The sequence below is a fragment of the Actinacidiphila yanglinensis genome (assembly GCF_900107965.1).
Taxonomy (GTDB): Bacteria; Actinomycetota; Actinomycetes; order Streptomycetales; family Streptomycetaceae; genus Actinacidiphila; species Actinacidiphila yanglinensis.
On sequence record NZ_FNVU01000023.1, the window covers coordinates 57,672 to 159,688 of the forward strand.

Genomic DNA, 102,017 nt, shown 5'->3' on the forward strand with positions numbered 1-102,017 from the left:
AGGACTGCGGGAGCCGCTTCATCCTCAGCTGGGCCTTCGGGTATTCGTGGCCGATCAGATAGGTGGCCGACGCGACCGCGGTGAAGACCGCTGCGAAGGCGGTGACGATGACGTACGCGAGGAACATGCACCGAGGTTCGGCCCTGACCAGGATCTGATCAACAGCGATGTCCGCGGGGATCGATAACCGGGACTTATCGGTGATGGTGATCGGCGACGGCCGCCGCGAAGTCGCGGACCAGGTCGGTCTCCGTGACGGTGCGCCAGACCGTCGCCCACTGCGACAACGGGGCGTCGGTGATCGGCACGTAGACCAGTTGCGGCCATGGGAAGAAGTCCGCGGCCTCCGCCTGGGTCAGCGCCACTGCCGTACCGCCGGAGACCGCGGTCAGCACTTCCTGGAAGGTCCTGACCAGGGGACCACGGGGCACGGGCCGGCCGCTGGGCGTGAAGTACGGGACGAGACTGTCCTCCATGTACCGCGGGAGCGGACCGTTCGGCCCGACCACGTGACAGTCGCCGAGATCCTCCAGGAGGATCGACGCCCGCCCGGCGAAGGGATGCGTGCGGGCCATCATGGCCATGACCGGCGAGCTGCGCACGACCGGACCGACGGTGAGGTCCGGCTCGTGCACCGGCAGCCACAGCACCGCGATGTCGATGTCACCGGAGCGCAGGGCCGAGAAGGGGTCCGTCGGATGGACCTCTTTGAACTGCATGTCCACCCAAGGATTCCCGGCCCGGAAAACCTCGGTCGGGCCACCGAGGGTCTGCGCGATCGCCCCCATCGTGCCCACGGTCAGCACGCGCCGGCCGCCCTGTGCCTTGGCTGTCACCGCCGCGATGCCCTCGGTGATCTGCTGATAAGCCGGCCGCAGACGGTCGCGGAGCTCGATCCCGATCGGCGTCAGCCGCACCGTACGGCTCGTGCGGTCGAAAAGCACGGCCCCGATCCGGCGCTCCTGGGCCTTGATCGACTGACTCACCCGCGCCTGCGAAACGAACAACCGATCGGCGGCCCGGCCGAAGTGCAACTCCTCAGCGAGCGTCAAAAAGATCGCGATGTCACGAAGTTCCACCCTGAAACCCGCCCCCCGGCCCGCAGATGAACCGGCAGTCTACCGACGACGGCCCAGGGCCTCCCACCAGCCCACCCGTCACCGAAAGACCCGGCCGAACGGCGCAGCCTCGCCCTACGACGCCACCGTGGTCTTGCGACGCGCAACAGCGCCCCGGCGGAAGGACACTCCACATCGAGGCCGGCACCCCGCTCCCCACTGCCCCGGGGCAGACCACAATCCAGAGCGAGAGCTTGAGCGCGTGAGTCCCGGCGCACCGGCCCGACCGGGAACAGCTGCTGCCCGCGCAGGCCTGGATGCTCGCCAACATGCCACGATGGGCCGTATCGCCACTCAACCCGCACAGTGGGGTGCGCCGCAGTACCAGGTGCCGAAGATGACGGCGGCCGGATTCGCCGGGACCTTCTACGTCCTCAGCAGCGACGACTCGCTCCACGACGGCACGACCACATGTGACCACCTGCTCGTGTACGGCTGAAGCCGCGTCGGCAAGGTCCCCGGCCCGGCAGGGCCGGGCGGGCCGTGACTCTCGGCGGGCCGACGGCGGGGACCAGTGTTCCCGAGCACGTTCACGCGTGGGAGGCGGACCTTCAGCGGTCTGCATCCCGACGATCGCATTGACCCGCACCTCGTGGGCGCGGTCGCGGGGGCGAGCAGCACCTTTCGGGCGCCCGCGAACCCATCGGCCCCGCACTCGTATCCGCCGGTGCGCGCCGGTCGGCGCTCGTGAAGAAGGCGAGCCAGATTGAATGGTTTCTATCCGCTCTTCCCCGCGAAGAGAGAACTCTCATGGAAGTCATAGCTGTTCACAGCCTTGACGTCACCCTCGGTGCGCCATAGCGTCGCTCGCGGAATTATATCGATTCACTCTCGGTGGGCCGCAAGAGGAGCAGGTGCGTCATGGGTGTTGAGGGACAGTCGGGGCAGTCGCAGGGGGCGGAGCCGACGGGCGCGGACCGGCTCGCGCGGCGAAGAGTGATCCAGGCCGGCGCGGCGACCGGGGCACTGGCCGCGCTGTCGTGGGGCGCGGCGACGGCGCCGGCGCAGGCCGACGCCCCGCAGACCGCGGGTGCCACGAAGCAGCCGGCGGCCGGCGCCGGTGGAGGGGCCGGCTGGCTGTCCGCGCCGGGGCGCCCGCTCCAGCCGAAGTTCCGATGGTGGTGGCCGGACGGCCTGGTGGAGACCGCCGAGTTGCGCCGGGAGATCGATCAGGTCGCGGACGCGGGCTTCGGCGGTGTCGAGATCTCCGCGGTGCACCACAGCGTCGACGACACCTCCGTCCTGGACACCGCCCACCACGGCTGGGGCAGCCCCTCGTGGATCGCGGGGATGGAGGCCGCACTCGACCAGGCCGACAGGCGCGGCCTGACGGTCGACATCACCATCGGCCCCGCCTGGCCGGCCGCCGTCCCCACCATCACCCCCGACAGCGAGGGCGCGCTCCACGAACTCGCCCACGGATTCGTGCCGGTGGCCGCGGGAGCAGCGTTCGACGGGCCGGTGCCCGCCCCGCTGGCTGCCGCCGCGGGCACCGTCACCCGGCAGACCCTCGTCGCCGTCCAGGCCGTTCGCGTGAACACGGCGTACAGCACCACCAAGTTGACGGGCCTGGACGCCGACTCGGTGACCGACCTCACCGGCCAGGTCACCGGGTCGCGGACCTGGGAGTCCACCGACACCGGCATCGACGCACATCTGACCTGGACCGCGCCCGCGGAAGGCAGTTGGCTGCTGCTCGCGTACTGGCAGCGCGGGGTCGGCCAGACGCCGGAGGCAGGCCCGCACACCGTACCCGCCGCGTACGTCGTCGATCACTTCTCCGCCGTCGGCACCCGCGCGATCACCGACTTCTGGGAGTCGGACCTGCTGACCAAGCCGGTACGGCGGCTCATCGACAGGGCCGGCGGGGCCCTGTTCGAGGACTCCATCGAGTTGGAGAGCAAGTCGCTGCTGTGGACACCGGCGGCGCCGTCGGAGTTCGCCCGCCGCCGCGGCTACGCGCTCCTGCCCTACCTGCCGACCCTCCTCACCGCCGGCGGCAACCAGGCGTACACCTTCGAGCCGAGGCTCACCCGCGCGGTCCAGCACGACTACTGGCGGACACTGTCCGACCTCTACAACGAGCACCACGCCACGGCCGTCAAGAAGTGGGCCAACTCCTTCGGCCTCAAGCTGCGCGCACAGCCGTACGGCCTGCAGACCGATGCGACCTACACCTCGTCGATCCTCGACATCCCCGAGGGCGAGTCGCTGGGCTTCCACAACCTCGACGACTACCGCAGCCTGACCGGCGGCCGGGACATGGCCGGCACCACCATCCTGTCCTGCGAGTCCGGCGCGTACACCGGCGGCGCCTACACGACGACGTGGACGAAGTTCCTGCTCACCATGGGCGGCGCCTACGCGGCGGGCGTCAACCAGACGGTGATCCACGGCTTTTCGTACGCGGACCTGCCCGGCGTCCAGTGGCCCGGCTACGCCGCCTTCACGCCGTACAAGGGCGCGGTGGGCTACGCCGAGGCGTGGGGACCGCGGCAGCCGACCTGGCGCCATATCACCGACATATCAGGCTACTTGGCCCGCATCCACCAGGTGCTCCAGACCGGCCGGCCCCGGATCGACGTCGCCGTCTTCCGGCAGACCGGCTATGCCGACACCGGCATCGGCACGTCCTGGTTCACCGCGACGGGCATCACGCTCGGCTGGAACCACAACTTCATCAGCGAGCCGCTGCTCGACCTCCCCTCGGCCAAGGTGACCGGCGGCAAGCTGGCGGCCAACAACGCGGGTTACCAGCTGATCTTCGTGGAGGGCGACCGCTTCTCCGGCATGGACGTCACCCTGTCCGTGGCGACCGCGAGGAAGTTCCTGGAGTTCACCAAGGCCGGTCTGCCGATCATCCTGCTGGGCGACTGGTCCGCCCCGACCGTTCCCGGCGTCGACCCCGGCGGGCAGAACGCCGAGTTGGCCGAGATCATGGGCGGGCTCCTCGCTCAGCCGCGCGTGCGCGTGCTCAGTGACCTGACCCAGATCCCGGCAGCGCTCGCCGAGTTGGGCATCACGCCCTACGTCTCGTACGCGACGGGCTCCACCCTGCTCAATGCCCACCGGCACGCCGGCGGCGTGGACTACTACTACTTCTGCAACGGCAAGCACGCCGAGACGGTCAAACCCCCGGTGGCGGCGATCGACCACGAGGTGACGGTGCCACGGCAGCACGCTTCCGACCTGCCCTACCTGCTGGACCTGTGGACCGGCGAGATCACCCGGATCGGGCTGTACACCGAGGAGGAGGACGGCTCGGTGACCTTCCGGGTGACCCTCCAGCCGGGCGAGACGATGGCCGTGGCGGTCGGGGCGCCCGGCCTGTTCGGCGACCGGAGCGGCGGCCGCGCCCACGCGGTGGACACGGACGCGCAGGAGGCACTGTTCGTCGACGGGCGTCTCGTGGTGCGTGCCACGGCCGACGGCCGGTACAGCACCACGCTGTCCAAGGGCGGTACCGCGCACACCACGCTGAGCGGCATACCGCAGCCCATGGCGCTGACCGACTGGGAACTGGACGTCGAGGACTGGCAGCCGGGCTCGACCGCGACCACGACCACGGTGGTCGGCCACCACCTGACCCTGGAAGCGCTCGCCACGTGGCCGAACCTGCCGGGGATCGCGGACGCCTCCGGCATCGGCACCTACCGCACCAGCGTCCACCTCGACGCTCCCTGGAGCGGCGGCTACGGCGCCTACCTGAACCTCGGCACCGTCTACGACACCTGCCGGGTGACGGTCAACGGCCACCGCCTGCCGCCCGTCGACCACATCAACCGCGTCGTGGACCTCGGGGCCCACCTCACGCGGGGCACCAACACCATCGAGGTGGAGGTGGCCACCACGCTGGGCAACCGCCTGCGGGTGTCCGACCCCGCGGTCTACGGCCCGCTCACCCCGCAGCCCTACGGCCTGGTCGGCCCGGTCCAGCTGATCCCGTACGGCCAGGCCACTGCCGGCTGACGTGGAAGGCCACCCGCACGGCCGTCCGCACGGCCGTCCGCACGGCCGTCGGCACCAGGAACGACCTTGCGCCGAACGGGACCCGGCGCAAGGTCGTCCACGGCGTCAGGCCGACTACTGCGGAGCCTTCGCGGTGATCACCGCGAAGGCTCCGCCCTGCGGGTCTGCGAGGACAGCCATCCGGCCCGCCGCCATATCGAAGGCGGGGGCGATGACGCTGCCACCGGCGCGGACGGCCGCGGCCTGAACCTCGTCGACGCTGTCCGCGCTGAAGTACGGCTGCCAGTGCGGGGGGACGCCGGACGGGAGGGTGGACAAGTCCATGATCCCGCCGACCGCGCGGCCGTCGACCTTGAATTCGATGTACTCCTCCGCGCCGGGCATCTCGGAGCGGGCCGTGGTGACCGGCAGGACGGAGCTGTAGAACGCAGGGGCTGCCTGGAGGTCGGCGGTGACCAGCTCGTTCCAGATGAGCGCACCATGTTCGTTGACGATGCCCGCGCCGTCGAAGGTACCGGCCTGCCAGAGGCCGACGGCAGCCCCTGTCGGATCGGAGATCACGGCCATGCGACCGAGATCCATGACGTCCATCGGGCCCATCAAGACCGTGCCGCCGGCTTCGGTGACGGACTTGAGGGTGCTGTCGATGGTGTCCGTGGACAGGTAAGTGGTCCACACCGTCGGTGGCAGCGGGTCGGGAACCGTCCCGTCCGGGTTCATCGCCTTCATGATCCCGGCAACGGGCTTGCCCTTGAGTGTGCAGACGGCGTACCCGCCCTGTTCGGCGGGCCCGATCTCGCCCTGCCAGCCCAACAGGTCGCAGTAGAAGTCGATGGCCGCCTGCTGGTCAGGGACCATCAGGTCGATCCAACACGGAGTGCCGGGCTTGTAGGGGCCGTTCATTTCGGGCACTGATGCCTCCAGGATGCCGCTCGGGACGGGACAGGCCGTCCCCTACCCTGCCCGCACCCGGCCAATCAGCCCAAATGGGTGATAGGTGTGCATACGCATCGCAGAACGCTCCACGGGCGCAGCAGACCGCGGACCGACACTCGCACCAGCCCCCGCCCACGCCGACCAGAGTTCTCTCAACTGCCTTGATGTGTGCGCGTGTTGTGCGTGAAATGGGTGGGCGATGTGAGGTACGGTCGCTTGGCCCCGGGGGGACATCCGCAGCGTCTGCGGGTGCCGGGGGTCGTATTCGATGTCGGCATTCCTCCGCGTGGCAGAGATCGCGCGGGGGATGCCGTCTTTTTGGAGGGGGTAGCTCCACATGTCTCTACGCGCGTATCTCCGCGTTCCCGCCCGCACGGGCGTCGTCCTCATCGCGGCCGCGGCGTCCGTGGCCGGCGGCATCGCCGGTGCGGGTGCCGCCCAGGCCGAGCCGCTGGCGGCGACCTTCGCCGTGGCCGGCGACGCGGGCGACACACTGACCGGCGGCAACTCCTATGCCTACGACGCCGGCACGGGCGCGACCTTCACCGAGCGCGTCACCTCCACCGCGGCCAGCGACAACAGCCTGTACGTCGCGGTCAAGGGCACGAACGGCGAGCAATGGGTCCTGTACCTCCAGGCGCCGTCCGGACAGCCCCTGGCCCCGGGCGAGTACGACGGCGCGACGAAGTACCAGGTGGGCAGCACCCCGAGCCAGCCCGCCCTCTATCTCAGCAGCTCGACCAAGAGCTGCACCAGCGTGGCGGGCTCGTTCACCATCTCCGACATCGCCTTCGGACCCAACGACGGCGTGCAGCAGCTCGACGCGACGTTCGAGCAGCACTGCAACGGCGCAACGGCGGCCTCGCGCGGCGAGGTCCACCTCACCAACCCGGCCCCGCTCACCGCGGACGCGGCCATCGCCACGAAGGGGACCTTCAGCAAGCTGGACGGCAACTCCACCGTCCAGGCCACGCTCACCTGCAACGTCGCGGCCCGACTGTCCGTCTCCGGCACGGTCACCCAGGTCGCCCACCGCACCATCATCCGCGGGTCCGTGCCGGCGACCATGGTCGACTGCACGCCCGACGCGCCGGCGCTGTGGTCCGGGACGGCGGTCCCCACCGGGACGACGCCGTTCCAGCGCGGCGACGTGGAGGTCACCGTCACGGCCACGGCCACCGACCCCACGTACGGGGCGATCGTGACCGCCACCGAGACCGCTGCGGTCACCCTCAGAAAGGGCTGACCCGCCCGCGCGGCACAGGACGGTGGGCCGCCCCTTGCCACGGGGGCGGCCCACCGTTGCCGTCGTCGTCCAGCACCTCATGGGAATCAGGCACGGTAGCCTCGGGCCATGCCCGAGACCTCGGTGGCGCACTTCTACGACGAACTGGCCGAGGACTACCACCTGATCTACGCGGACTGGGACGCGAGCATCCGTCGGCAGGCAGCCGCCCTGCACGCCCTGATCGGCCAGGATCGCGCGGCGGTGCTCGACTGTTCCTGCGGCATCGGCACGCAGGCCATCGGCCTGGCGTTGCGTGGGCACCGCGTCACCGGGACCGACCTCAGCTTCCGCGCCACTGCCCGCGCTGCCCGTGAGGCCGCCCGCCGGGGCCTGAGTCTGCGCACGGCCGCCGCCGACATGCGCCGCCTCCCGTTTCCTGACGGCCGGTTCGACACGGTGGTCTGCGCCGACAACTCACTGCCCCACCTGCTGACCGAGCAGGATGTGCGCGCCGCCCTGGCCGAGATGCGCCGCATGCTGCGTCCCGCCGGCCTGCTCCTGGTCAGCACACGTCCCTACGACGAATTGCTGCGCGACCGTCCTGCTTCGACGCCTCCGCAGGTCCACCCGACCGCCAACGGCGACGACGGGGAACGTACGGTCACCTTTCAACTCTGGCACTGGCACGATGACGGCGAGCACTACGACCTGGAGCACTTCCAACTCCTCCCGGCGGGAGGAAACTGGCGCGTCCGGGTCCGCCGGTGCACCTACTGGGCACTCGGCCGGGAACGGCTGGCCGGCCTGGCGGGCGAGGCCGGGTTCGACGACCTCGTGTGGCGGATGCCGCAGGAGACGGGCTTCTTCCAGCCGCTCCTCGTGGCCCGCGCCGGTGCGTCCGAAGAAGGGTGAAGCAAGGCGTCGGAACGCGTCGGGAAGCGCACGCCGGTGACGGTGAACGCGCTCCCGCCGGAGGCAAGGATGTGGGTCGCAGCCGGCACGCCCCTGCCACGCCCGGGTCCTCCGCCGCCCCGAGTCGACCCGCGGAGGCGCGGGACCGCCCCGCCGAACGGACGGCGGGGCGGACGGTGACGTGTCGCGGGCGCCGCTGCGTCACCTGCGGGAGCACGTGGCTCGACGTGCGGAGCGTGCGTTACTGGCGGATCGCCTCCGGCGCGAGTCCGGTGGTCTCCTCCTGAGCGACGTGCGCGGAGTCCGACGCGGCCTGCCCCGCCGCCGCGGCACTCGCCGAGCTGCCGCAGAACACCGGGTCCAAGGCGGCCCGTTCGGCGGCGAAGACCGACGAGTTGTTGGATGCGTTCGCCGAGATCGTCACCTGCCGCGAGCCGTCGGCCGTGGTGTAGGAGTAGGTCTGGTAGCCCTGCACGATGCCGTCGTGGCCGTACACCTGGGTGCCGCAGGAGAGGGTGTACTCGCGCATCCCGAGGCCGTACGACGAGGTCCCGGCGGCGTTCTCCGGATGCATCGTCTCCATCTGCGCGAGCTGCGCCGCGGGCAGCAGCGTCCCGCCGGTCAGTGCCCGCCAGTACCTGTTGAGGTCCGCGGTGTCGGAGATGGCGGCGCCGGCGGTCCCGATCCACGACGCGGTCTGCTCGGTCGCGTCGAAGAGCGGCTTGGAGCGGTCGTCCTGCGTGAGGTAGCCGATCGCGTGCGGGCCGCCGAGGCCCGTTGCGGGAACGACGTACCGCGTGTCGGTCATACCGGCCGGCCGCAGCACCCGCTGGTCGAGGTTCTCGGCGAAGGACGTGCCGGTGACGTGTTCGATCAGCAGGCCGAGCACCACGAAGTTCGTGTTGGAGTACTGGTACTGCGTGCCCGGGGTGAACTGGGGTCCGTGGCTGAGCGCGTCCGCGACCTGGTCGGCCGGGTCGAAGGTGGAGTTGCGGAACTGCTGGAAACCGGTGACGGTGTCGCCCACGAGGATGCCCGGCAGGTCGTTGGTGTAGTCGTACAACCCGCTGGTGTGGTCGAGCAGTTCACGCACGGTGATCGGCGAGTCGGCCGGCAGCACCCCACCGGGCAGGTACCCGGCGGCGGGCGCGTCGAGGTCGACCCGGTGCGCCGCGACGAGTTGCAGGGCGATCACGGCGCCGAAGTTCTTGGTGATACTGCCGATGCGGAACTCCCCCGCCGGATCGACCGGCGTCCCGGCGGTGAGGTCGCCGGACCCGGCACTCGCCGTGCCGCCGGCTCCGCCGCGGTCGCTCACGAGCGCGAACGCGCCCGGCGCGCCGGCGGTGACGACGTTCTGCAGCGCCCCCTGCAGACCCGGGTAGTCGGGCGCGGGCAGGGCGGCCGCCGGCGCGGCGCCCGCCGAACCCGACACGAGCATGGTCGAGGCGAGGGCCACCGCGGCGGCAGCGACGACGAGCGAGCGGCGCTGGGCACCGGTGGAACGAGAAGGCACGACGGGACTCCGCTGGTGTGGTCGGTACGGGCGTGTCGGCTGTGGCGAGCGAGGATGATCGCCACTGTGCCAGACGACACACCGGTACCGGTGGTTCCGACGAGCCGCTTGAACTACCCGTGGAACGAGCCGGAGTTCGGTGGACTCGTCGAAGATCTCGGTGCAACCCGTGCAGCCCCTGAGACGTGGGGAAAGTCATGAGCCGTTTCGGTGTCGATCAACGTGTGGTTCGTCGCGATGTCCACCGCGGCAAGGTCTGGAGCGCGCAGGCACTACGCGTCCTTCAGGATGACCAGGACGGCCTGGTCACCGCATGCTGGCCTGGAGCGCCGTCACTGGCAGCCACGTCGTGGGTGCAGTCCATGGTGAGCGGCAATAATGCATGGCGCGGTCAGGGCGTCGAGGCGCTTGCGGCCGGCAACTGGACACTCGATACCTGGACGTGGCAACGGACCGGGCTGCTGATGTGGCACCAATCGGACCTGTGGTTCAGCATCAACTCGTTCTACGACGCCGGGACCGGCCAGCAGCAGTGCTGGTACGTCAACTTCCAACTCCCCTACCGCCGTACCGCACTCGGCTTCGACACCTTCGACCTGTTCCTCGACCTCGTCGTCACACCCGATCTCACGCAGTGGAAGTGGAAGGACGAGGACGAGTACGCCCAGGCCCGTCGCGTTGGCGTGGTCACCGACGCCATCCACCACCGCGTCGAGCATGCACGGGAGCAGGCACTGAGCATGATCCGCAGCTACCACGGCCCCTTCCGTCCGGACCGCCGGCGACCCGTATGGTCTCCTGACCCCTCATGGTCCCTCCCCGACCTGCCCCGCGGGGTCCTCCACACCCCGTAGAGCGGGATGCACGAGGAAGCGGCGGTGGGCCTCAGTGGGCCCGGTGGATGTTCAGGGCCACCACGCCGACGATGATCAAGGCGATGCCCGTCCACTGGAGCCACCCCAGCGGCTCGCCGAAGGCCGCCGCCCCGATGCCGGCGACGGCCGCGGTACCGACTCCTGACCAGACGGCGTAGGCCACGGACACCGGGATCTGCGTCAGCGCCCGGCCCAGCAGCACGAACGAGACCACGTACCCGATCACCACCGCGATGGTGGGCAGCAGCCGCGTGTACCCGTCGGTGAGTTTGAGGCAGCTGGTGGCGCAGACCTCGGAGGCGATGGCGAAGCCGAGAAGCACGTAGGGCACGGTGACTCCGTAGAAGGTGATCGGGCTCAGACCCCGGCGGCGAGCGTGGTGAGCAGCGCCAGATCGACCTCGTCCAGGCTGCCGACCACCAGCACCCCCGGCTCCGGGGCGATCGGCACGGTGGACGGCACCGCGACCACGGAGCAGCCGGCCGCCCGCGCGGAGGACAGACCGAGCGGGCTGTCCTCCACCGCGACGCAGTCCTCGGGCGCGGACCCGAGGCGGGCCGCCGCGGCGAGGTACGGGGCCGGGTCGGGCTTGGTGCGGGCGGTGTCCTCGGCCGCCACGGTCAGCGCGAACCAGTGCGCCCCCAGCGTCCGGAGCACGAGGTCCACGACCCGCCGCGGTGACGCCGTGACCAGGGCGGCGGGCACCGCGGCCTCCCTGAGCTCGGTCAGCAGCCGCAGGGCGCCCGGCCGCGGCCGCACCTCGCCCGCCACCCTTGACGTGAAGGCGGCGTCGAGCTCACGGGCGATCTCCGCCTCGGGCACCGCGGGGCCGACGGTGCGGTGCAGATACCCGGCGGTGTGCGCGACCGGACGGCCGAGCACGTCCGGCAGGTCGGCGTCGGTCAACCCGTACCCGAGCCGGTCCGCGATCTCGGTGACGGCCCGCCACCACAGATGCTCGGTGTCGACGAGGGTGCCGTCCATGTCGAACAGGACGGCGGCGGGACGGACCGGGGTGACACGGGAGTGCACGAATGCCCTTCCTGGACAGGGGGGTTGGGTGGGACGGCTGGTCAGACGACCCGGTGGTCCACCAGAACGGGGCGTTCGGGCAGGGTGAGCGTGACCGCGGAGCCGGGTGGCAGGACGGCGGCGGTCTCGGTCGGGAGATCGGCCTTGACCTCCGTGCCGTCCGGCAGGCGCACCGTGACCCGCGTGATCGCGCCGAGGAAGGAGGCAGCCACCACGGTGGCGCCGCCCCGCGGATCGAGGGCGACCCGGACGGCCTCGGGCCGGACCAGGGCGTCCAACTCACCGTACGAGGGCAGCTCGCCCTGCACCGGGAGCCGGGCGCCCATCACCTCGACCTGCGCGCCGTTCCCGGTCCTGACCGCCGGGATGCGGCTCATGGTGCCCACGAACTCGGCGACGAACGACGTGGCCGGGCGGGCGTACAACTCGGCGGGAGCCGCGACCTGTTCCAGCCGGCCGGCGCGCAGCACGGCCACCCGGTCCGCCATCGACAGCGCCTCCTCCTGGTCGTGCGTCACGAACAGCGTGGTGATCCCCAACTCCTGCTGGAGCCGCCGGATCTCCTCGCGCAGCGTCAGCCGGACCTTGGCGTCGAGTGCGGACAGCGGTTCGTCCAGCAGCAGCACGCGGGGTTCGAGCGCCAGCGCGCGGGCCAGCGCGACCCGCTGCTGCTGGCCGCCGGACATCTGGTGGGGGTACCGGTCAGCGAGTCCTGCCAGGCCCACCAGATCCAGCAACTCACCGGCCCGGCGGTGCCGTTCGGACTTGCCGGCGCCCCTCATGCGCATCCCGAAGGCGACGTTCCCCGCGGCGGTCAGGTGCGGGAAGAGGCTGTAGGACTGGAACACCATGCCCGCGCCGCGCCGGTGGGCGGGCACGCGGGTGATGTCCTCGCCGTCGACCAGCACGTCGCCCGCGTCCTGGTGCTCGAAGCCCGCCAGCATGCGCAGCGCGGTGGTCTTGCCGCAGCCGGACGGGCCGAGCAGTGCCAGCAGTTCGCCCGGACGGGCGGTGAGGTCCAGGCCGTCCAGCGCGACCGTGGCGCCGAACCTCCGGTACAGCCGGTGGAACTCCACGGTCGCGCCGCCTGCCCCGCGGGCGGACGCGGACGCTTCTGCGGTGGTTGCGGTCATGACTTCTCCTGGAGGGTGGGCGCCGGGGCGGCGGGGCTCGTGCGGGTGCCGCGCGGGGGACGGGCCGAGCGCCCGCGGCCGGCGGCGGCGAGCAACAGCAGCAGGACCCAGGTGAGAACCAGGCTGAGCACCGACACCGAGACCGACATCTGCGCGTTGCTGCCGCCGATGGAGACGATCCACACCGCGAACGGCTGGTATCCGAGGATCGATGCGACGGTGTACTCGCCGAGTACCAGGGCCAGCGTGAGGAACCCGGTGTTCAGCAGGGCGCCGCGCAGGTTGGGCAGCACGACCTGGAGGACGGCCCGCGGCCAGCTCGCCCCGCAGTTGCGGGCGGCCTCCACCAGGGTGGTGAGGTCGAGGGCGCGCAGCCCCGCGTCCAGCGTGCGGTACGCGAGCGGCAGGGCCATCAGCACGTAGGCGAGCAGCAGGACCACCGGGAAGCCGGGGTTCTGGACCGTGTTGAAGGTCTGGAAGAGCGGGGTGTCGGCGAAGTCGTCGGGCCCCCACTGCAGCACCGAGCTGATGCCCGCGGTCAGCGCCACCGCGGGCACCACCAGCGGCAGCGAGCAGAGCACCTCCACCAGGACCCGCAGCCGGGGAGCGGTCAGCCGCACGGCGATCAGTGCGGGCACGAGCAGCAGCATCGTCACCGCGATGGTGGCGGCGGCGAGTTCGAGGGTCAGCCGCAGGCTGCTCCAGAATCCCGCGGCACCGAGGATGCCGCTGTAGGAGCCGAGGGTGAAGCCCTGGCCGGGCACATCGACGGTGAAGAGCAGCGAGGACAGCAGCGGGCCGAGGAAGTACAGCGCGGCGATCAGCCCGACGACGCCGCGCCACAGCCGCGGACGGTGCCGGCGCCCGGCGGCTTCCCGGGCCGGCTGCGCGGCGGTGCCTGCGGGCGGGGTCAGTGCAGCCATCGTGCGCTCCTGCGCTGGAGGGGGATGTACAGGGCCATCACCACACCGGCGATCACGATCATGTCGAGACTCAACGCCAGGGCCACGTTGCCCTGGCCGGCCAGGACGTTGCCGGACAGCGCGTTGGCGATCTGGAGGGTGATCAGCGGTACGGAGCTGCCGACGATCGCGGCCGCGGTGGCGTACGCGGCGAAGGCACTGCCGAAGAGCAGGACGAACCCGCCCATCAGCGAGGGGGCGAGGATGGGCAGCGCGACGTGCAGCCAGTACTGGCGGGTGGTCGCACCGTTGTTCTGCGCCGCCTCGCGCAACTGGCTGCTCAGCCCGTCCAGTGCCGGGGTGATGGTGAGCACCATCAGCGGCACCAGGAAGTACAGGTAGACCACGGCGAGACCGGTGAAGGAGTACAGGCTCCATCCGTGCTTGCCGAGGTCCAGGCCGCGGGTCAGCTCGCCGGAGTTGCCGAGGGTGGCGACGAACGCGAACGCCAGCGGCACACCGCCGAAGTTGGCCAGCACGCCGGAGGCGGCGAGCACGCCCTCGCGCAGCGCGCGGAAGCGCGAGGTCACGACGGCGTGGGCGAGCGGCAGTCCGAGCAGCACACCGATCGCCGCGGTGAGCGCGGACAGCTTGACGCTGCCCCACAGTGCGGTGAGGTAGGCGCCGTGCACCGACTGGCTCAGGTTCGCCGTGGTCCAGTGCCGGCCGCCGGGCGCGCCCGGCGAGGTCTTGAAGGCGTTGGTGAGGATCGCGAAGGCGGGCAGCCCGAAGACGACGAGGACGAAGACGATCAGGGGCAGGACGGCGAGCCATCCGGCGGCGCGGGGCCGGCGCAGGGACCCGGCCCTGCGCGGTGCGGGAGCGGCAGCCGGCCGGCCGCCGGCCCCCTGCGAGGAGGGGCCGGCGGCGGGCGAGGGCGCCGCGGCGTGAGCCGTGGTCATCGCGGCGGTCAGCTCACGGCCTTGGCCCAGCCGGCCAGCACGGTCTGCTGGGCGGCGTCGACCTGGGCGGTGGTCGGGAACGTGGGGCTGCCGGTGACCGCGGGGAGCTTCGCCGCGGCCGCCTTGTCCACGGTGCCCTTCTGGATCATGGCCGGCATCTCGGCGGGACGGGAGAAGCCCTGGAGCCACAGGTTCTGGCCCTCGGTGCTGTAGAGGAACTCCTCCCACAGACGGGCGGCGGCCGGGTGCGGCGCGTACTTGTTGATCGCCTGGCTGTAGTACTGCGCGTACTGGCCGTCGGAGGGCACGGTCACCTTCCATTCGATGCCCTTGCCGGCGAACTCCTTGGCGTACCCGGCGTTGAGGTAGTCCCAGTCGATGCTGATCGGCGTCTCGCCCTTCTCGACGGTCGCCGGGGTGGACTCGACCGGGTTGAAGTTGCCGTTCGCCTTCAGCTTGTGGAAGAAGTCCAGGCCGGGCTGGATGTTGTCCAGCGAGCCGCCGTTGGCCAGCGCGGCCGCGAAGACGCCGCCGAACGCGGAACCCGATTTGGTGGGGTCGCCGTTCATCGCGACCTGGCCCTTGTACTGGGGCTTGAGCAGGTCGGCGAAGGTGGTCGGGCAGACCTTGACGGCCTTGGCGTCGCAGCCGATGGAGACGTAGCCGCCGTAGTCGTCGTAGCGCAGGCCGTTCGCGTCCTTCTGCGCGGCCGGGATGTCGTCCCACGAGGCGACCTTGTACGGGGCGAGGATGCCCTGCGCGGCGGCCTTCAGCGCGAAGGAGTTGCCCAGGTCGACCACGTCGGGGGCGCGGGTCTGGCCCTTGCGGGACGTGATCGCGGTGATCTCGTCCTGGCTGGCGCCGTCCGGGTTCTCGTCGGCGACCTTGATCCCGTACTTCTTCTCGAAGGCGCTGATGATGGCGCCGTAGTTGGCCCAGTCCGGGGGAAGCGCGATGGCGTTGAGCGTTCCCTCCTTCTTGGCGGCGGCGACCAGCGAGGTCATGCCGCCGAAGTCCGCCGCGGAGGCGGCCGTTGCGGCGTTCTTGCCGCCGCCGGCCGATGCCGAGCCGGCGGAGGACGAGGCGGAGCCGCAGGCGGTCAGGGCGAGCGCGGCGGCGGTGAGCCCGGCAGCCATGGCGGCGACGCGGACGCGAGGGACTATCACGGGTTTCTCCTGGGGAGCGACGTGCGAGCGGCGGACGGTCGGGCGACCCGCCGACGAAGTGCCGAGGTTGGCTGTACAACTTTTGCCAGTACGCCTGGCGCGGGTATCCGGGAGGTGAACAATCCGGCGACTTCAGGGGGATGGCGGCGGAATGTCGGAGTCTGCTCGCGGCTCCCGGTTCGCCACGGGGGACGCCTGGTGCCGGAGAGCGGATAGGGTCCAGCGGGGCGCAGCGGCATGAACCGTGCTGCGGAGATCGAGGAGGGACATTGCGGGACGACAGCGGGGAGCGGGCGAGGGGCCCGCTCTATCGCAGCGTCGCGGCCGACCTCCGCGAGGCCATAACCGCCGGCGACTACGGCTCGGGGGGCAGGCTGCCCGCCGAGAGCACCCTGGCCGAGCGGTACGGCGTCTCCCGCGGCACCGTCCGGCAGGCCCTCGCGGCCCTGCGCGCCGACGGCCTGGTCACCTCCCGGCGCGGGACCCGGCGCGTGGTGCTCGGCACCACGCGGGTGCAGAGCTTCGCGGAACTGGTGAGCTTCACCACCTGGGCCCGCTCGGTGGGTGAGGACCCGGGTGGTCGGGTGGAGCAGCTGGAGCGGCGTGCCGCCGACGCCCGGGAGAGCGAGCAACTGCGTCTGGAGCCCGGCGCGGAGGTCGTCGTCGTGCTGCGGGTTCGGACGCTGTCCGGCCGGCCGGTGATGGTGGAGCGCAGCGTCTATCCCGTGTGGGTCGGGGAGCTGGTGGCGCGGATTCCCGCGGACGCGGTCTCGCACACCGAGCCGCTCCAGGAGCAGGGCGTGGTGTTCGCCGACGCCGACCACACCATCGACCTCGTACTGGCTGACGCCGACGACGCCCGGCTGCTGGGTTGCCGCGCGGGAGAGGCGCTGCTGCGCGAGCGCCGCCGCTCGACCGACCCGGTGGGAGCACCCGTCGAATGGTCGGAGGACCGGTACCTGCCCGGCACCGTCGCCTTCACGGTGCACAACTCGATCGCCGCCTCGGCGCTCTCCCGCCGCCACCGCCGACCGCACTGAGGCGCGGCGCGCCCCCGCGGGAGAGGGAACGGCGCCGCCGTGAGGTACGGCTGCTCCCCCACCGCAGATATGCCACGACACACCTGCCGTGACACACCTGCCGCGACTCGCCTGGGGGACGACACGCAGCCCGCGGAAGCGGCGCCCCCCTTGCCCGCTACCCGCGCAGCAGCCCGGTGAGCAGCGGCAGGAAGTGGCCGAACTCCGGCGTCACCGCGCCGGGTTCCTTCGCCTGCTCGTCCCAGCGCCGGACGGCCACGGCGTCGGCCGCCTGCGGCAGGGCGGCGAAGGCGGCGGCCTCCGCCTCGGTCATCGGGCCTCCCTGCAACCGCAGGGTGTACTCGGAGGCCTCGGACAGGCCCTCCCGGTAGCCGGGCTCGGCCGTGCAGAGGTAGCGCTTCGCCGCGACGTGCAGGCGCACCGGTTCGGTGACCTCGGGACCGAACCAGCGGGAAAGCAGGTCGGCTCCCGTGTGGCCGTGCCGGTGGTCGGTGTCTCCCGCGCCCTCGTCCGGTGCTCCGGCGAAGTGGCCCACGTCGTGCAGCAGCGCGGCGGCCACCAGGTGCGCGGGCGCGCCCGCGGCCTCGGCCAGCGCGCCGGCCTGGAGCATGTGCTCGGTCATGGTCACCTCCTCGCCCAGGTACTCCGCCGCCCCGGGGCCGTTGAGCAGCTCGGCCAGCGGGTCCAGGGCGTCCGCCCGGCGCAGGACGGCGAGGGAGCTGCCCAGCCCGTCCAGATCGGCGTACGCGCCCTGCAGGTGCCGGAAACCGTCCTGCTCGAAGGCGGTACGGGCGTGCAGCAGCCGGGTGTTGTCGAAGATCAGGCAGTCGCCGGGCGCGAGCCGGAGGTCCAGCCGGAGGCCGGGCCGGAGCAGCAGTTCGCCGAAGCTGCGGTAGGCGGCGTAGAACGCCTCCAACGCCGGCGGCGCGAGCCGCAGCGTGCCGATCGACCGGTTGTTGAAACGGACCTCGCGGATGCGTCCGCGCGGGTCCACGTCGATCAGCGGGCGGTCCGCGCGCAGTTCCGTGCGGTCGTCGCGGAAGACGAAGGGGACGGGGGTACGGGTCAGGACCCCGAAGGACTCCGGGTCCTCGGTCCGCAGCGCGGCCGCTGCGGCGAAGCCGTCGACGAGCCCGGAGTCGCCGCCGGTCGCGGAGTTGACCAGGCAGTGCAGCAACTGCAGGGTGGGGACCGGGTCGCGGTACGGGTTGTCCGTGTGCGGGGTGATCCGCGCCGAGGTGAAGGCCAGGTTGTTGGGGTCGGGTTCGACCCTGACGTCGAAGAGCCTGCCGTAGTTGGTCTCCCGGACGTGGCCGAAGGTCTCGGCGACGGCCAGGACCTGGCCCTCCTGCAGCGGCACCCCGCGCAGCAGGGCGAAGCCCAGCCGCTGCACCGCGTCGAGCACCCGGGCCCGCTGCACGCCGTCGGCCAGGTAGTCGACCCAGCCCGCCTCCGGCACCCGCCCCGCCAGGTCCGCCGCGGCCCACAACTCCTTGCCCGTCTCGGTCCGCCGGTCCCCGGTGAGCGCGGAGTCCGCCGGCTGGTTGGCGTCCAGCCAGGCGACGGTGAAGGGCGAGCGGTGGCCGTCCGGGACCCACCGGACCTCCACCGAGGGTTCCCCGGCCGCGCTCGGCTCGACGACCTCGCCGACCGCGAGTCCTTGCGGCAGGTCGGTGATCTGGAACAGCTTCTGGCCGGAGTGCGGGTCCCGGCAGTCGGGACACGGGCAGTTGTCCCGCAGCCAGTCCGGCGGCAGCGCCGCGACCCGAGCGGACAGGTGGGGAGCGGCGGCTTCGGCCGCTGGTTGTGCCGTCATGGGTTTCCCTCTGCGATCCAGGTGAGCAAAGTTGTACAGCCAACTTTGGATGTCCTTGATGAGGAGAAGGCCATCAGCAGGTGACGGGCGGGGGAAGACGCGTGAAGCGGCGGGCGGCGGAAGGGGTGGCCTGCCGCGGTCGCCGCTCCGTCGAGGCAGCGGTAGCGGGTCACCGTGTCCCGCGTGGGCACGTTCCGCGGGCGGTTCACCGCCGATGCGCCGGAGCGGGATCGCACGGGGCCCTTGACGCGCGTGAGGTGTCCGCGTCCCATGGGAAGCAGCGTTCGGCTGCTCGGTGCCACAGGTTCCATCTCCTTCGTCGAAGGGACACTTGTGAGACTGCACAGAACCGCTCCGCGCACCTCTCCCCCGCCCCACTCCCGTGCGCTCTCCCGTACGGTTCCCCGACTCGCCGGATCGTTGCTGCTCGTGCTCGCAGCCGCGGCCTCCACCGTCGGGGCCGCCGGTTCCGCCCAGGCCCGGTCGGGATCCCCCGCCACGGCGGTACGGCCGCTCGGCCAGGTCGTGCCCGCACCCGCCGACGTGCGCCCGGCGGGCGCACCGTACACGCTCACGCCTTCCTCGCACATCCGCGTCGCGGGGCACGCGCGCGACGCCCGCCAGGTCGGCTCCTACCTGGCCGGGCTGCTGCGTCCGTCCACCGGCTACGCCCTGCCCGTCGTCGAGGACGGCAGGCACGGTGCGAAGGGCGGGCACGACATCCGGCTCACCCTCACCCCTGGAAGCAACGGCCTCGGCGCCGAGGGCTACCGCCTCGACTCCGGCCCGGACGGCGTCACCCTCACCGCCCGCACCTCGGCGGGTCTCTTCCACGGCGTCCAGACGCTGCGTCAGCTGCTGCCGGCGTCGGTCGAGGAACACACCAGGCAGCGCGGTCCGTGGAAGGTCGCGGGCGGCACCATCACGGACGTGCCGCGCTACACCTACCGCGGTGCGATGCTCGACGTGTCACGGCACTTCTTCACCGTGCCCCAGGTCGAGAAGTACATCGACCAGTTGGCGCTGTACAAGATCAACGAGCTGCATCTGCATCTCTCCGACGACCAGGGCTGGCGCATCGCGATCGCGTCGTGGCCCCGGCTGGCCCCGTACGGCGGGTCCACCGAGGTCGGCGGCGGCACGGGCGGCTACTACACCAAGGCGCAGTACGCGCAGATCGTCGCCTACGCCGCGTCACGCCATCTGGAGGTCGTGCCGGAGATCGACATGCCGTCCCACACCAACGCGGCGCTCGCCTCGTACCCGGAACTCAACTGCGACGGTGTCGCGCCGCCCCTGTACACCGGGACCGAGGTCGGGTTCAGCTCGCTGTGCGTGCCCAAGGACGTGACGTACGCCTTCATCGACGACGTGATCCGTGAACTGGCCGCGATCACACCGGGGCGCTACCTCCACATCGGGGGCGACGAGGCGCACTCCACCAGCCAGGCGGACTACGTGTCGTTCATGAACCGCGCGCAGGCCGTCGTCCAGAAGTACGGCAAGACCGTGATGGGCTGGCACCAGATCACGTCGGCGACGCCGGTCGAGGGCGCGGTGGCCGAGTACTGGGGCAACGACGGCACCGGCACGGCGGAGCGCGCCCAGGTCGCCGCGGCGGCGAAGAACGGCACCAGGCTCGTGCTGGCGCCCTCCGACCGCTCGTACCTGGACATGAAGTACGACGAGAACACGAAGCTCGGCCAGGACTGGGCGGGCACCGTCGAGGTGGACCGCGCGTACGACTGGGACCCGGGTACGTACCTCGCCGACGCGGGGGTGCCGTCGAGCGCGGTGCTCGGCGTCGAGGCGCCGCTGTGGACGGAGACCATCGTCACGAACGACGACATCGAGGCCATGGCGTTCCCCCGGCTGCCAGGCATCGCGGAGCTCGGTTGGTCGCCCGAATCCACGCACGACTGGAACACCTACAAGGTGCGCCTGGCCGCCCAGGGGCCCCGGATGACGGCGCTCGGCATCGACTTCTACCACTCGCCGCTGGTCGACTGGCCGGCGGACAACTGACGGCGCACCGGCGGCCGTTGGGAACCACCCACCGGCCGCCACCGGTGCCCCACCCCACACCGATCCCCGGTCCCCGGCTCCCGGAGCGGGACAGGCGGCGCGGCTGGTGCGCCTGCGCGGTGCCCGCGCGGGCTCTCGGACCAAGGTCCTGGATCCCGCCGCCGGGTGGCGGTGGCCGCGTTCAGCGGTTGACGGCGTCGACCGCTGCCCGCGCCGCCGCCACGATCCCCGGGTCGGTGACGAAGTGGCTGTCGGTGTCGGCCGAGCCGCTCGCCGAACCCATCGGCACCCACGTCCCGCCGCGCCGGGCGGGCGCTGCCCGCTTCGCCGACAGGTGTACCGCCGCGACGCCGGTGGCCGCCAGCCCGGCCACGTCGCCGGGCCGGACGCCCGCACCGGCCATCACCTCGGTAAAGGGGACGGCCGCGGCGATCGCGGCGATCTTCCCGGCGCCGGACGGCGCGGTCGCGGCGCCGCCCGAGGTCAGGATCCGGGTCGCGCCCAGCGAAGCCGCCAGCACGGCCGTGGCCACCGGGTCGGCCGCCTGGTCGATCGCGCGGTGCACGGTCACCCCGACCGGACGACCGGCCGCGCTCCCCGCTTCGGCGGCCGCGTCCAGCAGCCGGCGCATCGCCCCGGTGTCCAGGGCGCCGGCCGCGGTCAGCGCGCCGACCACCACGCCCGCCGCGCCCGCCGCCACCGCCTCGCGCACCTCGGAGGCCATGAGCGCCACCTCCTCCGCGTCGTACACGAAGTCACCCGGGCGGCAGCGGACCAGGACGTGCACCGGCGGGCCGGCCGCGCACGCCGCCTCGACCAGCGCTCCGGACGGCGTGACCCCGCCCAGTTCAAGAGCCGAGCACAGTTCCACCCGGTCGGCGCCGTTCTCCCGGGCGATCCGGGCCCCGGCGACGCCGGCGACGGCGATCTCCAGCGCGAGCCGGCCGCCGGGCCTCACTCGTCGTCCCCGGTCAGGGGCTCGTCGGAGGGCGCGATGAGCCGGGCGGACAGGTCGGGCTCCGCCATGTCCGGGTCGAAGGGGAACATCGGGCGGCGTATGCGCCGGTGGCCCAGCCGCACCAGGTCCTGGTCGACGCCGCCCGGGGTGAGCGCCATCTTCCAGCCGGCGGACATCGCGAACAGCTCGGGCTCGAGGTAGCCGATCTTGACGATGACGATGTCGGCGCCGCGCGGGTCGAGGTGCAGGTCGGTGAAGTCGTGTTCGTGGTGGTAGGGCTTGCGCAGCGCCGTGAGGATCACGAACACGCTGCCGACCCGCAGCACCACCTCGGTCTCGGCGTCCCGGTCGCCCTCCCGGACGGCGTGCACGACGCCGGTCATGGTCAGCGGGCCCTCGTGCCGGTCGTCGACCTCGGCGCCGGCCGTCACCGTCACGGTCGCGCCGACCCCTGCCCGTCGTGCGTGCGCCACTGCCGCCGGGCCGGGCACGGAGGCGTACAGGACCGTCGGTCCGCCGGCGTCGCGGAACTCCGGCCGGGCCAGGACCCGGGCCAGTCCCCATGTCACGTCGCCGGCCCCGCCGGCCGTCGGGTTGTCGCCGGTGTCGCTGACGAAGTACGGGCGCTGCGCCGAGGCCAGCGCCTCGTCCAGGCAGTCGTCCAGGGTGCCGGTCGGTGCGACGAACCCGAACTCCTTCCGGCTGTCCCAGAAACCGCGTGCCAGACGCTCCGCGCCCGCGGCGACGGCCTCGCGCGAGGGGCCGGTGACGACCACCGCCGCGCGGTTGCGCGGTTCGTCGGCCCACGCGTAGCCGACCCAGATCGCCGCGTCGGTGACGCCGTCGAGCGCCTCCACCTCGTCGACCGCCGCGTAAACGCTCCTGGCCGGCTCGATCCGGGTCGAGGTCTGCTCGCCGGCCAGCAGCACCGGCACCGGCACCCACGCCTTGTACGGCCGGGGCGCGCCCGACACCAGCAGGTCCACCAGGTTGCGGACCGCCCGCTCCTTGGTCTCCATGTGGTCCTCGTGCGGCGCCATCCGGTAGCACGTGATCAGGTCGCTGCGGTGGGCCAGTTCGCGGGAGACGTTGCCGTGCAGGTCCATCGAGGTGGACACGACGACCTCCGGCCCGACCGTGGCCCGGATCCGCTCCAGCAGGACCGCCTCGGCGTCGTCGACGCCTTCGACGGTCATCGCGCCGTGGATGTCGTACCAGAGGCCGTCCAGGGAGGGCAGTTCGGCGAGCCGGGCGATGAGCTCGTCCGACAGTTCGGCGAAGGCCGCCGCGGTGACGGTGCCGCCCGGCAGCGACTTGCCGACGAGCGCGCCGTGCCAGGCGGCCGCCTCCCGCAGTTCCTCGCCCGGGGCGAGGAACGGGTAGCGGTCCAGTACCTCCTCGCCGCGTGACGGGTGGAAGGCGGGCGCCTGGGTGCGGGCCGGGGAGAACGTCGAGGACTCGATGCCGATCCCGGCGATGGCGATGACCGGGCGGGCTACGGGAGTTCGGGGGTGCGGCATGGCTGCTCCTGCGGTGGTCGGGATCGGGGTGCGTCGGAGTACACGGCCGCGCGGCGCGCGGTGGTCGGTCAGCCGTCGAGGCGCGCCGGGCCGCGCGGGTGGGCCCTGGGCAGGGCGCCGGGACCGGGGCCGGCCTCGGTCGCGTCGTGCAGCGCCCGGGCCATGGCGCGCTGCAGGGCGAACAGGCCGGCGCCGAACAGCCCGGCGTCCGCGCCGAGACTGGCCCGCGCGATGGTCAGGTGCTCGGTGACGAGCGGGTGGCAGCCCTCGTACAGGCGGCTGCGGACCGCGGCGACGAACGGCTCCAGGGTGGACAGGATGCCGCCGAGGTAGACGGCGTCGGGGTTGAAGAAGTTCACGTTCGCGGCGAGGACCGTGCCCAGGTAGCTGCCGGCCTGGCGCACGGCGCCCGTGGCCAGCGGGTCGGCGTCGGACGCCAGGCGCACCACGTCCGCCAGGGACTCGACCTTCGCGCCGCGCTCGCGCAGGATCCGGACCAGCGCCGCACCGGAGGCGACCGTCTCCAGGCAGCCGGTGTTGCCGCAGGAGCAGGGGGTGTCCCCGGCCGCGTCGATGCGGACGTGGGTGATGTCGCCGGCCGCGCCGGTGGCGCCCCGGTAGAGCTTGCCGTCGGCGATGATGCCGGTGCCTATCGCGGAGCCGATCTTCACCATGATCGACTGCCGTCGCTCCACGGGCTGGACGGCGTGCTCGCCCACCGCCATGCAGTTGGCGTCGTTCTCGACCGCGGCCGGCACCCCGAACCGCTCCTGCAGCCAGTCCGCGACCGGGAACCTGTTCCAGCCCGGCATCCGCGACGGCAGCGTGACGGCCCCGGACTGCACGTCCACCGGCCCGGGCAGCGAGAAACCGACGCCGCGCAGCCGCCTCCGCCCGTGCCGCTCGGCCAGGGCCTCCAGGGTTCCGGCCAGCTCGGGCAGGGCGACCTCGGGCCCGTCGGCGATGGAGAACGGCACCGTGGAGACGTCCGTCAGCTCGCCGCCGGGCAGCACCACGCCGATGCGGGCGTGCAGCCCACCCAGGTCGGCGGCGACCGCGAACTCGTCCGTGGCGCCGATCCGCAGGATCTTACGGGGGCGGCCGCCGGTGGACGCGCTGGTGCCCTGCTCGGCGACCAGTCCGCGGCTGACCAGCTGGCCGACGGTCAGCGAGATCGTGGACGCCGACGCGCCCAGGCGCTCGGCGAGTTCGGCGCGCGAGGTGCCCTGCCCGGAGGCGATGAGTTCCAGGACGCGCTCGGCGAGCGACGGTGTGCCTTGGGCGCCGTTCCTGGGCGGAGGACTTACGTCGGGCATGAAGAAACTTACTTCCGAAATGACGGTGGACGGCGATGACAGTACGCCCGGAAGGCCTCCTGAGGAAGAGGTGTCCGCCCCGTGGAGAATCCCGGCGATGGGTCCGGAAACCGCGCCGATGCTGGGAAGTCAGGTCCCTACGGTCGGTGCGGCCGACCTTTTTTCGAAACAGCAGAAACATACTTGTTATCAACAGGGGTTTGTTTTTTCGACCGGACACGTCGTTGACTGTTCCGCACCCGCACGGCCCTCGACGTTTCCGGGATTTCCGGTCCCAGCGGCCGTCCACCTGAGGAGAATCATGTTCCCTGTCCGCACGGCGGAACGCCGCCGCTGGGCGCTCGTTGCGGGTGCCGCCATCGCGGTGAGCTCGCTGCTCGCAGGCTGCAACGGAGCGAACGGCTCGTCGTCCGCGTCGTCCGGTTCCATCAACTATGCGCTGCCCGCGAACTTCACGCCGAACTGGATCCTGCCGATCGGCACTCCGGCCCACCTCAACACCAACAATGTCTCCATCGCGGCCTCGTTGTGGGAACCGCTGGTCGCCTACGACGGCTCCACCGGCGGAATCGGCTGGAACAAGAAGGCGTCGATTGCCAGCGCGGCCGACTTCGCGCCCGACGGCAAGAGCGTCACCATCACACTCGGCGCCCGGCACTGGAGTGACGGCAAGCCGATCACCTCCCGGGACGTCCAGTTCTGGTTCAACCTCATCAAGGCGAACAAGGCGCAGTGGGCCGGATACAGCGCCGGAAAGGCGCCCGACAACTGGACCGCGCTGAAGGTCCTGGACGACCACCGGTTCACCCTGACATTCGACCGGTCCTACAACGACCAGTGGATGCTGGCGAACGAGTTGAGCCAGATCACTCCGCTGCCGCAGCACCTGTGGGACCGCGCCTCCGCCTCGGCGGCGGTCGGTGACACCGACGAGACCCCGGCCGGCGCCAAGCAGGTGTGGACGTTCCTCAACTCGGCGGCGAAGAACATATCCAAGTACGCCTCGGACCCGCTGTGGAAGACCGTCAGCGGCCCGTACGAGGTCCACTCGTTCTCCACCGCGGGCAAGGTGGTGCTCGCCGCGAACAAGAAGTACGACGGGGGCGAGAAGGCCCACATCCCGACGGTGAACCTGCTGCCGTTCACCACCACCGACGCCGAGGAGAACGCGCTGCGCTCCGGGCAGGTCGACTACGGCTACATCAACGCCACCGACCTGGACCAGAAGGCGTCCTTCACCGGTCAGGGCTACAACGTCAAGCCGTGGACGGGCTGGGCGATCACCTACATGCCCTACAACTTCCAGAACCCCACGATGGGCGCGGTGTTCAAGCAGCTGTACGCCCGGCAGGCGGTACAGGAGTCCATCGACCAGGACAGCCTGTCCAAGGTCATCTTCAACGGCACCGCCGTTCCCGGCTACGGCCCGATCCCGCAGGCGCAGGCCTCCGACTTCGTCTCGCCGGCGCAGAAGGACAACCCGTACCCGTTCTCGACGGCGAAGGCCAAGTCGCTGCTGACGGCGCACGGTTGGGCCGACCAGGGCGGCACGATGACCTGCGTCCAGCCCGGTACCTCCGCGAGCCAGTGCGGTGCGGGTGTCGCCAAGGGCACCAAGTTCCGCATGCAGGTGCTCTCCCAGTCCGGATCGACCGTCACCGACAACATGATGAGCGCGATCCAGTCGTCCCTGGCCAAGACCGGCATCGGCTTCTCGATCAAGACCGCTCCGGTCAACTCGGTGCTCTCGCAGACCCCGCAGTGCACGTCCGGCCAGGCGTCCTGCAAGTGGCAGCTGTCCTTCTTCGGTACCGCGGGCAGCTGGTACTTCCCGGCGTTCCCGACCGGTGACTCGCTCTTCCAGAGCAAGGGCGGCTCGAACTTCGGCAGCTACTCCAACCCGCAGGTCGACCAGCTCATCACCGAGTCGACCACGTCGACGTCGAACAACGCCGTCCAGCAGTACAGCGCGGCCCTGGCCAAGGACCTGCCGGTGATCTGGCTGCCCGAGCCGGACTACCAGATCTCGGTCGTCAAGAACGGCCTCGGCGGCTTCGCCCAGGACTCGCTGGCCGACTTCCACCCCGCCCAGTGGCAGTGGACCGGCAAGTGAGCCCCGCCCGGGTCCTCATCCGCCGCCACTGATCCGACCGTTCGGAAGTCGATGAACACTTACCTCTACCTGGCCAGACGCGTCCTGCAGGCCCTCGCGGTGATCCTCATCGTGACGGTGGCGACGTTCTGCCTGCTGCACGCCCTGCCCGGGGGTCCCGCACGCGGGATCCTCGGCCCGCAGGCCACCCCCGAGCAGATCGCGCAGTTCAACCACGCGCAGCACCTCGACCAGCCGCTGCCCGTGCAGTACGGCGCCTACCTCGGCCGCCTGCTGCACGGGGACCTCGGCAGCTCGTACACGCTCAACGAGCCCGTCTCCCAGCTCATCGTGCAGCGCCTGCCCAAAACGCTGGTGCTGACGGTGCTGTCGGCGCTCGTCGGGCTGCTGCTGGCGGTGCCGCTGGGCATGTGGCAGGCCGTCCGGCGCAACAAGCCGGTCGACTACGTCATCACCACGCTGAGCTTCGTCGCCTACTCCACGCCGGTGTACTTCCTCGGCCTGATCCTCGTGCTGGTCTTCAGCCACATCCTGCCCTGGTTCCCGGCGCAGGCACCGCAGGGCGACTCGCTGGCGCAGGTCTTCGCCGACCCGGCGGGCCTGGTCCTGCCGGTGGTGGCGGGCGCCGCCTCCGTCGTCGCGGTCTTCAGCCGCTACATGCGGGCGGCCACCCTGGAGAACCTCTCCGAGGACTACGTCAGGACCGCCCGGGCCGGCGGCTCGCGGCGCGGCGCGATCCTGCGGCGCCACGTGTTCCGCAACTCGCTCACCCCGGTCGTCGCCATGCTCGGCTACTACGTACCGGTGCTCTTCGGCGGCGCCCTCGTCGTCGAGCAGCTGTTCAACTACCCCGGTATGGGGCTGCTGTTCTGGAGCGCCGCGCAGTCCTCGGACTACCCGGTCCTGCTCGGCTGCGTGCTGGTGATCGCCGTGGCCACCGTCGTGGGCACGCTCCTGGCCGACATCGTCCAGCGGATCATCGATCCCCGAGTGAAGGAGGGCCGCGCATGAGCGCCGTGCTCCAGCCCGGCCGGCTGCCCGGCGACGGGCCGTCCGCCGAGCCGGCCGACGGCGTCGCCGCCGGCGGACCGCGCCTGGCCGTACGCCGGTTCGTCCGCAACCGGCTGGCCGTGGTCGGCCTCGCCGTGGTCGTGCTGTTCTTCCTGTTCTGCTTCGTCGGCCCGCTGCTGTACTCCACCGACCAGATCCACACCACGCTCACCCAGGTGAACCTCTCGCCCAGCGGCAGCCACCTGCTGGGCACCGACGCGGTCGGCCACGACGAACTCGGCCGCCTCATGTACGGCGGCAAGGTCTCGCTCGTCGTGGGTCTGGCCGCGGGCATCCTCGCCACCGTGATCGGCACCCTGTGGGGCGCGGCCGCCGGGTACGCCGGCGGCTGGATCGACGCGGTCATGATGCGCGTCGTCGACGCCGGGATCGCGATCCCCGCGCTGTTCATCCTCCTGGTGGTCTCGGCCATCTCGACCCCCGGCGTCCCGGGGCTGATCGTGATCCTCGGCCTGGTCTCCTGGCTCGTCCCCGCCCGCCTCGTCCGCGCCGAGACCCTCACCCTGAAGAACCGCGACTACGTGCACACGCTGCGCGCCATCGGCGGCACCCACACCCGGGCCATCGGACGGCACATCCTGCCGAACTCCGTCTCCACGATCGTGGTCGCCGCCACCTTCCAGGTCGCCGACGCGATCCTGCTCGTGGCGTACGTGTCCTACCTCGGGCTCGGCCTCCAGCCACCGAAGACCGACTGGGGCGGCATGCTCTCCGCGGGCCTGACCGCCACGTACTCCGGCCGCTGGTGGCTGATCCTTCCGCCCGGCCTGGCCGTCATCCTGGTCGTGTGCGCGTTCAACGCCATCGGCGACGGGCTCCGTGACGCTTTCGACGTGAGGGGACGCGGATGACCGCCGCCGAACGCTCCACCGCCGCCGTGGCGGACCCCATCCTCGACCTGGACGACCTCGGCGTGGTCTTCTCCTCCGAGACCGGGGACGTACATGCCGTGCGCGGCGTGTCGCTGCACGTCCGGCCCGGCGAGACCCTCGCGCTGGTCGGCGAGTCGGGCTCCGGCAAGTCCACCGTCGCGCTCGCCGCGATCGGCCTGCTGCCCGGCAACGCCCGCGCCACCGGCCGGGCCCGGCTGGGGGCGACCGACGTCGTCGCCGCCGGCGAGAACGACCTGGCCCGGCTGCGCGGCCGGACCGTCTCCATGGTCTTCCAGGAGCCGGCGACCGCCCTTGACCCGCTCACCCGGATCGGCGACCAGATCGCCGAGGTGATCCGCAACCACCGCCCCCTGTCCGCCCGTGAAGCCGCGCAGGCCGCGATCGAACTGCTGCGCCGCGTCGGCATTCCCGACCCGGGCCGGCGGGCGTCCGCCTTCCCCTTCGAGTTGTCCGGCGGGCAGCGCCAGCGTGTGGTCATCGCCATGGCGATCGCCAACGACCCGACGCTGCTCATCGCCGACGAGCCCACCACCGCGCTCGACGTCACCGTGCAGGCCGAGATCCTGGACCTGCTGCGCGGTCTCGCGGCCGAGACCGGCACCGGCGTGCTGCTGGTCACCCACAACATGGGCGTGGTCGCCGACTTCGCCGACCGCGTCGCCGTCATGCTGCAGGGCGAGATCGTCGAGACCGGACCGGTCGAGGACATCCTGCTGCGCCCGTCCCACGACTACACCAAGCGGCTGCTGGCGGCGGTGCCGCGGCTGGCAGTGGCGGAACCCGGAGAAGCGCCTCGGCCGAGCGCGGAGGCGGACGCGGGCACGGAGTCCGCGACGTCAGGCGCGCTCGCGAAGTTCGCGGAGGCGGGCGGGTCCGCCGAGTCCGCGGACTCCGGCGGGTCCGCGACGTCCGGCCAGTCCGCGGAATCCGCCGAGTCCGTGGTCGACCTGCGGGCGGTGACCGTGGCGTTCGGCCGCGGGCGGGGCGCGGTGCGTGCTCTGGACGACGTGTCCTTGAGCGTCCGGCCCGGCGAGACCGTCGGCCTGGTCGGCGAGTCCGGGTCGGGCAAGTCCACCGCGGCCCGCGTCGCGCTCGGGCTGGTGCGGCCCACCTCGGGCACGGTCACCCTCTTCGGCTCCGACCTGCGGCGCGTCTCGGTACGGGCCCGCCGCTCCCTCAGGTCCGGCGTCGGCGTCGTCCTGCAGGACCCGGTGGCCTCGCTCGACGCCCGCATGTCGGTGGGCGAGTGCATCGCGGAGCCGTTGCGCGTCCACCGCCGCCGGATGTCGTCCAAGGAGCGCCAGGCGCGCGTCGCGGACATCCTGGACCGGGTCCGGCTGCCGCGCGGCTTCGCCCGGCGTACCCCCCGCGAACTGTCCGGCGGCCAGCGCCAGCGGGTCAGTCTCGCCCGGGCGCTCGTGCTCGACCCGCGGCTGCTGGTGGCCGACGAGCCGACCAGCGCGCTGGACGTCAGCGTGCAGGAGGCGGTCCTCCAAGTGATCACCGAACTTCAGGACGACCTCGGGTTCGCGTGCCTGTTCGTCTCCCACGACCTCGCCGTGGTGCAGAACTTCGCCGAGCGCGTCGTCGTCATGCGGGCCGGCCGGATCGAGGAGCAGGGCGCCACCGAGGTGACCCTGCTGCATCCCGGGACGGACTACACCCGCCGCCTGCTGGCGGCCGTCCCCGTGCCCGACCCGGTGGTCCAGCGCCGCCGACGCGCCGAACGGCAGGCCGAAGCCGCCCAGGCCCGGCCGCCGGGGACCGCGCCTGCCGGGAACGACGGCGGACCGGGCCCTGAGACACCGGGCGGGACCGTACCTGGAGACGGGCCCGGAGACGGGCCCGACAGGGACGGATCGAACACCGGCGGATCGGGCGTGAACGCGTGACGGCAACACCCGCACCACCGCGGCAGACGCGCGCCGTCTTCGCCGGGGTGGACATCGGCGGCACCACCACACAGGTCATCCTGTGCACCGAGTCCCTGGAGGTCCTGGACCGCGTCGAACTCGCCACGCCCGCCGCCGAGGGCGGAAGCGCCATGGTCGGCACGGTGCTCGACGGGCTGCGGCTGCTGCTCGACCGCGTGCCGTCACGACTGGTCGGCGTCGGCGTCGGCGCGGCCGGCGTCGTCGACGCGCGTACCGGCCATGTGCTGGTCGCCAGCGACTCGTTCACCGGCTGGGCCGGGTTCGCGGTGACCGACACCATCGAGGCGGCGCTCCACGTACCCGCCTTCCTCGACAACGACGTCAACGCCTTCCTGCGCGGTGAAGTCGCCGGCGGAGCCGTCGCGGGCGAGTCGCACGCGCTGGGCATGACCCTCGGCACCGGCGTCGGCGGCGCCCTGTGGGTGGACGGCGCGCTCCTGGACGGTCCGCACGGCGCGGCCGGCGAGATCGGCCACATCCCCGGCTTCGGCGACATCCCCTGTTCCTGCGGCGGCCGCGGCCACCTGGAGACCCTCGCCTCGGGCCGCTCGCTGGCGGCGCGGTACGCGGAGCGGACCGGACGGGACACCGACGCGCGCGGGGTCGCGGCTGCGGCCGCCGCCGGCGACCAGGACGCGCTCGCGGTGTTCGAGGCGGCCGGGTCGGCCGTCGCGCGCGCGATCCTGATCACGGCCGGCATGGTCGACGTCACCACCGTCGTGATCGGCGGCGGCGTCAGCCGGGCCTGGCCGCTGCTGGAACCGCCGGTGCTCGCCGCCCTGGCCGCCGAACCACCGGTCAGCGGCTATCCGATCCGGCTGGTCCCGGCACTGCTGGGCAGCGACGCGGTCGCGATCGGTGCGGCATCCCGGGCGCGCGGGGAACTCTGCGTGGGGTCGTCGGCCGGCCCTTCTCCCGCCGCCGAGCCGGCCTGCGGGCCGCGGGGCTGAGCAGAAAGCCGGAAACGGTAGGCGGTAGGCGGTAGGCGGATCGACCCCCGCCTACCGCCACTCCCCACGCACACGGTCAGGGGGTACGGGCGGCGCGCTCCGCGTTCTTCTCCTTGATCCGCACCGCTTCCCTGCGGAACTCGGCCTGCACGGCGCGCTCCTGGACCAGCCACTCCGGCTGTTCCTTCTTCAGTGCCTCGATCTCCTCGGTGGTCAGCGCCTCGGTGACGCCGCCACGCGCGAGGCCCGTGATGGACACGCCGAGCTTGGAGGCGACCACCGGCCGCGGGTGCGGTCCGTTGCGCCGCAGTTCCACCAGCCACTCGGGGGGATCGGCCTGGAGCGCGTTCAGCTCGGCGCGGGAGACGACACCCTCCTGGAACCCGGCGGGTGTGGCCTGGAGGTACACACCCAGTTTCTTCGCCGCTGTCGCGGGCTTCATGGTCTGGGTGGTCTGCTGCGACGTCATGCCTTCAAGGATAACGAGGGTGCGTGCCACCTCCGACCAGCAGCGGATAGCCTGGTGAGGTGACAGGCTCGGAAGCACCCCCTTCGTTCCGGCTCGCATACGTTCCGGGCGTGACACCGAGCAAGTGGGTGCGGATCTGGAACGAGCGGCTGCCGGAGATCCCCCTCACCCTTGTGCCGGTGGCCGCCGCGGAGGCGTTCGGCGTGCTGCGGGACGGCGGCGCGTCCGGCGCGGACGCCGGATTCGTACGGCTACCGGTCGACGGGCCGGACCTCAGCGCGATCCCCCTCTACACGGAGACGACGGTGGTCGTCGTCCCCAAGGACCACCTGGTCGCGGCGGTCGACGAGGTGACCTTGGACGACCTCACCGACGAGATCGTCCTGGACCCTCTGGACTCCGCCCTCACCTGGGAGACCCAGCCGGGGCAGCCCGCGAAGGAGCGCCCCGCCACCACCGCGGACGCCGTGGAACTGGTCGCGGCGGGTGTGGGCCTGCTGCTCGTCCCGCAGTCCCTGGCCCGGTTGCACCACCGCAGGGACCTCACCTACCGGCCGGTCCCCGACGCCCCCGAGTCCCGTGTCGCCCTGTCCTGGCCGCAGAGCGAGACCACCGACCTGGTGGAGCACCTCATCGGCATCGTGCGCGGGCGCACCGTGAACAGCACGCGCGGTCGCCCCCTTCCGGCCCAGACCGCACCGAGTACTCAGGGCGCACAGGGCAAGGACAAGCGACCCGACAAGGCGGCGGACGGGCGCCGCAAGCCCGCACGCGGCGGGTCGGGTTCCGGAGCGAGGTCCGCCGGCAAGGGTGGCAGCACGAGCGGCGCGAGGCGCGGCAAACCCCGCCGCCGTTCGTAGCCCGCCGCGGTCTCCTCCCCCGTACCGCGGCTCTACTGCGAGTTGTACGGTTTGATGCTCACCGCGGGACCGTCGGAGTACCGGGCGACGGCCGCCGCTGCGGCGCCGGTGACCTTCACGAGCGCCGTTCCATGGGCGGGCACACGCGTCAGCCCACCGACCGGCACGACGACCACGGCCTGCTGCGTCTGTCCCTTGGGCGGCTCGTCGTAGACCAGGTACGCCACGCGTACGGACACCGCGAAGCCATCGGTGTTCGACAGCCGGAGCGCCGCGAACCGGTGGAACTTGTCGACCTTGTGGCCCTGCGCATCCAGCGGCTGGGCCGTGACATCGTGGATCCCCGCCCGGATTCGGGCCGGCACGACGCTGACCACCCGCACCCGGACGTCAGCGACCTCCTGGGCACCGGGACCCGAGAAGCGCAGGATGTCCATGCCCCACCCGTACGGAACAACGAGGGCGCCCCGGTCGGAGCCGTACACCGTGCGGACCTTCACCTGCGACAGCACCTTGTGCTGCTTGTCCAGCGGGGTGAAGGCGAGGACCGGGACGACGGACCTGTCGTCGTCGTTCTTGATGTCCAGGGCCTGATTGATCGTCTCCTTCTGCGGCCGCGTCCCGTGGTACTCGAACGACAGCTTCCCCACGAACGGACGCGGTGTGCTGGTGACGGGCGACGACGCGTCCCCTCCCACCTTCGCCACCGTGGCGTCCGTCCCCCCAGTGGAACAGCCGCCGAGAACCGCGACGGCCACCACCACCGCGACGCCGAGCGCGCCGCGTCCTGCTCTCCCCACCCTGGTCCTGCCTTCTGCGCCTGTGCGCTCTCGAACTGATCCGGCAGACACTACTGAATCCGTGAACGCACTGTGAACACGGTGTGCGTGCGACGACCACGAACTCCTCTCCCCCGGGCCGTCGACCGCGCTGTGCCGGCAGGGGCTCAGCAGTCGTACCGGTGGGCGGAGGGGAGGTCCGGGCACCGGCGGCAGACGAAGAGGTAGACGCCGCCGAGATCGCCCATGTCCATGCCATGGTCCGCGGTGACGCTGGCCAGGTGCTCCATACGGTGGCCGCGGGGGCAGTCGGGCCAGTCGGGCGGCTGGGACCAGGCCGGATAGCCGCCGATCTTCGTCTCCAGCGCGCACGCCGCGTCGGTGTAGTCGCGGCCGGTGCGCTCCGCGAACACCTCCATCCGCTCCTCCAGCACCTCACCCTGAAGTTCCTCAGGTTTGCCCCAGTTGGGGTAGTCGTGAACGGTCACCGGGGACAGCACGCAGGGCGGCGGCAGAAATTCGTCGAAGATGTCCTCCACCGCGGGCGCGGGGACATCGGTGAGGACGCCCGCTGCCAGGACCTCGGCCTCGGTGCGCCAGTACAGCCGAGGCCGCACCGACTCGGACCGGTCCGCGGGGTGGAGCAAGGTGCACCACACCACCTGGAGCAGGTCCCGGCCCTCGGGGAAGGGCAGTTCCGGCACGTCGCGGGCGAACACCTGGAGCACCGGCACCATCGGTACGGGCCGGACGGGAGTCCGGTCCCCGGAGCTGTCCGGGAAGTAGTGCCCCTGTTCCGCGCAGTGCGGCCAGGGATCGTCGGCCGGCCAGAGCGGAGGCCCGCCGAGCGAACTCTCCGCACGCCCCGGCCCACCCGGTTCCGGCCGCAGGATCGTAGCGGTCCGGCGCAGCGGGGCGAGTTCGGGAAACACCGTGTCGACGACGTGCGAGATGTCGGCGGGGACGTCCCCCATGGCGCGGTCTCCTTCGGGTCGGCGGCGTGCGAGCGTCAGCGCACGCTACCCGCCGCCTCCGACAGCCCCCACGCGGCCAGGGCAGCGACCCGGCGCCGAAACCGCCACCCCGGCCCGCGCCGCGCTCTTCCGCGGTGCCGGCTCGACCGTTGCGATCAGCTCCTGCCGGTGTCGGTGGGCGTCACCCCGGAGTGCCTTGTGCGGCGTCGGTCGGGCAGACCCGCTGCGATGCGCAGCGCGGTGAATTCCTGAGCCAGTGCGGCCGGTGGGAAGTGTGCGTTGCGGCCGCTGGGGTTGGGCAGGATCCAGGCGTTGGCTCCGTCGATCTTCGCCGGCTGCATGCCTGTGCTTGCGTGGCGATCCCCGAATGCTGCGCGGTAGCCGGTGACTCCGAGGAAGGCGAGCCAGGTCGGTCGCAGGGATTTCATACGGCGCAGGAAGTCCTGGGTTCCTTGGACGTACTCCTCGTGGGTCAGGTCTGCTGCACTCGGTGTCGGCCGGCGGATGAGGCTCGTGATGCCGAGCCCCAGATTCAGCAGGTCGCGTTCTTGTTCAGGGCGGAACAGCCGGGGTGTGAAGCCCGCGCTGTGGAGAGCAGGCCACATTCGGTTGCCTGGCGTCGAAAAGCTGTGACCGCGCACGGCGGACTGCAGCCCCGGATTGATGCCGACGAAAATGACGACGAGGCGTTCGGCAACGACGTCGTTCAGTGCTGGTCGGGAGCTGGTGTCGATGGTGACCTCGCAGTGTTTCGGGTCCGGGCCGGCGCCCGGTTCGAGACCGGTGTCCTGGTCGTGCGGGGGCTGGCGACTGCGGTCTGATGGGCCGTGCGGTCCTGCCGTGAGCCCACACGTCAGGAAACCGCCGCCAGGAACTCGACAGCCGCCGCTACGTTGGAGGACACGTCGGTCACCGCGTCCAGCACCAAGCGGTGATCGGTCCACGGGGCAAACCTCTCACGCAGCCGTTCCACCGCCTCCCACGTCGGCTCCGTGAAGCCCTCGATCCTGCGGGAGCGGCCTTCCAGCCGCCGGCGGTGCACTATCGGATCCGAACACACCACCTCGATGAACGCCACCGGCACGCCGTGACGACCCCCCAGCGACCGCCACTGCTCCCGTGCCGCTTCCACGGCGTTGACCGCGTCGGCGATCACCGTCTGGCCAAGGGCGAGCACACCGCCGGCCACGGCTTCGGCCACGGCATACGCGGCCAGGCCGGTGGGCTGGTCACGCGCGACCCCCGCACGCCACATCGCTGCCTCCACCGGGTCGACGGAGACGACCGGAGCGACCAGCCTCCGTCCCAACGCCTCAGCCATCGAACTCTTCCCCGCACCGGGCAGCCCCGCCATCACGATCAACATGACGACACCCTGGCACCCCCGACCGCCGTCAAGGCCGGAACCGGGCAGGCATCCTCGGCCCCGCCACCCGGTCACACCACCTCATCGGGATGCTCGGCCGCCGGTACGTGCCGGGCGCTCTCGTCGCGCGACCGCCTGGTCCCACCAGCACACACCCGCGTCGCTCGACTTCGAACGACATGGGGTGTCCGACCGTCTCAACGGCGACGTTGAGGCAAGCGCCGCTCCGTACCGCCACGTCCCACGATGACCTCACGCGGACAGATATCACAGCAGTTCAGCGAGAGGGACGTCCCATGAAGCCCTCAATCCGCGGCGGTTCCTGGCAGATGACAGGGGCCGGCATGCAATCTCGGCCGTGCAGAGCCGGGCGGCGCGGTCCACCCCGCGCCGCCCTCTCAGACACAGCTACTGGGCGACAGGCCGAGGGGGACGGTATGGGCTTGGCAGAGTTACGTAGCAGGGACGTGCCTGGGGTGAAGCGGTTCGACTGGTTTTGGGATCGATTGACGGAGGACCCCGCGCCCACATACAGCGTCAGCGGGCACCAAGATGAATTCCGGTCGACGACTGCTGCTTTGGACCTCGGGCCCGTCAAAGTGTCGATCTTTTCGTTTCCGCCCATGCCTTCATCGCGCACACCGCGGTTGATCCGCCAGTCGGATCCTGACCTGTGGGAGTTGGGCCTCATGACCAGCGGATTGATGATCGTCGATCAGGAGCATCGCCAGGTCAAGGTAGGTGCGGGAGACCTGCTGCTGTACGACATGTCACGGCCGACAGAGATGCGGGTGACCGGGAGCGGTCACATCACCCTCCTCCATTTGCCGAAATCCGCAGTGCCGCTTGCGGATCACTCGGTACGAGGTCTTCTGTTGCGTCGGCTTCCCCTGGACGGCAGCGGCGCCCTGCTCGCCGGATTCCTCCAAGGGCTGGCGGCCGCCCGGTGGAGCGGACTGGAGGCCGAGCGGCTCGGATCGGCCGCGGTCCAGCTCGCCTCCGCATTCCTGGGAGGCCTCGCGGACAGGGAGGAGATCTCACCGCAGGAGAGTCGGAAGATCGTGCTTCTCCGTCAGGTGAAGACCTTCATCGCAGCGCACCTGACGGAGACTCGCCTGGGACCACAGGTGATCGCGGATGCCCACTTCATCTCGGTGCGCTCCCTGCACCTTCTGTTTCGCGCGGAGAAGCAGACCGTGAGCGCCTATATCCGCGGGGAACGGCTGGAGCGGTGCCGGAGCGACCTGGGACAGCCATGCCGTGCGACGACCCCCGTCGAGGCGATCGGCGCGCGCTGGGGGTTCGCGGACGCAACGTCGTTCAGCCGGGCGTTCAAGGCAAGCTTCGGGATGCCTCCAGGCGAGTACCGCAGGTGGTTGGACGGGGCCGCCACGGTTCGCCCCTGAGCCGCCCGGCCCCCGGCTCCCCGGCCCTGGAGTTGGCTCCGGCCACCGTCAGCAGCCAGGAGTCGCCGATCGGGGTATCGGCCCGGGTGCAGGCCGACGCCTGGCAGGTCGGGCGACCGCCGTCTGCGACGTCTCGGAGATCTCCGGCACGGCGTCGACCGGCGCGCGCCAACCCTGTGCGGGTCCCCCGGCATTGCAGCTGCTGGAAGACCCGCACTTACCAAGAGCGGTGCGCATTCAAGGGCCCGGATCGGGGGACTTGAGACGGAGCGGAGGAGTCTGACGGGGCCGCGGTGTCCGGTTACCCGGCGAGGCACCCCTCGTCGGCGTTCCACCAGTTGAGTTCGGACCAGGTCTGAGAACCGACGATGCCGTCCACGTGGATCTGGTCGCGGGACTGGAAGGTGCGCACGGTGGCCAGTGTTGCTGAGCCGAAGTACCCGTCCTCCGAGAGGTTCGTGTCGCAGAGCGACCAGTTCAGCTCGCACTGAAGCTGTTTGACGGCGAGCTTGTAGGTGCTGGGGGCGTAGGAGAGCGTGGGCTGGCTGCTGGTGTACTGGCAGAACCGCGTGATCGCGGTCGGCCTCGCGACGCCGCTGGTTTGCGCGTTCGCGACGGGAGCCGCGGCGATACACCCGATGGCGGCCAGCCCCGATATCGCGAGAGTAGCGGTGATCTTCTGTGCGGACAACGTACACTCCCTCTGCTGCTGTGGTTTCGTGCTTGCCTTCTTCGGCGAGGACAACGCCCCAGTCCTTCGCTCAGTGCGGAACGTAGGTCTTGCAGTAGTTCTGGGTGCCCTTTTGGTCGGCGTCCCACGCAAGGATGTCTTCCCCGGTATTGGGTCCTACGATTCCGTCATCGGTGTTCTCCGTGTTCACCTGGAACCACTTGACACCGTCTCGCGTATTGGATCCGAAGATGGCGTCCTCTGCGAGGGGGCGCTTACCGGGGTGCAACGCCTCGAAGAAGTTGTTGACGCCGTACTGGACGCACCAGACGCCGTGTGTATTCGTCGAGCCAATGCTGATGGGAGCAATGGCACTTGCTGAACCGACCGCGGCGACCGTGACAAGCGCGGTTCCTGCGGCCACCAGACCAAGGCGGCGAAATTTCCTGCTGTGCACCATTCATACACTCCAATCCGTGAACGCCGGATTTGGAGTATGCCGACATGCCACAGGGGGTGTCATTGGCAGTCAGCGCATTCACCTTGACTGTCCGCGCATGGTTTCAGAACATCGTTCCACGAAAGGGCCGCCAACGTTGCATGCGCTGGATTTCCCGACGCCCCCACCGCAGGAGCACCCCTGCGCGGCCCGCCCCCGCGGCCGTAGCGGGCGATGGTCTTGCTCAAAGGTCGCCGCGGGCGGCTGCGCGGTCAGGTCGGAGGGGTCTCACCGCAGCGTCCGGCACGCCGTCAGGTCTGGATGGCGTACACCTTGTAGTCGTTGCTGCCGACGTAGACCACGCCGCCCGACACCCTCGGGGAAACCTGCACTTCGGCGTCCGTGGGGAAGGCCCACCGCTTCTTGCCGGACACCGCGTCCAGCGCGTACAGGTTCTTGGCGTCACTGCCGACGTAGACCACACCACCCGCCACCGTCGGGGCGGACAAGACGCTGTTGCCCGTGTCGAAGGTCCAGCGCTTCTTGCCGGTCGCGGCATCCAGCGCGAACACGTACTGGATCTCGTCGCCGACGTAGACCACGCCGCCCGCCACCGTCGGTGCCCCGAAATGCCGGTAGCCCGCGCCCGGGATCTTGTACTTCTGGCCGGTGAGGGCCCAGTGCTGCTTTCCCGTCGCGGCGTCCACCGCGTACAGGCGGTCACTGGAGGCGTAGACCCGGCCGCCCGCCACGACCGGGCGGAGGTCCACGCTGTCGCCGGTGGTGAAGGCCCAGCGCTTCTTGCCGGTCGTGGCATCCAGCGCGTACAGGGAGTTGTCGTCGCTGCCGAAGTAGACGGTGCCGTTGACCACGACCGGCGCCTCATCGACCATGCCGTCCTTCTTGCAGCGGAAGTTCCAGCGCTGCTTGCCGGTCTCCGCGTCCACCGCGTAGAGGCGCTCGTCGTCGCAGCCGATGTAGAGGACACCGGCGGCCAGGGCCGGCGAGGAGTTGACCAGGCTCTCGGTGTGAAAGGTCCAGCGTTTCTTGCCCGTTGCGGCATCCAGTGCCCACAGGCCGTTGTCGGCGGTGCCGACGTAGAGCACACCGTTCGCGACGGCCGGCGTGGAGTACACCACGTTGCCGGTGGGTACCGCCCAGCGCTGCTTCCCCGTCGCGGCGTCCACCGCGTACACGCTCTGGTCGTTGCTGCCGAAGTAGACCATGCCGTTCGCGACGGTCGCCGACGTGTGCACCTCGCCGCCGGAGGTGAACGCCCAGATCTGCTCGCCCGGATTTCGGTGGGGCGGCGGGGTGGTACGGACGGGCCGGCGTGCGGATGAACCCACGGCGGAGGGGCTGCCGACGGAACCGGAACCCCCGTCGGAGGTCTTCCACACCGCGACGACGGCGCCGGCGGCGAGAGCGGTACCGGTCAGGGCGAGGAGTGCGCCGCGCCGTGTCATGGGGGGTGGGGTCCCGGCGGGATACGAGTGCACCAGCGGTTCGGGGTCGGCCGGTTCGTGCGCCGGTTCGGAACGGCCGATGCCGCCCCCGGCAGGGTGGTCCGCAGTCCGGGTGGGCGCCTCGTCCATCCGCGGGCCCGCCGTCGCGGGGTCGGCGCCGGCGGGTGCCGTCGGCGAGGAGGATATCCCTGGCGGCGCGGGAGGCGCGGGCACCGCGTCGGAGGTCGGCCCCGGCGGCACGGCGGGAACGTCCGGCGCGGTAGGGGTCGGGGCCGCGGGCGGAGCCGGGTCCGGAATCCGGCCCGGCGCGCGGGGCAGTGCGGTGGCGGTCCGCGCCAGGACGAGCCGGTTGACCGGGTCCGGCATCCAATCGGACGCGGTGAGCGACAGCGTCGCTTCGGCCGCCTCCGCGCCGGCCGGGGCGGCCATGCGGTGCAGCAGGTCGGCGACGGTCGGCCGCCGGTCGGGTTCCTTGGCCAGGCAGGCCGCCACGATCTCGCGCAGCCCGGGCGGCAGGGCGCCGAGATCGGGCTGCTCGTACACGGCGCGGAAGTGCAGGGCGTGCGGGGTGCCGGAGCCGAACGGGCCGACGCCGGCGGCGGTGTAGGCCAGCACGGCGCCGAGGGCGAAGACATCGCTGGCCGGGCCGATGGACCCGCCGGTGAGCTGTTCGGGAGACATGAAACCGGGGGTGCCGATCGTCATGCCGGTGTGGGTCAGCGCGCTGGCCTCGCTCGCGGTGGAGATCCCGAAGTCGATCACCCGGGGACCGTCGGAGGCCAGCAGCACGTTGGAGGGCTTCAGATCGCGGTGCACGACTCCGGCGGCGTGAATCGCCTCCAGCGCCTCGGCCAGTCCCGCGCCGAGCGCCAGCACGGGCCCGGCCGCCCAGGGGCCGTGCCCGGACACCGCCTCCCCCAGCGACACCCCGGATACGTAGACGGTCGCCAGCCAGGCCGGGGAACCCTCGGGATCGGCGTCGACGACACCGGCGGTGAAGGCACCGTTGACCCGGCGGGCCGCCGTCACCTCACGGGCGAAGCGGCGCCGGAACTCCCCGTCCCTGGCCAGCTCCGGGCGGACCACCTTGAGCGCGACCGGACGGCCACCGGGCGAACGCCCCAGGTACACCTGGCCCATACCGCCGGCGCCGATCCGCGCCACGATCCGGTACCGCCCCACCTGCCGGGGGTCCTCCGGTTCCAGGATGTCGAACACGGCCCTCCCTGCCCACACCAGGGACCTCCCTGGCCACTGGGAACGCATCATGCCAGAAGTGCGGAACGCAGGAGAACGCGCGGAACCGAGTGCCGGGACGGCGCCGCCTCGGCGGGGCAGCGGCGGGGCAGCGGCGCCGAAAGGACCGCGGGCGACGGGCGGTTGGGGCCGCCCGCCACCGGGCGACCTGCGGCCTCAGCGCCCCGGGGCCAGCCAGCCGCGTTCCCGCGCGAGCAGCGCGATCTGGAAGCGGTTGCGCGCGCCCAGCGCCATGCCGATGTCGCTGACGTCCTTCTGCACGGTGCGCCGGCTCACCCCCAGCGTGCGGGCGATCGTCTCCTGCTTCATGCCGAGCGAGAGTAGCCGCAGCACCTCGCGGGCCCGCGGGTGGGGCAGGTCCGCGGCGGGCTGCGGCGGGTCCGGATGGGCCTCCGGCCCCCAGCGCACGCCGTGCTCCCACAGGCTCTCGAACAGGGCCGCCAGCACGTGTATCAGCGTCGGGGAGTGCACCAGCAGCGAGCCGGCCGCCGGGTCGTCGCGCCTCAGCGGCATGATCGCGGTGGAGCCGTCGAAGAGCACCAGCTTCATCGGCAGCCCGCTGGACAGCCGCACGTCGCCGCCGATCTCGACACCGCGCCGCGCCGTCTCCAGCGACACCTCGTCGGAGAGGGTGTCGCTGTCGTACACCGACCGGAAGCGCACCCCCGCGCGGATCGCCGCCGCCTGCACCTCCAGACGGTCCGGCACCCCGTCGACCGCCGCCACGTACGGCGGCATCACCAGGTGCAGCACCTCGTGCCGGGCGGCCCGCAGCAGGTGCGCGTAGCGCGCGGTGATCCGCTCCTCGGTGTCGAGGATCTCGAACTGGTCCGAGGCGAAACGGTGGTTGGTCACCGAGATGTGCACCTCGTGCAGCCGCTCGGCGTACGTCTCCAGGCTCGCCAGTTCCTCGCGGCGACGTGCGAGGAGGCTGCCCAGTGCCGGGCGCGGCGGGCTGGCGCTCCAGCGCGCCTCGCGGCCGCTGAGCCGCACCGCCAGCAGCGCCGACTCCAGCAGGCGAAGGGCCCGTGCGGCAGCGGCGGTTGAGGTGCCGAGCGCGGCCGCCGCCTCGCCGGGTGCCGTCTCCGGATGCCCGACCAGGTACTCCAGGACCCGTCCCGCGAGCGGCGGCAGGCCCAGCCCGCTCCAGGAAACCTGCGGCGCGCGCGGGATCTGCGGTTCCGCGGCCATCGGGGCCCCTTGCTGTCGTTCACCGGTGGGAGTGGGGGGTGCCGTGATCGTAACCCGGCTGCCCCACCCGCCCGTTCGGCGGGGGAGCGTTCCCACGCCCCCCACAACAGGCCCCCTTAACCGCCGTACTTGGGACATCCCGGTGCCAACTCCCGGCCGTTGAACACCCCTCGCGTCGCGCGAAAGCGCAACTGCACTCAGCCGCACTTGCGTTCCCTTGTCCCTGGTGGCACTCCCGCCGCAAGGTGATCAGCGTCCTTCCACCACGCACCGGCTGGCCTTTCGCGCACCCCGGCACGCCGCCACAGCAACCACGCCTTCCTCCGCCTTCACAGCGGCAAGGACCGCACGAGCTCCCCCGACGCGGACGGAGCCGCACACGCGTCGCCCCCGAAGTCCCCGGCCCAAGGAGCACGTTGATGCATCGACAGGTCAGAAGGGCCGCCGCCGCGCTGGCCCTGCTCGTCCCTCTCGTGGCTGCCGGCCCCGCCGTTGCCGCACCTGACGGCGGCTCCGCCGCCGCACCACCCGCCGCCCACAGCCTCACCCTCGCCGACGGATCGAAGGTGCTCTGGTCGGACGACGGCACCGGTACGCTCACCGACCCGCAGGGCCGCACCCGCGCCTTCCCCGTGCCGCGCTCGGCCGGCCGCACGGGGCTCGGGGCCACCCTCGCCCCCTCCACCACCGCGCTCACCGCCCGCGCCAGGACCGCTCGCGCGGCGTCGTACACCCTCGGCACGCGGCAGGACACCGCCGCCCAACAGGCCCCGATCCAGGCGATGAACACCGGGCCTGTGACGCTGCCCACCGCGGCCAAGGCCGCCCTGCGGCAGGACGCCCGCAAGGCCCCGCAGCCCGCCGAGTCCTCGGGCCTGCCCGCCAACGACGGGTTGAGCACGTCCTTCCAGTCGTACCTCAACGCCCAGGGCGTGGACGCCGCCGGCACCTTCGCCGACGCGAACACCTACCTGCACGCCCTGCCCGGCGCCGGGCAGATCGTCACCAACGTCTCCATCGGCGATCTCACCGACCAGTCGATGGCCGACGGTGGCGACGACTACGTGCGCGCGTACGGTCCCACCACCGTCGTCGAGGACGGCCAGCGCTACCTCGACGAGCCGTCGATGCCGCTCATCCCGACCTACACCGCCGACAACGACGGCCGGCTCGATCCGCTCGGCTCCGTCGAGGGTGAGGACCCCAACCTCGGTGAGGTCCTGCTCGACTTCTCGATGATGGCCCCGCTGCCGCACGACCAGCAGCGGCCCGACGCCACCGGCAGCGGCGCGACCGACCTGCTCGGCATCGCGCCCGGCGCCCAGTACCGCCTGGTGGTGCCGCAGGAGGCCAGCTACGCGGGCATCGCCGCCGCCCTGAAGGCCGCCGCGAATCAGAAGCCCCGGCCCAGCGTCATCACCGCCAGTCTCGGCTTCGGCACCGACGAGGAGATCGGCTTTCCCGGACGCTACCTGGAGGACGACCCGACGATCCGGGCCACCTTGACGTCCATCGTGAAGTCCGGGATCGCCGTGGTCGTCTCCTCCAACGACGGCACGCGGCTCGCCCTGCCCGTCTCCGTCGGCCCCGACGGCGGCAGCACCCCGACCGACACCACCACCAAGGCGGGCGCCCAGACCGACATCGACGACGTGGAGCCGACGACCACGCCCTCGCAGGTGGTGGACAGCGGCGTCATCGCGGCCGGCGCCACCACCACCGACGACACGCTCACCTCTGCCGACACGCGGCAGGGCGTCTACCCGACGACCCGCTACAACGGCTCGACCGGCTTCTCCTCCGGCTTCGGCACCCGCGTCGACCTCGCCGCCCCCGGCGACGACCTGCCGTCCCTGATGCACGTGTGCACCTCCAGCCCCTGCGCGGCGCAGGACGTCGAGGTCGTGCTCAACGGCGGAACCTCCGCCTCCGCCCCCGAGATCGCCGCCGCCGTCGCCGACGTGCTGCAGGCCGCCAAGGCAACCCACCAGAGCATGACCCCGCGCCAGGTCCGCGACCTGCTGGTGTCCACCGGCAGCCCCATCGCCGCGCCCGCACAGGCCGACCAGCCCCTCTCCATGGGCACGCAGCTCGACGTGACCGCCGCCTTCGAGAAGGTCCTCGCCCACGGCTACCGCATCGCGCCGCAGCCCGTACGGCTGTCGGTGGCCCAGCGGCAGTTGCTGCCCACCACTTCGGGCACCGCCTTCACCGAGTCCACCGACCCCGCGGCGATCGACCTCGCCGGGCCCGCCGACGCCAACGGCACGCCCTCCGGCCAGAACGCCGTCGCGCCGATCACCCTCGGCCTGGACCTGACCGGTGACCGGGACGGCCTGACCTACCGGGTGCGGGTCGGCAGCGCCTCCTTCACCACCAAGACGCCGAGCCTGCGCCTGACACCCGCCCAGATCCTCGGCGCCGCCGGGCTGCCGCTCGCCTCCGACACCGCCCGCACCGTGCCCGTCACCTTCCAGGCGCTGCACGGCGACAAGGTCGTCGGGCAGCTGTCGCAGAAGCTGACCTTCCTCGCCGACGACGGCACCTACGCCCAGGCGCTCGCCCCGGCCGCTCCCGGCGCCACCCCGCTCGGCCGGCCCGTCACCGTCTCCTACGACCTCACCGGCGTGCGCGGTGTGGACAGCCCCCGCCTGGTGCTCTCCTCCGTCGGCCACTACACGCCGAGCGCGGCCGTGGACGACTTCAACGTCCAGTGGTCCGCCCCGCTCACCGGGACCAAGGGGACCGTCACGATCCCCGCCTCGGCCTTCACCGCGGGCGGCGCCGGACTCTACGGTGTCGGCGTCCAGCAGGCCGAGATCGCCGGGGTGCTCCCGGTCTACGGGGACTTCCGCGCCCTGCGGATCGGGCCCGCCGCCGACCAGCGGCCGTCCGCACCGCTGCTCAGCGCCGGCGACTACACCCTCGCGCACGCGGCCGACGCCGACCGCAACGCGCCCAGGACGACCGTGACGTGGGACGCGACCGCCGTGCCCGGCGCGGACGGCGCCGAGTTCGAGGTGATGTCGCCCGGGCCCACGCTCTACGGCTCGCTGAACACCGCCACCAACCAGAACGGCAGCCGCCGCGACGACGACGGCTTCAACCACGCCTCCACTCTCACCGTCAAGCTGCCGTCGGAGAAGGGGCACACCGTCCTGGACCTGTCCGCCCTCAAGCTGCCGACCGGGCTGCAGTACCCGGTGCGGGTGCTCGCCACCCGGCACGGGTCGCCGATCGGCCAGGCGTCCCCGACGTCCTTCCTGCAGTACCGCGACGGCGACCAGCTCACCGGAACCGTCGAGAGCTTCACCGTCTCCGGCGGGAAGGCGCTGATCTCCACCGACGCCTTCACCTACACCGGCGGCAGCGAGGTCTACCACCTGGACCGCTCGGCCACCACCGGGTACGACCTGGCCACCGGTACCGCGGGGGCGTCCTTCGCCGAATCCACCGACGGGCAGACGATGCAGGAGGTGTTGGGCACCGACCCGGCCAGCGGGCACGCCCTGATCATCCACACCCCGTTCGCCGGCTCGCAGGGCGAGATCGACGTGGCCGACCCCGCCACCGGCACCGCTGTGAAGGTCACCGCGCTGTCCGATCTGATCACCGGAAGCGGCTACCTGGAGGGCGGCACGGTGGATGCGGCCCGCCACCGCGGCCTGGTCACCACCTACGAGCCCGACAGCGGGCTGAGCCGGGTCTGGCCGGTCGACATGGCCACCGGGCAGGTCGGCACGCCGCTGGCCCTCAACCCGAACAACCTGTACCGCTCCTACAACAGCGTCTCCGTGGACGCCTCCACCGGCGAGGTGTTCGTCGCCACCGGCGGCACGATGGGCCCGTGCCTGTCCGGCCGGGTCTTCTACGGCGCGGTCGGCGCGAACTTCGACACCGGCACCGTCACCCCCGTCACCTCGCTGCCGATGTGCGTCTCGGCCCTCCTGCCGGACGGCAAGGGCGACACCCTCTACGGGGCCGTCGGCGCCGCCCAGCCCGACGCCGAGAGCGGCACCTTCCCCACCAGCACCTGGCTGACCGCCGACCAGAAGACGCTGACCCCCGCGGCCACGGCGGACACCGGCACCCGCGGACCTGTCTGGCCGGCCCTGGACAGTACCCACCACGTGGCGGTGGAAGGAAGCCTCTACGAGAGCGGAGTGGAGACCGACAACAACGCGATGAGCGAGATCACCGTGCTGGACCCGGCCACCGGCAAGGTCCTGGCCCGCCACCCGGTGGCCAACCTGGTGGACTCCACCGTTGCCGGCTCCAACTTCGACTTCACCGGCCGCCACGGACTCTTCCTGGATCCGGCCACCCGCACCGGGTGGGTCATCAACGCCTGGGGCACCGGGCTGGAGCGCTTCGCCTACTGAGAACCGGGCCGGGGGCGCCATGCCCCCGGCCCGCCATGGTGCGGATCGGCCCGGCATGGTGCGGCATCGGGCGGGCGGTGGCGTCGAGGGTCACGTCGATGCCCGGTCGATCATGTCTGCGCGTCGCACACCTTGTTGACGGCCGCTCGGAGCCGGAGCCAGGTGGGATCTTCTTCCGTTGCGGCGTGCACCGTTGCCAGGTCGTCCGAGTTCCAGGTGCGCTCCCCGTCCGTGAGGAGGAGGTGCTCGTCCAGGTCGCCGCCCTCGGGGACTTCGGACGTCGCGTCGAGGAACTCCGCGACCGCGGACGCCGCGGCGGTGGACGCGTCGCCGTCATCCGGGGCGCGGGTCTCCTCGAGGTCGGACCGCACGGACACGAGGACGAGCTCGCCGCCACCGCTCGCGAGGACGAGCTCGCCCGACGCCGTGGCCGCCAGCGCGGACACGGGAGACCCGGCGACCAGGCGGTGCTCGACCACACGCGACGTCTCGATGTGGACCTCGAAGAGGGCTCCTGTGGGTGCCCCGACCCAGAGCACGCCGGGCCGGGCTCCGAACGCGAGGTTGTGCCGCGACCACGCGCGCATCTGGTCGAGCCACTCCTGCGGATAGGGGTAGCCGGGGCTGGGCTCGCCGAGGGTCGTCGACAGGACGCGTTGAAGCGACGGGAACGCGAACACGTCAAGCGTGTTCCCGTAGGCGTTGCCTCGGATCGCGAAGTGACGCCCGTCCGCGCTGAACAGGGGGGTCTCGTAACCGTCGACGTCCAGGATCAGGGCCCGTCGGAGCAGCCGCATCGCACCGGACGCGGCCCCCGGATCGACCCGGGCGAACAGGCCGTGTGTCGCGCCCTGGTCGCTGCTCAGCGTGACCACCAGCCCGCCGCCGGGGTGGTGGGCCACGCCGGTGTCCCACGCCGGGCCCGAACCGACGGTCCCTGAAGTCAGGTCGACGACGTCCGAGCTGTCCCACGCGTCGCTTGAGGACGGCGATGCCCACAACGTCCCGCCGTCCGGGCTGAATGCCAACCTTCGGTACTCGGTGGTAGGGGGAACACCGTCCACCGCGGACCGTCCGGAAGGGGTCCACTGCACCACGCCGGACTCGCCGGCTGACACCGCGAGCCGCGGCTCGCCGGGATGCCAGGCCAGTGCGGGCGTCCGCACGATCCGCTCCCAGCTGAAGGCATCGCCATAGCCATCCGACTCCGAGCCGACAGAGCCGAGTTCGCGCAACTGCCCCGCCTCGCAGCTCCATACATGGACCGCCGGACGCTCCCCGTCCAGGCCGGCCACGAGAGGAAGGCGCGGATGGCACACCAAACGCTCGACAGGGCATCCACTGCGTACGCGCACACGCGCCGTGGCCTCAAGATCAGTCATGCCGAGACCGTAGTCGTGGGTACTGACACGCAAGCCGACGAGCGGGTCGTGCACCTTCGCGGCAACACCGGTAGCCGTTGGGGCCACCGTGCCGGTGCGGCCCTCGGAGGCTTCGCAGCCTCGTCAGATGGTCATGGCCGGCCCTGGCTCTGTCCGTTGTCGAGGACGGCCACGAGGTCGTGGAGTATCCCAACGAACTCTTCGGTCGAGATCTTGGCCAGGAAGACCTCGCCCGCATGCTCAGGATGCTTGAGCAGGTGCTCGTCCCGCCGGAACTGCAGGGTAATGAGCGAGCTGTCCTGGTCCTGGAAGTGGTGGGCAGTCACGTTGTCCGTCGTGGGTCCCCAGTTCATGACCCGGAACCGGCTGCGAAACTCGAAGTCGGCCTCGCTTTCGTCATCAGTTCCGGCGCGGAGCATGAGACGCCGGTGCGCGGCTTGTGGCGACAGGCCGTCGAACGGCAGCGCGGAGGCCATGCCGGATCGCAGCCAGGCGGCCGTGTCCAGCACGTCGCGGCGAAACTGCCTGGCGAAGGCCATGTTGTCGTCGCAGGTCAGCCATATCCCTGCGGCCCAGATGTCCACCCGGCACAGCTCGTGGTCCCACTCGCCCACCTCGATGGCGAACGTGTGCTTGTCTCCCAAGATCGTGGTCACCCCGGGACCCTCGCGGGCCACGGATTCGTCCGCAAGCAGGTTCCGTACCGCGAGGGCCGCGCCGCTTGCCCGCACGGTGCGGAGCGAGGGTCGGGAACGCACGGCCGAGGTCGTCACGGGCCGCTCCGGCTCACTGCGTGGTGGCTGCTGTCGAGGCGGCCGACAGGACGAGGGAGGGGGTCGGGGTGGACTGGCTGGACTGGCCGGTGAGGAGAATTTTGCTGCCGAGTGGGAGAGCGAACCACGGCATCGCGCAGGAGTTGTCGAGGGCCGGGTACTGCTTTCCGGTGGCGCATCCTTTCGCGAATTCGTCGTGGCTCAGCGGGGTTTGTACCAGCACCGCGGCCTTGGCGCCCTTGACGTGCACGAGGTAGGAGGCGGTGCCTCCGGTGTTGTCCGCCACCGCGTAGAAGCCGTCGCTGCCGGCGGGGGCGATGGTGCGCAGCGTGAGTGCGGAGATCGGCGTCGGGCTCCCCGGTACGCGGCCGGTGATGTGGAGTGGGTGCGGGTTCGTCCCTGCGGGGATGACCTGGAGGTCGCCGATCGTGGGTCCGTTCTGGAGCATGTACACGGTGCCCGAGCCGTCAACGGTACCGGCTTCGACCGCTTGTGAGGGTGCGTCGGTCAAGGCGGTCGTGTGGCCGTCCTTGACCGTCCAGGCGCGGTCGGCGTCGAGCACCACCAGCGAGCCGTCGGGGCGACTGCCGATCGGGACGGGAGTGGTAAATCGGTGGCCGGTGGGCCAGGTGGCGGCGCCGTGCCGGTCGACGCGCAGGAGGCCACCCTGACGTGCGACCGCCAGAACACCGGTCGACGTTGCGGCCATTGCGATCGGCGTACTCCCTGACGGAATCGGAGCGAATCGGCTCACCACGCCTTTTGGAGTCAGGCGCAGGATGTCGGGGGTGTCGCCGGCGGTGTCCATCAGGTAGACGTTCCCCGCGCGGTCGGAGGCGACATGAGTCAGGCTGGGCGTGTCGGTGAGGACGCGGTCGATGTCGTCGTGCGCGCTGAGGGTGTTCAGGTCGAACGCGGCCACCTTGCCCAGCGGCGGGTCCGGCAGGCCCACGGAGTGGTGCTTACCGCCGCCACCCGAGCAGCCGAGCAGCAATCCGGCCAGGGCGCCGAGCAGACCCATGCGCCGAACGGCTCTTGCACGCGCCCTACTTGCCATCCACCGAGCCTTCCTGGTCGTCGAAGCCGTTCTTGAACTGCTGGGTGTAGGGGTCCGAAACGGCCTGATGCCCCAGCCAGGTGTTGAAGTCGTTGTCGTTGTTCGCGTCCGTCGTGACGGTCTTCGTCTTCGGGTCGTACCACGAGGGATTCCCGGACGGGGGTTTCATCCTGCCCGAGCGAATCAGACCCTGCGCGACGGCCGGGGAGAAGCCCTTGTACTGGTCGCGTGCCTCGTCCTTGTTGATGGCCTCTTGTCCGGCCGCGTTGTTCGTGGAGAAGGGGTCCTGGGTCGGCGCCACGATCGTACGGCCGATCAGCGCGAGGTTCTGGGAGTACTTGAGCCCTTTGACCACCGCTTTTGGCACCTCGGCGGCGCCCGGGGCGGGGACGAAGCCGAAGAGAACGCCCGCCTCGGTGAGCAGGGCCATGTTGCGCTTGTGTTCCTCGTCGGTCTGCTGAGCATTGGTGTACTGGACGGCGACCTTCGCCTTGGTGAACAGTCCCGCGGTGTTGCCGATGGTGAGCAGGTCATGGTCGGGGTTGGGTCCGGCGGCCGCCTCGGAGACCTGCTCGTGGAGGGTGGTGTCGAACATGGCGGCAGCGTCCGGGTTGTTCCGCACGAACAGCTGCATCACGTTCTCCAGGTCCGCGGAGTTGGAGCCGAGGGCATGCAGGTGGGTGTCGTAGCCGTGGGTGTGGGATGCGGAGTCGGCCGTCTTGATGGTGCTGCCGAGGTCCTGTGCCCAGGTGCCGGTGATGCCGGCCAGGGACATGGAGATGCTCTTGGGGTAGTTCGGGTAATCCTGCTGGTAACCGTGCTTCTTCTCCTCGGCGTTGTCGCCAAAGAAGATGTCCTTCTCCTTCGCGGCTGCGGTGAGGATGTTGTCGGCGGCCTGTCCCGATTGGTCGATGTGGGCCGGGCTGCGGTCCGTGGCGGCGAAGGTGAGGATCTTCCCGACCGGTGCCGACTCGTCGGTCCCGCCGTGCGCGCCGGGCGTCTGCCACTTGTGGTCGACGAGTTCCCGGGCGTTGGTCAGGCCGGCGCCGTCGGGCTTGGTGAGCAGGTCGCGTGACGCCTGGGCGTTCTGCGCGATGGCGTTCATCACCGCGAGCGAGGGGTCGTTCGCGGTGACAGCTGCGGTCAGGCCGTCGCCGTGATCCGGGTCGGACATGGTGGGGTTCAACCCGATGTCCTGGAACCAGGCGTGGGGCTGCGGCCCACTGTAGGGGCTCGGGCCGTACCCGTACCACGTCTGGATGCCCGGGGTCTTGGGAGAGTACTCGGGTCGCAGTCCCCCGCGGGTGGCTTCCTGCTCCTTGCGCCACTTCAGCATTCTCGTGCCGACGTCGGACAGCACCGTGGGATCCCACTTGTCCCCGGAGGGGCCGTACTTGAAAAGCATGCTGGTGGACCAGACAGCGCTGTCCGGTGGATTGGTCAGCGGGGCAAGATAGTTCGGGGCAGGTTGGGGATAGTCCCCTTTCACCGCGAGGGCAGTCATCACCTGAGTGGCATGGCCGTACTGCGCAAGAGTCTTTTGCGATGCCTCACTCAGCGGCAGGCCCTTTTTCGCGCTCTCCTTGTCCAGCAGCGTATCGGCCACCTGGGTGGCATCGGCGATACCACCGGCCTGGAGGAACGCGGTCATGTACGCGGTGTCGTCCACGTGATCGGCCAGCGACTGGCCGATCTCGGCGATGGTCTTCTTCGACGCTGCGCTGCCGGGATGAGCCTCGGCCTTCGTCAGTTCGGCCGCCTCGTCACGGGCCTCCTGGCTCATGTCGATGTCCTTGATGTCCCAGGGCAGGTTGACCAGATCACCGGTCGCCGCGCAGAACGTGCTACCCGGCTTGCCCAGGAGGTCGGCGGCGCGGTCCGCGCGCAACGCCATGTCGCGGGCGTCGTCTCCGACACTGTGCGCCGACTGCTGGAGCGTGGCGAGGTTGAGCGTGCCGCCCCATTCGGCGAAGTTAGTGCGAATCGTCGAATTGCCCTTGGTCAGCGCGGCCGCCAGGGTTTTCAGTCGGTCCGCCAACGTCCGCAACTGATCCGGGTCCACTCCCGCGTACTCGGTCATGTGCAATCCCCCCTGCCGCGAGCGCTACGCCGCGCCGCGAGCCTTCCGGTCCTTGGCGTCCTGACTCGCCTGTGCCTTCGCTATCAGGCGCTGCTCTTCGTCCGGGAACGTGCCGAACAAGCGGCTGAGAGCGCCCATCCGGCCGTTGAAGTCGGTCGCCCACTTATCCGCCGGTCCCCCTACCCACGTCTTGGCGCCCATCGCTGCGTGGACCTGCTTTATCGCGCCGCGTATATCCGATATTTCGGCTTCTATTGCTTCCATGTCCGTCTGGCACAGATTCTCCAGTCGATCCTTGTCCGGGAGCCCCATTACCCGATCCCCTCGTCGATCGCCGCATCACCCATCGAACCCGAAGCGTAACTCTACGTTCTGCACTCGCGCATCTGTCGACCCGCCCCGCCCACAGACCCCACCCGCACACAGCTTCTGCACACGGATCAGCATGAAATTCGGCGGGCGGGACCGCTTGGGCTGTTGGCGGGGTTGCCCTTGGCGCAGCGTGGCGAGGCGTGGAAGCCACCCCTGGCTGTCCCGTGGCCACCAAGCCGGTGAAGGACGATTGCGGGCATGAACCGATTCGACGAGTTGCTCGGCCGTACAGCTGCGAGGGCAGCCCGGAACGGAAGCACCCTCCCACCGGTCCGCCCCGAGCAGTTGAAGGCAGCGGAGCGACTGCTCGGGTTTCCCCTCCACCCTCTTCTGGCGACGCTCTACCGACAGGTGGGCGACGGCAACTTCGGTCCCGGGCCACTGCTCCCCCTCATCGGCGAGGATCCGGAGGACGAGGAATTTGCGGTGGGCAGCTACCTGGGGAGAACGTCATCCGAGGCGGCGGGCCCTTGGTGGTCGTGGCCCATCGGAGTCCTACCGATCGCTGATCGAGGCTGCAACATGTTCACATGCGTCGACTGCAGGAGCGAGAAAGGAACCGTCCTCCTCTTTGACCCCCACCGCACCCGCGACAGCCTGTCGCGCGGATGGCTCGTGGAAGCAGACAGCCTCGCAGCATGGCTCGAAAGCTGGCTGGCGGGCCGGGGCCATCACACCGATCAGGCCGTCGACGTGGCCCGCTCCGTGACCCAGTGGACCGAAGCATCCTCACGCCTGTACCCGGACACCACCCCGTCGGCACTCTCGGCACCGGACGCCGAGCCCCAGGTCTGAGTGGTCCTGCCACGGGCGGGCGATCGGTTCAGGGATTCTGAGATGCCCGGCTCGGTCTGCTGGGCGGCGGAGTACTGGGCGGCGACTACCGGCTCGGGCGAGCGCGGTTCACAGGGGCTGCTGCGCCCCACGCCGTGTCAGGACGGTGCTGGCTCGGGCGGGACTGACGGGCCCTCGATCTCCAGGAGGACCGCCGTTCCGGCGACCGTCCGGTCCTCGTGCATGGTGATCACTTGACCGGGCTGAAGCTGCTGCCACTTCGCCGGGGAGAGCGGGGCGAGACGCACCGTGGCCCGGCCGCCGGGCTCCACGACGGGCATGAACTCCACCCAAAGAGCGGCTATGTGGAGGTCGGGTTCGCCCGTCGGTGCTCCGATGTTCCACGTCGGTCGGAGGACGCCGGCTCCGGAGAAGGGCGTCTGCCGGCGGGCCTCGTGCGCTGGTCTGAGGGTGAGGTCGGCTCGGATGATGCCATTGCGGGTTTCAAAGCAGCGCCAGTGACACCAGGCCGCGCTCCTGTCGAGTCGCATCTGCTCGGCGGCGGTGGCGAGGGTCTGCCAGAAGACGAGCGGAAGCGGGTGGACATCACCAAGCTCCTCCAACAGGTCGAGAGCGACTTCCCACTCGTCATGGGCGAGGTAGTCCCAGACGTCGTTCACCGTGACGTCGTTCTCGGTGGCAACGGCCTCGGGGACCAGGAGCGAGGCAGCTTCCAGCAGCTCGGAGACGTCCATGCGTCGATTCTGGATGATGCTCTCCGTCCCCCGGGCTACATATTCCGACCAGCACGTGGATCCCGCGTCCCCCGTGGTGCGGTCCGGGAGGTCCGTGCGGAACCAGCGCGGTGGCGGCCGGTGGAGTTCGAACCGCACCGAAACGCCTCGACCCGGTAGGGTGCGGTCCTGCGAATCCACACCCCGTCCTGGGAAAAGAAGTACAGGATGCACATCCTGGACGACCTCAGTGGTCTCTCCTCCCGTGCGAAGAGCCTGCTGGAACGAACAGGCCGCCGAGATGATCCTCAGGAGCCCCGGCTCTCCACCGAGTTCCTGCGGATCCGGGACTGCTACGACCGGTGGATTCCTGCGCCCATGATGCTGGTGATCCGCCGGGAGGGCTTCGCGCAGAGGTACGGCGGGCTCCGTTACCGAGTGCGAAGCAGCTGCCCCGTCGAGGACAAGCGCCAGGAGGTGCTTCGCGACTGGCACTACGACCTGGGCCAGGGCATGTGGACCGGCCCCGCCCACGGCTGGTACTTCGCTTGGCTCGGGGAACGTGTGTCCTCCCCGGTGCGCTATCTGGTGCACACGGACGGACGAGTGGGGGTGGACGACGGAGGCGGCAGGTTCCTCGAAATCGCCCCGTCCATCGGGGCGCTCATCGAATCCCACGCCCTCACCGACATGCTCGCGACGTGGGACCGCACCACCGCCGCGGTCGACGGTTTCGCACTCGCCCAGCAACTCGGCGGGCTCACCGACATCCCCGAAGCATCAGGCAGGACCATCCGATGGCGGCTGTCCGACAACGTCGCGGTCGAGGAGTTCCGAAACTGGAGCAGCGACACGCCACGTCGTTGGCGCGCATTCGTCTGGAGCCGAGGAGAGTCCGGCCGTCGCCAGGTCGAGGCGGCCGCGGCCCGAGTAGCGACGACACAGCAGTCCGTGGCGGCCGGAGCGGAGAACGAGCTTGGCCTGGCTGTGAAGCCACCGTGCCGCAGCGAGCGTCGGATCCCCCGGCTCGAATAGGCCTTACCGCCCAGGACAGGGCTGTGGACGGTAAACGGTTCGGACGGCGGCAGCGGCCGATCGGGGCGGAACCGCGGAAGATCGTGGTCGGGAATCAGGTAGCTGCTGCATCCGGTGGGCAGGGAACTCTCCGCCCCGTACATCGCACCGGCCACCACGTGACCGTTGCTGCCCGGGTCGGTCTCCAGGATGAATGCACGCCAACCGCTCCAGGGGCGAGGCCCGCGTCCCGAAGCTGCTCTTCCCGACCCCGTGGCCGGTGATCATCCGTCAGACGGACTCTGGTTGCGGGCCGTCGGCGTGGCCGTCGGGGGCCATTCGCGGCGGAGGAGGCCGAAGACCCAGGAGTCGGAGACGTCGCCGTTGACGACGCAGTCCTCGCGGAGGGTGCCTTCGCGGACGAAGCCGAGCTTCTCCAGGACCCGGGCGGACGCCAGGTTGCGGGTGTCGGTCTCGGCCTGGACGCGGTTCAGGTCCAGGGTGTCGAACGCCCACCGCAGGACGGCGTGCGCGGTCTCCGTGGCGTAGCCGTGGCCCCACGCGGCGGCGTCGAAGACGTAGCCCAGGGAGGCACTGCGGAAGTCGGGGTTCCATCGGGTCAGGCCGCACCAGCCGATGAACGCGCCGTCGGAGGCACGGTCGACCGCCACCCGCGCACCGGTCCCCTCCTCCTCGATCGTCCGGCAGGCCGCGACGAAGCGCTGGGCGCGGGCCGGTTCGGTCCACGGCGGGGAGTCCCAGTACCGCAACACGTGGGGGTTGCTGTGCAGCGCGTAGAGCGGCGCCGCGTCGGTGTCGGTGAAGGGCCGCAGCCGCAGGCGGGCGGTGTGCAGTTCGGGGGTGGACAATGTCATGCGCTGCATCCTGTCGCGTCACGCTCACCCCGGGCCATCCGTTATCCGCACGGTCCGGGGCGCGTGGGTCCCTCGCACACAGCCACGGAGTCACCATGTCGACCACCCCGGTCCCATAGCCAGGGGACACCGTCCTGGTCAACAGTGGCCCCTTCATGCAGCACACGGGCCCGGTTCTCGCCGTTGATCAAGAGCGGAATCGAGTACAGCTGATCGTGCGGATCTTCGGCGACGACACCCGCATCGAAGTCCCGCTCGACACGGTGGAAGAGGTGACTGGCTCCTGACCGTCCAGAGGTCTCCGTTCTCAGGGCGCGGAGTGGTTCCGGTCAGCCGGAAGGGGTACGCGCGGTGAGTCGTACGGGAAACGATGCCGGTGAGAGGACGAGTCGGGCCGAGCACGTGACCGGGCCTCCGGTCGGCGTCAGCTCCCATCGGCCCAGCAGCGACGCCAGGATCACGGTGGCCTCCGCCTCTCCGAACTCCTCCCCGATGCACTTGGTGGCGCCCGCGCCGAAAGGCAGGTAGGCGCCGCGCGTGGCCGGTGGGCCCTCGAGCCAGCGGTCCGGCTCGAAGCGGGCGGCGTCCTGGTGGAAGTCCTCACGGCGGTGCAGGAGGTAGGGGCTGACCAGCACCATGCTGCCCGTCGCCAGTTGGTGGCCGCCCAGTGTGGTGTCGCGGGTGGCGGTCCGCAGGGTCAGCCAGCCCGGCGGGTAGAGCCGCAGGGTCTCCTTCACGACCCGGCCGGTCAGTTCCAGGCGGGGCAGGTCGGCGAGGCCCGCGGCGCGGCCGCCGAGTACCGCGTCCGCCTCGGCCCGTACCGCGGCGAGGACGTCGGGCCGGCCCGACAGCAGGTGGATCGCCCACACCACGGCCGACGACGTCGTCTCCCCGCCGGCCAGCAGCAGTACGGCGACCTGGTCGGAGAGTTCCTGGTGCGAGAGGGCCCGGCCGTCCTCGTCGCGGGCCGCCAGCAGCCGTGACATCAGGTCGTCCTGCCCGGTGCCCGGCTCGCCGTAGCCCGCGATGAGCCGGCGGACCTGGGCCTGCCAGTGCGCGAGGGCCCGCGCGTAGCGGCGGTTGCCCGGGGTCGGCAGCCGGCCGATGCCGGGCAGGGCCGCCCGGGAGGTGAGGCCGCTGAGGAAGACGTCGAGGGCGGAGCGCAGTTCGCGCGTCTCCTGCATGTCCAGCCGGGACGAGAACAGCGTGGCGAGCGCCACGCCGGTGGTCAGCTCGAACATGGCCTCGGTGAGGTCGAGCTCCTGCCCGTCCTGCCATGCCGCGGTGGCCGCGGACACCTGCTCGCGCATCACCTCGACGTAGCCGCGCAAGTGCTCGTGCCGGAAGGCCGGTTGCATCACCAGTCGCTGCCGGCGGTGCTCGTGGTACCCGGCGGTCGCAAGACCCGCACCCATGGCCTGGCGCACTTTGTCGTAGACCGGGCCGGTGCGGTCGAAGCGCCGGAAGTCGGTCAGCACCTCGTGGGCGACCTCCGGGTGGCAGGCCACGAACACCCACCAGGGGCCGAGTCGTACCCGCGCCAGGTCCCCGTACGCCGGCAGCGACTCCAGGAAGCCCAGCGGGTCCCGCCGCAGCCGCAGGAAGTGGCCGACCACCGGCCGGTTCCCCGGCACCCGCGCGAACTCCATACCGCCACCGCCCACTGTCGGACTCCTCACCGGATCTCGCTGCCACCGGAGCACAAGCATGCAGCGCGTGCGCCTCCGCCGTCCTCGCAACGCGAGGGCAGCACCTCCCGCGCGACGAAGAAGAAGCATGCCCGGGCAGCGCGCGATCAGCACGCGGTGAGCCGGGGATTCCCTCCCGTGCCTGAGATACGTGTCTACCTCACACATGTCGGACGTAGGCTGGAGCGACACAGTCGTCCGGCAGAAGGTGTGACCGACAGATGGCGCCGCAGAAGACGAAGGACGGGCCGGTGATCGTGGTGGGAGCGGGCCCGGTGGGCCTGGTCGCCGCGATCGAGCTGGCCCGCCGGGGGGTCGATGTCCGCATCGTCGACATGGCGGACGGGCCCTCCGCGGGATCCCGGGGCAAGGGCCTGCAGCCCCGCAGCATCGAGGTGATGGACGATCTCGGGATCGCCGGCCGGATCCTGGCCACGGGGCGTTCCCGGCTGCCCATTCGCAAGTACCGGGGCCGGACGGTCCTGGGGGTCGGCGAGGTGAACCCGGACGCGGGAGATCCCACCCCTTCCACCCCCTACCCTCGTACGCTGCTGGTTCCCCAGTGGCGGGTGGAGGAGGCGCTGCGGGAGCGGCTCGACGAGCTGGGCGTACGGGTCGAGTACGGCACCGAGCTCACGGGGGTGGAGCAGGACGCCGGGAACGTGCACGCCACGCTGCGGACCACGCACGGCCGCGAGGACAGGTCCTTCGCCTACCTCGTCGGATGCGACGGCGCCTCCAGTACGGTGCGCGGCCTGCTGGGCACCGGCTTCCTGGGGCGCACCGACGAGACCGTCAGGATGCTCACCGCCGACGTCGAACTGAGCGGGCTCGACCGCGACTTCTGGCACTGGTGGCCCGGTGCGGACGGCGGGCTGCTGGCGCTCTGCCCGCTGGCGGCGTCCGACGCGTTCCAGCTCCAGGTTGCCGTCGCGCCCGACGTGGGCACGGAGGTCCCGGCCGCCGGGATCCAGAAACTGGTCGAGGAACGCACCGGGCGGACCGACATCCGCGTCAGGCGCGTGGCCTGGCAGTCCGTCTGGCGGTTCAACGTGCGGATGGTCGACCGCTACCGTACGGGGCGGGTGTTCCTCGTCGGCGATGCGGCCCATGTCCACGCGCCGGCGGGCGGTCTGGGCATGAACACGGGCATCCAGGACGCGTACAACCTCGGCTGGAAGCTCGCACATGTCCTCGCCGGGGCTCCGCAGACGCTGCTGGACACCTACGAGCAGGAGCGGCTCCCGGTCGCCGCGGACGTTCTGGACCTCTCCGGCAGGCTCGTCGACGGGCGCTTCAAGGGACTCGTGCCGGGCGAGCAGCGCGGCTCCGACACGCGGCAGTTGACCGTGCACTACCCCGTCGGCGACCTGGTGGGCTCGCCGCGGCAGGAAGGAGCGGCCGTGCAGGCGGGCGACCGTGCGCCGGACTCGCTGCTCTCCCGTGGGAACGGCTCCGATGTGCGCGTCTTCGACCTGCTGCGCGGCACCCACACGTCCGTCCTCGCCTTCGGTCCCCGCAGCGCCGCGGTCGCCGCCGGGCTCCGCGGACACTTCCCCGCAGGCATCAGGGCGTTCGATCTCCTCGGGGCAGGGGTGTCCGTCCCCGGCGGCGGGGAGAACGCCTTCGCCGACAGCGCGGGCCATGCCCGAGCGGACTATGCGGTCGGCGGTGACACCCTGTTCGTCATACGGCCGGACGGCTACGTCGGTCTGCGCCTCACCGATCCAGATCGGACCACGGTCCTGCGCTATCTCGCCCGGCTGCTGCCGGCGGTGGACACCTCCGAATGAATGGACTTTCCAGTCCAGAAAATTTCTCCTACCGCCCCTTCCATGTCCGGGCGGGCCCCCCGGACAAGGCCGGGGCCGACGGCGCGTGCCGGCCCCCACCGCGCGAGGCACCGGGAAACGGCTGAACGGCCGGGCGCCGGCGTTTACCTCGGAGGGAATTGGTTCGCCATCGGGGGCGGCGCAGACTCCGGGGCATGAGTACATACGAGATCCAGACCGTCGAGACCGTTTCCGAGGCGGCCAGGGAGCCGCTGGCGGCCCTGGAGGGGGCGTTCGGGTTCGTGCCCGCCGCTGCCGGGCTGATGGCGAACTCGCCGGCGTTGCTGAACACGTTCTTCTCCGCGTTCGGGCATTTCCGGGGCGGGGGCACGTTCGGGGCCGACGAACGGCAGGTGCTGCTGCTGTCCAACGCCGTTGCCAACGGCTGCGAGTGGGCGGTCGCGTTCCACACGCTGGAGGCGCTCGCGGACGGGGTCGAGCCGGGCGTGGTCGAGGCGCTGCGCCGGGGGGAGGTGCCCGCCGATCCGCGGATGGCGGCACTGTCGGGGCTCACCCGGGCGTTCATCGGCAAGCGGGGCCGGCTCGATGAGGCGGATGTGGCGGCGTTCAGGGGGGCCGGCTTCACCGAGGAGCAGGTGTTCGAGGTGATCACCGGGGTGGCGATCTCGGTGATGACGAACTACACCGCGAACCTCGCCCGGCCGGCCATGGAGGCGGCGGTCCGGCCGCACGCGTGGACTGCGGGATACTCGAGCGGTGTCTGAGGTCGGTCCCCTTCTGAAGCACTGGCGCGGCGCCCGGCGGCTGAGCCAGCTGGCGCTGGCCAGTGAGGCGGCGGTGTCGGTGCGCCATCTGTGTTTCCTGGAGACCGGCCGCGCGAACCCCAGCCGGGCCATGGTGCTGAAGCTCGCCGAGGTGCTCGACGTGCCCTTCCGGGATCGCAACACCCTGCTGCTCAAGGCGGGGTTCGCGCCCGAGTACCCGGAATCGGAGCTGGACGCGCCGTCGCTCGCCGCCGTCCGCGACGCGCTCGACACCATCCTGGCACAGCAGGAGCCCTTCCCGGCGCTGGTGATGGACCGCAGCTGGGACATCCGGCGCACCAACGGCGCCGCCCGCCGCTTCTTCGCGTTCCTCCAGGAAGGAGAGGCGGGGGCGGTTCCCGGGCCGGCGAACGTGCTGCGCCGGATGTTCCACCCCGACGGGGTCCGCCGGCACGTGGCGAACTGGCCGGAGGTCGCCGAGGCACTGGTCCGGCGCGCGCGGCGGGAGGCGGTCGGGGGTGTCACCGACGAGCGCGCCCAGCAGATCCTGGAGGAGGTGCTGCACTACCCCGGGGTGCCGGCCTCGCTCCGGTCGCTGGACGCGGCCGCGCCGGTGCTGCCGATCGTGCCGATCCGGTACGTGCGCGGCGACCGGCGGTTCGACTACTTCTCCACCGTGACGACGCTCGGGACCCCGCAGGACGTGACGCTGCAGGAACTGCGCATCGAGTGCTTCTTCCCGATGGACGACGGGACCCGGGCGCACGCACGTCGACTCGCCGAGGCGACCGGGCCCTGACGCGCCTCAGTTGCGTGCCGCCGGGGCTTCCTGCGCGGCCCGGGCCTCCTGGGCCGCGCGGGCCAGGCCGCTGGAGGCGCGCAGCGGGACCTCCTTGATGAACAGGGTGACCAGGAAGGCGATCAGGACCAGCGGGGCGACGTACATGAAGATGTCCCCGATGGCGTGGCCGTAGGCGGCCTCCAGCCAGGTGCGGACGGGGGCGGGCAGCAGGGCGAGGTCCGGCACGTCGCCGCCGGAGGACTTCGCGGCGGTCGCCTGGTCGCCGGGACTGAGCTGGGTGATGCTCGCGCGGGTGTAGTGGCCGATCCGGGTGGTGAGGATCGAGCCGAGGACGGAGACGCCGACCGCGCCGCCCAGCGAGCGGAAGAACGTCACCGTGGAGGAGGCGGCGCCCAGGTCGCTCGCGTCGACCTGGTTCTGGGTGCACAGCACGAGGTTCTGCAGGGTCATCCCGACGCCGAGGCCCATCAGCGCCATGCACAGCGCGATGAACGTATACGGGGTGTCGTGGCGGAGCATGCCCAGCAGGGCCAGTCCCGCGGTGAGCAGGGCGCCGCCGGTCAGCAGCCATGCCTTCCACCGGCCGGTGCGGGTGATGATCCGGCCGGAGACCGTGGAGGCCACGAACAGGCCCGCGATGAACGGGATCGTCATGACGCCGGAGCGGGTCGGGGAGTCGCCGCGGGCCAGCTGGAAGTACTGGCTGAAGAACACGGTGCCGGCGAACAGGGCGGTGCCGACGAGCAGCGAGGCGAGGGAGGCGAGCGTGGTGGTGCGGGTACGGAACAGCCGCAACGGGATGATCGGCTCGCTCGCCCTGGTCTCGACGGCCAGGAAGACCGCGGTCAGCAGGGCCGACACGCCGACCAGGACGCCCGTCTGCCAGGACAGCCAGGCGTACTTGTCGCCGGCGAAGGTGACCCAGACCAGCAGCAGGCACACGGCCGCGGTGACGAAGAAGGCGCCGGCCCAGTCGACCTTGACCTGCCGCCGGACGACCGGCAGGTTCAGTGTCTTCTGCAGCACCACCAGGGCGAGCAGCGCGAAGGGGATGCCCAGGAACAGGCACCAGCGCCAGCCGAGCCAGCTGGTGTCGGTGACGACTCCGCCGAGCAGCGGGCCGCCCACCGTGGCGACCGCGAAGGTGGCCCCGAGGTAGCCGGAGTAACGGCCGCGCTCGCGCGGGGAGATCATCGCGGCCAGCACGACCTGGGCGAGCGCGGACAGGCCGCCGCCGCCCAGGCCCTGGATGACGCGGGCGCCGATCAGCGTCGCGGGATTGCGGGACAGGCCGGCCACCAGGGAGCCGATGACGTAGACGACCAGCGCGGACTGGACCAGGAGCTTCTTGCTGAACTGGTCGGCGAGTTTGCCCCACAGCGGGGTCGACGCGGTCGTCGCCAGGAGGGAGGCGGTGACGACCCAGGTGTAGGTGGTCTGGCCGCCGCCCAGGTCGCCCACGATCCTCGGCAGGGCGTTGGTGACGACGGTCGAGGAGAGGATGGCGGCGAACAGGCCCAGCAGGAGGCCCGACAGCGCGCGCATGATCTCCGGGTGCGTCATCTGCGCGGGCGTGGTCTTCGCTTCTGCCGTCTGCGCGTCCGTCGTCAGCGTCACCGGTACGTGCGTCGTCAGCGTCGCCGGTGCGTGCGTCGTCGGTACGCGGGCGGCGCTCCTCTTGTGCCGGGCGCGGGTCCGCGCGCCGGTGCGTGGCGTGGTGGTCATCGGTTGTGTTTCCTTACGTGTGGCAGCGGCGGGCGGTCTCGGGGCCCGGCCCGGTGACGAGCACCCGGCCAGTGTCCGCGGGCGGGTCGCGTGCACACATCCGTCGAATGACTGCGTCACCGCTCAGGGGTGTATCCCAGGTAGGTCGCCGGGCAGGTGCCGCGTGGGCGCCTCCTGGGTTCCGTGCGGCTCCGGCAGGCGCGGCGCCTGCTGCGGGCGTACGGTGAAAAGGGTGCCCTGGGCGGCTGCGCCGGGTCGTCCTCGCGCGGCTGGGGCGGGCCGTGGCCGTGGCGCCCGGCGATGACTTACGCACCTGGGCAGTGCGGGCCGGCCGGGGGCGGCGGATTCGGCAGTCAAACGACGGTCGTCACCGGCTGGACCGGTCACCAGGATGGGGATGTCAGCTCACAGCAGCTTCCATCTGGATACGGAGAGATCCCACATGACCCGCACATGGTTGATCACAGGGGCGTCCCGGGGGTTCGGGCGCGCCCTGGCGGAGGCGGTTCTGCAGGCCGGTGACCGGCTGGTGGCGACCGCGCGCCGCCCCGAGCAGCTCGACGACCTGGTCTCCCGCTACGGCGCGCAGGTGCGTGCGGTGGCCCTGGACGTCACCGACGCCGCCGCCGCGCGGGATGCGGTGCAGGCGGCGGTGGACGCCTTCGGCCGCCTGGACGTCGTCGTCAACAACGCCGGCTACGCCAACAGCGCGCCGATCGAGGAGATGGCGGAGGACGACTTCCGGGGCCAGTTCGAGGCGAACTTCTTCGGCGTCGTCAACGTCACCCGGGCCGCCCTTCCGGTGCTGCGCGAGCAGCGCTCGGGGACGTTCCTGCAGTTCTCGTCGCTGGGCGGCAGGGTGGGCGGCACCCCGGGCATGGGCGCCTACCAGAGCGCGAAGTTCGCGGTGGAGGGCTTCTCGGAGGTGCTGGCCGGGGAGGCCGCGCCCTTCGGGATCAGGGTCGTCATCGTGGAGCCCGGCGCCTTCCGGACGGACTGGCAGGGCTCCTCCATGGAACTGCACGAGGTAGGCCCGGACTACCAGCAGACCGTCGGCGCCATGAACGAGTACCGGGCGCGGAGCAACGGCACGCAGCCCGGCGACCCGGTCCGGGCGGCACAGGTGCTCGTCGACGTGGCCGGCCACGACGATCCGCCGCGCCGGCTCCTGCTCGGCGCCCAGGCCGTGGCGATGGCCCTGGAGGCGGGTGAGGCGCGGGCCGCCGAGACCAGGAAGTGGGCCGGGGCCAGCAGCGCCGCGGACTTCCCGGCGTAACCGCCCCGCACGCCTCCTCCCCCTTTTCCGAGGGCACCCACGTTTTCGCGGTGCCCTCCCTTCCGCGGCGCTCCCGTTTCCGCGGCACCCCCTTTGCGGCATACCCGTTTCGCGGCACACCCGTTTCTGCGGCACCGTTCCGCGGCACCCCCGCCTCCGTGGCACACACGTCTCGGCGGCACCCCCGTCTCGGCGGCACCCCCGTTTCATCCGATCATCCAAGGAGAATTCCCATGTCCCGCAAGACCTGGCTCATCACCGGCGCGTCCAGCGGACTGGGCCTGGCCCTGGCCGAACACGTCCTGGCCCAGGGCGACCAGGTGGTGGCGACGGCCAGCTCGACCCAGGCCACCACCGAACTGGCCGCGCGCCACCCGCAAACCGCAGTGGCGGTCCGGCTGGACGTGACCCGGCCCGCAGACCACGCGGACGCCGTACGGGCCGCCGAGGAGCGCTTCGGCGGCATCGACATCCTGGTCAACAACGCGGCGATCGACTTCGTCGGCGCCCTGGAGGAGCAGGAGGAGAGCGACTACCGCCGGTTGTTCGAGGTCAACTTCTTCGGCGCGGTCGGGCTCACCCGCGCCGTGCTGCCCGGCATGCGCGCGCGGCGCAGCGGTGTCATCGTGAACGTCTCCTCCATGGACGGCCTGGCCAGCCTGCCCGCCAACGGCTACTACTCGTCCAGCAAGTTCGCGCTGGAGGGCTTCACCGAGGCGCTGTGGCAGGAGATCGCACCGATCGGCCTGCACGCGATGATCATCCAGCCGGGCTCCTTCCGTACCGGCATCGAGAACCGGACGAAGGTCTCCGGCCCGGCCATCGAGGACTACGCCGTCACGTCCGGGGCGTTCCGCGCCATGATGGGCAGCCTCACCCCGGAGATGTTCCCCGGCGACCCGCAGCGGGCCGCGGAGGCGGTCCACGCGGCCGTCACAGCGCCCGAGCCGCGGCACTGGGTGGTGCTGGGCAGCGACGCCCAGCGGCGTATCGGCGTCAAACTGGACCAGCTCCGGGCCGAATTCGAGGCCGGAAGGGAGCTGGCGCTCAGCACGGACTTCCCGGGCGCGGCCGAGCACGCGGTGCTCTGAAGGGGTGCGGGTGCGCCCGCTTGCGCGGGCACGGTGGCCCTTCGGGCGGCCGGGGGGCGGGCCGCCCCCCGGCCGCCCGGTGTGCTTCACGGGGGAGCTCGCCAGGTCCGGGGGCGGCCCGCCCGCCGGTCGCACACCTGACGGGGGGGGTGCGGGGACACCCGAGACACGTATTTAATGGGCACACACGTGGTGCGCGGTCCGCCCGGTCGTCGCTGCCGGCGATCGGGCGGCCTGATGGTCGCCTCAGTGGATGGTGTGGGAGGCACACATGGCCGAGAAGGCCCAGTACGAAGAGCTGAAGTCTCAGCTGAGCGCCGTCGGATCGGTGACGCGCTGGCTGATGCGCGGCCTGCCGGTCGGACTCTCCCGCAGTTCCGCCGCGGTGCTGGAGGTGCTCCACCGGCACGGCGACCTGCGCGTGGGCGAGCTCACGGAACTGCTGGGCGTGGACGCGTCGGCCGCCAGCCGCTACGTCACGCAGGCGGTGGCGCGCGGCTGGATCGAACGCAGCCTCGACCCGACGGACCGGCGTTCGCGCATCCTGAGCCTGACACCCGCGGGCCGGGACCAGCTCGACGAGATGTCGGAACGCCTCACGCACGTGCTGGCCGAGCGGTTGCGGGACTGGAGCGACGAGGACGTCACCGGGCTGACCGACCTCATGGCCCGGCTGCGGTCGAGCTTCGACGACCAGCGGACCGGCGTGTGGTGATCCGGCCTGGTCGCGGGGTACCCCCGGTCCCCGGCCGCGCTCCCGGTCCGGGGAGGCCGCAGACCGCGGCCCATGTCCGTATCGATACCTTCGCACGCATGACCGGACCGGCCTCTCCGCCTACCCTCGACTCATTGACGGCATCAGCCCGAGGACGAACATGCCCACGCACCTGACCACCCCGCTGGAGCCCGGCGACGCGCCGCGGCACGCGGCCGCCATCGTCGCGGCCGCGGCCGACATCAGCGGTGCGGAACTCGACTACTCCGCCGACAGCCTCGCTGCCGTGGAGGACATCGTCGACGGTTTCCGGGCGGCGGGTGCCACGGGTGAGGACATGGTCGAGTCCCTCGTCGCCTTCGGGTGCTACGTGGGCGAGATGCTCAACCGGCAGGCCGGCGGGACCTGGGGCCGGCCCACCGGTGTCGTGGGCGGCCAGCCGGTCGTGGTCCTGCCCGGCGCGCGCGAATGCCACCCCGTCGACTGGGTCTTCCGCCGGCTGCGGTCCGGGGACGAGGTCAGCATCCGCGATCTGTACGCCGCGGCCCTCGCCAGCGGCGCGGACGGCGCGGACGGCGACGGGCACCCGGATCACTGAAGCCTTCCGCGCGGCCGCCGGGCCGCCAGGACCCCCGGGGGCCACGCCGGGCCGGTCCTCCCCGGACGCCTTCGGCCACCATGGAAACCAAACAGAGCGAGGAGGGAACCGTCGGATGAGGGCGCACGTCGATGCACGCGACACTGATCTGGTCGGCCGTGAGGCCGAGCAGGCGATCGTGGCCACGCTGCTTGACGATGTGCTGCTCGATGACGGGTCGCTCGACGACGCGAGGGGCGGCGACGCGAGGGGTGGCCGCGGACAGGTCCTCCTGCTGAGCGGGGCCCCGGGCACCGGCAAGTCCGCGGTGCTGCGGTACGCGGCGACGGCCGCGGCCGGCCGGGGAATCGCGGTGCTCTCGACGGCCGGGGCGCCGGGCGAGCGGCACCTGCCGCACGCCGCGCTGCACAGCCTGCTGCGGCCCCGGCTGGCGCTGCTCGCCGAGTTGCCCGCCGCCGAGCAGGCGGTGCTGCGGGAGGCGTTCGGCGGCGCGGCCCCTCCCCCGGCGGCCCGGCTGGCACGGGCCGCGCTGGACCTGCTGGTCGTGACCCCGGGGCCGGTCGTGCTGTGCGTGGACGACCTCGACGTGCTCGATGCCGCCAGCCGGGAGACGGTGGGCGAGTTGACCCGGCTGTGCGGCGGGACCCGGGTGTCCATGATCGTCGCCGGACGGTCGGCTCCCGGCGACGGTACCGCCGCGCAGGGGCGCGCGGTCGCGCTCGGGCCGCTGCCCGAGGAGCAGGCACGTGAACTCATCGCCCGCGCGGGGCGCGTGCCGGGATACACCGAGCGGGAACTCGTCCTCGCGGTGGCGCGGGGGAACCCGCTGGCGCTCACGGAGCTCTCCCTGGGCGACGGAGATCTGGACGACACCGCGGGCCTCGGCATGCTGCCCGCGACGCCCCGGCTGGCCGAGGCGTACGCGCAGTACCTGGAGGGCCTGTCGGTGCCCGCCCGCGATGTACTGCTGGCCGCGGCGCTGAGCATCTCCCCGCTGGTCCGGGATGTGCTGGCCGCCGGTACGAACCTGCTGGGCCGCGACGAGGCGGCGCGCGCCGGCCTGGCCGAGGTGCTCGGCGGCGGGCTGGTCGTCGAGGAGGACGGCCGGCTGCGCTTCCCGCTGCCGCTGCTGCGGTCCGCCGTGCCGGCCCTGGAGTCCGGGGCTCGGCGCCTGAGCGTCCACGCGGCTCTCGGGCGGGCCGTCGCCGACCCCGCCCACGCGGCGTGGCACGCCGCGCAGTGCGCCGCCGGCGCGGACGAGGAACTCGCCCGGCGGGTGGAGACGCTGGCGGACGGACCCGGTGCGGGCACCGGCGTCCTGGTGGTCCTGGCCGCCCTGGAGTGCGCGGCCCGGGTCTCCGGCGACCCGGAGCGCCGCGCCGGCCGGTTGCTGCGGGCCGCCGAGGTGGCGTACGCCCACGGCCTGGCGGACCATTCGCTGGGGTACGCGCGGCGCATCGACCCGGCGAAGCTCAGCGAGTTCGTCCGCGCGACGCTGCTGTGGGTGCACGACCTGCTGCCGGACAGCCACGCCGTGGGCCGGGAGCGGATCGCCGAACTGTGCGAGGCGGCGCGGGCGATGGCAGGCCGGGACCGGGAGTTGATGCGCAAGCTCCTGCACGCCGCGGCCCGCAGGTGTTACTGGCAGGAGGCCGGGACCGAGGACCGGGACCTGGTCGGGCGGACCTTCGAGGAGCTGCGGACGCCGCCCTGGGACGGGCGCGATCTCGCCGTCAGAGCGCTGATCGAGCCGCTGTCGCTCCCCTACCCGCTCCCGCTCCCGTACCCGCTCCCGCAGGACGCCGGGCCCGCGCCGCACGGCTCGGCCGGCGCCGGCGAGCCGGTCCTGCTGGGTCAAGTGGCCCACCTGACGGGGGACTTCACCCGGTCCTCGGCACTGTTCGCCCTCGCGGAGCCGGCGGTGCGCGCCGAGGGGCACTACGGCCGGCTGCCGCATTTCCTGGTGCCCGGGGCGATGGGGCAGATCTGGCTCGGCACCCGGTGGGAGGGCGCGCAGGCGATGGCCGAGGAGGGTCACCGGGTCGCCGTTGGCACCGGGCAGCCCCAGTGGGCGGCCAGGGCCAGGGGGGTCCAGAGCGTCCTGGAGGCCCTGCGAGGCAGCCACGACCGGGCGGTGGCGTACGCGGCGGAGGCCGAGGAGGCGTTCCGGCGGCTGGGCCAGAGCCGGCAGCTGACCCTGGTCACGCTGGCCAGGGCGCTGACGGCGTCCGGCACCGGCCGGTACGCGGACGCCTACGTCCAGCTGCGCGGCCTGTTCCCCGAGCCGGCCGGGCCGCTGACCTTCGAGCAGTTCCTCGGGGTGGCCTTCCTGGCGGAGGCGGCGGCGCCCGCCGGGGAGTCGGCCGACGCCAGGGCCGTCGTCGCGCACGTCGACGCGCTGACCCGCACCGCGGCGCCGTCGCCGCTGCGCCGGCAGATCATGGCGTACGCCGGGGCGGTCCTCGCTCCGGACGAGGAGGCGGAGGAGAGGTACGGCCGGGCGCTGGAGCCGGACGTCGAGACGTGGCCCCTGCTGCACGGCATGGCCCTGTTCGGTCACGGTGCCTGGCTGCGGCGCCGGCGGCGGGTCACCGAGTCGCGGGAGCCGCTGGCGCGGGCCGAGGCGGTCTTCCGGGCGCTGGGCGCGCGCACGCGTGCGGAGATGGCGGCCTCGGAACTGCGGGCGGCGGGGCAGGCGCCGGCCGAACCCGCCGGGGACGACGTCGCGCAGCTGCTGTCACCGCAGCAGCTCACCATCGCGCGGCTGGCCGCCCGGGGCCTGACGAACCGGGCCATCGGGGAGCAACTGCGGCTGTCCCCGCGCACGGTGGCCTCGCACCTGTACCAGATCTTCCCGCGGCTGAACGTCACCTCCCGCGTGCAGCTCGCGGAGCGGCTCGGCGCGGAGTGACCCGGGTGCGGGTCGTGGAGCGGTACGGCCGGGACTGACCCTGGCGGCACGAGGCTGCGCGGATCGCGCGGTGGTGTGCGGGACGGGCCGGAACGGGTCAGGCGGGTGCGACCCGGGTGGCGACGTACAGTTCGGGCGCGTGCCGACCGGGCACCGACGTACGGAACACGCGGCCACCTGCGGATCACGCGGAAACGCGCCGCGTGGAAACGTACCCACCGCGCGGCGGCATACGGATCAGGCGGCGGTGGATTCGCGGAGGAGGTCCGCGAGTTGGGCGCGGGCTGTGACGCCCAGGCGGGGGAAGATGCGGTAGAGGTAGGCGCCGATGGTGCGCGGGGAGAGGTCGAGCAACTCGCCGATCTGGCGATTCGACAGGCCGCGCGCGGCCAGCCTGGCGATCCGCAGTTCCTGCGCGTTGAGCAGTTCGCCGGCCGCGGTCGGCTGGGCGGCGCCCGGCTGGTGGCCCTCCGCCCGCTCGCCGGATGCGCGCAGTTCGCCGGCGATGCGCGCGGCACGCGCTTCCGCGCCGACCATGGTGAAGGCCGCCGCGGCCTGGCGGAGGACGACCCGGGCCTCCGGGGACTGGCGCCGGCGCCGCAGCCACCGGCCGTGGGCCAGTCGTAGCGGGGCCTCCAGGAAGGGCCAGCGGGACAGGTCCTCGGCGAAGGCGCGCGCGAACAGCGCTTCGGCGTCCCTGTCGCCGGCCAGGACGGCGCGTGCCACCGTGAGGCGGGCGGAGAGGGCGGGGGCGCGTTCCGCGTCCAGCTCGCGGCCGAGCCGGTCGAGGGTCGCGAGCGCCGCCCCGGCCGCGTTCACCGCCTCCGCGGCCTCCGCGAACGGCACCAGTGCGAACAGCGCGGTGATGCGGCTGCCGGGGTCGGTGAGGAGGGCGGACAGCGCCGCGTGGCCGGCCTCGAAGTCGCCCCCCTCGATCGACGCCCACGCGGAGCCCGTGGCGACGATGTCGGCGATGCCGGCCACTGATCGGCCGGCCGTCTCCAGGTCGCCGAAGCCGCCGGCGGGCACCGTGCCGGTGCGCAGGCTGCCGGTCAGTCTCCCCAGCACGTCCGCGGCAGCCGCGTGGTGGCCCTGTCCGTGGTCGTGGGCGAGCGTCCCGGCCTGCCGGAAGCAGTGGGCGCCCTGGGCCCAGTCGCCCATCGCCAGGTGTGCCAGCCCCTGGCCGAGCAGGACGCGGGGCAGATCGGCGGGCCGCTCGCGGAGGATGTGTCGGCGTTCGGACCGGCGGTACAGGTCGAGCCCGCGCAGCGGGTCGCCGGCCAGCAGGGCCGCCTGGGCCAGCCGCTCCAGGTCCCGGGCGGGCGCGCCGGGCAGCCCCTGGTGCCCGGCCAGGCGCTCGATGACGGTGGCGGAACGGCCGACCGGGCTGACCGTCGCCATGGCGTACAGCAGGCGCGAGTCGGTGGCCTGCTCGGGCAGCCGGTCGAGGAAGTCGAGGAACGCCGCCGCGTGTTCGTGGCCGCCGGCCACGGCGGGCGCCGTGAGCCGGACCAGCTCCAGCGCGCTCTCCAGCTCGGTGGCGTCCGCGGGCGCGGGCCAGCCGGCCGGGTCGGTGGACTGGTGCCCGCTCCCGCTTCCCGTCCGGCTCAGCGCCTCCGCGCACAGCGTGCCGAGCGGCCCGAGCGGGAGGCGCAGCGCGCGGTGCGCCATGGTCCGCGCCATCCTGTCCATGCCCAGGCAGTGGGCGAGTTGGGCGGCCCGCAGGATGCAGCGCTGCTGGTCGTCGGGCGAGCTGTACAGCCCGGCCGCCCGCTTCAGCAGGCGTACGGCCATGGGCGGTTCGCAGCGCTCCAGGGCGCGGCGGTGCGCGCCCTCGAGTCGGGCGGCGAGTTCGCAGTCGTACCCCTCGGCCGCCTGGGAGAGGTGCCAGAGGGTCCCCACCTGGTCGCGTGGCAGCACCGCGGCGAGGGCGGCGTGCGCGGCGCGGCAGCGCGCGGGATCGGTGTCGTGGGCGACGGCGCCGGCGGTCGCGGGGTGGCTGAAGACCAGGCGCCTGCCCTCGCACCGGACGATGCCCATGTGCTCGGCCGGTTCCACGGTCCCGTAGCCGAGTTCGGTGCCCGCGATCCGCGACGCGGCCGACAGGAGGAGGGGCAGGTCCGTTTCCGGGTCGAGTGCCGCCACCAGCAGCAGGTCCCGCGTGTCCCGGGGCAGGCGGGCGAGTCCGGGGGCCATCGCGGAGGCGAGGCGGTCGGACGACGGGGGGACGCCGGGCAGGGTGTCCTCGGACCGGGCGGGCAACTCGACGAGGGCGAGGGGGTTGCCGGCCGCCGTTGCCAGCAGCTCACGTACGGCCTGCGGGTCGAGGCCCGGCCGCCGCCTGCCCAGCAGGGTCGCGGACTGGGCCGGGGTGAGCGGGCCGAGGGGCAGGTGCGGCAGACCGGTCAGCCACGCCTGGTGCGTGGGGTGCGGGCGCGAGGCGACCAGCAGGGCCGCCCGGTGCCCTTCGATCCGGCGGGCGACGAAGGACAGCACCTCCCGGCTGGGCGCGTCGAGCGCGTCCCAGTCGTCCACGGCGATCAGCAGGGGCCGCGCCGCCGCCACTCTGCCGAGCGTCTCCAGCACGGCGAACGGCAGCCGGGCCCGGCCGTCGGGGTGGGCGGAGTCCTCGACCAGGGACATCTCCAGCGCGCGCCGCTCCTGCGCGGTGACGGGCAGGTCCGGGCTCTCCAGGACCGGCCACATCGCCTGGAGGAGGCCGGAGAGGTCGGGCGGGTTGCCGCCGCGGGCACCGGCGCACCGCAGCACGCGCATGCCCGCGGCGGTCGCCATCCCGACGGTCGCTTCGAGCAGTTCCGTCTTGCCCGAGCCGGCGTGCCCGCTCAGCACCTGCGCCGCGCCGCCGGCCGCCGCCTCACGCAGGAAGTCGCGCAGCGCCGCCAGTTCGGCGTCGCGGCCGACGAGGCCCGAGTCGGCCGGCAGGGAGCCGGTGAAGGGGACGACGCGCGCAAGAGCCTGCGCCTGCCCCCTTCCCGACCCTCGAGCGTGCGACCCGACCTGCGCGTTCATCGATGCTCCCGATCCGCCGACGAGCGCCCCACCGGCTGGACGGGGGCGCTCTGCTGCCGGTACCCATCCCAGCAAACCCGCAGGTGAGGGACCAGGCAGTTCACATGCAGCTTGCTTTCCGCAGCCCGGTGGCCGGCCCGTCGTCCGCGGGTGTCACGGATGCACCGAGCGGTGGCCGGTGTGGGCGGCGGGGTCGGCCGCGCTGAGGACGGTGACGAACTGCTCGGTGAAGCGGCGGTACTCGACGTCCTGGGCCGGCGACAAGGTCACCGAGACGACGGGGCCGCGCGGGACGACGTGCCGCAGGGCCCGCAGCAGCCGGTGCGGGGGGCACAGTCGCAGGACCTGGACGACGCCGCGCAGGACGTCCGCGAGCGCGTCGGGCTGTTGCGGCGGGACGGTCGCGGCAAGCGGCGCGACCGGGGGGACGCGCTCGGGGCCGGCGGCGGTGAGCAGGTCCACGCAGGCGGTGAGGCACCCGAGGTCGGCGGCGTTCACCTCGACCGGGTACAGGCTCGTCAGCCGGTCTCCGCGGGAACCGTAGAGGGTGTACGTGGTGCGACCGGACGGGATGATCCCGTCCGTCGTCCTGTCCTCGTCCTCCTTGCCCCGCGGCTCTCTCGTCGCATCCCCCCGGCGTGGTCGGTGCGACCAGTGCGGTAGCTCCACCAGGATCCGCACCCAGCTGTCGTAGGCGTCCAGGAGCATCCGCTCGTCCTCCGACTCGGGGCCCTGGGCGCCCTGGAAGCGGTGCAGCCGGCGCAGGAACACCTCTTCCAGGCTCTGGAACCGCGCGTGGAACACCGGATCGTCCGGCACCAGAACGTCCAACGGGCTCCTCCTCCTTGGAGCATGACCCGGTCCGCGTCCGCGCTGGGGCGTGGGTGCGCGCACGCCGTTCACCGGCGCCGGGCCCCGGAGGACCGCTGTTCCTGTCGCCACCGCGGCGGGTGGCGGTCCGGAGCACACCGCTCGTTACTGGTCGGAGAGGTTACTCCGTCGGATCATGCACCGCTACGCTACCCGCTTCACTCCCGTCCCGGTATGTCGCTCCACGACACAAAGAGCGCTGCTCGCACCGCGTGTACGCGCGTCAGGAGCGGCGCCGGGCCGCACCGGAAGGGACCGGACGAAGCCCGTGCGCCGGCTCCTGACATACGTATGAGGGCCTGCCGGGCTACGCACCGGGGGTGTGCCAGCCCAACACCTGACCCAGATCGGAGCCGAGGTTCACGTCACAGAACCCGTTCTTGAGTCCCCCGAGCGCCGCCGCCCCGCCCTGGGCCTGCACGAACTGCGCCGCCGGGCCGGTCAGCCGGCCCCGGTTGTCGATATCGATCGAGACCACCTCGCCCTCGGCGAAGTCCGGCGTCCCGATCGCCCGGACGTCGAGGGTGAACCACTTGATGGTGCCCGTCGTGTTGATCGCCCACACCGGGCTGTCCAGGCCGGTCCCGAAGACGAGCGAGCGCGAGCCCGGCCACTTCAGGATCCCCGCGAGCGTGCTGGTGGGGTCGGCGATCGACTGCTCCCATACGCGCAGCGCCGGGTGGACCTCCGGCCGGAACCTCGCGATCAGGGCGTCGACGTCCTCCGGAGCGAGGTCCCCCGGCGAGACGTCGTCCACGGCTGCGTTCTCCGCGGCTCCTGTCCGCACCGGTTCCGCCGCCACTGCCTCCTCGCCCGCACGCGTCCCCGCGTTCTCCGCAACGCGCACGGCGTCGGAGCCGCCGCGCACCACCGTGCGCGGAGCGGTGTCCAGGAACGCGATCGGACGCGAGGGCTCGGGGGTGCGCAGCGCGGTCGCGGGCGCGGACGCCGGCGTCGGTCGGGCCGGCTCGGCGGGAGCGAGGCGTTGCGCACGGGTGGCCGTCTCTTCGGTAGCGACGGTCTCGGCAGCCGGGGCCGTCTCCGCGGGCCGGCCCGAGGTGTGCGCGTCCGGCGGTTCGATGATGCCGTCGGTCATCGCGAGGAACTGGAGGGTGTGCGGGCCGGCCGGCAGTTCGGCCTCGCCTCCGGTCTGGCCGTCGAGGTAGACCACGCCCAGGGCCGGGTGGTTCACCACGTTGAACGCGTGGTCGGCCGCATCGGGATCGTGGTGCGCCCCGGCGCCCTGCCAGGTGATGACGACTCCGCGGGCACCCCTCGGCGCATCGGCCATCAGCGAGGTGACCTCGCCGAAGTCGGTGAACGTCCGGACCGTCCTGCCGTCGGCGAAGTCGACCAGCGCACGGGCCGGTTGGGCCTCCGACGCACCGGCCCGGTGGGGCTCGCCGTCGGCGAGGGAGAACTCCACCGCGATCGTCGTCAGCACGCAGTTCGTCGCGAACTCGTCCCCCTGCGCGAGCAGGGGGTTGACCGACGCCAGCCACGGGAACGCGTCCGCGATCCAGCCCGCGCGGGTCGCCGCGTCGTGGTCGGCCGTACCCGAGGCCGTGGCATGGGAGGCCGAAGCACTCGCCCCGACCGGCCGTTGCGTACCGGCGTGCGTCCCCTGGTCGGCGTGCCGGCCCGGTCCTTCCAGGAGGCGCGCGCCGACGGGTTCCTCGTCGAGCCACTGCCCGTTCAGATCCAGCAACGGGGTTCTGCTGGAGGACCGCAGGAGACCGGCGGCCGACGCGGGCAGCAGGTCGTGGATCAGCTCCCAGGTGTCGCCGTCCGGGTCGGTCGGGTCGGAGTAGGACACGCTGCGCAGCATCGGCCGCAGGTCGCTCCGCTCGCTCAGGAAGGCGAACGCGGCGCTCCAGACGAGCGCCGGGTCGGCGTGCGTCACCACCGCGTCCTTGAGCGGTGTCAGGTGCAGGTCCCCGGCGCGGTAGTACAGGCTGCGCACCATCGAGTGGACGACCTTCCGGGTGAACTCCGCCGTGTCCTGCCGGGTCCACCGGCGGCGCGCGCCGGTCTCCGGCGCGCTCAGCCAGCTGTTGTCGTAGTTGACCCGGGCCTGGCTCTCGGGGATGACCGGTGCGGTCTCGGGCGTGTAGCCGGCCTGCTCCAGGGCCTCATGGAGGGCGGTCCCGGTCCGGAAGAGCACCGAGTTCCTGCGCATCCGGGCCGGGCGCGGGAAGCGCGGACCGAACCGCTGGAAGAGTTCCGGCTGCGTCAGGCCGTAGTTGTCCAGGAGCACTTCCTCCTGGAGGGCGGGGAGGGGGTGGTGGCGGGTCGCGGCCACGGGGTTGTTGACGATTCCGGCCCCTTCGGGTCCGCTGCCGATCGCGAACGTGTCCTGACGCCGCCCGCTGCCCATCTCCCGGAGGAAGTCGAGGCTGATGATCTCGTTGTCCGGGTCGGAGTACAGGCCTCCCCACTGCTTCAACTCGAACACGCGGGCGGCGTCGCTCGCCGCGGCGTAGCCCTGGGGCGTCTGCTTGGCCAGCTCGGTCCGGATCAGCGGCAGCAGCCGGCTGCCCCCGGACACCGCGACGGCCTCGTGGAGGTTGACGAGCTTGATGCTCCCTTCCCTGGCCCACCGCACCAGGAACCAGTCCGAGCGGTTCGGCTCCAGCATCGGGGGCTCGGCGAGGTCGCGTACCGCGGCCATCGCCGCTCGGGGCCGGTCGCTGAACAGCACGAACGTCGCCTCGCCGCCCAGGGACCGCGCGGCCTCGCGGAACCTCGCCCAGGAGCCGGCGGACGGTCCGGTGGGCTTGAGCGTGGTGCCGAACCAGTTCCCGTACACGAGCATGGTGACGTCGACGGTCCTCGACGGGAGGGGTCTGGCGTCGCGCGCGGGGGCCCACTGGCGGGACGGACGCTGCGAGGACAGGCTGTGGGTCCCGAGCGGTACGTTCCAGCCGCTCGGGTCCATCTCCGCGGCGGTGGGGGTGCGCAGCATGTCCAGCAGGACCAGGAAGTGGACGGACTCGTCGGCGTTCAGCCGCGAGTAGTCGTAGGGACGGCCCGTCGGCAGGCCGCCCTCCCGCAGGAAGTCCGGCACCGCGACCGGTGCGCGCACGCCGAACAGGTCCGGTCCCAGCGGGCCGTGCTCGGCGCCGCGCACGTCCGCGACGCGGGCCGAGGCGTGCAGGTCCCGGACCAGTTCGGCCACCGAGGCGTACCCGGACTCGTCCTCGATGCGGCGGCGTTCCCCGTCGAGGGAGCGCTGCAGGGCGTCCGCCGCTTTCATCCGCTGGCTGGAGCTCTTGCCCGCCCGCCACTCGTCGAGGGCGTTGCCGACCGCCGTCCGGCCCGCCCGGTCCGCAGCGAGGTCGCCCGGCCGCGCGGAGACGGCCGCGGTCCACTGCTGCAGCGCGGTGTCGATGGCGGTGACGCCGGGCGAGCGCTTGTCGAAGCCGCCGAAGCCGCGGAGTTGCGAGGACTCCTGCCAGGCCCGGGCGATGGCTCGGGCACGCTCCGGGCTGACGGCGTCCGGTCCGGGCATGGTGCTGCGGCGGCCCGGGAACGCGGCGCCCACCGGGCGGTCCCAGCCGGTCTCCTCGCCGGGTTCCGCTGCTGCGGGCTGCTCGGCCTCGGCGGGTTCGGCCTCGGCCGGCCCGGTCTCGGCGGGTTCCGTTCCGGCGGGGCGCTGCCCGGCGTCGGTGCGGGTGCCGTCGGTGCGGGTGGCCTCGGCGAGGGGGCCCTCGGTGAGGCGGGTGTGGTCGGCGAGCGCCTCCCACAGGTGAGCGTCGCGGTCGGACACCGAGAGCGCGTTCGCGGCCAGCGGCTCCACGGGCGGCGCGCCGACCAGTTCCTCCAACAGGGCGTGCACGGGGGGAAGATGCTCCGCGACCCACGGGGCGCCGTTGTTGCGGGCCTCGCCGGTGAGGGGGTCGCGGCCGGCGTTGGCACCGAAGTACGCCAGCACCGTCTGCGCGAAGAACTCCTCCACGCCGGTCGACGCGTAGTTGCCGGTGCGCCCGGCCTCGGTGGCTGTAGTGGCTGTACTCCGGAGCGGCCCGTCCACCCACTGACCGTCCTCCCCGGCCGCGAGCTGCCGCTCGTACTCGGCCTGTACGCCTGCGCGTTGCTCCTCGTCGAGGCCGTACCGGTACACCAGGTGCGCCATCTCGTGCAGGGCCGAGCTGTAGCCCTCGCGGTGCACGCGGCCGGCCGGGCCGGTGCCCAGTCCGAGCAGGTTCTCCTCGCTGACGAAGGACAGCGGGCGCGAGGCCGACGTCCAGCCCCGCACCTCCGCGGACGGCAACGTCCCCTCGGACAGGGGCTCTTCGGCGTCGACGGTGGACGGTGCGAACCGCGGCGAGTCCATCAGCTCCGGCAGGCTCAGGGACGCGGGGACGACGATCACCCGGGCTCCCCCGTCGAGCAGCCGCTGCCGGACCCCGTCGTGGCGCAGCAGGCCGGCCAGCAGGCGGGTGGCCTCCGTCCGCGCGGCCACCGGCTGTTCCACGCCTTCGGGCACGTCCGCGAGCGCGCGTGCCACCTGGAGCGCGGGGGAATCCTCCTGCGCCGAGGTCAGGTCGACCGAGGCCCCGAAGCCCCGTCCGCTGCCCTCCCGTTGGCCGTTGTCGGACGCCGGGACGGGCTCCCTCCAGCCGCCGGGGCCCGGCAGTGACGGCTGCCTCAACCGGCGGATCGCCCGGGCGAGCGGTCCCACCCGGTCGGGGAGGGCGCGCCACTGGTCGAACGGCGCCAGGTGGTCGTGCGCGCTGAGGACGAGCTGCTCCTCCGGATGGATGGAGGCCCCCATCCCGGCCAGCGCCGCCTGCAGATGCGGGAAGAGGTAGGCGAACTCCGGACGCGTCAGGCGCGGGGCCCGGGCCAGACGGGGCCCGAACCTGCCGACCGGGCCGCCGAGGGCGGCGTAGATCTGGTCCAGGACCGCCCTGTCCTGGTCCCGGAACGGCACGCCGAGGATGCGGGCCAGCCCGTACTCGGCGATGAACTCGTGGGCGTCCTTGCTTCCGTAGGCGCTGACCCGCCGCACGACGGACCTGTACCGGGGGCGGAACTCCACGTTGTGCCGGTCCACGTAGGTGCGGGGGTCGTGGAAGAAGTCGGCCATGTGGAGTCCCTCGTGGAGCACGATGCCGAACCTCCCGTCCTCCAGCAGGTCGTCGACCGCGCGCAGGACGCCGGGCCTGGTGCCGGGCGGGCGGGGCGCGACGGCCATCGCACTGATCAGGATGGTGTCGGGCTCGACGAACACGGCATAGGTGTCGTGGGTGATCTTGTCGTCCGCCTGCTCCTCTTCGATGTGCAGGCTGGTGCCGTCGGGTTGGAGGGTCACTGCGAGCAGGCGGTGGTACTTGGGCAGGTGGATCTTCACCCGCGGCGGCACGGCGAGGCCGACGTCCTGCAGCGTGGAGATCATCGACAGGGCGTAGCGCTCGCGCGACTCCCGGAAGGGGTCCTCCGCCATGGAGGAGATGTCCACCCGGACGCCGCCCTGGTCCACGCGCCTGGTGCGGTAGTCGGTGTTCCGGTCGACCCCGCCCTGTGCGGAAGAGGACTCCATGAGCGTGGCGAGTTCCGGGAACTCGGCCAGGTACGGCCCGGCCACGCCCCTCAGCCTCTCGACGTCGAGGTTGGTGAGGGTGATCTCGGCGTGGGCGCGGACGTTGTCCAGGCTGGAGCGGTGCGCCTCCCGGTACACGTCCAGGTAGAGGTCGACCGCTTCCGGCGAGAGCGTCCCGTCGGGGAGCCTGGGAAACGTGGTGAGATACATGTTCTCGCCCGCCATGATCTCCTCCTCGTCCATCTCCTCACGTGTGACGAAGGGCTTCATGGCGGGAGCGATCTCGTAGTAGAGGTCGACCGGGTCAGGACCCTCTTCGTCCTCCGGGGACGGCGCGGCGGCGTAGGGCTGCTGGACGGGCGGTTGCGGCGGGGGCGCCGTCATCCAGGTGGGCACCGGGCCGTGGGGGACGGTGCCGTGCGGAACGGTGCCGTGGGCGGTCGGCGGAACCTGCCAGGGGGCGGACTGCTGGGCACCCGGCTGATACCCGTACGGGTGCGCCGCGGCCGGCGGGAGGACCCCCTGGTGGGAGGGCCCGGCCTGGGCGACCGGGTACGCGTACGGCGCCGCGGTCTGCGGGGCCGGGGCGAGGACGCCGATCTGGGTCAGGCGCTGCCGCTGGTACGGGTTGAGCGCGACGGCTCCCTGCCGGATCTGCTGGATCCAGTAGCTCTGCTGCTGCGTCGGGGCCAGCCCGGTCATGCGCTGGCTCTCCAGTCCCATGACCAGCTGTTCCACCGGGTCCATGCCGCCCGCGACCTGCGTCGGGTCGGTGTGTTCGGTGTGGAAGTGGCGCCGGAGCCATTCCGAGAGGAGCAGCGCCGGGTCGGGAACCGGTTCCGCGCCCGCTCCGGACAGCTGCCGCGTGCGTTCCTCCTCCCCCAGCGACAGCTGATGCGCGATCACCGCGCGGATGTCGGCGAGGAGGTCCCGCCGCGACAGCGATGCTGCGTCCAGGTCCGCGGCACCGTCCGTGGCTGCGGCCAGGTCCGCGTCCGAGTCGGCGCCGAGTACGAGGGGCGGCAGTTCGTGCCGGCCGTCCATCAACTGCCGGGCTCTCACGAGAAGGGCGTCCACCGCGCCGGGCGTGAACTTGCCGTCGTCGAGGCGTTGGTGGGCCAGCGCCACCAGAAGGCGGGTCGCCGGCGTGTGTGCGGGCGCCGCGTCCGAGGGGATCGTGCTGCCTTCCGCCGCGTCCGGCGAGAGGCCCGCCACGCTGACGGTCAACGTCAGCTCCCCGTCGCTGAGCCGGACCCTGCCCTCCCCGTCCAGCGTCAGGTGCGCGCCGCGGGCGAACTCCGCGGCCCGCTCCCACTCGGGGCGGTCCTGCTCGGCAGTGGCAGTGGCAGTGACAGTGGTGGAAGTGGAAACGGAGGTGGACGTTGACGTGGGCGCAGGGGTGCTCGACCCAACGGTGTCGGCCGCCTGTTCCTCGCCCTCGCTCTTCCGGGCGGAGGAGGACGGCGACTGGGCATAGGGAGCGAAGACCTCGCCGATCTGCCGCAGGTGGTCCTTCGTCAGGACCGGGATCAGGTGGAGGTTGTCGGCGGAGAACCTGCCCATGAGGCTCGTCTCGTCGGCCGCCACCTCCTGCTGGTTCCGGCCTCCTGGCGTCAGGAGCGCGCCCGGCGGGGTGAGGTCGTCCCAGATGCCCCGGCTGTGCAGCTCCTCATGGACGTGCCCTTCCGCGCTGACACCGGTGAACCAGGTGCTCTGCACCATCTGCCGGCCCGTGGGCTCCCCGCGGCGGACCTGGATGACGTCGTGCGCGTCCGCGGAGCTGTCGGTGAAGTGCACCGCGACATGGAGCACCGGTCCGGGGTCGTCCGAGAGGCCGGGCACGGGCACGCGGTAGCCGGGTTCGTTGACCAGCGTCTTCAGCGCGTGCTGCACTCCCCGCTTGAGGCGTTCGACCTCTTCCTCGTCGGCGTCGACGGCTTCGAGTCTCAGGTTCCGCGTCAGCCTCAACTCCTCTTCCCCGTCGGGGTAGCGCAGCCAGGTCCACGCATATGCGACCCGCGTCCGCTCGCCGGACGCCCCGGGCCGGGACGGGACCGCCCGGCCGGTGGAGTCGTGCACGAACTCGAAGGCGTCGACCTCGCCCGCGAAGGGGATCCACCGTTCGGTGTCGACCTCACCGGTGGTCTGCTGCTCGGCCCACGCGATGCGCGGCGGGTTCTCCTCCCACGCGACGTCTTCCTCCTCCGGGGCAGTGGAGCCGGTGGACTCGTAGTCCAGAGCCGGGCGGCGATCGTACGGTCCGCCGACGGGACCCATCGCCTGGACGCGGCGCAGGATGTCGTTGCGGCGCCGGACGAGCAGCGCGTTGATGCGGTTCTCCTTCTCCCGGGAGAATCCCACGCTTTCGAGCGCAGCTCGCATCTCGGTGAGCGGCAGGTCCCGGACCAGCGCCGCCGACACCCGCAGTTCACCGGACGTCATCGGTGCGAAGACGTTGGCGCACTCCGGATTGATGTCGTGGTCGCGCAGCGTGTCCCACTCGTCGGCGATCCCGCCGAAGTCGTCGCCCTTCGGCAGTCCCGCCGGCCGGTAGGCCAGGGTCCCGCCGAAGTCGATGCGGTACGGACGGTGCCCCGCCGTGACGATGTTGTCGTAGTCCACTCCCACGACGTCCCAGTGGCCCAGCCACACGTCGACGGCGAAGCCCCTGCGGACGGAGGCCAGGTATGCCGGCGAGCGGATGTCCCCGCGGAACGTCTGCGTCGCGCCGCCGATGATCCTGGACGCGGTGGCCGGACTCCCGTTCAGGAGGGCCGGATACATCTCCGGCACCCGGATACCGGCACTGGAGTAGAGCCGTGCCGCCAGCACCTCACTCCGGGCGTGGTCGGCCGACTGCGCCTGCTTGACGTAGTAGAGGCCGTCCCCGCTCCGGTACGTGCCACCGTGGTTGGCGCCGAGTTGCCCGCCCACCTGCTGCCAGGTCGTGACGTCGACCCATCCCTGGTAGGGAGGGGACGCCTGATCCGGGCGGGTCTTCTCGTGGGGCCGGTCGTGCGTTCCACGGTGCCAGGCGACACGCCCGGCGGCGGGGTTCCAGAACCCGGTGGAGCGGTGTTCGGAGTCGTAGACCGAGGCGATGCTCGCCGGGGAGACGAAGGAGTTGAAGGCGACCTCCCGTTCCTCGCGCAGGGTCCGCAGGTCGGTGTAGGTGTCGAAATCGACCGAGGCGTTGATGTCGACACCCGTGGTGTCGCCGTTGAGCCACGGGTGGATCCGGTACCGGTACCTCGCCCCGTCGTGCCACAGTTCGGGATCGCGGGTGGTCGACACGAACTGGTCCAGCGGGTCGGCGCTGACGTGGTATTCGAGGGCCACGACACGGTCCGGTTCGGCCGGCGCTATGCCCTGGACGAAGACCTCCTCGGGCGGCCGGTCACTGAAATGCCACAGGACCTCGTTCGCTCCGCTGGTGTAGACGCTGCCGACGTTCTGCTGATGGACCCGGGCCCAGTCCACCGAGGGTGGGACGTCGGCCGACGAAGACGAACCCGCGAGGTCCGGCCGGAGATCGGCGGCGAGGTGTGCGGCGTCGTCGGCGGCGACGGTCGGTTGCCGGCGCACGGCCTCCGGCGCGGCGGCGGACTCCTGCTGCTCGGGCTCCAAGTGCGTCTCGGCGGGGTGCTCCGTGCTCGTCGTCCCGGTGGGGTGCTCGAAGAACGCGGTCAGCGCGGCCAGCCGCTGCCTCTGGTCGGGCAGCCGCTTGACGGAGCGCGCGATCTCCCCGGGCACCTCGAAACACACCAGACCCGTGGAAGGGGTGGCCATGCCGATCACATCCTCGTCTCGCTCGTACGGCGCTCACACGCGGCGCAACGCGGTGCGGAACCGCACACCCCGGCCCACCCTAGCGCGCGACATATGTGTTCCGACCGGCGAGACACGTGCGTGCGACGCCGAGTTGCTGCGGGGCAATCGCGCTGTCACACCACGTACTTCAGGTTCGCGCCGACGGTGATCTCGCAGAAGTTGTCGCCGCCCCCGCCTTCCTGGAGGAGCTGCGGCACCTCCCGCAGGAGCGTCGCCCGCGGGTCGAGGTCGATCGAGACGACCGGCTCGTCCTGCGCCGCGGTCTGCGGGGCGGTGACCGTCTGCATCGTGCTCTGGGCCAGCCATCGGACCTGGCCGAAGAGGTTCACCGCCCACAACTGCTCTCCCGGCGCCGCGCCGATGACCAGCGACCGGGCGCCGGGGCCGGCGTCCAGCAGCATCTGCTCCAGGCGCGCCGCCTCCTCGGCCACCGGGCCCTCCCACGTGCGCTTGGCGAGCGCGATCCGTTCCCGGTACCGGAGCGCCTGCACCTTCGGTGCGACTGCCGCGGTGGATTCCGCAACGCTCCGCGCGGCGGCCTCGGGCGCCACCTGGGACTCGACTCCCCGGACGGCCGCGGTCCGTACCGCGGACTGCGGCGCGACCGCCACGGTCGGCGCTCCCTGGGGCACCGCCTGCGGCACGGCACCTGTCTCGGTCTCGCTCACGGTCACCATCTCGCTCTCGGTGTCGGACGCGGTACCGGCCGCCGTGCCGGTCCGGGCGGGCTCCTCGGGCACCGTCCCGACGTCCATGTCGCCGAGGGCCCGCGTCCCGTGGGTGGTGCCGAGCACGTACCAGGGGACCTCGGCCTCGGACGGGGCGGGCGGCGTGGTGTCCAGGGCGCCCGACGGTTCCGCGGCGCTCGCGGTGCCCGAGGCGTTCGCGGGCCGGTGCTCCCCGGTGTGCGCAGAAGCGGGAGCCGGTTCGACGCCAGCGGGCGTCGAGGTGCCCGCACGGGGGTCCGCGGCGACGGGCACGACCTCCCTCATGGTGATGTGGTAATCACCGTCCCGCTTGGTCTTCTTGGTGACCTGGAACCTCGTGCCGGGCGGGAACGCGACCTCGCTCTCCACTCCCCGGAACTCGGAGACGAGATCGATGCGCCGTCCGGTCCTGGACTCGATCGTGAAGAAGATGTTGCCGGGCCGGGTCACCCGGACCGCGTCGGTACTGACGAACGACCTCTCCTCGACGGTCGCGCCCACCTTGTAGCGGGCCGCCACCGACTTGAGTCCGTCGCGCGTGTAGATCTCGATGGCGCGCGTGACCGTCCCCTCGTAGGGCGGCAGCGCGGCGAGCGCCGAGACCACGCCCTTGATGTGCGGGTCGTAGACCTGCAGATCGTCGGCGTCCCCGTCCCGCAGGGCCTTGTTGACCGCATCGAAGAACGCGTTGCCGGTGTACGCCAGGAGGGCGACCAGGTCCTCGTGGGGAATGTCCCTGAGCTCCTCGTGGGAGGCGGCGAGTTGCCGCGCCCGGGGCAGGTAGCGGTCGTAGGACCTGAACACGCGGGCGAACCGGGCGCGATCGGCCGCAGCGGAGCGGAAGGCGGGGTTCGCGTAGTAGCCGTCCGGCGCGAACGCCGTGACGCCGCTCTCCTCCGCGACCGCCGGCTGGCCGCGGAACAGCCGGGAGAAGAGGCCGCCGAGCGGGATCGACTCCGTCGCGGGTGCGACCTCTGCCCGGGCCCGCTGGTCCAGGGGGAAACCGGGGATGCCGTGCGTGGTCGGCAGGAAGGACACGGCGCCGTCCGGCGCCGATACGACGGTGCCCGCCTGGCCGTCCAGGAACACCACACCGCCCTCGTCCCGCACCACATTGAGCACATGGGCGACCGTGCGCCCGCGGACCACCACCATGCCGCGCTGTCCGGGGGCCGCCCGGCGCATCGCGTCGAGCACGACCGCCGGACCCGCCACCGGATACGGCTCCAGGTCCCGATAGCGGCCCAGGTAGATCGTCGCGCCGCTCTCGTCGCCCCCGTGCCCGAGTCCCTGCTCGCCCGCAAGCGACGGCGGCGCCTGGAACACCGCACCCTCCGGATCGGCCAACGACAGGTCCGTCGCGATCGCCGACAGCACGCAGTTCGTCAGGAAGTCACCACCCTCGCCCCGCAGCGGATTGACCTCCCCGATCCACGCGTACTCCTCCGACGATTCCCCCGCGGGGGACGCCCCGATCGGACCCGCGAGCCGCATCCCCGGCTGCGGGACGCGCTCGCGGGCGATGAGCGCGGCGTCCACCGGGCCGAGGACGTGGACCCCGCCGGCGCCCGTGAGAGCGATGTCGCGATCGGCCCCGATGACGGCGAACGCCATCAACGCACGGTCGGGGCCGCCCTGCGAGGTGCGGGCAGCCGCGTACCAGCGTTCGGCGTCCTCCTCGCTGGTCGCGAAGGCGACGGACGGAGCGCTACCGGCACCGGTGGCCGGCGGCCGGACCACCACCTCGTCGTCGACCCGCGGCCCGGCGCCCCGGCCGGGTTCATCGTGGACACGGAACCCGACCACGCCTCCGTGGCGGAACCGGCTGACCACGGCGGCCACTTCGGACCGGACCACCCCGTGGTCGATCTGGTCGTTGCCGATGAAGACCTTTCCGCCCTCGTCGGTGGCGAACCAGTGGAAGTCGCCCCCGGCCACCATCTCGATCGGCTCGTGGCCGACCTCGACGCGGGCCACCGTCCGCGGCCACCTGCCTCCCGTGTCCGGCCACTGCGCCAGCGCCGGCATGAGCGTGTCGGGGGCCGGCGCCGGCGCGGTCGCCTCCTGCGCGGTGGACGCGGGCGCGGCTGCCGGGAGCCGCAGGGTGCCGTAGTCCCGGCCGAGCCGGTACGACTCGGCCAGCGCGGCCGCCTCGCCACCGGACCGGTAGGCCGCCGCGATCAGCGTGGCGAAGGAAGCCAGCAGCTTCGCCTGCGCCCTCTGCACGGGGGTGAGCCCGCCCGATGCCAGCGGGCGCTGGTGGTCCACCGAGACCCGGAACCTCGCCCAGTCCTGCGACTCCTCGACGAACTCCCGCGGATAGGTGGACCAGTGGCGGGAGTTCTCGTGGGCGAGCCAGGCACGGATCTCCGTGGCTGCCAGCCGGTCCGCCGGCCGCAGCTCGGTCTCGGGCGACTCCGCCGTGGCCCACGAGCGGTCCGCGCCCTCCCGCAGGGTCCTCAGGAAGTCCGACGGCACCTTGTCACCGGTCACCGCCCGTAGGAACCCGCGGACGAAACCGGACTCGTTCAGGTTGCTGCCGAACGGCCGGTTGCCGTACTCCGCCGTGTTCTTCTCCAGCGCGTACCGGTAACCGGCCGCGACCTGCCGGGTGCCCGCCCGGTGGACCGCGAGGACCTCGTACCCCAGGTTGTGGACCAGTTCGGGATCGTCGAAGAACAGCGACCCCGGGTCGGAGTCGGTGAAGAGCCGGTCCGGCACGTCCTCCACCGGACCGAAGCGGAACCCGACCAGCGACTCCGCACCGGGCACCCGCACCGCCACCGACGGCCGGCCCGTGGCGTCCGCCATGACGACGACCTCGGCGTCCTCCCCCGGAACCGCGTCGCCACCCTGGCCGAACTCCCGCATGGGAGCGAGCAGCTCCTCGGCGACGATGTCCCGGTCGAACGCGAACTCCCGCGACCGCAGCGTGCCGTACTTCAGGCCCAGTTGCGTCGACAGCGCCCGGGCCTCCTCCTCGCCATTGCTGAGGAACTCGAGGGCGACCATCGAGTAGACGTGGTCCAGCAGCGCGAACTGCTCGCTCTGCAGCCCGGTCGGCTCACCCGAGGTCAGCGGCCGCTGGTGGTCGATGGTGACCTGGTGTCCCGCCCAGTACTTGGCCCTCAGCGCCACATCGGAGGGATACCTCTCCAACTGCCGGACGACGTCGAACGCGCGGGCCTCGTCGGCGGGCGTGAGACGGGTGACATGCGGGTTCTCCGCCCATTCCCGGTGGCTGCGCGAACGCAGCGCCTTGACCAGGCTGTTCGGGGCGACGACGGAACTCGTCGGCTCCAGCCCGGTCGCGGCCGCGACGAAGTTCACCGCGAAGACCACGCAGTTGTAGCGGACCAGATGGTAGGACGCCTCGACGTTGCTGACGGCGTAGAGGTAGCCGTCGGTCAGCTGGTCCGCGGTGATCCGGTACGTCGCCAGCACCTCGGCACGGTGGTCGAAGAACACGCCGCTCGCGTCGGCGCTGACGCCACCGGACACCGACCCCGTCATCATCCGCCAGTTCGACGCGTCCCTGCCCGGCCGGAACCCGAACACCACGGCCTGGTCCCGCCCCGGCACCCGGATTCCCAGGAAGGCGTGCCCGGAGTTGCCCAGGACGGCGCCCACCGGGTTGTCCGCACCCGGGTAGGAGAACAGCACGAGATCGACGTCGGGCGACGTCCGGTCCCCGGCGTTCATGGCGTAGTCCTGGAGCGGCTTCATCTGGAGCAGGAACGCCTCGAACGCGTTCGTCGGCTCCTCTGCGTGCTGCCTCTCCACTCCCTCGTTCGCCAGGTCCAGCACCACGTCCTCGACGTCGTCCACCGGCTCCGCGGACTCCTGCGGACGCTCGTGGTCCCCCCGCTGCGCGTACCCGTCGTACTCCTCCTGCTCCTCGTACTCCTGGTACTGGGCCTCGTGCTCGTCGTGCTCGTCGTACGCCTCCTGCACCTGGGGGCTGAGCGGATCGGAGTCCTGGAAGTAGTAGTCGTCGAGGTCCTCCCCGTCCGACAGCTCCTCGGCCCCGCCCACCGGACCGCGGCGCAGATCCAGCTCGATCTGCGCCAGCAGCTCCTCGAGTTCGTCGCCCCCGTCGTCGGCCTGCGCGTCCTCGGCCGCCCCGAGCGGGATCGACTCCGTCGCGGGTGCGACCTCTGCCCGGGCGCGCTGGTCCAGGGGGAAACCGGGGATGCCGTGCGTGGTCGGCAGGAAGGACACGGCGCCGTCCGGCGCCGGGACGACGGTGCCCGCCTGGCCGTCCAGGAACACCACACCGCCCTCGTCCCGCACCACGTTGAGCACGTGGGCGACCGTGCGCCCGCGGACCACCACCATGCCGCGCTGTCCGGGCGCCGCCCGGCGCATCGCGTCGAGCACGACCGCCGGACCCGCCACCGGATACGGCTCCAGGTCCCGGTAGCGGCCCAGGTAGATCGTCGCGCCCGACTCGTCGCCCCCGACGCCGTACCCCTGCTCACCCGCAAGCGACGGCGGCGCCTGGAACACCACACGCTCCGGATCGGCCAACGACAGGTCCGTCGCGATCGCCGACAACACGCAGTTCGTCAGGAAGTCACCACCCTCGCCCCGCAGCGGATTGACCTTCCCGATCCACGCGTACTCCTCCGACGGCTCGGCGGTCGCCCGGACCGGCTCCCCCACCGGGTCCTGGCCGGCCACCCGCTGCGCGCCTTCCTCGGCCGGGGCCGTCTCGGCGTGCCGCGGACCCGGGTGGAACCGTCCGACCTGGTCCTGGACGACGCGCGGGACGACCAGCAGGTCGTCCACGCCGGGGAACTCCTCGCCCGGCCGGAACCTCTCCCCGTGCACCTTGACGCGGTGCTCCGGGCCCGGGTGCGCGCCGGTGTGCGGCGCGCCGATCACCACCAGGTACCCGCTGGCGTCGGGCAACCCGCGCCGGTCGCGCCGCACCAGTCCGGCCGCATAGGTGTTCAGCGCCGCGGCCCGCCGGAAGCGGCGGTCGGCGCCGGCCCGGCGGCCGGTCTCCCGGGCCGGGTACCCGTCGACGCCCACCAGCCGCACGCCGTGCTGCCGAGCCGCCTGCAGGACCTCCCGCAGTCCGGTGCCCTCGGTGTTCGCGGCGCCCACGGCGCCGTCGTGGTGCCGGACGAGCGCTTCGAGCGCGGGCGACAGGGTGCCCGTCTCCAGGTAGTGGTTCAGGTGCGTCTGGTAGCTGTCCCCGCGGATACCTCCCAGGTAGACCGTCCGCACGCCCGCGTCCTTCAGCTCCGCCATGTGGGCGGCCAGCAGCCGCCAGGCAGCCGTTCCCGCCTGCTCCTCGCCGATCACCACGCCCTCGTGCTGGTCCAGCAGGCGCCGCAGCGCCTCCACTTCGGACGTTCCGTCGAGTGCCTCCGCCACCAGCTGCTCGCGGGCCCAGCGCGTGGTGGGCCCGCTGCGGAAGACCCGCAGCTCCTCCCGGGCGACCAGTCCCAGGATCCCGTCCCGCTCGTCCTGGAGCTTCCAGTAGGTTCCGCGCGTCAGCGAGTCCCGCCTGCCGAGACCCGTCAGCACCGCGTTCCGGCCGTCCGCCGTGCCGATCGGCCCGTTCTCCAGGATGCGCCCGGCGTTGCTCAGCCCCTGGTACAGGGCCGGGTCGGTCTCCGCCAGCGTCAGCGGGTCCGCCGCGACGTCCAGCCGCTCCTTGTGCAGGTCCTGGCGGGTGCGCTCCGGCAGCTTCTGCCAGGCCGCGGCCGTCAACTGGTTGAGCGTGCGGCCGTCCTTGCGGCTGCCGCGCGGCCCGCGGACCCGGATCGCGACCCCTTCAGGCGCGGTGTACAGCCGCCCCGCGACATTGTCGGCGGCCCAGACCAGGTGCTCGCCGACGAAGCCGGGCGAGCCGGGTACGGCGGACAGCGGCCAGGGCGAGGCCGGCACCGGCGACAGCTCGCCGCCCAGGAGTTCCTGCTCCTGGGCGAGCAGTTCCGGCAGGCCCGTCCCGAACCACTCGCGCACGGCGGGGTGCAGCCGCTCCCGGGGACCGGGCAGCGGGTCGTGGTAGGCCGCGTACGTCTCCGGGAACCACTCGTCGGGGCTGGAGAACTGGTAGTTGGACACGGCGTGCAGGTCCCGCTGCGCGCGCAGGTAGCTGACCCAGGTGCCGCCCGGGTCGACGTGGTGGACGCGCAGGCCGATGGTCAGGGTGGAGGCGCCGCCGTCGTCGAGCGTCCACGGTTGCGCGAGGGCCACGCGCACGAAGGCGGTGACGCGTTCCAGCCCGGCCCGCAGCCGCGCGTCGGCGCCCGGGAAGGTCTCGACGAGGTGCTCCAGCCGCTTGGGGTCGTCGCGCAGCACGTCGGGGACCAGTTCCCGGGCCAGCACGTCGACGAGCATCCGGCCCTGGTCGTCGAGGACTTCGGCCCGGTCGTCGATCTCCGCCATGCGCAGGACGTCGTCGGCCACCTCGTCGACCCGCCCGCCCTCCGGCGCGTAGATCTTCCATCCGCCGAAGACGCTCTGCTGCAGCAGGGCCAGGGACCATGCGCGGTGGGCGATGACGGAGTGGCCGACCTCGTGCCGGATCGTCCACTCCAGCAGGTTGCCGTGGGCCAGGACGTCCGAGACCCCTGCCATGACGTTGCGGCCGCTGCCGGGCAGGCCGAGCCGTCCCGCCAGGGGGACACCGTCGTAGCCGGACAGTGCCGCCCGGTCCATCACGAAGCGCTGCGCGCGCGATCCGCGGTCGAGCTCGGAGTACGCCCAGGAGGGGACGAGGGCGGGCCGGACGATGCCGATGCCCCTGGTCTGCGGGTCGTACGCGCTGGCGCCGTCCCCGCTGCCGGTGCCCGGTTCGATGTACCGCAGGTCCGGGTTGTCGCGGACGTGCTCGGCCGGCAACGCGTCGAGCACGGCGTCGATGCGGTCGAGCACGGAGTGGCTGAAGTGGCCGGCGAACGTCCCCTTCGCGGGGCCGATCCGTACCCCGTGCTTCTCGCTGAGCTCCTTCTCGCGCGCGGCGGCGCCGGCGTTCCACAGCAGCCCGGCGGTGCCCCGCCCGCCGGTGCCCTTGGCGGCCAGGCGGCCCGCGGGCCGCGGCCCCGCCCTGCCCACCGTCCGGGGCAGGTGGGCGTCGTCGAGGTCCGGGCCGACGGTGCCGGCGTAGGTCCGGCGCGGCGCCAGACCGTGTTCGGCGCGGATCTTGTTCTCGGTGAACTCCAGGTCCGCGTACTCCCCGAAGCCGACCAGCTGTGCCTCGTCGACGGCCGCGGTCGGGTGCGACAGGCCGTTCAGGTTGCGGTAGGCGTGGATCAGTTCGTGCGCCAGCCCGATGAAGGGGGGACGCAGACCGTCGGCCGTCTCCCAGGCGTTGGGGTTGTACCGGACCAGGCTGAGCGTGCCCTTCCCGGACTGGGTGGCCCACTGCGAGTTGATCGGCTTGGTGACGTTGCCCGCGTGCGCCAGGAACTCGGCTCTCTTGCCGATCACCGTTCCGGCACCGGTCCGCTCGATCTTGACCTTCGCCTGCTGCCAGGCCGCCAGCTTCGACGTCGTCGCGGCGGCGGCGATCCTCTCGAGCAGGGCCCGGCCCGTCGGCTTGCTCGCCAGCCTCCTGAGGTCCTCCTGGACGGTCTCCAGGAACCGGGGATCGGTCCCGCTGTCCCAGCGGATGTGGATGCCGTCGGCGACCGACGCGGTGTCCACCGGGTGCCTGGCCGGCTCCGGCGGCAGCTCGACCGCCTTCGCCTTCTTCGTGGACTCGTGCAGGTCACGGCCGCCCGTGGCGGACTGCGGCGTGTCCCGCGTGTCCTGCGCTTCCTGGGTGCGGTCGGGCGCGTCCTGCGGGACGCGCATGTCGGTGGCCCCGTGCGGGTGGCCGGTGAACTCCCGCTGCGAGCGGAGGAACCGGGCGACGTACTCGGCGCGCGGGCCGACGTCCAGGCCGGCGACGTCGGCACCGTAGGCCCGGACCACCTGGGCGTAGGCGTACGACACCTGGGCGGACGTGACCTTCTCCCCGAGCTGGTCCCGGACGGCCTCGACCAGCTGCCTGCGGTCCACGATCTCCGCGACGGTGTTCCCGGCCGGGTCCTGCGCCGACACCCGCCAGCGGTGCGCCGGTTCGGGGTGCGGGCGCACCTCCTGCGCGGTGCCGTCCACCGTCTCGGCAAGGTGTGCGACGCCCTGGGGGCCGGCGTGCGCGACCGTCAGGGGGACGTCGGCCTCGACCACCGGCGTCCCGGCGGTGTCCGCGCCGGCCGGGGCGGACCGCTCGTGGCGGATCCGGGCACCGACCGCTGCCGCCTGCTCGCCGGGGTCCAGCGCGGTGAACGGCCGGCCGTGCTCGGTCACCAGTTCCTGGAAGGCCCGGTCCACCGCGCGGTAGTGGGCTCCCCACGGCCTCTCGCCCGGTTGCTGCCGCAGCCACTCGTTCACCCCGCGCGTCAGCCTCAGCTGCTGCCGTACGACCTCGGCGACGAACCCGGCGCGCTGCCCGAGGTCCACGCGGGTGATGCCGGCGCCGTACGTCCGGACGATCAGGTCGTAGGCGTGGAAGACCTGCGCCGGCGGGATCTCGGCCTGGTTCAACCGGCCCTGGACCGCGCGCAGCAGCTCCCGGCGGTCCACCGTCTCCGCGACGACGTGCTCGGCCCGCTCCTCCGGCGTCAGCCGCAGGAAGCCGCTCCCCCGCTGCCGCAGCATCTCCTGGTGGACCCGGTACACCTCGTGCCCGTCGGGATACAGGCCCGTGCGGCGCAGCAGCGGTGCGGTGGCGGCGTGCACCATCCTCCCGGCGGACAGCGCCAGGGAGTTGGCGACCTGGGCGGCCCTGGCCTCCGCCGGCAGGCCGGCGACGGCCGGGCGCTGCCGCACCAGCTCGTCGTAGGCGTGGTCGACCTGTGCCTGCGTGAACCAGTGCTCCGTGCGCTGCTCCCACTGGGCGCGGACCTGGTCGAGCTGCGGGCGAGCGGCCTGCTGCGGGCTGTGCACCGCCTCGACCGGTGCCTCGGCGGCCCGCCGGACGGCGTCCGCGATCATCTGCGGGACGTCGACCCCGGCCACCAGGTCCCTGGTGGCCTGCGCCTCCAGCAGGGAGGGCCGGCCCCGGACGATCCGCACGCCGACCGCCGCCGCCTGCTCCCCGGGGTCCAGCGCGGTGAACGGCTGCCCGTGCTCGGCCAGCAGCTCCTGGTACGCCTGGTCCACCTGGCGGTGGCCGGTGCCCACGAGCCCGGTGTACGGCCGCTGCCGCAGCCACTCGTTCACCCCGCGCGTCAGCCTCAGCTGCTGCCTCAGGGCGCCGGCGACGGCCTCGGCCCGTACCTCCAGGCGCCACTGGGGGTACGACGACCCGGGCGTCCGCATGAACTGCTCGTGCACGGAGACCACGTGGGACGGATCGACATCCGTCTGGGGCAGCCGCGCCCGGACGTCGTCCCGCAGTTTCAGGCTGTCGGCGATCTCCCTGACGACTTCGTGGGCGCGCCGCTGCGGCGGCAACTGCAGGAACTCGTCGCCGTGCCGCTGGGCCAACTGCTGGTGGACGCCGTGGATCTGCCCGCTGTCGTAGTACTGCCACGTGACCTGCTGCAACGGCCCGGCAGCGGCCTCCACCACCTCCTTCGCGGAGAGCTTCAGCGCGCTCGCGACCTGGACGGCCTTCGCCCACACGGGCAGGTCGGCCACGGACGGGTGCCGCTGCACCAGTTCCTCGTACGTCCGCTGGGCCTGCGTACGGGAGAAGGTGTAACCGTCCCCCGGGAGCTGCCGGTTGACCTCGGCGTACAGGTCCGCCGGACCGAACGCGGTCGGCCGGGCCTCTTGCAGGGAGACCTGCTCCTGTCCCGGATCCCCGGCGAGCGCCGGAGCGGCGGGTTCCTGGACCGACGCGGCCGGAGCGGGCTCGTGTACGGGTGGGGCGGCGACCTCATGGACGGGCGCGACGACGACGGACTCCTGCGCGGGCGCGGCGGGCGCCGGTTCCTGGACGGACGCGAGGGCTGCCGGTTCGTGGACCTCCGCGACGGCGGCCTGCTCCTGGACAGCGGAGGGCATGCCGGAATCGTGCGCGCTCGCCGCCGTCTCCTGCGCGTGGGTCGTGGCGCCGGGGGCGCCGGCCATGTCCCGTTCCGCCTGCAGCTGCTCCTGTTCGCGGGGGGCGTGCTCGGTGACCGTCTCGACCTTGATCTCGATCGCGGGCCTGCCGACCGGGGCCCCGGTGGTCCCGGTGAAGGTCCTGGCGACGGTCCTGGCCACGGAGGCGGCCAGCGACTTGGCCGTGGTCAGGCCCGGCACGCGGTACGTGCGCGCCGGGGCGGTCGTGACCGACTGCTGCAGGTCCGCGGTGTGCTGCCGAGGCGGCTCGCCTGCTGCGCCGGTGCCGTGCGAAGCGGGAACCTCCCGCGGCGCCGTGCCGGAGTCGCCCGAAGTGCCGGGCCGCTGGGGCGTGGTGGGGTCGACGGGCGCGTCCTGCCCGCGGGAGGCGGTGTCGTCGGCGGTCGGACCCTTCGGCGTGGCGGGCCCGGACGTGCCGGACTCCCCTGCCCCGTCGGCGCCGTGCCCGGACGGGCCGGACACCGGGCCGGCGTCACCGCGCCGCAGGTCGTCCAGGCGGCTCCGGTACGCGTCCGTGTCCTGGCGGCGCAGACCGTCCAGCCGGCTCTGGAAGCCGTCCTCGTGGTGCGACTCGTGGGCCAGCCAGGCGTCGCTGTGGTGTCCTTCGGGCGCGAGGATCTCGTCGAACCGGGTGATGTGCTCGGTGCGGAAGTCGTTGCCGAGCCTGCTGACGGTGTCCTCGTGCAACTGGCTGTCGAGGACGCTCTCGGGGTCGCCCACCAGCTGGTGGAACGTGTCGGCGGCCCCGTCGGCCACGTCCCGCAGGTCACCCTCGTGGCGGATCCGGTCGGGCAGTGTCGCGCGCAGTTGCTCGCGTATGCCGGACCACTCCCCCGAGGACGCCTCGGGCCGCACGCCGCCTTCCTGCGCCCGGTCGGCGTGGAGTTCGGCCACCGCGCGCACCTGCTTCAGGTAGCCGCCGATCAGCCGCTGCTCGCCGTTCTCGTGGAGGGCGGAGGTGGCCGGCTCGTCCTGGTGCTCTCCCAGGTGGAACTCGGCGTGCTGCTTCTCCGCCGCCACCTGCGCGTGGACGAAGTCGGTCTTCTCGACCTGGGCGTGGAACCGCTCGGCGAGGAGTTTGGTGCGCAGGATCCACTGCCGGCGCGGGCCCTGCCCGTCGCCGTTGGCGAACACCGCGTCGTGCCCGGCCCGGGCGACGAACACCTCGTCGTGCATGACCCGCAGGTCCCGCGCGAAGTCCAGCAGCACGGAGTCCACGACCTCCTGCGGCCGCGAGTCGTCCCAACCCCCGTTCCAGGCGAGGTCGTTGGACGCGTCCTCCACGGCGTTGCGGACGTCCTGCTCGCGGACCGCGAGGTGTTCGAGCTCGCGGGAGGCGTCGTGCAGGACCGCGTCGATGCGGCCCAGCGTCTCCGGGGTGAGCCCGTCCGCGCCGCCCGGGCCCCTGAGGGCGTCGTCGACGATGCCGTCGAGGTGCTCCTGCTTGTGGAGGTAGTAGTGCTCCAGGGCGTTGAAGTCGTGGGACTTGTCGCGGAAGAAGTCGATCGGCGCGTCCCCGGTCCCGCGCCCCGCGGACCCCCCGGCGAGGTGGCGGAAGGACTCGTCGTCCTGCGGGCGGCCGTAGATCTTGGCATCGTCCTTGACGAACGTGCCGGTGTGCGCGTCGTGGACGTGGTCCGTCGGCGCGTGCTCGAAGGCCGGCAGGTCGTCGGCGTGGCCGAACGGGTTCGCCTTGTACGCGTCCAGCTCGGCGGTGAACCTGTCCGCGAACTTGATGTGCTGCTCGGCCCGGACCAGATGCCGGAACGCGTTCTGCCCGGCGTCCTGGTAGATCCGCTCGAAGGACTCCGCGGAGATCTTCCCGGCCGAGTCCAGCTCCGCGCGGAACTGCCGCGTGAAGTCGACCCGCCACTGCCACCGGGCGTCCTTCACCGCCTGGTCCCAGCGGGCCTCCTCGTTCAGCCGCTTCCAGTTGTCCTCCATCGACTCGTGGCCGAGCCGGGAGGTGTGGTCGCTCCTGCCCGCGCCGAGGTCGGCCGGCTTCCCCGCGCCGAGGTCGGCGAACTTCCCCGCGCCCCAGTTCCAGGCCGCCTCCAGTTCCTGGTGGAGGGATTCCAGGTGCTTCTCGGCGTGCAGGAGCAGCTCGTTCCGCTCCGCGTTCGCCTGCTTGAACGCCCGCCACTGGACGGCGTCCCGGCGCAGATCGTCGAGGCGGGTCGAGAAGCCGTCCTCGTGGTGCGCCTCGTGCGCCAGCCACGCGTCGGTCTTGTGCCCTTCGGGGGCGAACAGCTCGTCGAAGCGGGTGATGTGGTCGGTGCGGAAGTCGTTGCCGAGCCTGCTGACGGTGTCCTCGTGCAGCGCGGTCGCCGAGGTGCCACGGGGGTCGCCGAGGAGCTGGTGGAAGTCCTGCGCGGCCCCGACGACCTCGTGCCGCAGGTCGTCCTCGTGGCGGATCCGGTCGGGGAGCGTCGCGCGCAACTGATCGCGCGTGCCGGTCCACTCGGCGGCGGAGACCTCGGCCGTGTGGCCGCCCTCCTGCTCCCTGCCAGCGTGGAGTTCGGCCGCCGCGCGCACCTGCTTCAGGTAGCCGCCGATCAGGCGCTGCTTTCCGTCGACATCGAGGCGGGTGGGGGAATTCTCGCCGGTGTGCTCCGCCAGGTGGACCTCCGCGTGCTCCTTCTCCAGCGCGATCTGCTCGTGGACGAAGTCCGCCTTGTCCACGTGGGAGCGGAACCGGTCGGCCAGCACCTTGCTGCGCAGGATCCACTGCCGGCGGGGGCCCCGGCCGTCGTCGCCGTGGTTGAACGCCTGGTGCTCGGCCCGGGATCCGAACGCCGGGTGCTCGGACAGCGAGCCGAGGACGGCGTCGTGGGCGGCGCGCGGGCCGAACACCTCGTCGTGCAGGGTCCGCAGGTCGCGGGCGAGGTCCGACCGCGCGGCGTCCACGACCTCCGGCGGCCGCGGTTCCTCGCCCGTCCCCTGGGCGAACGCCTCCTCCGCGGCCTTGCGGATGTCCTGTTCCCGGACCGCGATCCGGTGGAGGTCGCCGGAGGCGTCGCGCAGCAGCCCGTCGAGCCGGCCGAGCGTCCGCGGGGAGAACGTCCCGGCGCCGTCCGGGCCGTGGAAGGCGTGGTCGAGGGTCGCCCTGATCTGCTCACGCTGGTGGATGTAGTGCTGCTCCAGCGCGTTGAAGTCGTGGGACCTGTCGCGGAAGAAGTCGATCGGCGCGTCCCCGGCGCCGTGCGCGCCCGCCGTGTCCCCGGCCGCCGCGGGCTCGTGCGGTGCGTCACCGGCGGGGAGGTCACCGGCGGGTCGGGGGGGGCCGTCGCCGGGCGCGGCACCGTAGCCCTTGGCGTCGTCCTTGACGAACGTCCCGAGGTCCTTGTCGAAGACGTACTTCGACGGCGCCCGGCCGAACGTCGGCAGGTCGTCGCCGTAGCCGAAGCGGTTCGCCTTGTAGGCGTCCAGCTCGGCGGTGAACTTCTCCTCGAACGTGGCGAGTTCGTCGGCCCGGACCAGATGCCGGAACGCGTTCTCCCCGGCGTCCTGGTAGATCCGCTCGAAGGCGTCCGCGGTGATCCTGCCGGCCGAGTCCAGCTCCGCGCGGAACTGCCGGGTGAAGTCGGCCCGCCACTGCGACCGGGCGTCCTTGACCGTCTGCTCCCAGCGGGCCGGGTCGGCCGGGTGCTCCTGCGCGCTCTCGTGGCCCGCCCCGGGGGCGGGTTCGCCGTTCCTCCCGTGGAGGTCGGCGAACTTCAGGGCGCCCGATCGCCACGCCGTCTCGAGATCGGCGTGCAGGGACTCCAGGTGGCTCTCCGCGTGCAGGAGCAGGGCGTTCTTCTGCTCGTGCTCCTGCCGGAAATCGCCCCACTGGGCGGCCTTCTGCTGGAACTCGGCCTCGGCCGGGGAGAGTTCGGGGGCGTGGCCCGGCGCGCCACCGTCCGCGGTGCCGTGGGGCACGGGCCCGGGGCCCGGGTCGAGGTGGGAGTGGGCGGCGGCGCCGTGCTGGACCTGGCCCGTCCCCGCGTCATGGCCGGCCCCTGCCGTCCCGGCGTCGTGGCCCGCACCCGCCGTGCCCGCGTCGTGGCCGGCTCCGGCCGTGCCCGCGTCGTGCCCTCCCGCGGCGGGCAACGCGGACGGCTCGGCGGACGTGGTCAGCGCGTCCTTCGGCCCGGCGCCTTCGTGGGCACCGGACGCCGCGGCCGCCGCGGAGTTCTCCAGCCGTGTGGCGTCCGGCGTCTCGTGCGCGCCGGCGGCCGGGCGCCCCGCCCCGGCGGAACCCGCGTCCGGGGCCGGCTCGGCGTGCGCGCCCTTGGCGCCGTCCGTAGCCGGGGCCCCCTCCTGCGGCGCACCGCGCCCCGTGCGGGTGATGCCGGCGGGCTCCGACGCGCCGGCCCGTCCCGCGCCGCCGGGTGCGGCGGCGTCGTCCCCGCCGGTCGCGCCCCGTCCGGCGCCCGCGCCATGGGCGGGGTCCGGCGCGCGGCGGACCGCGTCAAGGCCCGCGCCGGACGCGCCCTCGGCCCGGACCGCCCCCGAACCGGGCGCGGTTCCCGCGCCCGCGCTGTCGGCCCGCGCGGCGCCGGTGCCGGCGTCGGCCGCCCGCGCGGGGCCGAAGCGCTCGTCGTGCGCGACCGCGGTGGGGAGGCCGTCGCCGCTGCGCGAGAAGGCCGAGGTGGCCAGGTTCGCGTCGTCACCGGCGCGGGACCCGCCCGCGGCGGACGTCGGCACCTCGCTGTGCTCCTGGGTGTCCCGGACGAGGCTGCCACCGTCGCCGGCGCCCCGCTGGCGCGGCGGCGTCACGTTCACGGCGGCGACGTGGGAGTCCGGCTGCGCGCTGCGGGGCGCCGGTTCGAGGTGGACCTGGGCCGGCGCGGCCCCGTCCCCGGGCCGCGATCCGGTCCCGGGGCCGCGCCCGGTGCCGGGCCGGGGCCCGGGCGTGGCCGCGCCGTCGCCCCGGCCCGCGGTCGGCGGCACCTCGCCGCGCCCGCTGCCGGCCGGACCGGCGACCGCCGCGTCCGCGCGGCCGGGGCCGGTGGCCGGGTCCGCGGTGCGGGTCGGGCCGGACGTCGGGCCGTTCGGGTCGGACGCGGTGCCGGGCCGGGGGCCGGGGCCCGCGGGCTCGGCGCGGACACCGCCCAGCGGCTGCGGCGTCCCGCCCGGATTCCCGCCGTCGGACCGCGGACCGCCGGCTCCCGGGGCGTCGAAGTTCCCCTTGGCCACCAGGCCCGCACCCGCGTCGGACTTCACCGTCACGTCCGGGCCGAAGTCTGAGGAGGTGTACTTCTCCAGGTCGTACTTCTCCGCACCGTACTTCGCCGGGCCCGACTCGGTGATCTTCGCCAGGTCCGGGCCCACCAGCGTGGAATGGGACGAGTCCCAGCTCCTGATCGAGTTCGTGTCCGCGTCCGAGAAGGTCGGTTCGGAGACGTGCGGCGAACCGGTCGGCAGGTCGCTGCCCGGCAGGCCGGTGTGCGGGACCGGAACCTCCTCCCCGGTCTTCTCGCTCGTGTAGTGCTCGCCCAGGTGCGCGCCGAAGTTCGCCTCCAGGCCGAGGCCGAGGTTCATCCCCTCGCTGGTCCAGTCGATCTCGATCGGGCCGTGCGCGATCTCCGAGGCCAGGATCTGCGAGAGGATGTCGTTCTTGAGGGTGAGGAACTCCCAGATGGCCGCGGAGGTGGTGAAGGAGACCGCCTGCCCGATGCCCGCGGCCACGTCGGCGAACGCGGCGGAGTCCGCGGCGAGTTCGGCCGCCCACATGCCGACCTTGGTGGCGAGTTCCTCGATCACTCCGGCCAGGCCGAGCGTGCCGATGTTCAGCACCAGGCCGAAGATCGTGGCCAACGCCGCGATCAGGTGCGACTTGTTGATCTCCTTGACCGTCTTCTCGAGCTCGTCCGCGTAGTCGAGGATCGAGGTCCCGATCTGCTCGGCCACCCAGGCGGCCTGGAAGATCACGTTCCAGATGTTGTGCTCGCCCGTGTCCGAGCCGTTCCACACCTCCTGCGCCGCCTGCCCCGCCTTGCCGGTCCAGGCCCCGGACATGCTCCACACGCTCTCGTGCATCGTCTGCAGGTACCCGCGCAGGTTCTGGGCGTCGTTCAGCCACGCGGTGCCGAGGGCACGGATCTGCGAAGTGTCGTACTGGGCCATGGGGGCACGTCCTCACAAGGGGGCAGCCCCTGGTGGGGGCTGCCCCGGTCAACCGGCTAGCGGGGTGTCGCGACGGCGGGTGGATGCACGGATCACCGACCGTTGCCGTCGGAGGCGGGGCCCGCCCCGGCTGCGCTGTCTGCGCCGTCGTCGGTGTCGTCGGTGTCGTGGACGGTCTGGACCACGGAGGCACCGCTGCGGCGTGAGACGTGGATGCCCCGGCCGGGCGGGAGTTGGCGTGCCCGCTGGTCGCCCAGCACGACGCCCTCGCGAGGGTCGCCGGACAGCAGCAGCCCGGCGGCGCCCAGGTCCCGGATCCGGCCGGCCACCGAGTCCCCGAAGGAGCGGCCCGCACCGCCGTTGCGGCGGGCGAGCACCACGTGGAAACCGATGTCGGCGGCCTGGGTGAGGTAGTCGGTGACCACGCCCAGCGGCCCGCGCCCGCTCGACCCGCCGGTGGCCACCAGGTCGTAGTCGTCCACGACGAGATACAGCTCGGGGCCGGTCCACCAGCTGCGTTCCTTCAGCTGGCGGGGCGTGATGCCCAGAGGCGGCATCCGCTCCTTGAGCTTCTCCACGACCTGCTCCAGGTAGGCCGCGGTGGTGGCCGGGTCGCCGGCCATGGCGCCGAGGTAGTCCTCGGGCACCGCGCCGAGCAGCCCGCGCCGGTAGTCGACGACGATGAAGCGCACGTCCCACGCCGACCGGTGCCGGGTCATCGCCCGCATCCAGGAGCGCAGGAACGCTGTCTTGCCCGACCCGGGGTCGCCGTGGACCAGGAAGTGCGGGCCGTCCGTCTCCAGGTCCAGGGTCGCCGGGCGCAGGTCGAACTCGCGGATGCCGATGGGCACCGCGGTCGCGGGCAGGGCATCGCGTCCGCCGGGCAGGGCTTCGCAGGCCCGGTCCAGCTCCTCAGGTGTGACCGTCTCGGCCAGCACCCGCAGTGCCGGGGCGGCGGCGCCCTTCCAGCGCGCGGCCAGCTCGTCGACCACCGTCTCCTGCGCCTTGGTGAGGTTGTCGGTGGACAGGGTGCCGTCCAGCCTCGGCAGCGCCGCCTGGAAGACGTGCCCGGGTGCCACCAAGCCGCGGCCGGGCACGAACGCCCGCGACTGGCGGGCCAGCGGCCGGGAGATCTCCGATTCGGTGGGGTCGGCCAGCCGGAGCTCCAGCCGGCCGTTGATGGTGTCGCGCAAGTTGGCGCGCAGCTCGGCCCACCGGTTGGCGGTGAGCACCAGGTGGACGCCCACGTTCAGGCCGCGCACCGCGATCTCGGGCACGATCGCGTCGGCCTCCTCCATGGCCGCGCGCAGGCCCGCCCAGTTGTCGATGACCAGGACGACGTCGGCGGCCTCCACGCCGTCCGGCAGCTGCTTCTCGTCACGCAGCCGCCGGAAGTCGGCGGCGGAGTCGATCCGCAGCTGCTGGAAGAGCCGTTCGCGGTCCTCCACGATCTGCCGGACCACCGACAGGGCACGCCGGGTGCGGGCCTCGTCGTGCCGGGTGGTGACGCCGGAGACGTGCGGGGCCCGATCCAGCCCGACGAGGCTGCCGCCGCCGAAGTCGACGGCGAGGAACCGCAGTTCGTCCGGGGTGTGGGTGAGCATCGCGCTCATCATCAGGGTGCGCAGCAGGGTGCTCTTGCCGGACTGCGGAGCGCCGACCACGATCAGGTGGCCCTGCTGCCCGGCCAGGCCGAGCAGCATGGCGCGCTGCTCCTGGCGGCTGGGCAGGTCGATCACGCCGACGGGGAAGGACAGACCGCCGCCCTGCGGCCACAGCCCGGACCGGTAGCCGCGCTCGTCGTCGGCGCCGACCGGGCCGAGCAGCGCGTCGAGTTCGATCAGCGGGGGCAGCGGCGGCAGCCACACCTGGTGCACCGGGGTGCCGTGGGCGCGCACCTGGTCCACGGCGACCTGCATCTCGGTGCGCTGGCCGGGCAGCGGGCGGGAGAGCGTGACGGACGGCTCGGACTCCTCCGGCTCCTCCCCCATGGCGTCCTCGGCCGTCCGCAGACCGAACAGCACCGGAACCGGGACAGGACCCGACACCGGTTCCCGCTCGGCCTCCCCCCGGTAGACGCCGGAGATGTGCGCGACCCGGAACCGCTCGTAGACGGACTCATCCACCTTCAGATAGGCGGAACCCGGAATCGCCGGCAGCCGGTACGCGTCCGGCGTCCCGATCACCGCACGGCTCTCCTGCGCGCTGAACGTCCGCAGGCAGATCCGGTAGGACAGGTGCGACTCCAGGCCGCGCAGACGGCCCTCGTCCAGCCGCTGGGTGGCCAGCAGCAGGTGCATGCCCAGGGACCGGCCCACCCGCCCGATCTGCACGAACAGCTCGATGAAGTCCGGCCGCTGGGCCAGGAGTTCACCGAACTCATCGACCACGACCATCAGATACGGCATCGGCTCCAACCGCCGCCCGTCCTCATCGACCCCGCCGGCCGCCTGCAGGATCTGGTACTCCCGCACCGAGTCCACGTTCCCCGCCCTGCGCAGCATCTGCTGCCGGCGCTGCTGCTCCCCCTGCAACGCGGTCCGCACCCGATCGACCATCGCCAGATCATCGGCAAGGTTCGTGATCAACCCCGCCACATGCGGCAACTCGGTCACCCCCGCGAACGTCGCACCGCCCTTGAAATCCACCAGCACGAAACCCAGATGCTCCGGGGCATGCGTCATGCTCAACCCCGTCACCAGCGTCCGCAACAACTCGCTCTTACCGGAGCCGGTGGCGCCAACAACCAGACCGTGCGGACCGATACCACCCAGCGCC

General features: G+C 72.2%; 61 protein-coding genes and 2 pseudogenes (1 of these 63 only partly in view). 26 read left to right on the plus strand and 37 right to left on the minus strand.

Annotated features, from left to right (window positions below; all coding sequences use genetic code 11):
* Together C4U44_RS34620 and C4U44_RS34625 are read right to left on the minus strand one after the other, a co-directional pair.
* On the minus strand, positions 1-127 hold the 5' end (the start) of the coding sequence (locus tag C4U44_RS34620) for a DoxX family protein (RefSeq protein WP_103890045.1). Its footprint begins 227 nt before the window's first position; the window shows 127 of its 354 coding nt (coding positions 1-127); it begins with the start codon at positions 125-127; its stop codon lies beyond the left edge, outside the window.
* Between the two features lie 67 nt (positions 128-194).
* A complete protein-coding gene (locus tag C4U44_RS34625; protein ID WP_103890046.1) occupies positions 195-1,079 on the minus strand; it encodes a LysR family transcriptional regulator in 885 nt (294 codons plus the stop codon).
* Positions 1,080-1,395: 316 nt separating this feature from the next.
* Between C4U44_RS34625 and C4U44_RS34630 the strand changes: the two genes are divergently transcribed.
* Both C4U44_RS34630 and C4U44_RS34635 read left to right on the plus strand, forming a co-directional pair.
* On the plus strand, positions 1,396-1,557 hold the full coding sequence (locus C4U44_RS34630) for a hypothetical protein (RefSeq protein ID WP_200823510.1): 162 nt from the start codon (positions 1,396-1,398) through the stop codon (positions 1,555-1,557).
* A gap of 422 nt (positions 1,558-1,979) precedes the next feature.
* A complete protein-coding gene (locus C4U44_RS34635) occupies positions 1,980-5,087 on the plus strand; it encodes a glycosyl hydrolase (RefSeq protein ID WP_103890047.1) in 3,108 nt (1,035 codons plus the stop codon).
* Positions 5,088-5,201: 114 nt separating this feature from the next.
* Here the strand turns inward: C4U44_RS34635 and C4U44_RS34640 are convergent, their stop codons facing one another.
* The gene (locus C4U44_RS34640; protein WP_103890048.1) at positions 5,202-5,990 is read right to left on the minus strand and encodes a VOC family protein; all 789 of its coding nucleotides are present in this window, start codon (positions 5,988-5,990) and stop codon (positions 5,202-5,204) included.
* A 370-nt stretch (positions 5,991-6,360) separates the two neighbouring features.
* Here C4U44_RS34640 and C4U44_RS34645 point away from each other — a divergent pair, with 370 nt between their 5' ends.
* Together C4U44_RS34645 and C4U44_RS34650 are read left to right on the plus strand one after the other, a co-directional pair.
* Positions 6,361-7,269, plus strand: a complete 909-nt coding sequence (locus C4U44_RS34645; protein WP_103890049.1) for a hypothetical protein — start codon at positions 6,361-6,363, stop codon at positions 7,267-7,269.
* 108 nt (positions 7,270-7,377) lie between these two features.
* Positions 7,378-8,163: a class I SAM-dependent methyltransferase gene (locus C4U44_RS34650; protein ID WP_103890050.1), complete on the plus strand. Its 786-nt coding sequence runs from the start codon at positions 7,378-7,380 to the stop codon at positions 8,161-8,163.
* Between the two features lie 241 nt (positions 8,164-8,404).
* Here the strand turns inward: C4U44_RS34650 and C4U44_RS34655 are convergent, their stop codons facing one another.
* Positions 8,405-9,679 (minus strand): serine hydrolase domain-containing protein, encoded by a 1,275-nt coding sequence (locus tag C4U44_RS34655; protein ID WP_103890051.1) that lies wholly within the window; start codon positions 9,677-9,679, stop codon positions 8,405-8,407.
* Positions 9,680-9,903: 224 nt separating this feature from the next.
* On the opposite strand from C4U44_RS34655, the gene C4U44_RS34660 reads away from it, so the two are divergent.
* Positions 9,904-10,533: a DUF402 domain-containing protein gene (locus C4U44_RS34660; protein WP_235032585.1), complete on the plus strand. Its 630-nt coding sequence runs from the start codon at positions 9,904-9,906 to the stop codon at positions 10,531-10,533.
* Positions 10,534-10,564: 31 nt separating this feature from the next.
* Here C4U44_RS34660 and C4U44_RS34665 read toward each other — a convergent pair whose 3' ends face one another.
* Genes C4U44_RS34665 through C4U44_RS34690 form a run of 6 tightly spaced genes read right to left on the minus strand, consistent with a single transcriptional unit; the run spans position 10,565 to position 15,719 of the window.
* Positions 10,565-10,885 carry a DMT family transporter gene (locus tag C4U44_RS34665; RefSeq protein WP_103890053.1) on the minus strand — a complete coding sequence of 107 codons (321 nt, stop codon included), beginning with the start codon at positions 10,883-10,885 and terminating at the stop codon, positions 10,565-10,567.
* Between the two features lie 26 nt (positions 10,886-10,911).
* Positions 10,912-11,586, minus strand: coding sequence for an HAD family hydrolase (locus C4U44_RS34670; RefSeq protein WP_235032586.1), 675 nt, complete (start codon positions 11,584-11,586; stop codon positions 10,912-10,914).
* 41 nt (positions 11,587-11,627) lie between these two features.
* Positions 11,628-12,719: an ABC transporter ATP-binding protein gene (locus tag C4U44_RS34675; protein WP_103890054.1), complete on the minus strand. Its 1,092-nt coding sequence runs from the start codon at positions 12,717-12,719 to the stop codon at positions 11,628-11,630.
* Complete coding sequence (locus C4U44_RS34680) at positions 12,716-13,642, minus strand: ABC transporter permease (RefSeq protein ID WP_103890055.1); 927 nt, start codon at positions 13,640-13,642, stop codon at positions 12,716-12,718. The genes C4U44_RS34675 and C4U44_RS34680 overlap by 4 nt, the downstream gene beginning before the upstream one ends.
* Complete coding sequence (locus C4U44_RS34685; RefSeq protein WP_103890056.1) at positions 13,630-14,583, minus strand: ABC transporter permease; 954 nt, start codon at positions 14,581-14,583, stop codon at positions 13,630-13,632. Before C4U44_RS34685 ends, C4U44_RS34680 begins: the two co-directional genes overlap by 13 nt.
* An 8-nt stretch (positions 14,584-14,591) precedes the next feature.
* Positions 14,592-15,719: an ABC transporter substrate-binding protein gene (locus C4U44_RS34690; RefSeq protein WP_103890057.1), complete on the minus strand. Its 1,128-nt coding sequence runs from the start codon at positions 15,717-15,719 to the stop codon at positions 14,592-14,594.
* A gap of 299 nt (positions 15,720-16,018) precedes the next feature.
* On the opposite strand from C4U44_RS34690, the gene C4U44_RS34695 reads away from it, so the two are divergent.
* Positions 16,019-16,789 (plus strand): GntR family transcriptional regulator, encoded by a 771-nt coding sequence (locus tag C4U44_RS34695; RefSeq protein ID WP_235032587.1) that lies wholly within the window; start codon positions 16,019-16,021, stop codon positions 16,787-16,789.
* 157 nt (positions 16,790-16,946) lie between these two features.
* On the opposite strand, the gene tmpA is transcribed toward C4U44_RS34695, so the two are convergent.
* Positions 16,947-18,605 carry a 2-trimethylaminoethylphosphonate dioxygenase gene (gene tmpA, locus C4U44_RS34700; RefSeq protein WP_103890059.1) on the minus strand — a complete coding sequence of 553 codons (1,659 nt, stop codon included), beginning with the start codon at positions 18,603-18,605 and terminating at the stop codon, positions 16,947-16,949.
* A 333-nt stretch (positions 18,606-18,938) separates the two neighbouring features.
* On the opposite strand from tmpA, the gene C4U44_RS34705 reads away from it, so the two are divergent.
* Positions 18,939-20,630 (plus strand): beta-N-acetylhexosaminidase, encoded by a 1,692-nt coding sequence (locus C4U44_RS34705; protein ID WP_407642933.1) that lies wholly within the window; start codon positions 18,939-18,941, stop codon positions 20,628-20,630.
* A gap of 181 nt (positions 20,631-20,811) precedes the next feature.
* On the opposite strand, the gene C4U44_RS34710 is transcribed toward C4U44_RS34705, so the two are convergent.
* The 3 genes from C4U44_RS34710 to C4U44_RS34720 all read right to left on the minus strand — a co-directional run bounded on the left by C4U44_RS34710 (position 20,812) and on the right by C4U44_RS34720 (position 24,424).
* Positions 20,812-21,588 (minus strand): copper homeostasis protein CutC, encoded by a 777-nt coding sequence (locus C4U44_RS34710; protein ID WP_103890061.1) that lies wholly within the window; start codon positions 21,586-21,588, stop codon positions 20,812-20,814.
* Positions 21,585-23,108, minus strand: coding sequence for a M81 family metallopeptidase (locus C4U44_RS34715; RefSeq protein ID WP_103890062.1), 1,524 nt, complete (start codon positions 23,106-23,108; stop codon positions 21,585-21,587). The genes C4U44_RS34710 and C4U44_RS34715 overlap by 4 nt, the downstream gene beginning before the upstream one ends.
* 68 nt (positions 23,109-23,176) lie before the next feature.
* Complete coding sequence (locus C4U44_RS34720; protein WP_103890063.1) at positions 23,177-24,424, minus strand: ROK family transcriptional regulator; 1,248 nt, start codon at positions 24,422-24,424, stop codon at positions 23,177-23,179.
* A 301-nt stretch (positions 24,425-24,725) separates the two neighbouring features.
* Here C4U44_RS34720 and C4U44_RS34725 point away from each other — a divergent pair, with 301 nt between their 5' ends.
* The 5 genes and pseudogenes from C4U44_RS34725 to C4U44_RS34745 all read left to right on the plus strand — a co-directional run bounded on the left by C4U44_RS34725 (position 24,726) and on the right by C4U44_RS34745 (position 31,385).
* Complete coding sequence (locus tag C4U44_RS34725) at positions 24,726-26,537, plus strand: peptide ABC transporter substrate-binding protein (protein ID WP_103890064.1); 1,812 nt, start codon at positions 24,726-24,728, stop codon at positions 26,535-26,537.
* Positions 26,538-26,588: 51 nt separating this feature from the next.
* Positions 26,589-27,548, plus strand: a complete 960-nt coding sequence (locus C4U44_RS34730) for an ABC transporter permease (RefSeq protein WP_103890065.1) — start codon at positions 26,589-26,591, stop codon at positions 27,546-27,548.
* On the plus strand, positions 27,545-28,459 hold the full coding sequence (locus tag C4U44_RS34735) for an ABC transporter permease (RefSeq protein ID WP_103890066.1): 915 nt from the start codon (positions 27,545-27,547) through the stop codon (positions 28,457-28,459). The genes C4U44_RS34730 and C4U44_RS34735 overlap by 4 nt, the downstream gene beginning before the upstream one ends.
* A pseudogene (locus C4U44_RS34740) lies at positions 28,456-30,255 on the plus strand (dipeptide ABC transporter ATP-binding protein); the annotation flags it as partial. The gene C4U44_RS34735 and the pseudogene C4U44_RS34740, both read left to right, overlap by 4 nt.
* 134 nt (positions 30,256-30,389) lie before the next feature.
* Positions 30,390-31,385 (plus strand): ROK family protein, encoded by a 996-nt coding sequence (locus tag C4U44_RS34745; RefSeq protein WP_103890068.1) that lies wholly within the window; start codon positions 30,390-30,392, stop codon positions 31,383-31,385.
* Between the two features lie 76 nt (positions 31,386-31,461).
* On the opposite strand, the gene C4U44_RS34750 is transcribed toward C4U44_RS34745, so the two are convergent.
* The gene (locus C4U44_RS34750) at positions 31,462-31,854 is read right to left on the minus strand and encodes a DUF5997 family protein (protein WP_103890069.1); all 393 of its coding nucleotides are present in this window, start codon (positions 31,852-31,854) and stop codon (positions 31,462-31,464) included.
* A 59-nt stretch (positions 31,855-31,913) separates the two neighbouring features.
* Between C4U44_RS34750 and C4U44_RS34755 the strand changes: the two genes are divergently transcribed.
* Entirely contained in the window at positions 31,914-32,714 is an 801-nt protein-coding gene (locus tag C4U44_RS34755) for a LysR family substrate-binding domain-containing protein (RefSeq protein WP_103890070.1), read from the plus strand.
* Between the two features lie 32 nt (positions 32,715-32,746).
* On the opposite strand, the gene C4U44_RS34760 is transcribed toward C4U44_RS34755, so the two are convergent.
* The 4 genes from C4U44_RS34760 to C4U44_RS34775 all read right to left on the minus strand — a co-directional run bounded on the left by C4U44_RS34760 (position 32,747) and on the right by C4U44_RS34775 (position 35,833).
* Positions 32,747-33,514: a hypothetical protein gene (locus C4U44_RS34760; RefSeq protein WP_146088415.1), complete on the minus strand. Its 768-nt coding sequence runs from the start codon at positions 33,512-33,514 to the stop codon at positions 32,747-32,749.
* A gap of 146 nt (positions 33,515-33,660) precedes the next feature.
* A complete protein-coding gene (locus tag C4U44_RS34765; RefSeq protein WP_107504003.1) occupies positions 33,661-34,467 on the minus strand; it encodes a YwqG family protein in 807 nt (268 codons plus the stop codon).
* Positions 34,468-34,622: 155 nt separating this feature from the next.
* Positions 34,623-35,411: a mismatch-specific DNA-glycosylase gene (locus tag C4U44_RS34770; RefSeq protein ID WP_322973722.1), complete on the minus strand. Its 789-nt coding sequence runs from the start codon at positions 35,409-35,411 to the stop codon at positions 34,623-34,625.
* Positions 35,321-35,833, minus strand: coding sequence for an AAA family ATPase (locus C4U44_RS34775; RefSeq protein WP_103890072.1), 513 nt, complete (start codon positions 35,831-35,833; stop codon positions 35,321-35,323). The genes C4U44_RS34770 and C4U44_RS34775 overlap by 91 nt, the downstream gene beginning before the upstream one ends.
* Positions 35,834-36,270: 437 nt before the next feature.
* Between C4U44_RS34775 and C4U44_RS34780 the strand changes: the two genes are divergently transcribed.
* Entirely contained in the window at positions 36,271-37,239 is a 969-nt protein-coding gene (locus C4U44_RS34780; RefSeq protein WP_103890073.1) for a helix-turn-helix domain-containing protein, read from the plus strand.
* A gap of 301 nt (positions 37,240-37,540) precedes the next feature.
* Here the strand turns inward: C4U44_RS34780 and C4U44_RS34785 are convergent, their stop codons facing one another.
* The 4 genes from C4U44_RS34785 to C4U44_RS34800 form a co-directional block, all read right to left on the minus strand.
* A complete protein-coding gene (locus C4U44_RS34785) occupies positions 37,541-37,930 on the minus strand; it encodes a peptidoglycan-binding domain-containing protein (protein ID WP_103890074.1) in 390 nt (129 codons plus the stop codon).
* Between the two features lie 70 nt (positions 37,931-38,000).
* Positions 38,001-38,369: a peptidoglycan-binding domain-containing protein gene (locus C4U44_RS34790; protein ID WP_146088416.1), complete on the minus strand. Its 369-nt coding sequence runs from the start codon at positions 38,367-38,369 to the stop codon at positions 38,001-38,003.
* Between the two features lie 290 nt (positions 38,370-38,659).
* The gene (locus C4U44_RS43355) at positions 38,660-41,032 is read right to left on the minus strand and encodes a serine/threonine-protein kinase (protein ID WP_265737359.1); all 2,373 of its coding nucleotides are present in this window, start codon (positions 41,030-41,032) and stop codon (positions 38,660-38,662) included.
* A 195-nt stretch (positions 41,033-41,227) separates the two neighbouring features.
* A complete protein-coding gene (locus C4U44_RS34800) occupies positions 41,228-42,262 on the minus strand; it encodes a helix-turn-helix transcriptional regulator (protein WP_103890076.1) in 1,035 nt (344 codons plus the stop codon).
* 419 nt (positions 42,263-42,681) lie between these two features.
* Between C4U44_RS34800 and C4U44_RS34805 the strand changes: the two genes are divergently transcribed.
* Entirely contained in the window at positions 42,682-46,644 is a 3,963-nt protein-coding gene (locus tag C4U44_RS34805) for a S8 family serine peptidase (RefSeq protein WP_103890077.1), read from the plus strand.
* A 110-nt stretch (positions 46,645-46,754) separates the two neighbouring features.
* Here C4U44_RS34805 and C4U44_RS34810 read toward each other — a convergent pair whose 3' ends face one another.
* From C4U44_RS34810 to C4U44_RS34830, 5 genes are all read right to left on the minus strand, one after another.
* Positions 46,755-47,939 carry a hypothetical protein gene (locus C4U44_RS34810; RefSeq protein WP_235032588.1) on the minus strand — a complete coding sequence of 395 codons (1,185 nt, stop codon included), beginning with the start codon at positions 47,937-47,939 and terminating at the stop codon, positions 46,755-46,757.
* Between the two features lie 218 nt (positions 47,940-48,157).
* Positions 48,158-48,682, minus strand: a complete 525-nt coding sequence (locus C4U44_RS34815; protein WP_103890105.1) for a hypothetical protein — start codon at positions 48,680-48,682, stop codon at positions 48,158-48,160.
* 130 nt (positions 48,683-48,812) lie between these two features.
* Positions 48,813-49,820, minus strand: a complete 1,008-nt coding sequence (locus tag C4U44_RS34820) for an NHL repeat-containing protein (RefSeq protein WP_103890078.1) — start codon at positions 49,818-49,820, stop codon at positions 48,813-48,815.
* 25 nt (positions 49,821-49,845) lie between these two features.
* Complete coding sequence (locus C4U44_RS34825; protein ID WP_103890079.1) at positions 49,846-51,936, minus strand: hypothetical protein; 2,091 nt, start codon at positions 51,934-51,936, stop codon at positions 49,846-49,848.
* Between the two features lie 24 nt (positions 51,937-51,960).
* Positions 51,961-52,248: a hypothetical protein gene (locus C4U44_RS34830; protein WP_103890080.1), complete on the minus strand. Its 288-nt coding sequence runs from the start codon at positions 52,246-52,248 to the stop codon at positions 51,961-51,963.
* Positions 52,249-52,506: 258 nt separating this feature from the next.
* Between C4U44_RS34830 and C4U44_RS34835 the strand changes: the two genes are divergently transcribed.
* Complete coding sequence (locus tag C4U44_RS34835) at positions 52,507-53,103, plus strand: SMI1/KNR4 family protein (RefSeq protein ID WP_103890081.1); 597 nt, start codon at positions 52,507-52,509, stop codon at positions 53,101-53,103.
* Positions 53,104-53,240: 137 nt separating this feature from the next.
* Here the strand turns inward: C4U44_RS34835 and C4U44_RS34840 are convergent, their stop codons facing one another.
* Positions 53,241-53,837 carry a hypothetical protein gene (locus tag C4U44_RS34840; protein ID WP_103890082.1) on the minus strand — a complete coding sequence of 199 codons (597 nt, stop codon included), beginning with the start codon at positions 53,835-53,837 and terminating at the stop codon, positions 53,241-53,243.
* Positions 53,838-54,044: 207 nt separating this feature from the next.
* On the opposite strand from C4U44_RS34840, the gene C4U44_RS34845 reads away from it, so the two are divergent.
* Positions 54,045-54,851: a hypothetical protein gene (locus tag C4U44_RS34845; RefSeq protein ID WP_103890083.1), complete on the plus strand. Its 807-nt coding sequence runs from the start codon at positions 54,045-54,047 to the stop codon at positions 54,849-54,851.
* A 263-nt stretch (positions 54,852-55,114) separates the two neighbouring features.
* Here C4U44_RS34845 and C4U44_RS34850 read toward each other — a convergent pair whose 3' ends face one another.
* Positions 55,115-55,705, minus strand: coding sequence for a GNAT family N-acetyltransferase (locus C4U44_RS34850; RefSeq protein WP_103890084.1), 591 nt, complete (start codon positions 55,703-55,705; stop codon positions 55,115-55,117).
* A 131-nt stretch (positions 55,706-55,836) separates the two neighbouring features.
* Between C4U44_RS34850 and C4U44_RS34855 the strand changes: the two are divergent.
* A pseudogene (locus tag C4U44_RS34855) lies at positions 55,837-55,992 on the plus strand (hypothetical protein); the annotation flags it as partial.
* Positions 55,993-56,034: 42 nt separating this feature from the next.
* On the opposite strand, the gene C4U44_RS34860 reads toward C4U44_RS34855, so the two are convergent.
* Positions 56,035-57,369, minus strand: a complete 1,335-nt coding sequence (locus C4U44_RS34860) for a cytochrome P450 (protein ID WP_160145170.1) — start codon at positions 57,367-57,369, stop codon at positions 56,035-56,037.
* A gap of 245 nt (positions 57,370-57,614) precedes the next feature.
* Here C4U44_RS34860 and C4U44_RS34865 point away from each other — a divergent pair, with 245 nt between their 5' ends.
* The 3 genes from C4U44_RS34865 (at position 57,615) to C4U44_RS34875 (ending at position 60,749) form a co-directional block, all read left to right on the plus strand.
* The gene (locus C4U44_RS34865; RefSeq protein WP_103890087.1) at positions 57,615-59,186 is read left to right on the plus strand and encodes an FAD-dependent monooxygenase; all 1,572 of its coding nucleotides are present in this window, start codon (positions 57,615-57,617) and stop codon (positions 59,184-59,186) included.
* A gap of 194 nt (positions 59,187-59,380) precedes the next feature.
* Complete coding sequence (locus C4U44_RS34870) at positions 59,381-59,950, plus strand: carboxymuconolactone decarboxylase family protein (RefSeq protein ID WP_103890088.1); 570 nt, start codon at positions 59,381-59,383, stop codon at positions 59,948-59,950.
* Positions 59,943-60,749 carry a helix-turn-helix domain-containing protein gene (locus tag C4U44_RS34875; RefSeq protein ID WP_103890089.1) on the plus strand — a complete coding sequence of 269 codons (807 nt, stop codon included), beginning with the start codon at positions 59,943-59,945 and terminating at the stop codon, positions 60,747-60,749. The genes C4U44_RS34870 and C4U44_RS34875 overlap by 8 nt, the downstream gene beginning before the upstream one ends.
* A gap of 6 nt (positions 60,750-60,755) precedes the next feature.
* Here C4U44_RS34875 and C4U44_RS34880 read toward each other — a convergent pair whose 3' ends face one another.
* Positions 60,756-62,315, minus strand: coding sequence for an MFS transporter (locus C4U44_RS34880; RefSeq protein WP_103890106.1), 1,560 nt, complete (start codon positions 62,313-62,315; stop codon positions 60,756-60,758).
* A gap of 604 nt (positions 62,316-62,919) precedes the next feature.
* Between C4U44_RS34880 and C4U44_RS34885 the strand changes: the two genes are divergently transcribed.
* From C4U44_RS34885 to C4U44_RS34905, 5 genes are all read left to right on the plus strand, one after another.
* On the plus strand, positions 62,920-63,753 hold the full coding sequence (locus tag C4U44_RS34885; protein ID WP_103890090.1) for an oxidoreductase: 834 nt from the start codon (positions 62,920-62,922) through the stop codon (positions 63,751-63,753).
* 233 nt (positions 63,754-63,986) lie between these two features.
* On the plus strand, positions 63,987-64,844 hold the full coding sequence (locus C4U44_RS34890; protein ID WP_103890091.1) for an SDR family NAD(P)-dependent oxidoreductase: 858 nt from the start codon (positions 63,987-63,989) through the stop codon (positions 64,842-64,844).
* Positions 64,845-65,115: 271 nt separating this feature from the next.
* A complete protein-coding gene (locus C4U44_RS34895) occupies positions 65,116-65,559 on the plus strand; it encodes a MarR family winged helix-turn-helix transcriptional regulator (RefSeq protein ID WP_103890092.1) in 444 nt (147 codons plus the stop codon).
* A 160-nt stretch (positions 65,560-65,719) separates the two neighbouring features.
* Positions 65,720-66,157, plus strand: coding sequence for a hypothetical protein (locus C4U44_RS34900; protein WP_103890093.1), 438 nt, complete (start codon positions 65,720-65,722; stop codon positions 66,155-66,157).
* Between the two features lie 115 nt (positions 66,158-66,272).
* Complete coding sequence (locus C4U44_RS34905; protein ID WP_103890094.1) at positions 66,273-69,068, plus strand: helix-turn-helix transcriptional regulator; 2,796 nt, start codon at positions 66,273-66,275, stop codon at positions 69,066-69,068.
* A 237-nt stretch (positions 69,069-69,305) separates the two neighbouring features.
* Here C4U44_RS34905 and C4U44_RS34910 read toward each other — a convergent pair whose 3' ends face one another.
* The 5 genes from C4U44_RS34910 to eccCb all read right to left on the minus strand — a co-directional run.
* Positions 69,306-72,098, minus strand: coding sequence for an AAA family ATPase (locus C4U44_RS34910; protein WP_103890095.1), 2,793 nt, complete (start codon positions 72,096-72,098; stop codon positions 69,306-69,308).
* A 153-nt stretch (positions 72,099-72,251) separates the two neighbouring features.
* The gene (locus tag C4U44_RS34915) at positions 72,252-72,929 is read right to left on the minus strand and encodes a hypothetical protein (RefSeq protein WP_103890096.1); all 678 of its coding nucleotides are present in this window, start codon (positions 72,927-72,929) and stop codon (positions 72,252-72,254) included.
* Between the two features lie 346 nt (positions 72,930-73,275).
* Entirely contained in the window at positions 73,276-82,302 is a 9,027-nt protein-coding gene (locus tag C4U44_RS34920; protein ID WP_146088417.1) for a scabin-related ADP-ribosyltransferase, read from the minus strand.
* Between the two features lie 155 nt (positions 82,303-82,457).
* Positions 82,458-99,239 (minus strand): M91 family zinc metallopeptidase, encoded by a 16,782-nt coding sequence (locus tag C4U44_RS34925; protein WP_103890098.1) that lies wholly within the window; start codon positions 99,237-99,239, stop codon positions 82,458-82,460.
* A 92-nt stretch (positions 99,240-99,331) separates the two neighbouring features.
* The coding region (gene eccCb / locus C4U44_RS34930; RefSeq protein WP_103890107.1) for a type VII secretion protein EccCb at positions 99,332-102,017 on the minus strand (2,686 nt) is incomplete at its 5' end.

Excerpts from the sequence above, each read along its gene's own strand:
- C4U44_RS34630 (WP_200823510.1), top strand. The coding sequence starts at position 1,396 with ATGGGCCGTATCGCCACTCAACCCGCACAGTGGGGTGCGCCGCAGTAC.
- C4U44_RS34725 (WP_103890064.1), top strand. The coding sequence starts at position 24,726 with ATGTTCCCTGTCCGCACGGCGGAACGCCGCCGCTGGGCGCTCGTTGCG.
- C4U44_RS34840 (WP_103890082.1), bottom strand. The coding sequence starts at position 53,837 with ATGGACGTCTCCGAGCTGCTGGAAGCTGCCTCGCTCCTGGTCCCCGAG.
- C4U44_RS34635 (WP_103890047.1), top strand. The coding sequence starts at position 1,980 with ATGGGTGTTGAGGGACAGTCGGGGCAGTCGCAGGGGGCGGAGCCGACG.
- C4U44_RS34900 (WP_103890093.1), top strand. The coding sequence starts at position 65,720 with ATGCCCACGCACCTGACCACCCCGCTGGAGCCCGGCGACGCGCCGCGG.
- C4U44_RS34735 (WP_103890066.1), top strand. The coding sequence starts at position 27,545 with ATGAGCGCCGTGCTCCAGCCCGGCCGGCTGCCCGGCGACGGGCCGTCC.
- C4U44_RS34830 (WP_103890080.1), bottom strand. The coding sequence starts at position 52,248 with ATGGGGCTCCCGGACAAGGATCGACTGGAGAATCTGTGCCAGACGGAC.
- C4U44_RS34765 (WP_107504003.1), bottom strand. The coding sequence starts at position 34,467 with ATGGGGGACGTCCCCGCCGACATCTCGCACGTCGTCGACACGGTGTTT.
- C4U44_RS34805 (WP_103890077.1), top strand. The coding sequence starts at position 42,682 with ATGCATCGACAGGTCAGAAGGGCCGCCGCCGCGCTGGCCCTGCTCGTC.
- C4U44_RS34690 (WP_103890057.1), bottom strand. The coding sequence starts at position 15,719 with ATGGCTGCCGGGCTCACCGCCGCCGCGCTCGCCCTGACCGCCTGCGGC.
- C4U44_RS34890 (WP_103890091.1), top strand. The coding sequence starts at position 63,987 with ATGTCCCGCAAGACCTGGCTCATCACCGGCGCGTCCAGCGGACTGGGC.
- C4U44_RS34715 (WP_103890062.1), bottom strand. The coding sequence starts at position 23,108 with ATGCCGCACCCCCGAACTCCCGTAGCCCGCCCGGTCATCGCCATCGCC.
- C4U44_RS34800 (WP_103890076.1), bottom strand. The coding sequence starts at position 42,262 with ATGGCCGCGGAACCGCAGATCCCGCGCGCGCCGCAGGTTTCCTGGAGC.
- C4U44_RS34925 (WP_103890098.1), bottom strand. The coding sequence starts at position 99,239 with ATGGCCCAGTACGACACTTCGCAGATCCGTGCCCTCGGCACCGCGTGG.
- C4U44_RS34685 (WP_103890056.1), bottom strand. The coding sequence starts at position 14,583 with ATGACCACGGCTCACGCCGCGGCGCCCTCGCCCGCCGCCGGCCCCTCC.
- C4U44_RS34775 (WP_103890072.1), bottom strand. The coding sequence starts at position 35,833 with ATGTTGATCGTGATGGCGGGGCTGCCCGGTGCGGGGAAGAGTTCGATG.
- C4U44_RS34835 (WP_103890081.1), top strand. The coding sequence starts at position 52,507 with ATGAACCGATTCGACGAGTTGCTCGGCCGTACAGCTGCGAGGGCAGCC.
- C4U44_RS34680 (WP_103890055.1), bottom strand. The coding sequence starts at position 13,642 with ATGGCTGCACTGACCCCGCCCGCAGGCACCGCCGCGCAGCCGGCCCGG.
- tmpA (WP_103890059.1), bottom strand. The coding sequence starts at position 18,605 with ATGACGGCACAACCAGCGGCCGAAGCCGCCGCTCCCCACCTGTCCGCT.
- C4U44_RS34885 (WP_103890090.1), top strand. The coding sequence starts at position 62,920 with ATGACCCGCACATGGTTGATCACAGGGGCGTCCCGGGGGTTCGGGCGC.
- C4U44_RS34790 (WP_146088416.1), bottom strand. The coding sequence starts at position 38,369 with ATGGTGCACAGCAGGAAATTTCGCCGCCTTGGTCTGGTGGCCGCAGGA.
- C4U44_RS34870 (WP_103890088.1), top strand. The coding sequence starts at position 59,381 with ATGAGTACATACGAGATCCAGACCGTCGAGACCGTTTCCGAGGCGGCC.
- C4U44_RS34910 (WP_103890095.1), bottom strand. The coding sequence starts at position 72,098 with ATGAACGCGCAGGTCGGGTCGCACGCTCGAGGGTCGGGAAGGGGGCAG.
- C4U44_RS34850 (WP_103890084.1), bottom strand. The coding sequence starts at position 55,705 with ATGACATTGTCCACCCCCGAACTGCACACCGCCCGCCTGCGGCTGCGG.
- C4U44_RS34920 (WP_146088417.1), bottom strand. The coding sequence starts at position 82,302 with ATGGCCACCCCTTCCACGGGTCTGGTGTGTTTCGAGGTGCCCGGGGAG.
- C4U44_RS34845 (WP_103890083.1), top strand. The coding sequence starts at position 54,045 with ATGCACATCCTGGACGACCTCAGTGGTCTCTCCTCCCGTGCGAAGAGC.
- C4U44_RS34780 (WP_103890073.1), top strand. The coding sequence starts at position 36,271 with ATGGGCTTGGCAGAGTTACGTAGCAGGGACGTGCCTGGGGTGAAGCGG.
- C4U44_RS34750 (WP_103890069.1), bottom strand. The coding sequence starts at position 31,854 with ATGACGTCGCAGCAGACCACCCAGACCATGAAGCCCGCGACAGCGGCG.
- C4U44_RS34675 (WP_103890054.1), bottom strand. The coding sequence starts at position 12,719 with ATGACCGCAACCACCGCAGAAGCGTCCGCGTCCGCCCGCGGGGCAGGC.
- C4U44_RS34730 (WP_103890065.1), top strand. The coding sequence starts at position 26,589 with ATGAACACTTACCTCTACCTGGCCAGACGCGTCCTGCAGGCCCTCGCG.
- C4U44_RS34825 (WP_103890079.1), bottom strand. The coding sequence starts at position 51,936 with ATGACCGAGTACGCGGGAGTGGACCCGGATCAGTTGCGGACGTTGGCG.
- C4U44_RS34895 (WP_103890092.1), top strand. The coding sequence starts at position 65,116 with ATGGCCGAGAAGGCCCAGTACGAAGAGCTGAAGTCTCAGCTGAGCGCC.
- C4U44_RS34905 (WP_103890094.1), top strand. The coding sequence starts at position 66,273 with ATGAGGGCGCACGTCGATGCACGCGACACTGATCTGGTCGGCCGTGAG.
- C4U44_RS34880 (WP_103890106.1), bottom strand. The coding sequence starts at position 62,315 with ATGACGCACCCGGAGATCATGCGCGCGCTGTCGGGCCTCCTGCTGGGC.
- C4U44_RS34865 (WP_103890087.1), top strand. The coding sequence starts at position 57,615 with ATGGCGCCGCAGAAGACGAAGGACGGGCCGGTGATCGTGGTGGGAGCG.
- C4U44_RS34640 (WP_103890048.1), bottom strand. The coding sequence starts at position 5,990 with ATGAACGGCCCCTACAAGCCCGGCACTCCGTGTTGGATCGACCTGATG.
- C4U44_RS34820 (WP_103890078.1), bottom strand. The coding sequence starts at position 49,820 with ATGGGTCTGCTCGGCGCCCTGGCCGGATTGCTGCTCGGCTGCTCGGGT.
- C4U44_RS34650 (WP_103890050.1), top strand. The coding sequence starts at position 7,378 with ATGCCCGAGACCTCGGTGGCGCACTTCTACGACGAACTGGCCGAGGAC.
- C4U44_RS34720 (WP_103890063.1), bottom strand. The coding sequence starts at position 24,424 with ATGCCCGACGTAAGTCCTCCGCCCAGGAACGGCGCCCAAGGCACACCG.
- C4U44_RS34645 (WP_103890049.1), top strand. The coding sequence starts at position 6,361 with ATGTCTCTACGCGCGTATCTCCGCGTTCCCGCCCGCACGGGCGTCGTC.